Source organism: Azospirillum sp. FG154, assembly GCF_057809575.1.
On the sequence record NZ_JBMDKF010000018.1, the window covers coordinates 1 to 115,343 of the forward strand.

At 66.8% G+C, this 115,343-nt stretch carries 95 protein-coding genes (1 of these 95 running past the window's edge); 43 read left to right on the forward strand and 52 right to left on the reverse strand.

Annotated elements, in window-relative coordinates:
• Positions 1 to 176: 176 nt before the first annotated feature.
• Together ACODS4_RS19260 and ACODS4_RS19265 are read right to left on the reverse strand one after the other, a co-directional pair.
• A complete protein-coding gene (locus ACODS4_RS19260; RefSeq protein ID WP_488866486.1) occupies positions 177 to 1,553 on the reverse strand; it encodes an aspartate aminotransferase family protein in 1,377 nt (458 codons plus the stop codon).
• 13 nt (positions 1,554 to 1,566) lie between these two features.
• Positions 1,567 to 2,463 carry a GNAT family N-acetyltransferase gene (locus tag ACODS4_RS19265; RefSeq protein ID WP_488866487.1) on the reverse strand — a complete coding sequence of 299 codons (897 nt, stop codon included), beginning with the start codon at positions 2,461 to 2,463 and terminating at the stop codon, positions 1,567 to 1,569.
• A 368-nt stretch (positions 2,464 to 2,831) separates the two neighbouring features.
• On the opposite strand from ACODS4_RS19265, the gene ACODS4_RS19270 reads away from it, so the two are divergent.
• On the forward strand, positions 2,832 to 3,500 hold the full coding sequence (locus tag ACODS4_RS19270) for a haloacid dehalogenase type II (protein ID WP_488866489.1): 669 nt from the start codon (positions 2,832 to 2,834) through the stop codon (positions 3,498 to 3,500).
• 45 nt (positions 3,501 to 3,545) lie between these two features.
• Positions 3,546 to 4,820 carry an NAD(P)/FAD-dependent oxidoreductase gene (locus tag ACODS4_RS19275; protein ID WP_488866491.1) on the forward strand — a complete coding sequence of 425 codons (1,275 nt, stop codon included), beginning with the start codon at positions 3,546 to 3,548 and terminating at the stop codon, positions 4,818 to 4,820.
• Positions 4,821 to 4,921: 101 nt separating this feature from the next.
• Here ACODS4_RS19275 and ACODS4_RS19280 read toward each other — a convergent pair whose 3' ends face one another.
• The 6 genes from ACODS4_RS19280 to argE are packed head-to-tail and all read right to left on the reverse strand — an operon-like array spanning position 4,922 to position 11,455.
• Positions 4,922 to 6,385: an NAD-dependent succinate-semialdehyde dehydrogenase gene (locus ACODS4_RS19280; protein ID WP_488866493.1), complete on the reverse strand. Its 1,464-nt coding sequence runs from the start codon at positions 6,383 to 6,385 to the stop codon at positions 4,922 to 4,924.
• A gap of 35 nt (positions 6,386 to 6,420) precedes the next feature.
• Positions 6,421 to 7,464, reverse strand: coding sequence for a tartrate dehydrogenase (locus tag ACODS4_RS19285; RefSeq protein ID WP_488866495.1), 1,044 nt, complete (start codon positions 7,462 to 7,464; stop codon positions 6,421 to 6,423).
• A gap of 10 nt (positions 7,465 to 7,474) precedes the next feature.
• Positions 7,475 to 8,941 (reverse strand): aldehyde dehydrogenase family protein, encoded by a 1,467-nt coding sequence (locus tag ACODS4_RS19290; protein WP_488866497.1) that lies wholly within the window; start codon positions 8,939 to 8,941, stop codon positions 7,475 to 7,477.
• Between the two features lie 9 nt (positions 8,942 to 8,950).
• On the reverse strand, positions 8,951 to 9,304 hold the full coding sequence (locus ACODS4_RS19295) for a cupin domain-containing protein (RefSeq protein WP_488866499.1): 354 nt from the start codon (positions 9,302 to 9,304) through the stop codon (positions 8,951 to 8,953).
• Positions 9,305 to 9,360: 56 nt separating this feature from the next.
• The gene (locus tag ACODS4_RS19300; protein ID WP_488866501.1) at positions 9,361 to 10,284 is read right to left on the reverse strand and encodes a 2-hydroxyacid dehydrogenase; all 924 of its coding nucleotides are present in this window, start codon (positions 10,282 to 10,284) and stop codon (positions 9,361 to 9,363) included.
• A 46-nt stretch (positions 10,285 to 10,330) separates the two neighbouring features.
• On the reverse strand, positions 10,331 to 11,455 hold the full coding sequence (argE, locus tag ACODS4_RS19305) for an acetylornithine deacetylase (RefSeq protein WP_488866503.1): 1,125 nt from the start codon (positions 11,453 to 11,455) through the stop codon (positions 10,331 to 10,333).
• Between the two features lie 310 nt (positions 11,456 to 11,765).
• Between argE and ACODS4_RS19310 the strand changes: the two genes are divergently transcribed.
• Positions 11,766 to 12,689, forward strand: a complete 924-nt coding sequence (locus tag ACODS4_RS19310) for a GNAT family N-acetyltransferase (RefSeq protein ID WP_488866505.1) — start codon at positions 11,766 to 11,768, stop codon at positions 12,687 to 12,689.
• A 66-nt stretch (positions 12,690 to 12,755) separates the two neighbouring features.
• Positions 12,756 to 13,679 carry a DMT family transporter gene (locus ACODS4_RS19315; RefSeq protein WP_488866507.1) on the forward strand — a complete coding sequence of 308 codons (924 nt, stop codon included), beginning with the start codon at positions 12,756 to 12,758 and terminating at the stop codon, positions 13,677 to 13,679.
• A gap of 124 nt (positions 13,680 to 13,803) precedes the next feature.
• On the opposite strand, the gene ACODS4_RS19320 is transcribed toward ACODS4_RS19315, so the two are convergent.
• From ACODS4_RS19320 to ACODS4_RS19345, 6 genes are all read right to left on the reverse strand, one after another.
• Positions 13,804 to 15,126, reverse strand: coding sequence for an NAD(P)/FAD-dependent oxidoreductase (locus tag ACODS4_RS19320; RefSeq protein ID WP_488866509.1), 1,323 nt, complete (start codon positions 15,124 to 15,126; stop codon positions 13,804 to 13,806).
• Between the two features lie 125 nt (positions 15,127 to 15,251).
• Positions 15,252 to 16,688 carry an aldehyde dehydrogenase family protein gene (locus tag ACODS4_RS19325; protein ID WP_488866511.1) on the reverse strand — a complete coding sequence of 479 codons (1,437 nt, stop codon included), beginning with the start codon at positions 16,686 to 16,688 and terminating at the stop codon, positions 15,252 to 15,254.
• Positions 16,689 to 16,734: 46 nt separating this feature from the next.
• Positions 16,735 to 18,012: an NAD(P)/FAD-dependent oxidoreductase gene (locus tag ACODS4_RS19330; protein ID WP_488866513.1), complete on the reverse strand. Its 1,278-nt coding sequence runs from the start codon at positions 18,010 to 18,012 to the stop codon at positions 16,735 to 16,737.
• 10 nt (positions 18,013 to 18,022) lie between these two features.
• On the reverse strand, positions 18,023 to 18,904 hold the full coding sequence (locus ACODS4_RS19335) for a GNAT family N-acetyltransferase (RefSeq protein ID WP_488866515.1): 882 nt from the start codon (positions 18,902 to 18,904) through the stop codon (positions 18,023 to 18,025).
• 24 nt (positions 18,905 to 18,928) lie between these two features.
• On the reverse strand, positions 18,929 to 19,366 hold the full coding sequence (locus ACODS4_RS19340) for a RidA family protein (RefSeq protein WP_488866517.1): 438 nt from the start codon (positions 19,364 to 19,366) through the stop codon (positions 18,929 to 18,931).
• Between the two features lie 2 nt (positions 19,367 to 19,368).
• Entirely contained in the window at positions 19,369 to 20,532 is a 1,164-nt protein-coding gene (locus ACODS4_RS19345; RefSeq protein WP_488866519.1) for a DSD1 family PLP-dependent enzyme, read from the reverse strand.
• A gap of 118 nt (positions 20,533 to 20,650) precedes the next feature.
• On the opposite strand from ACODS4_RS19345, the gene ACODS4_RS19350 reads away from it, so the two are divergent.
• The 6 genes from ACODS4_RS19350 to ACODS4_RS19375 all read left to right on the forward strand — a co-directional run bounded on the left by ACODS4_RS19350 (position 20,651) and on the right by ACODS4_RS19375 (position 30,059).
• Positions 20,651 to 21,589, forward strand: coding sequence for a LysR family transcriptional regulator (locus tag ACODS4_RS19350; RefSeq protein ID WP_488866521.1), 939 nt, complete (start codon positions 20,651 to 20,653; stop codon positions 21,587 to 21,589).
• A 722-nt stretch (positions 21,590 to 22,311) separates the two neighbouring features.
• Positions 22,312 to 23,940: an ABC transporter substrate-binding protein gene (locus ACODS4_RS19355; protein WP_488866523.1), complete on the forward strand. Its 1,629-nt coding sequence runs from the start codon at positions 22,312 to 22,314 to the stop codon at positions 23,938 to 23,940.
• A 93-nt stretch (positions 23,941 to 24,033) separates the two neighbouring features.
• Positions 24,034 to 24,978 carry an ABC transporter permease gene (locus tag ACODS4_RS19360; protein WP_488866525.1) on the forward strand — a complete coding sequence of 315 codons (945 nt, stop codon included), beginning with the start codon at positions 24,034 to 24,036 and terminating at the stop codon, positions 24,976 to 24,978.
• Entirely contained in the window at positions 24,975 to 25,940 is a 966-nt protein-coding gene (locus ACODS4_RS19365) for an ABC transporter permease (protein ID WP_488866527.1), read from the forward strand. The genes ACODS4_RS19360 and ACODS4_RS19365 overlap by 4 nt, the downstream gene beginning before the upstream one ends.
• Positions 25,941 to 27,806 carry an ABC transporter ATP-binding protein gene (locus ACODS4_RS19370; protein WP_488866529.1) on the forward strand — a complete coding sequence of 622 codons (1,866 nt, stop codon included), beginning with the start codon at positions 25,941 to 25,943 and terminating at the stop codon, positions 27,804 to 27,806.
• A gap of 39 nt (positions 27,807 to 27,845) precedes the next feature.
• A complete protein-coding gene (locus tag ACODS4_RS19375; RefSeq protein ID WP_488866531.1) occupies positions 27,846 to 30,059 on the forward strand; it encodes a methyl-accepting chemotaxis protein in 2,214 nt (737 codons plus the stop codon).
• A 59-nt stretch (positions 30,060 to 30,118) separates the two neighbouring features.
• Here the strand turns inward: ACODS4_RS19375 and ACODS4_RS19380 are convergent, their stop codons facing one another.
• Positions 30,119 to 31,063: a LysR family transcriptional regulator gene (locus tag ACODS4_RS19380; RefSeq protein ID WP_488866533.1), complete on the reverse strand. Its 945-nt coding sequence runs from the start codon at positions 31,061 to 31,063 to the stop codon at positions 30,119 to 30,121.
• 130 nt (positions 31,064 to 31,193) lie between these two features.
• Here ACODS4_RS19380 and ACODS4_RS19385 point away from each other — a divergent pair, with 130 nt between their 5' ends.
• Entirely contained in the window at positions 31,194 to 31,898 is a 705-nt protein-coding gene (locus ACODS4_RS19385; RefSeq protein WP_488866535.1) for a pirin family protein, read from the forward strand.
• A 56-nt stretch (positions 31,899 to 31,954) separates the two neighbouring features.
• Here ACODS4_RS19385 and ACODS4_RS19390 read toward each other — a convergent pair whose 3' ends face one another.
• From ACODS4_RS19390 to aspA, 4 genes are all read right to left on the reverse strand, one after another.
• Complete coding sequence (locus ACODS4_RS19390; RefSeq protein ID WP_488866537.1) at positions 31,955 to 33,298, reverse strand: sigma-54-dependent transcriptional regulator; 1,344 nt, start codon at positions 33,296 to 33,298, stop codon at positions 31,955 to 31,957.
• Positions 33,299 to 33,306: 8 nt separating this feature from the next.
• Positions 33,307 to 35,121 (reverse strand): sensor histidine kinase, encoded by a 1,815-nt coding sequence (locus ACODS4_RS19395; protein ID WP_488866539.1) that lies wholly within the window; start codon positions 35,119 to 35,121, stop codon positions 33,307 to 33,309.
• Between the two features lie 78 nt (positions 35,122 to 35,199).
• Positions 35,200 to 36,477: a dicarboxylate/amino acid:cation symporter gene (locus ACODS4_RS19400; protein ID WP_488866541.1), complete on the reverse strand. Its 1,278-nt coding sequence runs from the start codon at positions 36,475 to 36,477 to the stop codon at positions 35,200 to 35,202.
• A 76-nt stretch (positions 36,478 to 36,553) separates the two neighbouring features.
• Positions 36,554 to 37,972 (reverse strand): aspartate ammonia-lyase, encoded by a 1,419-nt coding sequence (gene aspA, locus ACODS4_RS19405; protein ID WP_488866543.1) that lies wholly within the window; start codon positions 37,970 to 37,972, stop codon positions 36,554 to 36,556.
• A gap of 477 nt (positions 37,973 to 38,449) precedes the next feature.
• Here aspA and ACODS4_RS19410 point away from each other — a divergent pair, with 477 nt between their 5' ends.
• The 6 genes from ACODS4_RS19410 to ACODS4_RS19435 all read left to right on the forward strand — a co-directional run bounded on the left by ACODS4_RS19410 (position 38,450) and on the right by ACODS4_RS19435 (position 47,810).
• Positions 38,450 to 39,928, forward strand: coding sequence for a benzaldehyde dehydrogenase (locus ACODS4_RS19410; RefSeq protein ID WP_488866545.1), 1,479 nt, complete (start codon positions 38,450 to 38,452; stop codon positions 39,926 to 39,928).
• Between the two features lie 11 nt (positions 39,929 to 39,939).
• Positions 39,940 to 41,037, forward strand: coding sequence for an NAD(P)-dependent alcohol dehydrogenase (locus ACODS4_RS19415; protein ID WP_488866547.1), 1,098 nt, complete (start codon positions 39,940 to 39,942; stop codon positions 41,035 to 41,037).
• Between the two features lie 110 nt (positions 41,038 to 41,147).
• The gene (locus ACODS4_RS19420) at positions 41,148 to 42,821 is read left to right on the forward strand and encodes a DUF1302 domain-containing protein (RefSeq protein ID WP_488866549.1); all 1,674 of its coding nucleotides are present in this window, start codon (positions 41,148 to 41,150) and stop codon (positions 42,819 to 42,821) included.
• A 24-nt stretch (positions 42,822 to 42,845) separates the two neighbouring features.
• A complete protein-coding gene (locus tag ACODS4_RS19425) occupies positions 42,846 to 44,204 on the forward strand; it encodes a DUF1329 domain-containing protein (protein WP_488866551.1) in 1,359 nt (452 codons plus the stop codon).
• A gap of 37 nt (positions 44,205 to 44,241) precedes the next feature.
• Positions 44,242 to 45,384 carry a WD40/YVTN/BNR-like repeat-containing protein gene (locus ACODS4_RS19430; protein ID WP_488866553.1) on the forward strand — a complete coding sequence of 381 codons (1,143 nt, stop codon included), beginning with the start codon at positions 44,242 to 44,244 and terminating at the stop codon, positions 45,382 to 45,384.
• Positions 45,381 to 47,810: an efflux RND transporter permease subunit gene (locus ACODS4_RS19435; RefSeq protein WP_488866555.1), complete on the forward strand. Its 2,430-nt coding sequence runs from the start codon at positions 45,381 to 45,383 to the stop codon at positions 47,808 to 47,810. The genes ACODS4_RS19430 and ACODS4_RS19435 overlap by 4 nt, the downstream gene beginning before the upstream one ends.
• A gap of 29 nt (positions 47,811 to 47,839) precedes the next feature.
• Here the strand turns inward: ACODS4_RS19435 and ACODS4_RS19440 are convergent, their stop codons facing one another.
• Positions 47,840 to 49,654, reverse strand: coding sequence for a sigma 54-interacting transcriptional regulator (locus tag ACODS4_RS19440; RefSeq protein ID WP_488866557.1), 1,815 nt, complete (start codon positions 49,652 to 49,654; stop codon positions 47,840 to 47,842).
• A gap of 209 nt (positions 49,655 to 49,863) precedes the next feature.
• On the opposite strand from ACODS4_RS19440, the gene ACODS4_RS19445 reads away from it, so the two are divergent.
• The 5 genes from ACODS4_RS19445 to ACODS4_RS19465 all read left to right on the forward strand — a co-directional run bounded on the left by ACODS4_RS19445 (position 49,864) and on the right by ACODS4_RS19465 (position 55,591).
• The gene (locus ACODS4_RS19445) at positions 49,864 to 51,018 is read left to right on the forward strand and encodes a serine hydrolase domain-containing protein (RefSeq protein WP_488866559.1); all 1,155 of its coding nucleotides are present in this window, start codon (positions 49,864 to 49,866) and stop codon (positions 51,016 to 51,018) included.
• A gap of 59 nt (positions 51,019 to 51,077) precedes the next feature.
• A complete protein-coding gene (locus tag ACODS4_RS19450; protein ID WP_488866561.1) occupies positions 51,078 to 52,490 on the forward strand; it encodes a methyl-accepting chemotaxis protein in 1,413 nt (470 codons plus the stop codon).
• Between the two features lie 250 nt (positions 52,491 to 52,740).
• Complete coding sequence (locus ACODS4_RS19455; protein ID WP_488866563.1) at positions 52,741 to 53,820, forward strand: aromatic ring-hydroxylating dioxygenase subunit alpha; 1,080 nt, start codon at positions 52,741 to 52,743, stop codon at positions 53,818 to 53,820.
• 29 nt (positions 53,821 to 53,849) lie between these two features.
• A complete protein-coding gene (locus tag ACODS4_RS19460; RefSeq protein WP_488866565.1) occupies positions 53,850 to 54,593 on the forward strand; it encodes a GntR family transcriptional regulator in 744 nt (247 codons plus the stop codon).
• Positions 54,594 to 54,619: 26 nt separating this feature from the next.
• Positions 54,620 to 55,591, forward strand: a complete 972-nt coding sequence (locus ACODS4_RS19465) for a PDR/VanB family oxidoreductase (protein WP_488866567.1) — start codon at positions 54,620 to 54,622, stop codon at positions 55,589 to 55,591.
• Positions 55,592 to 55,605: 14 nt separating this feature from the next.
• Here ACODS4_RS19465 and ACODS4_RS19470 read toward each other — a convergent pair whose 3' ends face one another.
• Positions 55,606 to 56,940, reverse strand: a complete 1,335-nt coding sequence (locus ACODS4_RS19470; protein ID WP_488866569.1) for a spinster family MFS transporter — start codon at positions 56,938 to 56,940, stop codon at positions 55,606 to 55,608.
• A gap of 261 nt (positions 56,941 to 57,201) precedes the next feature.
• On the opposite strand from ACODS4_RS19470, the gene ACODS4_RS19475 reads away from it, so the two are divergent.
• The 4 genes from ACODS4_RS19475 to ACODS4_RS19490 all read left to right on the forward strand — a co-directional run bounded on the left by ACODS4_RS19475 (position 57,202) and on the right by ACODS4_RS19490 (position 61,030).
• Positions 57,202 to 58,014 (forward strand): cyclase family protein, encoded by an 813-nt coding sequence (locus ACODS4_RS19475; RefSeq protein WP_488866571.1) that lies wholly within the window; start codon positions 57,202 to 57,204, stop codon positions 58,012 to 58,014.
• The gene (locus tag ACODS4_RS19480) at positions 58,011 to 59,009 is read left to right on the forward strand and encodes a fumarylacetoacetate hydrolase family protein (RefSeq protein WP_488866573.1); all 999 of its coding nucleotides are present in this window, start codon (positions 58,011 to 58,013) and stop codon (positions 59,007 to 59,009) included. The genes ACODS4_RS19475 and ACODS4_RS19480 overlap by 4 nt, the downstream gene beginning before the upstream one ends.
• 182 nt (positions 59,010 to 59,191) lie before the next feature.
• The gene (locus ACODS4_RS19485) at positions 59,192 to 60,115 is read left to right on the forward strand and encodes a SphA family protein (RefSeq protein ID WP_488866575.1); all 924 of its coding nucleotides are present in this window, start codon (positions 59,192 to 59,194) and stop codon (positions 60,113 to 60,115) included.
• A gap of 153 nt (positions 60,116 to 60,268) precedes the next feature.
• Entirely contained in the window at positions 60,269 to 61,030 is a 762-nt protein-coding gene (locus tag ACODS4_RS19490; RefSeq protein ID WP_488866577.1) for a substrate-binding periplasmic protein, read from the forward strand.
• Here ACODS4_RS19490 and ACODS4_RS19495 read toward each other — a convergent pair.
• Positions 61,018 to 61,710 carry a GntR family transcriptional regulator gene (locus ACODS4_RS19495; protein ID WP_488866579.1) on the reverse strand — a complete coding sequence of 231 codons (693 nt, stop codon included), beginning with the start codon at positions 61,708 to 61,710 and terminating at the stop codon, positions 61,018 to 61,020. The genes ACODS4_RS19490 and ACODS4_RS19495 overlap by 13 nt on opposite strands.
• A gap of 217 nt (positions 61,711 to 61,927) precedes the next feature.
• Here ACODS4_RS19495 and ACODS4_RS19500 point away from each other — a divergent pair, with 217 nt between their 5' ends.
• A complete protein-coding gene (locus ACODS4_RS19500) occupies positions 61,928 to 63,781 on the forward strand; it encodes a feruloyl-CoA synthase (RefSeq protein WP_488866581.1) in 1,854 nt (617 codons plus the stop codon).
• 113 nt (positions 63,782 to 63,894) lie between these two features.
• On the opposite strand, the gene ACODS4_RS19505 is transcribed toward ACODS4_RS19500, so the two are convergent.
• A complete protein-coding gene (locus ACODS4_RS19505; RefSeq protein WP_488866583.1) occupies positions 63,895 to 64,770 on the reverse strand; it encodes an amidohydrolase family protein in 876 nt (291 codons plus the stop codon).
• Between the two features lie 188 nt (positions 64,771 to 64,958).
• Between ACODS4_RS19505 and ACODS4_RS19510 the strand changes: the two genes are divergently transcribed.
• A complete protein-coding gene (locus tag ACODS4_RS19510; protein WP_488866585.1) occupies positions 64,959 to 65,570 on the forward strand; it encodes a MarR family winged helix-turn-helix transcriptional regulator in 612 nt (203 codons plus the stop codon).
• A gap of 7 nt (positions 65,571 to 65,577) precedes the next feature.
• Here ACODS4_RS19510 and ACODS4_RS19515 read toward each other — a convergent pair whose 3' ends face one another.
• Entirely contained in the window at positions 65,578 to 66,354 is a 777-nt protein-coding gene (locus ACODS4_RS19515) for an SDR family NAD(P)-dependent oxidoreductase (protein WP_488866587.1), read from the reverse strand.
• 31 nt (positions 66,355 to 66,385) lie between these two features.
• Positions 66,386 to 67,189, reverse strand: a complete 804-nt coding sequence (locus ACODS4_RS19520; RefSeq protein ID WP_488866589.1) for a crotonase/enoyl-CoA hydratase family protein — start codon at positions 67,187 to 67,189, stop codon at positions 66,386 to 66,388.
• A 460-nt stretch (positions 67,190 to 67,649) separates the two neighbouring features.
• Between ACODS4_RS19520 and ACODS4_RS19525 the strand changes: the two genes are divergently transcribed.
• Both ACODS4_RS19525 and ACODS4_RS19530 read left to right on the forward strand, forming a co-directional pair.
• Positions 67,650 to 68,174 (forward strand): hypothetical protein, encoded by a 525-nt coding sequence (locus tag ACODS4_RS19525; RefSeq protein WP_488866591.1) that lies wholly within the window; start codon positions 67,650 to 67,652, stop codon positions 68,172 to 68,174.
• Positions 68,175 to 68,244: 70 nt separating this feature from the next.
• Positions 68,245 to 70,683, forward strand: a complete 2,439-nt coding sequence (locus ACODS4_RS19530) for a methyl-accepting chemotaxis protein (RefSeq protein ID WP_488866593.1) — start codon at positions 68,245 to 68,247, stop codon at positions 70,681 to 70,683.
• Positions 70,684 to 70,740: 57 nt separating this feature from the next.
• Here ACODS4_RS19530 and ACODS4_RS19535 read toward each other — a convergent pair whose 3' ends face one another.
• The 9 genes from ACODS4_RS19535 to ACODS4_RS19575 all read right to left on the reverse strand — a co-directional run bounded on the left by ACODS4_RS19535 (position 70,741) and on the right by ACODS4_RS19575 (position 80,017).
• Positions 70,741 to 71,979: an MFS transporter gene (locus tag ACODS4_RS19535; protein WP_488866595.1), complete on the reverse strand. Its 1,239-nt coding sequence runs from the start codon at positions 71,977 to 71,979 to the stop codon at positions 70,741 to 70,743.
• Complete coding sequence (locus ACODS4_RS19540; RefSeq protein ID WP_488866597.1) at positions 71,976 to 73,148, reverse strand: thiolase family protein; 1,173 nt, start codon at positions 73,146 to 73,148, stop codon at positions 71,976 to 71,978. The genes ACODS4_RS19535 and ACODS4_RS19540 overlap by 4 nt, the downstream gene beginning before the upstream one ends.
• Positions 73,145 to 74,626 (reverse strand): class I adenylate-forming enzyme family protein, encoded by a 1,482-nt coding sequence (locus ACODS4_RS19545; RefSeq protein ID WP_488866599.1) that lies wholly within the window; start codon positions 74,624 to 74,626, stop codon positions 73,145 to 73,147. The genes ACODS4_RS19540 and ACODS4_RS19545 overlap by 4 nt, the downstream gene beginning before the upstream one ends.
• 4 nt (positions 74,627 to 74,630) lie before the next feature.
• Positions 74,631 to 75,182, reverse strand: coding sequence for a biotin transporter BioY (locus ACODS4_RS19550; protein ID WP_488866601.1), 552 nt, complete (start codon positions 75,180 to 75,182; stop codon positions 74,631 to 74,633).
• A gap of 15 nt (positions 75,183 to 75,197) precedes the next feature.
• Positions 75,198 to 75,821, reverse strand: a complete 624-nt coding sequence (locus ACODS4_RS19555) for an energy-coupling factor transporter transmembrane component T family protein (RefSeq protein ID WP_488866603.1) — start codon at positions 75,819 to 75,821, stop codon at positions 75,198 to 75,200.
• Entirely contained in the window at positions 75,821 to 76,495 is a 675-nt protein-coding gene (locus ACODS4_RS19560; protein ID WP_488866605.1) for an energy-coupling factor ABC transporter ATP-binding protein, read from the reverse strand. The genes ACODS4_RS19555 and ACODS4_RS19560 overlap by 1 nt, the downstream gene beginning before the upstream one ends.
• Before the next feature lie 64 nt (positions 76,496 to 76,559).
• Positions 76,560 to 77,540 carry a zinc-dependent alcohol dehydrogenase family protein gene (locus tag ACODS4_RS19565; protein ID WP_488866607.1) on the reverse strand — a complete coding sequence of 327 codons (981 nt, stop codon included), beginning with the start codon at positions 77,538 to 77,540 and terminating at the stop codon, positions 76,560 to 76,562.
• A gap of 102 nt (positions 77,541 to 77,642) precedes the next feature.
• On the reverse strand, positions 77,643 to 78,746 hold the full coding sequence (locus ACODS4_RS19570) for an FAD-binding oxidoreductase (RefSeq protein WP_488866609.1): 1,104 nt from the start codon (positions 78,744 to 78,746) through the stop codon (positions 77,643 to 77,645).
• Positions 78,743 to 80,017, reverse strand: a complete 1,275-nt coding sequence (locus ACODS4_RS19575) for an aromatic ring-hydroxylating oxygenase subunit alpha (RefSeq protein WP_488866611.1) — start codon at positions 80,015 to 80,017, stop codon at positions 78,743 to 78,745. Before ACODS4_RS19575 ends, ACODS4_RS19570 begins: the two co-directional genes overlap by 4 nt.
• Before the next feature lie 251 nt (positions 80,018 to 80,268).
• Here ACODS4_RS19575 and ACODS4_RS19580 point away from each other — a divergent pair, with 251 nt between their 5' ends.
• The 7 genes from ACODS4_RS19580 (at position 80,269) to ACODS4_RS19610 (ending at position 85,045) form a co-directional block, all read left to right on the forward strand.
• Positions 80,269 to 80,673: a DUF2946 family protein gene (locus ACODS4_RS19580; RefSeq protein WP_488866613.1), complete on the forward strand. Its 405-nt coding sequence runs from the start codon at positions 80,269 to 80,271 to the stop codon at positions 80,671 to 80,673.
• Between the two features lie 355 nt (positions 80,674 to 81,028).
• Entirely contained in the window at positions 81,029 to 81,322 is a 294-nt protein-coding gene (locus ACODS4_RS19585; protein ID WP_488866615.1) for a hypothetical protein, read from the forward strand.
• Positions 81,319 to 81,483, forward strand: coding sequence for a hypothetical protein (locus ACODS4_RS19590; RefSeq protein WP_488866617.1), 165 nt, complete (start codon positions 81,319 to 81,321; stop codon positions 81,481 to 81,483). Before ACODS4_RS19585 ends, ACODS4_RS19590 begins: the two co-directional genes overlap by 4 nt.
• Before the next feature lie 15 nt (positions 81,484 to 81,498).
• On the forward strand, positions 81,499 to 83,061 hold the full coding sequence (locus ACODS4_RS19595; RefSeq protein ID WP_488866619.1) for a cytochrome ubiquinol oxidase subunit I: 1,563 nt from the start codon (positions 81,499 to 81,501) through the stop codon (positions 83,059 to 83,061).
• Between the two features lie 10 nt (positions 83,062 to 83,071).
• Positions 83,072 to 84,223, forward strand: a complete 1,152-nt coding sequence (gene cydB / locus ACODS4_RS19600) for a cytochrome d ubiquinol oxidase subunit II (protein ID WP_488866621.1) — start codon at positions 83,072 to 83,074, stop codon at positions 84,221 to 84,223.
• Positions 84,224 to 84,236: 13 nt separating this feature from the next.
• Positions 84,237 to 84,344 (forward strand): cytochrome bd-I oxidase subunit CydX, encoded by a 108-nt coding sequence (cydX, locus tag ACODS4_RS19605; RefSeq protein WP_488866623.1) that lies wholly within the window; start codon positions 84,237 to 84,239, stop codon positions 84,342 to 84,344.
• Positions 84,345 to 84,418: 74 nt separating this feature from the next.
• A complete protein-coding gene (locus ACODS4_RS19610; protein WP_488866625.1) occupies positions 84,419 to 85,045 on the forward strand; it encodes an SCO family protein in 627 nt (208 codons plus the stop codon).
• Between the two features lie 4 nt (positions 85,046 to 85,049).
• Here ACODS4_RS19610 and ACODS4_RS19615 read toward each other — a convergent pair whose 3' ends face one another.
• From ACODS4_RS19615 to iolB, 3 genes are all read right to left on the reverse strand, one after another.
• On the reverse strand, positions 85,050 to 86,204 hold the full coding sequence (locus tag ACODS4_RS19615; protein ID WP_488866627.1) for an MFS transporter: 1,155 nt from the start codon (positions 86,202 to 86,204) through the stop codon (positions 85,050 to 85,052).
• Positions 86,201 to 87,532, reverse strand: a complete 1,332-nt coding sequence (locus tag ACODS4_RS19620; protein WP_488866629.1) for an HdeD family acid-resistance protein — start codon at positions 87,530 to 87,532, stop codon at positions 86,201 to 86,203. The genes ACODS4_RS19615 and ACODS4_RS19620 overlap by 4 nt, the downstream gene beginning before the upstream one ends.
• Positions 87,533 to 87,607: 75 nt before the next feature.
• Positions 87,608 to 88,417: a 5-deoxy-glucuronate isomerase gene (gene iolB, locus ACODS4_RS19625; protein ID WP_488866631.1), complete on the reverse strand. Its 810-nt coding sequence runs from the start codon at positions 88,415 to 88,417 to the stop codon at positions 87,608 to 87,610.
• A gap of 388 nt (positions 88,418 to 88,805) precedes the next feature.
• Between iolB and ACODS4_RS19630 the strand changes: the two genes are divergently transcribed.
• Positions 88,806 to 89,942, forward strand: coding sequence for a porin (locus ACODS4_RS19630; protein ID WP_488866633.1), 1,137 nt, complete (start codon positions 88,806 to 88,808; stop codon positions 89,940 to 89,942).
• A gap of 181 nt (positions 89,943 to 90,123) precedes the next feature.
• On the opposite strand, the gene ACODS4_RS19635 is transcribed toward ACODS4_RS19630, so the two are convergent.
• The 12 genes from ACODS4_RS19635 to ACODS4_RS19690 form a co-directional block, all read right to left on the reverse strand.
• On the reverse strand, positions 90,124 to 90,969 hold the full coding sequence (locus ACODS4_RS19635) for a MurR/RpiR family transcriptional regulator (RefSeq protein ID WP_488866635.1): 846 nt from the start codon (positions 90,967 to 90,969) through the stop codon (positions 90,124 to 90,126).
• Between the two features lie 146 nt (positions 90,970 to 91,115).
• Positions 91,116 to 93,152 (reverse strand): methyl-accepting chemotaxis protein, encoded by a 2,037-nt coding sequence (locus ACODS4_RS19640; RefSeq protein WP_488866637.1) that lies wholly within the window; start codon positions 93,150 to 93,152, stop codon positions 91,116 to 91,118.
• Between the two features lie 338 nt (positions 93,153 to 93,490).
• Complete coding sequence (iolG, locus tag ACODS4_RS19645; protein WP_488866639.1) at positions 93,491 to 94,498, reverse strand: inositol 2-dehydrogenase; 1,008 nt, start codon at positions 94,496 to 94,498, stop codon at positions 93,491 to 93,493.
• Between the two features lie 57 nt (positions 94,499 to 94,555).
• The gene (locus tag ACODS4_RS19650; RefSeq protein WP_488866641.1) at positions 94,556 to 95,698 is read right to left on the reverse strand and encodes a Gfo/Idh/MocA family protein; all 1,143 of its coding nucleotides are present in this window, start codon (positions 95,696 to 95,698) and stop codon (positions 94,556 to 94,558) included.
• 25 nt (positions 95,699 to 95,723) lie between these two features.
• On the reverse strand, positions 95,724 to 96,746 hold the full coding sequence (locus ACODS4_RS19655) for an ABC transporter permease (protein WP_488866643.1): 1,023 nt from the start codon (positions 96,744 to 96,746) through the stop codon (positions 95,724 to 95,726).
• A gap of 16 nt (positions 96,747 to 96,762) precedes the next feature.
• Positions 96,763 to 98,337 (reverse strand): sugar ABC transporter ATP-binding protein, encoded by a 1,575-nt coding sequence (locus tag ACODS4_RS19660; RefSeq protein WP_488866645.1) that lies wholly within the window; start codon positions 98,335 to 98,337, stop codon positions 96,763 to 96,765.
• 108 nt (positions 98,338 to 98,445) lie between these two features.
• The gene (locus tag ACODS4_RS19665) at positions 98,446 to 99,402 is read right to left on the reverse strand and encodes a substrate-binding domain-containing protein (RefSeq protein WP_488866647.1); all 957 of its coding nucleotides are present in this window, start codon (positions 99,400 to 99,402) and stop codon (positions 98,446 to 98,448) included.
• A 128-nt stretch (positions 99,403 to 99,530) separates the two neighbouring features.
• Entirely contained in the window at positions 99,531 to 101,036 is a 1,506-nt protein-coding gene (locus ACODS4_RS19670) for a CoA-acylating methylmalonate-semialdehyde dehydrogenase (protein ID WP_488866649.1), read from the reverse strand.
• Positions 101,037 to 101,070: 34 nt separating this feature from the next.
• On the reverse strand, positions 101,071 to 101,961 hold the full coding sequence (iolE, locus tag ACODS4_RS19675; RefSeq protein ID WP_488866651.1) for a myo-inosose-2 dehydratase: 891 nt from the start codon (positions 101,959 to 101,961) through the stop codon (positions 101,071 to 101,073).
• A gap of 62 nt (positions 101,962 to 102,023) precedes the next feature.
• Complete coding sequence (iolD, locus tag ACODS4_RS19680) at positions 102,024 to 103,871, reverse strand: 3D-(3,5/4)-trihydroxycyclohexane-1,2-dione acylhydrolase (decyclizing) (RefSeq protein WP_488866653.1); 1,848 nt, start codon at positions 103,869 to 103,871, stop codon at positions 102,024 to 102,026.
• A 264-nt stretch (positions 103,872 to 104,135) separates the two neighbouring features.
• Positions 104,136 to 106,061, reverse strand: a complete 1,926-nt coding sequence (locus ACODS4_RS19685) for a bifunctional 5-dehydro-2-deoxygluconokinase/5-dehydro-2-deoxyphosphogluconate aldolase (RefSeq protein WP_488866655.1) — start codon at positions 106,059 to 106,061, stop codon at positions 104,136 to 104,138.
• A gap of 316 nt (positions 106,062 to 106,377) precedes the next feature.
• Positions 106,378 to 106,791 (reverse strand): VOC family protein, encoded by a 414-nt coding sequence (locus tag ACODS4_RS19690; protein ID WP_488866657.1) that lies wholly within the window; start codon positions 106,789 to 106,791, stop codon positions 106,378 to 106,380.
• A 99-nt stretch (positions 106,792 to 106,890) separates the two neighbouring features.
• Here ACODS4_RS19690 and ACODS4_RS19695 point away from each other — a divergent pair, with 99 nt between their 5' ends.
• Entirely contained in the window at positions 106,891 to 107,298 is a 408-nt protein-coding gene (locus tag ACODS4_RS19695; RefSeq protein ID WP_488866659.1) for a MarR family winged helix-turn-helix transcriptional regulator, read from the forward strand.
• On the opposite strand, the gene ACODS4_RS19700 is transcribed toward ACODS4_RS19695, so the two are convergent.
• The 3 genes from ACODS4_RS19700 to betB all read right to left on the reverse strand — a co-directional run bounded on the left by ACODS4_RS19700 (position 107,290) and on the right by betB (position 110,688).
• Positions 107,290 to 107,415 carry a hypothetical protein gene (locus ACODS4_RS19700; RefSeq protein ID WP_488866661.1) on the reverse strand — a complete coding sequence of 42 codons (126 nt, stop codon included), beginning with the start codon at positions 107,413 to 107,415 and terminating at the stop codon, positions 107,290 to 107,292. The genes ACODS4_RS19695 and ACODS4_RS19700 overlap by 9 nt on opposite strands.
• 6 nt (positions 107,416 to 107,421) lie before the next feature.
• Entirely contained in the window at positions 107,422 to 109,119 is a 1,698-nt protein-coding gene (gene betA, locus ACODS4_RS19705; protein ID WP_488866663.1) for a choline dehydrogenase, read from the reverse strand.
• Positions 109,120 to 109,206: 87 nt separating this feature from the next.
• Positions 109,207 to 110,688 carry a betaine-aldehyde dehydrogenase gene (betB, locus tag ACODS4_RS19710; RefSeq protein ID WP_488866665.1) on the reverse strand — a complete coding sequence of 494 codons (1,482 nt, stop codon included), beginning with the start codon at positions 110,686 to 110,688 and terminating at the stop codon, positions 109,207 to 109,209.
• Between the two features lie 229 nt (positions 110,689 to 110,917).
• Here betB and ACODS4_RS19715 point away from each other — a divergent pair, with 229 nt between their 5' ends.
• From ACODS4_RS19715 to ACODS4_RS19730, 4 genes are all read left to right on the forward strand, one after another.
• Positions 110,918 to 111,889 (forward strand): GlxA family transcriptional regulator, encoded by a 972-nt coding sequence (locus ACODS4_RS19715; RefSeq protein ID WP_488866667.1) that lies wholly within the window; start codon positions 110,918 to 110,920, stop codon positions 111,887 to 111,889.
• Positions 111,890 to 112,000: 111 nt separating this feature from the next.
• Positions 112,001 to 113,725 carry a methyl-accepting chemotaxis protein gene (locus tag ACODS4_RS19720; protein ID WP_488866669.1) on the forward strand — a complete coding sequence of 575 codons (1,725 nt, stop codon included), beginning with the start codon at positions 112,001 to 112,003 and terminating at the stop codon, positions 113,723 to 113,725.
• Between the two features lie 147 nt (positions 113,726 to 113,872).
• Complete coding sequence (locus ACODS4_RS19725; RefSeq protein ID WP_488866671.1) at positions 113,873 to 114,991, forward strand: GlxA family transcriptional regulator; 1,119 nt, start codon at positions 113,873 to 113,875, stop codon at positions 114,989 to 114,991.
• 123 nt (positions 114,992 to 115,114) lie between these two features.
• A protein-coding gene (locus ACODS4_RS19730) for a sarcosine oxidase subunit beta family protein (RefSeq protein WP_488866673.1) crosses the window boundary here: on the forward strand, positions 115,115 to 115,343 show its beginning. The gene runs 1,022 nt beyond the window's last position; 229 of the gene's 1,251 nt are visible here — the first part of the coding sequence; it begins with the start codon at positions 115,115 to 115,117; its stop codon lies beyond the right edge, outside the window.

A 115,343-nucleotide genomic window follows, 5' to 3' on the forward strand; every position in this document is an offset into this window, starting at 1 on the left:
TGGGGGCCCCCCCACCCCAAGCGGCCCATTCTTGCAGAATGAGCCGAGCGTTCTATAAGACAAGCGCCGCGCGCTAAATCTGAAACAGCGCGGCGCTCTAAGCTTTGATTTATCGAGCGGATTCACGCGTTAAATCGATCCCGATTTAACGCGATCCGCTCTAGTGGAGTCCGTTCTCACCGCATGGCGCGGCGCACGTCCGGATCCTCCAGCGTTTGGTCCAGCGTGCGGACCGTCCGCTCCAGGATCGCGTCGATGTCGTCGTCCGTGCAGCAGAGCGGCGGGGCGTAGCCCAAAACGCCGGTCGGGAAGGCGCGGATGACCAGACCGTTGCTCCAGGCCCGGTCAAAGACGCGGCGGGCCGGTTCGGCGGCGGTGGGCAGGGGCGTTTTGCGCTCCTTGTCCACCACCAGTTCAATGGCGGCCAACATGCCGCGCCCGCGCACGTCGCCGACCAGCGGATGGTCGCGCAGGGCCTGAAGCCCGGCCATCAGCCGGGCGCCGGCCTTCACGCCGTTGGCCATCAGGCCATCCTCGTACAGCCGCAACGCCTCCAAACCGACCGCCGCGCTGACCGGATGAGCGGAGTAGGTGTAGCCATGCCCGACGGCGGCGGTCCCGGCGGCGTCGGCGATGGTGTCATAGACCGCGTCGGAGAGGAAGACCGCGCCCATCGGCACGTAACCGGAGGTCAAGCCCTTGGCCGTGGTCATCAAATCGGGAACCACACCGTCGTCGGAACAGGCGAACAGCGGGCCGGTGCGGCCAAAGCCGGTGATGACCTCGTCGGCGACGAACAGGATTCCCAGGCTGCGGCAGCGGTCGGCCATCGCCTTCATCCAGCCGTCGGGCGGCACCAGGACCCCGCCCGATCCCTGGATCGGCTCGGCGTAGAGGGCGGCGACCCGCTCCGGCCCGCCGATCTCGGCGATCTTGGCGTCAAGCGCTTTGATCGAGGCGGCGATGATCGCCGCGCCGTCGTCGCCCGCCGGGTTGCGGTAGGCGTAGTGCGACGGAATCTTGTGCTGCCAGTCGAACGGGACGCCGAATCCCGCGTGGAAGGCGGGCAGGGCGGTCAAACCGGCCCCGGTGGTGGAGGAGCCGTGATAGCCCTGCTCCACCGAAATGAACTGGTCGCGCTGCGGCTGGCCCTTGGCCTGCCAGTAATAGCGGATGAAGCGGATGGTGCTGTCCACCGCGTCCGACCCGCCCAGGGTGAAATAGACGTGGTTCAGGTCGCCGGGCGCGCGGTCGGCCAGGGCCGCCGCCAGCCGGATCGCCGGTTCGGAGCCAAGCCCGAAATAGGCGGTGGCGTAGGGCAACTCCTGCATCTGGCGGGTGGCGGCGTCGATCAGGCTCTGTTGCCCGTAACCGGCGTTGACGCACCACAGACCAGCGAAGCCGTCCACCAACCGATGGCCGGAGGCGTCGGTGATCGTCGCCCCGTTGGCGGAGGCGATCACCCGGACGCCCGCCTTTTCATGGCCGCGATACGACGCGACGGGATGCACCAGATGGGCGCGGTCGAGTTCGATGAGGGAATTGCTGAGCAAGGTCTTCTCCAGATCAGCCGAACGCCTGGCTGGCGAGCGCGTAGGTGACGGCGGGGGTGACGGCGGGGGCCGCCGCCGAGGGGGGAGGGGCGGCGGGCGATGGGGCGGGGCGGCGCATGGCGACGCCGCCGCCGACGTGGCGCAGGCCGCAATCGGCCAGCCACGGGCCAAGGCCGGTGTCGGTGGTGGTGTCCACCCGCAGAAAATCGCCCGGATGGGCGGCGATGATGGGGCCGATCAGGGCCTTGGCGCCGTCCAGGTCCGGGGCCGCCACCGGGCCAATGACCTTGCCCCGGCCAAAGTCGCGCAGCGCGGCGAAACCGACGATCCTGCCGTTCCGCCGCAGCAACGTGATGGCGGCCAACGTGGCGAAGCGGGCGAGCAGGCCGCTGCGGTCGGCCCCAAAGGCCTGGCGATCCAGGGCGGCGATGCTGGGCAGATCGGCGGGGTTGGCCGGGGCGACGTCTTCCGTCACCGGCTGCGGCACGGGTCCAGCGTTTCCTTGGTGTTGAAGGACCACGCCGGTTTCGCGGAAGCCCAGCTTCTCATAAAGCGGCAACCCCTCGCGGGTGGCGACGAGGCGCAGGGGGCGGGATCCCGCCAACGCCATCGCTTCATCCATCAGGCGGCGGCCAAGGCCCTGGCCGCGCATCGACTTGGCGACGATGACCATGTTGATGGTGGCCGCGTCGTCCCCGTAGGGCGTCATCAGCACGGTGCCGACCACGCGCGCGCGCGCCTGTCCGTCGGCGTCCGGCTCGCTGGTCACGGCGACCAGCCCTTGGCTTAGGGAAAGGGCCACGCCCCAATCCTCCAGCCGGTGCGGCCACTGCTCCTGTTGGGACAGGGCGAGCGCGTCTTTGAGATGCGTCGCCTCGAAGGCCAGACAGTCAAACGATTGCTTGCTCATAGGTCGTCCTTTCACCCTCTGCTCCAAGAGTGGCAGCGAGCGGTCCCGGACAGGTGTTGAAGGTGGTCGCCGTCGCGACATCTTCCACCTTTGCTTCGGCGGCCCGCCGCATCTTATGCCGTGGACCAAGCGGACGATCCGGTCGATGGGGGCGTCGAGAGGGCGTTGGCCCCGAGTTCGGCGGAGCTTTGCCAACGCCCTCTCCCAAACAAATGCTGAGGGCTGAAGCGGAAACGGAAGATTGTGCTTTCGCGCCGGGCAATTCGGTCAGGCTCGTTGGCGCGGCGTGGCTAGGATCATGGGGCAGGGTTGATCGCCCGCTGTCCTCATCGCCGCCCCTGTCCGGGCCCCATCTCAAGGAATCCGCCATGACCCAGTTTCGGCCGAAATACGTCACCTTCGATTGCCACGGCACGCTCATCAACTATCAGATGGCGGAAGCCGCGCGCGATCTGTACGGGTCGGTCCTTGATGAGGCGCGGATGACGGAGTTCATCAAGAATTTCTCAGGCTACCGTCTCGACGAGGTTTTGGGCGACTGGAAGCCCTACGCGGAAGTGGTTCACAACGCCCTGGAGCGCACATGCAAGCGCAACAACGTCGCTTTCCGCGAGGAGGACGCGCGCATGGTCTATGAGCGGGTTCCCACCTGGGGGCCGCACGCCGACGTGCCGGCCGGGTTGGCCAAGGTCGCCAAGGAAATTCCGCTGGTCATCCTGTCCAACGCGATGAACGCGCAGATCCCGTCGAATGTGGAAAAGCTGGGCGCGCCCTTCCACGCCGTCTACACCGCCGAGCAGGCGCAAGCCTACAAGCCGCGCTTCAAGGCGTTTGAATACATGTTCGACATGCTGGGCTGCGGGCCGGACGACATTCTGCATTGCTCCTCCTCCTTCCGCTACGACCTGATGTCGGCCCATGATCTGGGGATCCGCAACAAGGTGTGGGTCAATCGCGGCCATGAACCGGCCAATCCCTTCTACGGCTATGTCGAGATTTCCGACATTTCCGGCCTGCCCGGCGTGGTCGGGCTGTAAGGAGCGGTTGTTCGGTTCGGGCGGCGAGGATAAGGACGCAGCGCTATGAAATTCGTCTCCTACTGGCACGACACCGGTCCAGCCTTCGCGGGCGGGGTCGAAGGCCCCTTGTCGGGTCACTACGACGTCGCCATCGTCGGCGGGGGGTTCACCGGCCTGGGAGCCGCCCGGCAGTTGGCCAAGGGCGGAGCGCGGGTGATCGTGCTGGAGGCGGGGCGGGTTGGGTCCGGCGCCTCCGGGCGCAACGGCGGGCACCTCAACAACGGTCTTGCCCACAGTTTCCTCGCCGCCAAAACCGCGTTGGGGGCGGAGCGCGCCATCGCGCTCTACCGCGCCTTCGACGCTTCCATCGACACGTTGGAGGCGCTGATCGCCGAAGAGGGGATCGACTGCGATTTCCGCCGGGCGGGAAAGCTGAAGCTGGCCTCCAAGCCCGGCCATTTCGACGCCATCGCCCGGAATTTTGAGGCGGTGAACCGCGAGGTTGACCCCGACACCGCGCTGTTGAGCGCTGAGGGGCTGAGGGGGGAGGTCGGCGCGCCTTTCTTCGGCGCGATGCTGTCGCGCAAGAGCGCCATGATGCACATGGGCCGCTTCATCGTCGGGTTGGCCGACGCGGCCAAGCGGCACGGCGCGGTTCTGGCGGAAGACGCGGCGGTCAGCGCCATCACCCGTTCGGGCGACCGCCACACGCTGGCCACCGGGCGCGGCGCGATCACCGCCAATCAGGTGTTGGTCGCCACCGGCGGCTACACCACGCCCAATTTCAGTTATTTCCGCCGCAGGATCATCTCCGTCGGCAGCTTCATCATCGCCACCCGTCCGCTGACCGATGACGAGATCGCTTCGGTGGCGCCGGGGAACCGCACCTACGTCACCTCGATGAACATCGGCAACTACTTCCGCCTGTCCCCCGACCGCCGCTTGATCTTCGGCGGGCGGGCGCGCTTCTCAGCCACCTCCGACCAGCGGTCCGACGCCAAAAGCGGGGCGGTCCTGCGGGCCAACATGGCGCGGATCTTTCCGCAAATCGCCAGCGTCGACATTGATTATTGTTGGGGCGGTCTGGTGGACATGACCAGCGACCGCTACCCGCGCGCGGGTTATCAGGACGGCTTGTGGTACGCGATGGGCTATTCCGGGCACGGCGCGCAGCTCTCCACCCATTTGGGCATGGCCATGGCCGACGCCATTCTGGGACGGGAAGACCGCAACCCGTTGAAAGGGCTGCCCTGGCCCGCCGTGCCGGGGCATTTCGGCAAGCCCTGGTTCCTGCCGCTGGTCGGGCTGTATTACAAGATGCTCGACCGCGTTCAGTGACGCCAACGGACGCTCGAAAGCGGGTTTCGAGCGTCCGTTCTTGGGTTCGTCGGTGCGGAGCCTCCGGCGGGAACGATGATCGTTCCCGCCGTTTTTTTGCGTCAGCCCAACCCGCCGATGTGGAAGGTTTTCAGCTCCAGATACTCCTCGATGCCCACCTGCGCGCCTTCACGGCCCAAGCCCGATTGTTTGACGCCGCCGAAGGGGGCGACCTCGGTGGAGATCAAGCCGGTGTTCAGCCCGACCATGCCCGCTTCCAACGCTTCGCCCACCCGCCAGGAGCGCGCGAGATTCTGCGTGTAGAAATAAGCGGCCAAGCCGAAGGGCGTGGCGTTGGCGAGCGCGATGGCCTCCGCCTCCGTCTCGAAACGGAACAGCGGGGCGACCGGGCCGAAGGTTTCCTCGTTGGCCAGCAGCATGTCGGTGGTGGCGTTGGTCAGCACCACCGGGGCGACGAACTGCGGCCCATCCGGGGCGACCGCCGACGACACGATGGTCGCGCCCTTGGCCACCGCGTTGGTGATGTGGCGGTTGATCTTCTCGACGGCGGCGGCGTTTATCATCGGGCCGATGGCCACCCCCGGCTCCAGCCCGGATCCCACGCGCATGGCGTTGACCCGTGCGACCAACCGGTCGCGGAAGGCGTCGTACACCCCCGCCTGCACCAGGATGCGGTTGGCGCAGACGCAGGTTTGCCCGCCATTGCGGAATTTGGAGATCAGCACCCCCTCCACCGCCTGATCCAGGTCGGCGTCGTCAAAGACGATGAAGGGCGCGTTGCCGCCCAGCTCCAGGCTCAACCGCTTGATGCTGGCGGCGGCCCCGCGCATCAGCAGCGAGCCGACGCGGGTCGATCCGGTGAAGGAGATCTTGCGCACCGTGTCGTTGGCGAGGATTTCCTCGCCGATGGCTTCGGGGCGACCGGTCAGGATGTTGATGACGCCCGCCGGGATCCCGGCCCGCTCGGCCAGCACCCCCAGCGCCAGCGCCGAGTAGGGGGTGAAGTCGGACGGCTTGATGACCACGGCGCAGCCAGCCGCCAGCGCCGGGGCCACCTTGCGGGTAATCATCGCGTTGGGGAAGTTCCACGGCGTGATGACGCCGCAGACGCCGACCGGCTCCTTCAGCACCACGATCCGGCGGTCGGGCGTGGGGGAGGGGATGGTCCCGCCGCCGATGCGCCGGGCCTCCTCCGCGAACCATTTGACGAAGGACGCGCCATAGCGGATTTCGCCGCGCGCCTCGTCCAGCGGCTTGCCCTGCTCCAGCGTCAGGATGCGGGCCAGATCCTCCAGGTTTTCGATCATCAGGGCGTGCCAGCGCTCCAGCAGCGCGGCGCGCTCGGCGTGGGTGCGCTTCCGCCAGGCCGGGAAGGCGGCGGCCGCCGCCGTGATGGCGTCGCGGGCGTCGTTCCCGTCCATGTCGGGGACCGCGCCGATCACGCTCTGGGTCGCCGGATTCTGGACCGTCATCGTGTGACCGGCGGCCCCGTCGCGCCAACGCCCGCCGATCAGCCCCTGTTCGCGGAACAGGGTGGGATCGGTCAGAAGGGAAAGGATGGTCATGGTCGTGTCTGTTCCTGTTGCGGGGTGGGGTGCGGTCAGGACAGGGCCGACAGCACGGCGGCGGTGATGGCGTCGGTGCGGTCCTTGCCGGGAATGGTCCCGACGCCGCGCCCGGTGGTCGCGCCCAGCGCGGCCATCACGCGGTCGGCGGCGGCCTGTTCCCCCAGATGCTCCAGCATCATCGCGCCGGACCAGATGGCGGCGATGGGGTTGGCTATGCCGAGATGGGCGATGTCGGGGGCGGAACCGTGCACCGGCTCGAACATCGACGGGGCGTTGCGGCTGGGGTTGAGGTTGGCCGACGCGGCGAAGCCCAAGCCGCCCTGGATCGCCGCCCCCAGATCGGTGAGGATGTCGCCGAACAGGTTGGAGGCCACCACCACGTCCAGGCTGTCCGGGTTCGTCACCATGCGCGCGGCCATCGCGTCAACGTGATAGCTCGTCACCTCGACGTCGGGGTGTTCAGCGGCCAGTTGGCGGGTGATCTCGTCCCAGAAGACCATCGAATGCTTCTGCGCGTTCGATTTGGTGACGGAGGCGAGCTTGCCGCGCCGGGCGCGGGCCTGGGCGAAGGCGAAGCGCAGGATGCGCTCCACCCCCATGCGGGTGAAGATCCCGGTTTCCACCGCCACCTCATGCGCCGTGCCCTGGTGGACGCGGCCACCGGCCCCGGAATATTCGCCTTCGGTGTTTTCGCGCACGCACAGGATGTCGAAGCCGCCGCGCCGCAACGGCCCCTCCACCCCCGGCAGCAGCCGGTGCGGGCGGACGTTGGCGTATTGCTCGAACGCCTTGCGGATGGGCAGCAGCAGCCCATGCAGGGACACCGAATCCGGCACCTCCGCCGGCCAGCCGACGGCCCCCAGCAGGATGGCGTCGAAGCGGCGCAGCGTCTCGATTCCATCGGCGGGCATCATCGCGCCGGTGTCTTTGTAATACGCGCAGGACCAGGGCAGGGCGGTTCCCTCCAGCGCGAAGCCGGATCCCTTGGCCACGGCTTGCAGCACCTCCCACGCGGAATCGATCACCGCGTGTCCGATGCCGTCGCCCTTGATGATCGCAATGGAATGGGTTTTCATCAGACGTCCCTTACAAGCCGATCAGCACGCTTTTGCTGCGGCGGTTGGCGAGATAGGCGTCGCGCCCGAGATCCTTGCCGATGCCGGAGCGTTTGTAGCCGCCGGTCGGCAGGATGTGGTCGCGGGAGCGGCCATAGCGGTTGACCCAGACCGTCCCAGCCTGAAGCCGCCGGGTCAGGCGCAGCGCGCGCGACAGGTCGCGGGTGTAAAGACCGGCGGCCAGCCCGTAGGTGGGATGGTCGGCCATCGCCATCGCCTCCTCCTCCGCATCGAAGCGCTGCACGGTCAGGACCGGGCCGAAAATTTCCTCAACCACGGCGGGGGAGGTTTGATCGACCCCGGTGAGCAGCGTCGGCGCGTAGAAATAGCCATCGCCTTCCATCGGGCCGCCGCCGGTCAGGCATTCCACCGATCCGGTGAGCGAGGCCGACACGATGGCGTGGATGCGGTCGCGCTGCCGTTCGGAGATGATCGGGGAATAGCGCGTCTCCGCGTTCCAGGTCGGGCCGGGGCGGACGGCGCGCATGTGGCCCACAATCCGGTCCAGCAGCGCGTCGGCCACCGACCGTTCCACCAGCAGGCGCGACCCGGCGACGCAGGCTTGCCCGGCGTTGGACAGAACGCTGGTGGCGATGGCGGCGGCGGCCTTGTCCAGATCGGCGTCGGCGAAGACGATTTGCGGGCTTTTGCCGCCCAGCTCCAGCGTCATCGGCTTGACGCCGCTGCGGGCGACGTCGGTCATGATCGCCGATCCCGCCGCCGTCGATCCGGTGAAGCTGACCTTGGCGATGCCGGGATGGCGGGTGATGGCCGCCCCGGTGGTCGGGCCGTCGCCCAGAACGATGTTGATGAGACCGGCGGGCAAACCGGCCTTCACCGCCAGTTGCGCCAGCAGCACGGTGGAGAAGGGCGTCATTTCCGACGGCTTCAGCACCACGGCGTTGCCCGCCGCCAGCGCCGGGCCAAGCTTCCAGCCCGCCATCGACAGTGGGAAATTCCACGGCGTGATGGCGCCGACGACGCCATACGGCTCCGTCATCACCAAGCCGAGGGCGCCGTCGTCGGTGGGGGCGAGGTCGCCGCCCTCCTTGTCGGCGAATTCGGCGAAGAAGCGGATCTGTTCCGCCGTCACCGCGATGTCCCCGGCGACGAGCTGGCCGACCGGGCGGGTGGAGGACAGCGCCTCCACCTTCGCCAGGGTTTCGGCCTCCGCCTCGATCAGGCCGGCCCAGCGGTGCAGGACGTTGGTGCGCTCGCGCGGGCGCACATTGCCCCAGTTGCTGGTTTTCAGGGCGGCTTGCGCGGCAGCGACCGCCTCGTCCACCCGATCGGATGAGGCCATCGGGCAGTCGGCGTAAGCCCGACCATCGGACGGGCGGCGCATCGGCAGCCCATCGCCCCCCGCCGGAATCAGGCGGTCGCCGATCCAATGGCCGATGGGCACCGGCAGGCGATCCGGGTCAAAGGTCAGGCTCATGACGCGTCCTCAGGTGATGGTGACGTAGATTTTGCGGACCGTCTCGATGGTCTTCCACACGCCGACGAAGCCCGGCTTCATGACGAAGCTGTCGCCCGCGCGGTAGACCACCGGCTCCCCGCCGTCCGGGGTGATTTCGACGACGCCCGCCAGGATGTGGCAGAACTCGAAGGTCGTTCCCTTGATGGAGCGGGTTTCGCCCGGGGTGGCTTCCCACACGCCGGTCAGGATGGTGTCGTTCTTGTCGGCGTCCTGCGCCCAGGTCTTGAAGGCGGGCGACCCGGCGATCAGCCGTTCCGGCAGCGGGCCGGATTCGCGCGGGGCGAAGGTCGGGTTCGGATCGATGGTCTTGAGCAGCGACATGGAAAAGCCTTTGGTCAGAAGCGGCGGGGCCGCGAGGGAAGGGAATGAGTGGGGCGTCAATAGCCGCGCCGCCGGTCCACCAGCCCGACCGGATCCAACCCGGCCCAGTGACGGCGCAGGTTGGCGATGACCGCCTGGGCGGCGCTGTCGGGTTGGGTGACGCTGGCGATGTGCGGAGTCAGCAGGATGTTCGGGTGCGACCAGAAGGGATGATCGGGCGGCAGTGGTTCCGGGTCGGTCACATCGATCACCGCGCCGGAGAGATGGCCGGAATCGAGCGCGTCCAAAAGCGCCGCGTGGTCCAACTGCGGCCCGCGCCCGGTGTGGACCAGCGCCGCCCCCTTGGGCAGCTTGGCCAGCAGCGACGCGTCGAGGAATCCGCGCGTGTCGGGGGTCAGCGGCAGCAGCACGATCAGGATGTCGGTCTCGGCCAGCATCGCGTCCAGCCCGTCCGCGCCATGGCGGCAGGTCACGCCGTCCAGGTGACGCGACGAACGGCTCCAGCCCGCCAGTGGGAAGCCGAAGGGCTTCAGCCGTTCCAGCACCGCTTGCCCCAGCACGCCCAGCCCCAGCACGCCGACCCGGCGCCGCGCCGCCTGCGGCTGCGGCAGGGCGCGCCAGACGCCGTGCGCCTGCTGGGCGCGGTAGGCCGGAAGCTGGCGGTGCAGCGACAGCACGGCCATGGTCGCGTATTCCTGCATCATGCGGACGATGCCGTCCTCCACCATGCGGACGACCTTCACATGGTCGGGCAGAGTGGACATGGTGAATTGGTCCACCCCCGCCCCGATGGAAAAGACCATCTCCAGATTGCGGTAACGGGCAAGGTTGTCGGGGATGGTCCAGGTGATGAGGTGACGCACCGCGTCGGGATCGACGGTGGCCGGATCCATGGAGAAGGGAATCTCGGGCAGTTCGCGGGCGAAGGCTTCGGCGAAGATCGCGCCGCGCGCGGCGTCGGAATGGAACAGAAAGGTCATAAGCGTTCCTTGGGCTTTCCTGGAGCGTGGCGCGGTTGGCGGGCGGTCAAAGGCGGCAACGGGCGCCCAACGCTTCGATCATCGATTGGCAGGCCTGCAACTCGTCGAGGCGGATGTGCTCGTTGGGGCGGTGCGCGCGGGAAATGTCGCCGGGGCCGCAGATGATCGCGTCCATCCCGGCGGTCTGGTACAGACCGGCTTCGGTGCCATAGCTGACGGCGGCCAGCGGCTCCTGCCCGGTCAACTCCTCCAGCAAACGCGCCAACGGCGAGCGGGCGGCGAGCGACAAAGCGGGATAAGCGCCAATTTCCGTCCAATCCACGGCGAATCCCTGCTCCTCCAACCGCTCCGCCGCGCGGCGCACCGGCTCCAGCAGGGTGGAGGGATTGACCCCGGCGATGGCGCGGGCCTCGAATTCGGCGGCGCAGACGTCGGGGATGATGTTCACGGCCCGCCCGCCCTGGATCGTGCCGACCTGCAAGGAGGAGTAGGGCGGCTCGAACACGGAATCCATCGGGCCATGGGTCAAACGTTCAGCCTGGACGACGGCGGCGGTCAGCGCGTCGGTCATGGCGTGGATGGCGTTCAAGCCCTGGTCGGGGCGGGACGAATGGCCTGACCGCCCCCGAATGGTCAGCCGGGCCGCCGCCTTGCCCTTGTGGGCGCGGACGGCGCGCAGGCCGCTCGGCTCCCCCACGATGACGCCGATGGGGGGGGCGCAGAAGCTGGGCAGATGCGGCAGCAAATGCGGCGCGCCCTGGCAACCGGCCTCCTCGTCATAAGTGAAGGCCAGATGGATGGGGCGGGCGAGCGGGGCGGCGGTCAAGGCGGGCAGCGCCGCCAACGCCGCCGCGATGAACCCCTTCATGTCCGAGGTCCCGCGCCCGTAAAAGCAATCGCCGTCGGCGCGCAGTTGGAACGGGTCGCTGGTCCATTCGGGTTCGGTCGCGGGAACCACGTCCATGTGGCCGGACAGAACATAGCCCGGCACCATCGCCGGGCCGATGGTGGCGAACAGGTTGAAGCGGTCGCCCTCCGGCCCCGGCAGCACCCGCACGCGGACCCCCGCCCCCTCCAGCACGCGGCGAATCGCGTCCACGATGGCGCCGTTGGGGGTTCCGACGACGGAGGGAACGGCGATCAGATCCTTCAGGATGTCGATCACGGTCATGACGGCTTCCCCTTGCTCCGCGACGCAACGCGGGCGTCGGGAGTCTGTTCGGTCTGGCGGTTGGGAGGTTTTGCGGGTGTGCGGAAAGGGCCAGGGCCACGTCGGTTCCGACCTCTCGATCTTAGCGGCTGGGCGCTCAATTCCATGCTGAATGCGTCGGCGATTTGGAGGATTGTTGTGCGAGGTCGGTTCTTTGCGGTGATTTGTGCGGTTGGGTCGCCGGTAGTCTCAAGAGACGGTTGGCGGCCCAGGCGCGTTGGCCCACGGATGCGCCGACCCAAGCGGCAGACACGCGCAGCAGGAGGAAGCAGTGAGCGAACGCGGGCTAGCGGAGGGGTCGGGGAACAGCGCGTCGTCCGCCGTGCTGACGGTCGACGCCTTCGACGTGCGGATGGCCGACGTCGCCGACATTGCGCTGGAGCGCTTGCAAGCGCTGTCGATTTCGGTTGGCTGGCCGCATCGGGCGGAAGATTGGCAGTTCGCGCGCGGGGTCGGTCACGGCTTCGTCGCGTTGGACGAGATCGACCGGGTTCTGGGGTCGGCGATGTGGTTTCCCCATGGCGACGATTTCGCGACCATCGGCATGGTCATCACCTCGCCCCGCTTGCAGTTCTTGGGGGTCGGGGATTGGCTGATGAAACGGGTGATGTCCGCGTCGGCGGGGCGGAGCTACCGGCTCAACGCCACCCGCGCCGCGCACGCGCTCTACCGCTCCCTCGGCTTTGTGGCGAATCGAACCGTGTTCCAGTGTCAGGGCGAGGCGCGCCGGTCGGAGGAAACGGTCGGCGGCAGCGCGGCGCGCCGTCTGGACGCCACGGACCTTCCGGCGGTGACGGCGCTCGACGCGCGCGCCTTCGGAACCCCGCGCGCCGACTTGATCGCGCGTTTGTTCGCCCAATCGGTCGGTTATGGGATCGAGCGGGATGGCGAACTGGTCGCCTTTTCCCTGTGCCGCCCCTTCGGACGCGGGCATGTCGTCGGCCCGGTGGTCGCCGGGCTGGACGACGACGCGGTCGCCGTGGTCCGCCCCCATGTGGACGCGCATGACGGCCGCTTCCTGCGTCTGGACACCCACCTGGAGGACGGGGTTTTTCCGCTGTTCCTCGCCCGGTCGGGTCTGCGGATTTTCGACACGGTGCTGACAATGTCGCTGGGCGCGCCCTTGACCGATCCGGCGACGCGCGGACCCGACCGGCCCGTCACCTTCGCCCTCGCCGCCCACGCTTTGGGATGACGCGACGCTTGAAACGTCCTTTCAAGCGTTCGCTGGCGTCAGACTTGATGAAAGGATGCGCCGATCATGTCGGCACGCGCACCGGAACCGCCGCTCGTCACCAGCGGGGCCGCTTTGCGGCTTGCGTCGGCAGGCCTGTTCGTCGTGATGTCGCTGTTCATTCGGATGGCCACCGTCGAGATTCCGATCGGGCAGATCATCTTTTACCGCAGCGCCCTCGCCCTGCCGCCGATCCTCCTGTATCTCATGTGGCGTCGGCAATTTCCGCAGGCGCTGAAAACCCGGCAACCGGTTGGGCACATCAAGCGCAATCTGTTTGGCGGCGTGGCGATGGTGCTGTCCTTCGTCTCGCTGGCCTATTTGCCGCTGGCGCTGGCGACGGCGCTGGGCTTCCTGGCCCCGCTGCTCGTCGTGCCGGCGGCGATGATCGCGTTGCGGGAACGACCGGGGGCGCTGGCGGTCGGGGCGGCGTTGAGCGGCTTCGCCGGGGTCGCCCTGATGCTCGCCCCCGCCTTTCAGGGGCCGACGCTGGACCACAACACCGTGATCGGGGTGGCCGCCGGTCTGGCCATGTCGGTCGCCACCGCCGCCGGTCGGATCCAGATCAAGGCGTTGACCGCGACGGACGCGCCGGGAACCATCGCCTTCTATTTCGCGGCGATCTGCGCGTTGGGCGGCCTGATGAGCTGGCCGTTCGGCTGGGTCGAGACCAGTTGGCCCATGTTGGCCAATCTGGTGGCCGCTGGCTTCATCGGGGGGTTGGCGCACATCACCATGATCGAAGGAATGGCCCGTGCGTCGGTGTCCACACAGGCCCCGTTTGATTACACCGCGATGGTGTGGGCGTTGGCGTTTGACGTGTTGATCTTCGGTCTGTCGCCAAATCCAGTCAGTCTGGCCGGAGCCGTGGTGATCGCCGCGTCGGCGATGGCGGTTCCGTTGGCGGATTGGCGCGCGGCCCGATCCGCCGCGCGTCAGGGTGAGGCTTAGCCCATCGGGCCGCGTGTCGGGGGGCGTCAGCGGAGAGATGTGGAAGGACGTTGACCGTTTGCCCAGCCAGATGGGCGGTTTCCAGCCTGGCCTGCGCGCGGCTTGATGTTTGGAGCGGAGAGGGTCAGAGGGCGCCGACCTTGATTTTTGAGCCGTCCGACAGGCGCGACAGGCGGTAGGGGTGAGGGTCGACGCTGGGTTTTTCATTGGCGATCATCTCAGCCGCCAGAAAGCCGACGCCCGGCCCAAGACCAAACCCGTGGCCTGAGCAACCGGCGGCAAGATAGAAGCCGTCGACCTGATCGACGGGAGAGATGACGGGCACCGCGTCCGGCGTGGAATCCACATAGGCGCCCCAGCTCTCGTCGATTTCGATGTTGGCCAACGCCGGGAAGCTTGATCGCACGTTGGACAGGATCGCGGACACGAATTTTGGGCTGGGCGCGGGATCGAGAACGCGGAGGTCGGAAAATTTGCGGTCCTTGCCAAGGAACCAGTTGGACAGCGATTCCGGCCCCACGAAAAAGGATTTTCCCACGCCAACCTGCACCGCGCGCAGACGTTTCAGGAACATCGGGATGAAAGGTTTGGCGTATCGAAGGCTTTGCGGGGTGATTTCAAGAGTCGCCTTGCCGCTGATCGTCATCGTGTAACTGCCGTCAAGACGGCGGGTCAGGGCGCAATCGGGCGTGTACAGCACCTCGCCGACGTTCGGAGCCGGTCGGGAGCGCAGGGCGGTCTGGCGGACGCTTGCCTGGGGAAAGCGGATCCCGAACAGGTGACAAAAAGCGGACGCCCACGCGCCAGCGGCGCAAAGGACGGCGTCAGTCTTGATTAGTCCCTTTTCCGTGTGGACGCCCGTCACCGCTCCATTGGTTATGTCGAGGCCATAGGCCGCGCATTGTTGATGGATCGTCGCGCCAAGCGCCCGCGCGCCTTCCGCCAGGACGGGCGCGGCGAGCGCAGGCTCGGCCTTTCCGTCACGGGCGGCGTGGACGCCCCCGCGCCATGTGCGCTTTGCTTCAGGAAACTTCTCCGCCGTTTCGCGCGCCGTCAACATGCGGGTTTCGACATCATAGAGCTTGGCGACCTCCTGCCATTTTGCCCATTCCGCCAACTGCTTGTCGTCGTCGCTGGCGTAAAGCAGGCCGCAGCGTCGGAACCCCAGATCCTGCCCAATCTCACTGGCCAGATCGTCCCAAAGCCGCATCGCCAGCACGGACAGCGGCATTTCTCGTGGGTCGCGATTTTGCTGCCGACACCATCCCCAATTTCGGCTCGACTGTTCGCAGCCGATGTAGCCTTTCTCAAGCAGCGCGACGGACAGACCCCGCTTCGCCAGATAATAGGCGGTCGCCGAACCGACGATGCCGCCGCCTATGACGACGACGTCGGCGTGACCCGGAAGGGTTTCGTCGTTTGGAATTTTCTTGGCTCTTGGCGACATCGTCCTGTTCCAGCGTTTTTAAAGGATCAACGACAGTTCTGACCAGTTCGGGGCGACGCCCGGCGCCGCTTCTGGCGCGGAGCGGTCCGCCGTAAAAACACAGCCCGCCTTGCCGTCACACTCGGTCAATGCGGGGCGTAACCGAGGATGGCCTTGGTTTCGAGGCATTCCTCCAGCCCGTAGACGCCGTATTCGCGTCCATTGCCGGATTGTTTGTAGCCACCGAAGGGGGCATGGGCGTCCCAGGCGGGATGATTGATGTGGACCTGCCCGGAGCGGATGCGCCGTGCGATTCGCCGCGCGCGGTCCAAATCCGACGACTGGACATGACCGCCCAGCCCGAACACCGTGTCGTTGGCGATGGCCACGGCCTCCTCTTCGCTCTCATAGGGCATGATGCAGAGCACCGGGCCGAAAATCTCCTCCTGGGCGACGCGCATGCCGGTGGCGACGCCCGAAAAAATGGTGGGCCGCGCAAAATACCCGTGAGTGATCCCTGCGGGTTTGCCGAGGCCGCCACAGAGCAGCGTCGCGCCCTCTGCGACGCCAACCGCGATCATCCGCTGCACCCGGTCAAACTGCGCCTTGTTCGCGATTGGCCCCAGAGTGGTTTTGGGATCCTGTGGGTCGCCAACGACGAGCGTCTCAACATGGCGTCGGGCCAAGGCCTCGACCTCGCCCAGCCGGTCGGCGGGCACGATCATCCGGGTCGGCGCGCTGCACGACTGTCCGACGTTGCGAAAGGCCGAGGTGACGCCAAGCGGCACCGCCCGTGCAAAATCGGCGTCGGGCAACAGGATGTTGGGTGATTTGCCGCCCAGTTCCTGGACCACGCGCTTGACCGTCGTGGCGGCGGTCTGCGCCACCAGAACTCCGGCGCGCACCGATCCGGTGATCGACACCATATCGACATCGGGATGTGCGGCGATGGCCGCGCCAACCTCCTCGCCGGCGCCGTTGACCATGTTGAAAACGCCCGGCGGCGTTCCCGCGTCATGCATGATTTGGGCGAACAAAAGCGCGCTGAAGGGCGACAGCTCGCTGGGTTTCAGCACGACGGCGCAGCCTGCGGCGATGGCGGGCGCCAGCTTGGCGGTGATCTGGTAGAGCGGCCAGTTCCAGGGCGTGATGAGGCCGCACACGCCGATTGGCTCGCGGACAATCGCCGTCGGTCCCTTCTGGACGATGAAGTCATAGGTGGCCAGCGTCTCGACCGCCGCCCGCACATGCGCGATGGCCAACGGCGCCTGCGAGGCGCGGGCAAAGCTGATGGCGGTTCCCATTTCCGCCGTCATGGCTTGCGCCAGCTCCTCCGCCCGGGACTCCATCAAATCTGCGATCCGTCGCAGCAAGGATCGCCGCTCCTCCACCGAGGTCATGGCGAAGGCCGGGAACGCGGCGCGGGCGGCGGCGACCGCTTGATCGACGTCGCGGGCCGTTCCGGCGGCGATGGAGCCGATGACGGCTTCGGTGGCTGGGTTGACCACCTCTATGGTCGCGTCCGAGGAGGGGGCGACCCATTGGCCATCAATGTAGAACTGTCGGGCGTTTGCTGTGTCCATGTTCGCTCTCCTCCTGACGCGGACGCTTAGCCGTCCAGGCTGGGCTTCAGCGCAGAAAATCCTGCAATTTGTAATAGGCGCCAACGAATGGCAGAAACCATGTCGGGCCGAAATGGCCGGGAATGGCCGGCCAGTTGAAATCACGCCAGGGATTGGCGGCGGCGTCGCCGTCCATGATTTTCGCCATGATCTGGCCCATATAGGTTGACATCTGCGTGCCGTGCCCGCTGTAGCCCATGGAATAGAACAGGCCGTCCTGTTCGCCCGCGCGGGGCAGGCGGTCCGCCGTCATGTCCACCATGCCGCCCCAGCAATAATCGATCCTTACGTCGGACAGGTCGGGAAAGATCTCGATCATCGACTGTCGGAGGATCGCGCCGCTCTTGACGTCGGAACGGGCGTTGGACGCGGCGAAGCGCGCCCGCCCGCCGAACAGCAGCCGGTTGTCGGGCGTGACGCGGAAATAGGTGACGAAATTCTTGGTGTTCGTCGCGTTGCGGCGGTGGGGCAGCAGGCTGTCCAGGCGGGCGACCGACAAAGGCTCCGTCGCGATCAGGAACGCGCCGACCGGCACGATGCGGCGGCGGAAGTAGGACAGCGGGCCGACGGCGGAGGTTCCCGTCGCCAGCAAGACCTGTTTGGCCGTGATGGAGCCGGACGGCGTGGTCAGGCGATGCGCGTGACCGTTCAGCCGTTTCATGCCGATGACCGGCGCGTTCTCATACAGCCGGGCGCCGTGCCGCGTGGCCGCCGTCGCCAGACCATGGACAAACTTGCCCATGTGCATGGCCGCGCTGTTGGGAAAGAGCAAGCCGCCGAAATAACGGTCGCTTCCCACCTCCGTTCCCAAATCCTTGCGCGGAATCAGGCGGCAGTCGGGATCCGCGCCCTGCGCCATCAACGCCTGGGAGCGCGCGAGCTTGTCGTAATGCGCGGGCTTCGCCGCCAGCTTCAACTTGCCGACCCGCTTGAAATCGCAGTCGATGCCCTCGTCCTGGATGATGCGCTCGACCGTGTCCACCGCCGTGTTGAAGCTCAGATAGAGCCGTTTGGCGAGGTCCGGCCCCAACCGGCCAACCATTCCGGCATAGTCCTGCGCGAAGCCGTTGTTGCACATCCCGCCATTGCGGCCCGACGCGCAGCCGCCCAGGGATCCGGCTTCGAGCAGGACCACCCGCGCGCCTTTCTTCGCCAGGGCCAGCGACGCGGAAAGCCCGGTGAAGCCGCCGCCCACGACCGCCACGTCACAATCCCCCTCGACAGGACCTTGGTCGAGGGCGAGGAATTTGGGGGCGGTGTCGAGCCAGTAAGGTGTCAGTTTCATCGCGTTCGCCTCAACCAAAGGATTGGCTGGCAAGGCCAAAGATGCGTTCCGGCCCGACCGCCGGAGGACGGATCCCCCGGACCATCGTCGTGACCGCGCCGACGTTCGCCAAGCCTTGCGCGGTCAGCCAATCGCCAAGGTCGCTGTCGTTGGGGCCGCCGTCGTTGGGAATGTCCACGCGCAGGAAGGCGCCCGCCTTCGCGCGGAGAAAACGCCGGATGAGCGATTGGGCGTCGCCCGCAGATCGGGCGATGATCGGGCCGATGGCGTGACCCAGACCAAACGGGCGGCACATGGCGAAACCCTGGACCTCCCCATCGCGCTCGATCACGGCGGCGGCGCCGATCCGATCAAACGCCGCGATCAGCCTTGCCCGTTCCGCGCCGAACGCGCTCTCGTCGATGCGCAGGATCGCGGGAAAATCGTCCGGTCGCGCCGGGCGCACGAGATGGTCATGGCCGGACAGCGGCGTCCGGGCCGCGTCCATCGGCGTTGGCCCCTGGTGCTGGTGAACGGCGCCGACGCTGCGGAAGCCGAACGCCTCATAAAGGCGAAGACCTTCCAGGGTCGCGTTGAGCAACACGCAGCGGTCTTTGTTGGCCGCGAGCAGAGCGTCCATCAGGAGGCGCCCAACGCCTCGGCCCTGCATGTCGGGGGACACGATGATCGTTCCACAGGTCGCGAAAGCGTCGCCATAGGACCACCACAGGGCCGAGGCCAGGATCCGATCCTCGGACTCCACCAGCACGCCCTGTCCCAACGCCAGGGCGACGCGCCAGTCCTCTCGACGATAGGGCCAACGGACCGCCTGCGACAACCGCAGGGCGCCGTCAAGATCGCGGTCTGCGGGGGTCATCGGTCGCAACGTGGCGGCGGCAACGGTGGTGGTCACGCGTCCAATTCCCTAGCAACAGTGTCAATCAGCGGGCGTCGCGATGGCCGCGCTTTTCAGACAGGCCGCGATGGCGTCGATTTCGACCAGACAGCCATAATGAAGTTCGGGCGCCGGCACGATGGATCGCGCGGGGCGGACGTTCCCCATCATTTCGGCGTAGATGGCGTTGAAGCGCGGCCAGTTTTCGATGCCGACGAGGTAAACCGTCACCTTCAGCACGGTTTCGGGCGATCCGCCCGCCGCCTCCACCACCGCCAGCATGTTTTGGATCGCCAACCGCGCCTGCTGCTCAAACGGCGCCGCGCAATGGCGCGCGCCGTCGGGCGCGATGGGCAATTGGCCCGACACATAGATCAGGCCGCCGTGCCGAACGCCTTGGGCGTAATGCCCGCCGGCCGGCGCGGCTTTGTCGGTGGACACCGCCGCGACAAGCGGCGTGTCCGTGTTGCGATCGCCCATCGTCACCATCCTCCAAAGCGCGGCCAGACCGCTTCGATTGTGTCGCCGCCGCTTCGCACGACGTGATATGCCCCATGCTGCGCGCCCGTCGCGCAAGCGTGGTTGGGCAGGATGCGCACGCGCGCGCCGATGGGCAGATCGGGCAGCCGGGCGTCCGATCCCGGGCGCACGCTGATGATGCCGTGCTCCTGGTTGGCGTCGGACAGGATCAGGTCGCCAAACGGTCGCCCGTCGATGTCGCAAACCAAGCCGTATCCTTGGTCAATTTTTTGTTTGGCCGTTCCGCGATCACGGGACATCGCCATCCAGCCCGCGTCCACCAGGATCCAGCCCTTTTCAGGCTGATGGCCAATGACGGTTCCCAGCACGGACAGCGCGATGTCGTCAATCCGGCAGACGCCGATCCCCGCCATCACCAGGTCGAAGAAGACGAAGACGCCCGCGCGCACTTCAGTCACGCCGTCCAGCGATTGCGCGACATGCGCGGTGGGCGTCGATCCCACGCTGACCACGGGGCAGGCGAAACCGGCGTCGCGCAGCAGGGCGGCGGCCTGCGCCGCGCTGGCGCGCTCGACCTCGGCGCAGGCGCGCAGCGCGTCATCGCCAATCGCGCCATAGCTGGCCCCCGCGTGGGTGAGGACGCCGCGAAGGCGACCGCCCTCCTCCAACGCCCGGGCGATGGCGACCAGCTTGGCCCGATCGTCGGGCCGCACGCCGGAGCGATGACCGTCGCAATCGAGTTCGATGAGCGCGGGAATGGCGTCACCGGCGCGCCGGGACGCGCTGGCGATGGCCTGAGCCTGTTCCACGGTGTCGAGCGTGACCGCCAGATCGACGCCCTCCGCCCGAAGCGCCAGGATCCGGTCGATCTTGTCGGGAGACACGCCCACCGCGTAGATCATGTCCTTGACCCCGGCGTGGCCGAACTGTTCGGCTTCCTTCAAAGTCGAGACGGTCGCAGGCCCCGATGGATCGGTCATCACCAGGCGGGCGGCGTCGACCGACTTGGCCGTTTTCAGATGGGGGCGGAGCGTGACGCCCAGCCGGTCCAGCCGTTCGCGAAGCCGCCCGACGTTGCGCTCCATGCGGTCCCGATCAAGAAGGAGACAGGGCGTGCTGACATCCTTCAGGCTATGGCTGCGGTTTTCGGGGAGGTTCTGGGTCATTTCATCCAGCCAAGCTCATTTTGTTTCATGATGGACGGCGCGACAGCCCTTGCATTTTAAGATGCGCTCGATAGCATGCAATTAATGACTCCTGCATATTGCATTAAGATAAGACTTAATGATCTCAAGCGACGAACTTGTCTTTTTCCGCGTCGTTTCCGGCTCCACGTCGCTGGCGGACGCGGCGCGCACGCTCAACGTCACGCCACCCGCCGTCACCCAGCGGTTGAAAACGCTCGAACAGCGCATTGGCGTGCGGTTGATGGACCGCACATCCCGTGGCCTTTCCCTGACCGACGAGGGCGAATTGCTGGCGGCGGAGGGGGAGGCTATCCTCAAAGCGCTGGATGGACTCGCCGAATCGCTAGGTCAACGGACCACGCGCGTCAGGGGCAAGCTGAGGATCGCGGCGCCCTATGGCTTCGGGCGGGAATATGTCGCGCCGGTTGTGGCGAACTTCGCGCGCCTGCATCCCGAAGCCACGGTCGTCTTGGAGTTGTCGGATCATCCCAATGTGCTGTCGTCCGACAGTTGGGACGTCGTGATTCACATCGGGGCGCTCAATTCAGCGGGGCGTCTCGTCACGACGCTCGCGCCCAACAGACGGATCCTGTGCGCCGCGCCAGCCTATCTCGCCGACTGTCCGGAGATCGAAACGCCCGAGGATCTCCAGCGTCACCGCTGCCTCGCCCTCAGGGAGAACAACGAGGACGTGACGTTGTGGCGCTTTTCCCATCCCGAACAGGGCGTGACGACGGTTCGCGTCAAGCCGGTCATGTCGAGCAATGACGGCACAATCATGCGCGCCTGGGCGGCCTCTGGCCTTGGCGTCATCGTTCGGTCCGAGTGGGATGTGGCCGGTGATCTTGCCGCAGGGCGGTTGGTTCACATTCTGCCGCGCTGGACCTGCCCGGCTGCGGATGTGGTCGCGTTGCTCAACGCGCGGCATGGCCGCAGCCGAAGAGCCACGGTGTTTCTGGAGATGATGCGCGCGGCCCTGCATCCGTTGCCTTGGCACGCGCCCGATCAGCGGGCCGATCAGGCGCATGGCGAATGAGCAGGGCGACATCTGGCGATTTTCCATCAGGGCATGCCCGGTGATCGCCAGCGCCAAGGCCGCCTTCTGGTCCTGACGGCTTCCGTCGGCGCGTGGGGGGAAGCTTGGACCTATGACGCCGACCGCATTCCTGCATCACGTCGCCGCACGCCGAAATTCCCCATGGTTGTGGACGGTTATGCGGCGGGTTTCGATCCCGGCCATCGTCACCGCGCGCCCCCTGTTCGCGCGGGCAATCTCCTCCCCGGCGTGTCAGGTTGCGGCCTTAGAAGGATGTGCCGTCGGCCATCGCAAATCGGCAGCTTCAGCGAGTCCGTCGGGCGACAGCAGCGAAAAATGCCGCCGCTCACTCCGTAGAATTTTTCAATGGATCGCGCTGCGGCCAACACCTTGTGGAGATGTCAAGCATGGGCGCGTTCGATCCACAATGGATTCCAACCTCAAACGGTTTTGGCGTCGTCAGCGTCCACGGCGCCGACCAGCCGACTGGCGGCGTGTTTCATCGCCTGATGAATGCGCGGCGTTGACCAACCGCGCGGAGCGCCCGCTCCAGCGACCAAACGCGTCAAGACGACCGGCAAACGGTCGCATGTGCGAAACGGCGGCTGCAAAGCCGCTCGGGAGGCGGCAGAGCCGATGAACAGCGGTTCTGTTTCCGACAACTGGACGATGATGGGCGCAGCGGCGCTGCGCCTTGTCAACCAACGCCAAGGAGACTTCACGTGAGCGAGACCCTCAACGCTTCCGCTTTCGAGCGCCTTCCCGCCGATGATCGCCAACGCGTGATGAACGCGTTGTCCCAGGGCGCCAGCCGCCGCGACGTTCTGGCCCTGCTTGGGTTTGGCGGCGCCGCCGCCATGTTCGGCGGCGGCCTGATCGGCATGCCTGGCGCCGCTTTCGCCGCCGAGACGCCGAAGAAGGGCGGGCGCATCCGGGTCGCCGGATTCTCCAGCTCCACCGCCGACACGCTCGATCCGGCCAAGCAGGCGCTGTCGACCGACTATGTCCGTGGCTCCATGTTCTACAACGGGCTGACCACGCTGGACGAGCATATGGCTCCGCAACTGGAGCTGGCCGAATCGATTGAGCATGACAAGGCCACGGTTTGGACGATCAAGCTGCGCAAGGGCGTGCAGTTTCATGACGGCAAGAGCCTGACCGCCGACGACGTCGTCTATTCCCTGAACCGCCACAAGGATGCGGCCGTCGGCTCCAAGGCCAAGGCGCTGGCCAGCCAGATGGAGGAGATCAAGGCCACTGGCCCGCTGGAGGTGACGATCCGCCTGAGCGGACCCAACGCCGACCTGCCGGTGATTTTGGGCACCTTCCACTTCAAGATCGTCAAGGACGGCGTCACCGACTTCTCGACCGCCGTCGGCACCGGCCCGTTCAAGTGCAAGGAGTTCCAACCGGGCGTGCGGTCCGTCGCCGTGCGTAACGAGGCTTATTGGAAGGGCGTCGGCCCCTACCTGGACGAGGTCGAGTATTTCGCCATCTCCGACAACGGCGCGCGGGTCAACGCCCTGCTGTCGGGCGACATCGACATCGCCGCCGCCATCGATTCCCGCTCCAACCGCCAGATCCTGGGCGCCAGCGGCTACGATGTTCTGGAGACGAAGTCCGGCAACTACACCAACCTTATCATGCGGTTGGACGGCGCCCCCGGCAACAACCCGGACTTTGTGTTGGGGATGAAGCATCTGTTCGACCGCGAGCAGATCAAGAAATCGGTCTTCCGTGGTTTCGCCGCAGTGGCCAACGACAACCCGTTGTCGCCCGCCGACCGCTATTACGCCGCCGACCTGCCGCAGCGCCCCTATGACCTGGAAAAGGCGAAGTTCCTGCTGAAAAAGGCGGGCGCGCTGGACAACGCCTTGCAAATCGTCGCCTCTCCGGCGGCGACCGCCTCCGTGGAAATGGCGGTGGTGCTGCAACAGGCGGCGCAGAAGATCGGCATGAAGATCGACATCAAGCAGGTCCCAAGCGACGGTTATTGGTCAAATTATTGGCTGAAGTCGCCGGTTGGCTTCGGCAACATCAACATGCGTCCGACCGCCGACATCCTGTTCAGCCAATTCTTCAAATCCGACGCGCCCTGGAACGAATCGGCGTGGAAGAACGAGAAGTTCGACCAGCTCCTGGGCGCCGCCCGCGCCGAAGCCGACGAGGCCAAGCGCAAGGCGATGTACCACGACATGCAGGTGATGATCCACGAGACCTCCGGCATCGCCATTCCGGCTTTCATCAGCAACCTGGACGCCTTCAAATCCAAGGTCAAAGGCATGCGGCCAATGCCGACCGGCGGCCTGATGGGGTATAATTTCGCCGAGCATGTCTGGCTTGACGCCTGACCATCCGCCGCTGGCGTCCGGCGGGCATGCCCCGCCGGTTGTCGGCACTGGCTTCTCTTCCAAGCAATGGAGGATGCCGAGATGAATGGCGAGATGTCGAAACTCGTCCTCACGCGGCTCGCGACCAGCGCCGCTACGCTGCTGTTCATCGCCGCCGCCGTGTTCGTCATCACGACGATGCTGCCGGGCGATGTGGCGCAGCAGATCCTGGGTCAGAGCGCGACGCCGGAAACCGTGGCCGCCCTGCGCCAGTCCCTGGGGCTGGACCAGTCGGCCTTGGTCCGCTTCTTCACCTGGCTCAGCGGCCTGTTGACCGGCAATCCGGGGCATTCGCTGGTGAACGGCCTGCCGGTGGCGACGCTGATCGGCGGGCGGCTCGGCAACTCGCTTCTGCTGGCCGCCGTCGCCGCCGCCGTGTCGGTTCCGCTGGCGCTGCTGATCGGCGTCACGTCGGCCATGTCGCGCGGCAGCCTGTATGACCAACTGGTGGGGGCCATCACCATCTTCGTGGTGTCGGTGCCCGAATTCCTGGTGGCGTCCCTGGCGGTCCTCGTCTTCGCGGTGAAGCTGCGCTGGTTGCCGGCCCTGGCCCAAGCGCCGGGCGGGCATGACCTGCTCGGCATGCTGCGCGGTTTCGCCATGCCCATCGTGACGCTGAGCTTCGTGATCGTGGCGCAGATGGCGCGCATGACGCGGGCGGCGGTGATCGACACGCTGTCGGCGCCCTATGTCGAGATGGCGCGGTTGAAGGGCGCCGGTCCGATCCGCGTGGTGCTGGCCCATGCGCTGCCGAACGCGGTGGGACCGATCGCCAACGCGGTCGCCCTCAGCCTGTCCTTCCTGTTGGGCGGGGTCATCATCGTCGAGACGATCTTCAATTATCCGGGCATCGCGAAGCTGATGGTCGACAGCGTCGCCACGCGCGACCTTCCGGTTGTGCAGGCCTGCGCGCTGATCTTCTGCGCCGGTTATCTGCTGCTGGTCATGCTGGCGGACCTCGCCGCGATCCTGTCCAACCCTCGGCTGCGCCATCGATGAGCAACTCCCCTCTTTCCCCTCCGGTCGCCGAAATCGCCGCCGCCGAAATCGCCGCCGTTGAAACCACCCCGGTCAAAGTCGCCCCTGCGGAGATCCCCGCTGCGGGATCGGCGCCAGAACGGACCCGAAGCCGTGGATGGCGCGTCAGCCCTGGGGGCATGATCGGCGGCGCCATTGTGATCTTTTGGTTGGCGATGGCGCTGTTCGGCTCCAGCATCGCCCCACACGATGTTGGCGAGATGCTGGACGCCGACATCTTCGAGCCGATGAGCCGCCTTTATCCGTTCGGCACGGACTATCTCGGGCGCGACATTCTAAGCCGGGTGCTGTTCGGCGCCCGCCAGACGGTGGGCACGGCCCTGGCGGCGACGCTGTTGGCGGTGTTCGCCGGTTCTTTCGCCGGGCTGGCGGCGGCGGTGCGCGGCGGCTGGTTCGACGCCGTTCTCAGCCGCATCCTGGACGCGCAGATTTCAATTCCCAGCAAAATGTTCGGCTTGCTGTTGGTGACGGCCTTCGGCTCTTCGGCGCCGGTGTTGATCGGCACGCTGGCCGTCATCTACATGCCCGGCAGCTATCGCCTCATCCGGTCGGCGGCGGTCAATGTGGTGGCGCTGGATTTCGTGTTGGTCGCCCGCGCCCGTGGCGAGAGCCGCTTGCACATCATGGCGCGCGAGGTGCTGCCCAACATCGTCGGGCCAGTGCTGACGGACTTCGGTTTGCGCTTCGTCTATGTCGTGCTGCTGCTGAGCAGCCTCAGCTTTCTTGGGCTTGGCGTGCAACCGCCCGATGCGGATTGGGGATCGCTGGTGCGCGAGAACATCGGTGGGCTTCCCTACGGCGCTCCGGCGGTCATCATGCCCGCCGTCGCCATCGCCAGCCTGACCATCGGGGTCAACATGCTGATCGACAGCCTGTTCGGTCGCAAAAAGCGCTTCGGCGCGCGCCGCAAGGGGAATCGCTGAATGACGGCAACCACGCTCATCCCGAACGACGTCGGCGCCCGCAGCGGCGCAAACGCGGCGGAACCCCTGCTGCGGGTCGAGAATTTGCAGGTGGTGGCCGAGGGCGAGGAGGGCGAGACGCCCATCGTCAAGTCGGTCAGCTTCAGCGTCGCCTGCGGCGAAATGGTCGCGCTGATCGGCGAGTCCGGTTCCGGCAAGACCACCATCGCCCTGTCGGCGATGGGCTACGCCCGCCCGGGCTGCCGAATCGCCGGTGGCCGCGTGCATCTGGGCGGCACGGAGGTGACGGCGCTGGAGGGCGGCGATCTGGCCGATCTGCGGGGCCGCCGCGTCGCCTACATCGCGCAGTCGGCCGCCGCGTCCTTCAATCCGTCGCGCACCATCATGACTCAGGTGGTGGAAAGCGCCCTGATTCACCGCACCGCAACCCGCGCCCAGGCGGAGGACAAGGCCCGCGCCCTCTTCCGCGCGCTGGCTCTGCCCGATCCCGACCATGTCGGCGACCGCTACCCGCACCAGGTGTCCGGTGGTCAGCTTCAGCGGTTGCTGGCGGCGATGGCGCTCATCACCGACCCCGAACTGGTGATCTTTGACGAACCGACCACCGCGCTGGACGTCACCACCCAGATCGAGGTGCTGAAGGCCTTCAAGGCGGTGGTGCGTGAACGCGGAACCACCGGCCTTTACGTGTCGCACGATCTGGCGGTGGTGGCCCAGGTCGCCGACCGCATCATCGTGTTGCGCGACGGGACCGTTCGCGAGGTCGGCGAGACCGCCGCGCTGATCGCGGCCCCGCGCGACGGCTACACCCGCAGTCTTCTGGCGGCGGCGGAACCTGCGCCGCGCGCCATGACGCCTCCGCATGAGACGGCGACTCCGTTGCTGGAGGTGTCGGGGCTGAGCGCGGGTTACGGCGGTTTGCGCTCGGACGGCGCTCCGCACATTCCAATCCTCACCGACATCGGGTTTCGCATCAAGCGTGGCTCGACGCTGGGCGTGATCGGCGAATCCGGCTGCGGCAAGAGCACGCTGGCGCGCGTCATCGCCGGGCTGATGCCGGCGGCGCGCGGCGGCGTCAAGCTTGACGGCCAGCCGCTGGCTCCGTCGCTCGATCGCCGCAGCCGTGAAGAGTTGCGCCGCATCCAGATTGTCTTCCAGATGGCCGACACCGCGCTGAACCCGGCGTTGACCATCGCCGCCAGCCTCGGTCGACCGCTGACCTTTTATCATGGGTTGAAAGGCGACGCGCTGAATCGGCGCGTGGCGCGCCTGCTCGACCTTGTGCACCTGCCAGCCTCGCTTGCCGACCGCAAACCCGCCGAACTTTCGGGCGGACAAAAGCAACGGGTGAACTTGGCCCGCGCGTTGGCCGCCGAACCGGACCTGATCCTGTGCGACGAGGTGACGTCGGCGCTGGACACCGTGGTGGCGGCGGCGGTGTTGGACCTGTTGGTGGAGCTGCGGCGCGAGCTTGGCGTCTCCTACATGTTCATCAGCCATGACTTGAAGACGGTTCGCGCCATTTGCGACGACATCATGGTGCTTTACGCGGGCAGCAAGGTGGAGGCTGGCAGCCGCGAGGCGTTGGCGGCTGGGCCGCATCATCCCTACGCCGACTTGTTGACCGCCTCCGTTCCCGACATGCGGATCGGCTGGCTTGAGGGGGCCGGCGCCCACACCGGGGCCTTTTCCAACGGTTCGGCCAGCAAGGCGCCACGGTCCGGCTGCGCCTTCCAGCCCCGATGCCCGCTGTCGATTCCTGGTCGTTGCGACAGCGTCAAACCGGCCTTGCGGACGACGATCGGCGGAACGCAGATCGCCTGCCATCGTGACGACGCCGACCTGATGGCGCTCGCCCGGCGCTGACCGACCGGGCGGCCCCTTCAACCAGACAGGAGGTTCCAGATGCCGTCCACTCTGTCGAGCGGCGGAGCCGCCGCCTTGCGCTTCGGATCCGCCGCGTCTTTGGCTGTCCCTGCGCCGCCGCGCGCGCGGCTGCCGTCCGTTGGCGTGCGCGGTCGCCTGATGATCGCCATCGGCGTCATCCTGTCGGGCACCCTGACCGTGGCGGCGGTGGCGCTGGTGGGCAACGGGAATGTGCGCGCCAACAACCGTCTCATCCTCGACCAAGCCTTGCCCGCGATGGTGGAGAGCATGGCCGTCGCCCAGGCGGCGGATCGGTTGGTGGCGCTTGCCCCGGCTTTGGCTGCGGCGGGCGACCGCGAGGCTTTGGCGGACGTCGTCCGCCAACTGGCGGGTGGACGGGAAACGCTGGTCAACCGGCTTGATCGGTTGAGGGCGTCCGGCGTCGACGCCGACCGGCTGTCCCCCATTGTCGAGGCGGCGGGCAAATTGTCCGAGAATCTCGCGGCGCTGGACGCCGCCGCCGCCGACCGAATCGCCGAAGCGGAAAAGCGGGCGACGCTGCTGCCCCGCATCGCCGGGACCGGGAGCGATCTGCAACGGGTGACGAGTTTCTGGAAGACCGGGTTTGCCAGCGACGAGGAGGATGCGGAGGCCCGCCTGGCCGATGCGACCGCCGATGCCGAAACCTTGCGGTCGGCGGCGGGTCAGCTCCTTGAGATCCGGCAGACCGCCGCCGCTCTGCGCGAGGTGATGGACCAGACGGCCTTGGCCAGCGCGCGCCTGCTCGAAGCCGCGTCGGCGGGTGACGACGCCGCGCTGATTCGTCTGCGCACCGAGGCGTCGGCGGCGCTGATCGCCGCCAGCGGCAATCTGAAACGTTTGCCGGAAAAGCTGGCCGCCGCCATGGCCAATGGGCTGAAGGCCTTGGAGGTCGTGGGGGTCGGGGAGGATGGGCTGGTGGCCGTTCGCCGCCGGGAAGTGGCGGTGACGGCCAAGGCGGGCGAACTGACCGGAGGCAACCGCAGACTGGCCGATGGGCTGGCGGCGGGGGTGGCGGACTTGGTGGCGGAGCAACGCGCCGGGATCGACCACGCCAAACGAAAGACCGAGATTCTGCTCGATCACGGCGACCAGACCCAGATTCTGGTCGCCGTCGTCAGCCTGTTGGTGTCGGTGCTGGTGATTTGGCTCTATGTCGGGCGGGTGCTGGTCCGGCGCCTGCTGGCGTTGAAGGTGGCGATGCAACGGATTGCCGACGGCGATCTGTCTCATGACATCCGCCTCAGCGGCAGCGACGAAATTACGCAAATGGGGGCGGTGCTGCGCGTCTTCCGCGACACCGCAAGGCAGGTCGAGACGGCGCGCGCCGAAGCCGACCGCGAGCGGGCGGCGGCGGCCCAGTCCCGCCGTGCGGCCATGCTGGCGCTGGCCGCCGATTTCGAGGAGGGGGTGAAGACGGTGGTGGACCGGGTGTCGGGGGCCTCCTCTGGCCTGCATGGCACCGCCGACCAGATGGTCGCCATGGCCAGCGGCACGGCCCAACAGGCCGACCGGGCCGCCGCCGCCGCCGAGCGCGCGGCGATGAACGTCGATGGCGCCGCCGCCGCCGCGCAGGAATTGGCGCGCTCAATCGACGACATCGCCCGGCAGGTGGCGCAATCAGCGGCGGTGGCCGACGCCGCCGCCCGACGGGCGGACACCACGGACACCACCATGTGCGCGCTGGACGAGGCGGTTGGTCGGATCGGCGCGGTGTTGGATCTCATCAACGGCATCGCCAGTCGAATCAGACTGTTGGCGCTGAACGCGACCATCGAGGCGGCGCGGGCGGGAGACGCCGGGCGCGGATTCGCCGTCGTCGCCAACGAGGTGAAGCTGCTGGCCGACCAAACCGGGCAGGCCATCGACCAGATCAGCGCTTTGATCGGTTCGGTGCAGGGGGCGACCGGCGAGGCGGTTGAGGCGATCAGCGCCATTGGCGCGACCATCGGCCAGCTTGACGGCATCGCCACCGCCATCGCCGCGTCGGTGGAGCAGCAACGCGCCGCCACCGCCGAGATCGCGCGCGGCGTGCAGGAGGCGGCGGATCGCACCGCCGACGCCTCGGGAAGCATCGGCGAGGTCCGCGCCATCGCTGGCGAGGCGGGGACCGCCGCCCAATCCGTGCTGGCCGCTTCCGGGGAAATGGCGGGCGAAGTTGATCGTTTGTCGGCTCAAGTCGGCGGTTTCCTGGCTGGCCTGCGGGTGGCCTGACGCGCGGCCTCTGGTTCGCGCATGGTCGGAGGCGGCAGCGTCCAGAGGCGTGGTGGAAATCACCGGCGTTTGGAAATTGATGGGTGAGAGTTCTTGGTTTCCGACGACCAGGACATGGCGCGGCAGGATCGTTCCAGCCAGTCGATGAACAGGCGGACCTTGGCGGAGCGGTGGCGCGAGGGCGCCGTCAGGGCGAAAATCCCCGGCGTCGGATGGGCGTGATACTCCGGCAAAACATTCACGAGTTGACCGGCCTTGATGAGGGTGTCCACGGAAAAGATCGGCAACAAGGCGATGCCCAAGCCATCCAGAGTCGCCTGCAACATCAATTCGGCGGTGTTGGCGTGGAAATGTCCGTTGACGCGGAACACCCCGACGCGGCCATCCGGCCCCTTGTGCCGCCACTGGGCGGCCCCGCCATTGACGACGTAAGAGATCAACGCATGGGTCTTCATGCCGTCCGGCGTGGTCGGGCGGCCATGGCGGGCGATGTAGGCGGGCGACGCCACCGGCAGAATTGGACAATCCCCCAAGGATCGCGCCACCAGGGTTGAATCGTCGAGCGTGCCGATGCGGATCACCACATCATAGCCGTCGGCCTGAACATCGACGCGCCGGTCTTCAAACACCGTGTGAAGCTGGATTTCCGGATAGCGCTGGGCGAATCCGGTAATCACCGGCATCAGATGCATGTGCCCGAACGACATCGGCGCGTTGACCCGCAATTCACCCTTGGGGGTTTCCCGCCGTTCCCGGATTTCGGCGGCGGCGGCGGTCAATTCGTCAAGCGCCAGCCGCGTCCGTTCGTAATAGATCGCCCCCTCTTCGGTCAGAGACACATGGCGGGTGGTGCGGTGGAGCAGCTTGACGCCCAACTCCTCCTCCAACGCTTGAATCTGCTTGCTGACCGCCGCGCCCGACAGACCCAGTTTGCGGGCCGCCTTGGTGAAGCTGCTGTGTTGAGCGACTTCGACGAAGAGAGACACGCGGTCCAGGGTTGTCATATTGATAACCTGTAGGAAACAATGTTCTTAAAGAATGGCGTATTATCGCCGAATGGCAATCGAATTATGGTCTGTCTCAACGGAACACGGCCCCGACCGCCGGGGCGGCACGCCAACAGGAGACAGCGCCATGATCGCCCTTTATCCCTTCGACACGCTTGGTCACGCCAACCATGGCTGGTTGGACGCACGCCATCATTTCAGCTTCGCGCGTTACTGGAATCCGGCGCGGACCGGCTTTGGCAATCTGCTGGTGGTGAACGACGACACGGTGGCGTCGGGCAAGGGTTTCGGAACCCATCCGCACCGCGACATGGAAATCATCACCTATGTCCGCCAGGGGGCGATCACCCACAAGGACAGCATGGGGAACGTCGGTCGGACCTCGGCGGGCAATGTCCAGGTGATGAGCGCCGGAACCGGCGTCATGCATTCGGAATACAATCTGGAACAGGAGGACACCCGCCTTTACCAGATTTGGATCCAGCCGAATCAACAGAATGTTCAGCCGCGCTGGGAGGCCCGGCAGTTCCCCGAAACCCCGATCACCGCAGGCGCGTTGCCGTTGCTGGTGTCCGGGCGGGCGGAAGACGCCGACAGCGGGGCGTTGTTCATCCATCAAGACGCCGCGATTTACGGCGGCAAAATCGCGGCGGGGACGGTCGTCGAGCATCCGATCCGCGCCGGGGTCTATGTGTTGGCGTCGTCCGGTTCCTTCACCGTCAACGGCGCGCGGCTCAATCCGGGCGACGGCGCGGAAGTCACCGACGAAGCGGCGCTGCGCGTCGTCGCTGAGAGCGACGCCGAAATCCTTGTCATCGACGTCGGCGCTTAAGCCCGATCGCGCGATCACCGCAGACCTGTGGCGGCCCCTTTGATCGGGTTGGGTGGTCAGAGGTCGTGTTTGCGGATCTTGTCGTGCAGGGTGGTTTTGGCGATTTGCAACTCCTCGGCGGCGCGGGCGAGGCTGTCGCCGTTGCGGCGCAGGGAATCGGCGATCAACGAACGCTCGAAGGCCGCGACCGCGTCGGCCAAGGGACGAGGGCCGATGGTCGCGCCGTCGCCGAAGGGGGGAAAGCCCTGCTCGATGCCCAAGGCGCAGCGGTCGGCGACGTTGCGCAATTCGCGGACGTTGCCCGGCCAGTCATAGGCCATCAAGCGCGCCATCCGTTCGGCGTCGGGTTGGGGAACCGGGCGTCCGTGGCGCAGGGCGGCCTGCAAGGCGAATTGCTCGAACAACAGCGGAATGTCCTCCCGCCGGTCGCGCAGGGAGGGCAGGGGCAGGGTCGCCACATTCAGCCGGTAATAGAGATCGGCGCGGAACTGCCCGCGATCGGCCAAGGCCCGCAGATCGACCTTGGTCGCCGCCACCACCCGGCAATCGACCGGAATCATGGTGTTGGATCCCAGACGCTCCAACGCGCGCTCCTGCAACACGCGCAGAAACTTGATCTGGACGGGCATCGGCATGCTTTCGATTTCGTCCAGGAACAGGGTGCCGCCGTTCGCGTGCTCCACCTTGCCGATCCGGCGCTTGCCCGCGCCGGTGAAGCTTCCGGCCTCATGCCCGAAAATCTCGCTGTCGAACAGGCTTTCCGGCAGGCCGCCGCAATTGATGGCGACGAAGTTTCCGGCGCGGCGCGGGCTGGCCTCGTGCAGGCAACGCGCCGTCAATTCCTTGCCGGTGCCGGTTTCGCCGTGGATCAGCACGTCGGCGGCGGAATTGCCCAGATCCAGGATCAGCCGCCGCACCCGCTCCATCTGCGGGGAGCCGCCGACCAGCCGCGCCTCGATGCTCTGGCGGTTTTGCAAACGGTCGCGCAGCTCGCGCACCTCCAGCGTCAGCCGCCGCTTGTCGAGCGCCCGGCGCACCACCTCGACCAGATAATCGGGGGAAAAGGGTTTTTCGATGAAGTCATGGGCGCCCATCTTCATCGCCTGCACCGCCATCGCCACGTCGCCATGGCCGGTCATCAGCAAAACGGGCAATTCCGGGTCGGCGGCGTGCAGCGCGCGCAACAGCTCCATCCCGTCCATGCCGGGCAGGCGGATGTCGGTGACGACGACGGCGGGTCCGCCGCCCGACGTTGCGGCGTTGACCAGGCGGCGGGCCTGTTCGGCGCTGCTCGCCACCTCGACCGCGATGTCCTCCAACTCCAACGCCTGTTGGCAGCCCAAGCGGACGTTGGCGTCATCCTCGACGATCAGAACCTTCAGGGCGGCGGGCGCGGTCATGTTGCGTCTCAAATCTTGGCGGCGGGCAGGTCGATGACGAACAGCGCGCCGCCATCCGGCCCGTTGGCCCCGCTCAGCGCGCCGCCGAAGTCACGCACGATCCCCGCCGAGATGGCAAGCCCCAAGCCAAGCCCGCCACCCGTCTCGCGGTCGCCCGTCTCCCGGTCGCCGGCGTCCTTTGTGGTGAAAAACGGCTCGAACAGGCGGGCGCGCACCGCGTCGGGCAATCCGGGGCCGTTGTCGGCGACCGTGATCCGCACCCGGTCGCCCACGCGCGCGGCGGACAGGGTGAGCCGCCCGTCCGGCTGGCCGTGCAGGGCGTCGAGCGCGTTGGCGATCACATTCACCAAAACCTGCTCCAGCCGGTTGGCGTCGCACAGCGCTGTCGCGTCGTCCGCCGCCGCTGCCGACACGGCGACGCCGCCCCGGCTCAACCGTTGGTCCAGCAGAAACAGCGCGTTGCCGATGGCGCGCGCCGCCGCCACCGGCTGGGGGGCGCCAGTCGATTTGCGGGCGAAGGATTTCAGCTCTCCCGTCAAGGCGCCCATGCGGTCCACCAACTGGCCGATGCGGTCGAGGTTGCCTTGCGCCGCCTCCAGATTGCCGCGTTGGAGAAACTTCACCGTGTTGCCCGACAGGGTGCGTAGGGCGGCCAGCGGCTGGTTCAGTTCATGCACCAACCCGGCGGACAATTGGCCGATCACCGCCAGCTTGCCCGCGTGGATCAACTCGCCCTGCGCGGCGCGCAGGGTGTGGGTGCGCTCCTCCACCTTGCGTTCCAGGGCGTCATTGGCGCGGCGCAGGGCGCGCAGATGCCGCCGGTGCTGGCGCCACAGAATCATGAGGATGCCGACAAGCGCGCTGCCGACGGCGCTCAACGCCGCGCGGGTCCAGGCCATCGCCGTCACCGGGGCGACCGGCGACAGCACGGTCAACGTCCAGGGCGTGCCGTGCAGCGGCGCGGTCTGCGCCAGCACAAGGCCCGACGCGAAAAAGGGAGAGGCGCTCTCCGCCGCCGCCCCGCCAAGCGACGGCAGGCGCGCCAGTTCGGCGTCCTCGGACAGCCGCCGCAGCGGGGCGAGGCCCAGCGGCGGCAGCGGGCGCGCGTTGTATTGCAGGGTTTGTTCAAAGCGCTGGCGCAGCGCGTCGTCCAGCGGTCGCAAGGTGGCGTAGCGCCAGGACGGGACCGACGCCAGAATGGTCACGCCGTTGTCGTCGGCGACCAGGACCGGGGCCTCGACCGTCGCCCAGGATTGTTCAAGCTGCTCCAGACTGATCTTGACCACGGCGACGCCGATCACCTCGCCATCCTCGGTCAAGGGGGAGGACAGGAAATAGCCCGGCTCGTTGCGCGTGGTGCCGACGCCGTAGAAACGCCCCGGACGCCCCGCCGCCGCCGCCACGAAATAGGGGCGGTAGAACAGATCCTCGCCGATGAAGCTGTCGGGCCGGTTCCAATTGCTGGCGGCGACGACCCGGCCTTGCAAATTCATCGCGTAGATGGCCAGCGTCCCCGTCCGCTGGTTCAACCGTTCCAGATAGCGGTTGACCGCGTGGGGCGACGACGACCGACCGGCCACCAGATCCAGAACGTCGCGTTCCAACTCCAACGTCGCCGGGAAGAAGGCGTATTTGTCGATTTCCCGTTCCAGACTGGCGGCGTAAAGCTCCAGCCGGTGACGTCCGGTGTCGCGCAGCGCGTCCAGCCCCGCCGTCTCGCTGACGTGAAAACCGACGACGCCCGCCAGCAGGGCCAGCGCCAGCAGAAGGGGCGGAACCGGACCGACGCGGCGCAGGCGGCGGATGGCGGACGAAAGGAGCATCGACGGATCCGCGCTGTTGCACCGGCGGGTTATACCCCCGCCGCGCCGGGCGTGAAAGCGCCCGGCGCGGGAAGGCGGTTACTTGGCGACCGCCGCCGCCAGGACGGGATCGGAGGCGTCCTCGTCCTCGTCCTCCGCGCCCAGGGCGTTTTCCCATTTGGCGACGACGGTGGTGGCGATGGCGTTGCCCAGCACGTTGGTGACGGTGCGCCCCATGTCGAGGAAATGGTCGATGCCCAAAATCAGCAGGATGCCCGCCTCCGGCAAATTGAACATCGGCAGCACGGCGGCCACCACCACCAGGGAGGAGCGGGGAACCCCGGCGATGCCCTTGCTCGACACCATCAGCACCAGCAGCATCAGGATCTGTTGGTCGAGGCTGAGCGGAATGTTGAACGCCTGGGCGATGAACAGCGACGCGAAGGTCGTGTAGATCATCGAGCCGTCCAGGTTGAAGGAATAGCCCAGCGGCAGGATGAAGCCGATCACCCGTTCGTTCACGCCGAATTTCTTCAGCGTCTCCATCAGGCGCGGATAGGCGGACTCGCTCGACGCGGTGGAGAAGCCCAGCAGCATCGGCTGACGCACCGCCATGAACAGGCGGAAGACCTCGCCCTTCAGCACGACGAACCCGGCCCCGATCAACGCCAGCCACAGCACCGCGAGCGTCACATAGAAACCGCCCATGAACTTGCCATAGACCAGCAGCACGCCCAAACCCTGGGTGGCGACGACGTTGGCGACGGCGGCGAAGACGCCGATGGGGGCGAAGCGCATCACGTAATCGGTGACGCGCAGCATCACCGGCACCACCTCCTCAATCGCCTGGGCGAGCAGCCCGGCCTTGGTGTCGCGCAGTTGGCCCAGCGCCAGACCGAAGAACAGGGAGAAGACCAGAATTTGCAGAATCTCGTTGTTCGCCATCGCTTCAAAAATGTTGCGCGGGAAGACGTGGATCAGGAATTCCTTGAGGTTCAGCGACGCGGTTTTCAACCCGGCGCTGGCCGTCGCCTCGGGCAGCGGCACGCCGACGTTGGCGCCGGGTTGCAGCAGGTTGGCGAAGATCAGTCCGATGAACAGCGACGCGAAGGACGCCATCAGGAACCAGCCCACCGCCTTGCCGCCGATGCGGCCCACCGCCTTGGCGTCGCCCATGCCCGCCATTCCCGCCACCAGGGTGGAGAAGATCAGCGGGGCGAGGATCATCTTGATGAGGCGCAGGAAAATGTCGGTGACGATCACGAAGTAACCGGCGACGGTCTTCGCGTCCGCCGGAGACAGATAGGCGTTGCAGAGATAGCCGGTGAGGATGCCCAGCAGCATCGCCACAATGATTTGCGTGGTTTGTTTGTTCATAAGGCGTTTCCTTCCCTGCCCGGCGGCGTCGAGGCCGCCGGGGCGCGCGTGAACGGGGTGTCGTGGGCCGGGCGGGTCAGCCTGCGGCGGGGATGTGTTGAGGCCGGGTCAACACCTCGGGCCGCAGCACCTCGGCCAACGCCTGGGCGGTCATCAGGCCGCGCGCCTCGACCAGTTCGGCGACGCCCTTGCCGGTGCGGTGCGCCTCGGCGGCGATCTCCGTCGCGTTGGCGTAACCGATGTAGGGGTTGAGCGCGGTGACGATGCCGATGGAGTTGCGCACCCCGGCGGCCAGATGGTCGCGGTTGGCGGTGATGCCGTCCACGCACAGATCGGCCAGCGTCAGACAGCCCTGGCGCAGATGGGTGATGCTCTTGAACAGGCTGTGCGCGATGATCGGTTCAAAGGCGTTGAGCTGCAACTGCCCCGCCTCGGCGGCGAAGGTCACGGTCATGTCGTTGCCGATCACCTCGAAGGCGATCTGGTTCATCACTTCGGGGATCACCGGGTTGACCTTGCCCGGCATGATCGACGATCCGGCCTGACGGGCGGGCAGGTTGATTTCGCCGAACCCGGCGCGCGGGCCGCTCGACAGCAGGCGCAGATCGTTGCAAGTCTTGGACAGCTTGACCGCGACCCGCTTCAGCACGCCCGACAGTTGGACGAAGCTGCCGCAATCCTGCGTGGCTTCCACCAGATTGGGGGCGGTGACGACCGGCACGCCGCTGATTTCGGCCAGCAGGCGGCAGACGCGCGGCGCGTAATCGGGGTGGGCGTTGATGCCGGTGCCGATGGCGGTGGCGCCCAGATTGATTTCGCGGATCAGCAGGGCGGCTTCCTTCAACCGCTCCTCATCCTCGGCCAGCATGACGGCGTAGGTGGAGAATTCCTGCCCCAGCGTCATCGGCACCGCGTCCTGCAACTGGGTCCGGCCCATTTTCAGAACGTCGCCGAACTCGTCGGCCTTGCGCTGGAAGGCGGCGCGCAGATGGCCCATCGCCTCGACCAGCCGGAAGATTCCGGTGTAGGTCGCCAGCTTCAACGCCGTCGGATAGACGTCGTTGGTGGATTGGCTCATGTTGACGTGTTCGTTGGGGTGCAGGTGGGCGTACGCCCCGCGCTCATGCCCCAGAATCTCCAAGGCGCGGTTGGCGATCACCTCGTTGGCGTTCATGTTGGTCGAGGTGCCCGCCCCGCCTTGGATGACGTCCACCACGAACTGGTCGATCAGCTTGCCCGCGCGGATCTCGCGGCAGGCGGCGACGATGGCGTCGGCCCTGTCGGCGCTCAACAGCCCCAGCTCTTGATTGACCCGCGCGGCGGCCGTCTTGATGTCGGCCAGCGCCTGGACCAGATCGGGATAGTGGGAGATCGGCGTGCCGGTGATCGGGAAATTTTCGACGGCGCGCAGGGTGTGAACGCCGTAATAGGCGTGCGCGGGAACCTCGCGGTCGCCCAGCAGATCATGTTCAAGGCGGGTGGCGGCGGCAGGCATGGGACGTTTCGCTCCGTGGATGGTCGCCCGTCTGTGCGGGTTGCGACAGAGAAAAGCAACGCGCGTGCCAGCGGCATCCAGCGGCGTCTGAGTTTTAAGCCATTGTATCTGATGAATATTCTGTCCGTTGACGGCGCCCGCGTTCGGATTTCCGAACCGGCGGGGCGCCAGCCGTTCGGAAATCCGAACGCCGACGCGACGCGCGGCGGATTCGTCAGAGTCATCAGATGATGACTTTGATGATGAAGGCCGGAGTGATTTTTCATCACAGGATGAAGACGTGGCGGCGGCCTGGGTTTTGCGTCGCGGCTCGAATTTTGTCAAAACCGTTGAATGTGCTGCTTAATAACAATCATGCGCCGCGACATTCGTTGAATGGCGAGGTTCGGCACGCCGCTTGCTCTTGCGGATGGGAGACGGGGAACGGGTTCAGCGGACCCCCACCCCGGCCTGCGACGCGAGAGGGAGGATGACATTGTGACGGGCGACGAGGAAAATTCCTGCTTTCTAAACGCGGCGGTTTGGACCGACCGTCTGTTTGACGGCGTTTGGATCCGGTCGGCGGGTGGAACGCGCGCCGTTCAGGAACCAGCGACCGGCGCGGTCTTGACCCGCGTCGGGTTGGCCAATCCGCAAGACGTCGCGGCGGCGGCGCAAGCGGCGGCGGCGGCGCAACCCGCCTGGGCGGCGCTGCCCGCCCGCGACCGCGCCGCCGTGTTCCGGCGCGCGGCGGACGCGCTGGAGCGGAACGCCGAGGAACTGGTCCGCTTCATCGTCCGGGAAACCGGCTCGATCCCCGGCAAGGGCCAGCATGAAGTGCGGGAGGCGATCACCATCCTGCACCGCGCGGCGGCGATGCCGCTGGAGGCGGTCGGCCAAATTCTGCCCGCCGCGCCCGGTCATTTGAGCCTGGCGCGGCGCGTCCCGCACGGCGTGGTGGGAGTCATCTCCCCCTTCAATTTTCCGCTGATTCTGTCGCTGCGCGCGGTCGCTCCGGCGCTGGCCGCTGGCAACGCGGTGGTGCTGAAGCCCGACCCGCGCACGCCGGTGACGGGCGGCTTCATCATCGCCCGCGCCTTTGAGGAGGCCGGGTTGCCCAAAGGGGTTTTGCATGTTCTGCCCGGCGGGGCCGACGCGGGCGAGGCGCTGGTGACGGATCCGCGCATCCGCATGATCGGCTTCACCGGATCGACCAACGTCGGGCGGCGCATCGGCGAGTTGGCCGGGCGTCATCTGAAGAAAACCGCCCTGGAGTTGGGCGGCAAAAGCGCGCTGATCGTTCTGGAGGACGCCGACCCGGATCGGGCGGCCAGCAACGTCGCCTGGGGCGCCTATCTGCATCAGGGGCAAATCTGCATGGCCTCGGGCCGCATCCTGGTCCAGGAGCGGATCGCGCCCGCGTTGATCGCGCGGCTGGTGGAAAAGGCCAGCCGCCTGCCGGTCGGCGATCCGGCGAGCGGGGCGGTGGCGCTTGGCCCGTTGATCGACGCGGGGCAGCGCGACCGCGTTCACGCCATCGTGCAGGACAGCGTCGCGGCGGGCGCCCGGCTGGAATCCGGCGGGACGTTCGAGGGGCAGTTCTACCGTCCGACCGTGCTGTCAGGCGTGCGCCCCGGCATGCGCGCCTTTGAGGAGGAGGTGTTCGGCCCGGTCGCCACCATCGCCACCTTCGGCAGCGACGACGAGGCGGTGGCCCTGGCCAACCGCACCGATTACGGACTGTCGGGCGCGGTGATCTCGCCCAACCTCGCCCGCGCCATGGCCATCGCCGAGCGGCTGAACACCGGCATGGTCCATGTCAACGACCAAACGGTGGCCGACGAGTGCGTCAATCCCTTCGCCGGGCGTGGGGCGTCGGGCAATGGCGGCGCGGTCGGCGGTCCCGCCGATTGGGAGCAATTCACCCAATGGCGCTGGACGACCGTCAAGCCCACGCCCCCCGCCTATCCGTTTTGAGGAGGACCGGCATGCGCATCCAAGCCGCCGTCGCCCGCATTCCCAAAGGGCCGTTGTCGATTGAAAGTCTGGAGTTGGAGGAGCCGCGCGACGACGAAATTCTGGTCCGCGTCGTGGCGACCGGCGTCTGCCACACCGATCTTGTGGTGCGCGACGGCGTGCTGCCGACCCCGCTGCCCGTCGTTCTGGGCCATGAGGGCGCCGGCGTGGTCGAGCGCGTCGGGCGGGCCGTGACCAAGGTCAAGCCGGGGGATCCGGTGGTGATGACCTTCAACTCTTGCGGAAGCTGCCCAAGCTGCGCCGACCACGCGCACAGCTATTGCCACGAGTTCTTTCCCCGCAACTTCTTCGCCGCCCGCCCCGACGGAAGCACGGCGCTGTCGCGCGATGGGGAGCGCGTCCACAGCCATTTCTTCGGCCAATCTTCCTTCGCCAGCCATGCGATTTGCCGGGAGCGCAACGTCGTCAAGGTTCCCGCCGACGCGCCGTTGGAGCTTCTGGGGCCGCTGGCCTGCGGGGTGCAGACGGGGGCCGGGGCGGTGATGAACGCGCTGGCGGTGTCGGCGGGCCAATCCATCGCCGTGTTCGGCACGGGATCGGTCGGGCTGTCGGCGGTGATGGCGGCCCGCGTGGTCGGCGCGACCACCATCGTCGCGGTGGACACCAACGACGCCCGCCTCGCCTTCGCGCGGGAGGTTGGGGCGACCCACGCCTTCAACCCGAAGGATGGCGGCGTCATCGAACGCGTTCTGGCGCTGGGCGGCGCCGGGCTGAACCACGCGCTGGACACCACCGGACAGGCGGCGGTGATCCGCGACGCCATGGCCTGTCTGGCCCCGCGCGGGTGTTGCGGCGTGTTGGGCGCGTCGCCGATGGGCAGCGAGATCACGCTGGATCAGGTTCATTTCATGAGCGGCGGGCGGCGGTTGATCGGCATCGTCGAGGGGGACGCCAATTCCGACATCTTCATTCCGACCTTGATCGAACTGCGACGGCAGGGCCGCTTTCCGTTCGACCGCATGATCCGCGCCTATCCTTTCGCCGCCATCGAGGAGGCGATTCACGACATGGAGGCGGGCCGGACGATCAAGCCGGTTTTGATGATGTGACCCAACAGCCTTTCCACCGAATCGTTGCCGCTTGAGACCAAAGAAAAAGGGCCGCCACCCCACCAAGGCGGACCCAGCAACGCAACCATCAAGACAGGGAAACGCACTGCATGAAACGGCTTTTTCTTGCCGGGACGGCGCTGGTCGCCGTCGCCGTCGGCCCCGCGCTGTCCGCGCGGGCTGAAAATTTCACCTTCGACGGATCCGATTTCAAGATCAGTTGGGACAACACGGTCAAATACAGCACGGCCTATCGCCTGAGCGATCCCAAGGCGTCGATGCTGACCGACACCAACCTTGACGACGGAAACCGCAACTTCAAGGCCGGTTTCACCTCCAACCGCGCCGACATCCTGTCGGAACTGACGGCGGGAACGCGCGATTATGGGTTTCGCGTCAGCGGCGCGGCGTGGTTCGACACGCTCTATCTGCGCGGCAATGACAATGACTCGCCCGCCACGGCCAACCCGACCAGCGTCGCCAACGACCGTTTCACCGGGGCGACGCGCACCGTCCATGGCCGCAACGTCGAGTTGATGGACGCCTTCGCCTATGGCAACGCCTCGCTGGACGACACCCGGCTGACGGGTCGGCTGGGGCGGCACTCGTTGATTTACGGCGAAAGCCTGTTCTTCGGCGCCAACGGCGTCGCCGCCGCCCAGCAGCCCATCGACCTCATCAAGCTGTTGAGCGTGCCGAGCACCCAGTTCAAGGAAGTGCTGTTGCCGGTCTGGCAGGCGTCGGGCACCGTGCAACTGCGCGAGAATCTCTCCGTCGGCGGCTATTACCAACTGCAATGGCGCAACACGCGCCTGCCCGCGTCGGGCAGCGCCTTCAGCACGGCGGACTTCGTCGGCGCGGGCGCGGAGCGGATCGTCGTCGGCGGTCCGGTTCTGCCCGGCGGCGGTCCGGCGGCCTTCTGGCGCGGCAAGGACATCAAGGCGCGCGACAGCGGCCAGTTCGGCGCGCAAGTGCGCTACACCCCCGAAGACACCGATTACGAATTCGGTCTCTATTTCGCCCAGTATCACGACAAGACGCCGCAGCTCTATTTCGTTCCCAGCGCCAACCCGACCGTCGGGCAATTGCGTTCCGGCAACATCGGCGAGTTGCGCCATGTTTATCCGGAGGACGTCCGCACCGTCGGCGCCAGCGTCAGCACGGTGGTTGGCCGCGCCAACGTGGCGGGCGAAGTGTCCTACCGTTGGAACGCGCCGCTGGTCAGCGACCCGCAAACCGCGCTGCCGGGCGTGCTGGCCGACAACAAGGATCACCCGCTTTACGCCGTTGGCCGGACGCTGCACGCGCAAGCCTCGGCGATTTACGCCTTCACGCCGAACGGCCTTTGGGACGGCGCGTCGATCGCCGCTGAAATCGCCTGGAACACGCGGGTCGGCATCGACAAGAACCCGGCGGCGCTGGATCCCAACAGCACCCGTTCGGCGCTGGGCATCCGTGGCGTCTTCACGCCGACCTATTTCCAAATCGCCAACGGCCTGGACGTCAACGTTCCCATCGGTTTGGGCTACACGCCCTATGGCCGGTCCTCCGCCGTGGGCAACTTCAACGGCGGCGCGTCGCGCGGCGGCGACATCAGCGTTGGCGCCGACTTCACCTATCAATCGACGTGGAACTTCGGCGTCAACGCCACCCATTATTTCGGCCCGGCGGGCGTCCTGCTGACCGCCGCCGATCCGACGGCGACGCCGGTGCAGAAGTTGACCTTCAAGCAGACGATGAAGGGGCGCGATTTCATCGGCGCCTACCTGAAACGCTCGTTCTAAGACCGAATTCCAGGAGCATTTCCAATGAAATTGACCACGGTTCTGGCTGCCGCTGGCGCGCTTCTCTGCGTCCAGACCGGCGCCGCGCTGGCCTTTGTCACCGCCGAGGAAGCGGCGAAGCTTGGCTCTTCCCTCACCCCGATGGGCGCGGAGCGGGCGGGCAACAAGGAGGGGACGATTCCCCGCTGGGAGGGCGGCTACACCAAGCCGTTGCCCGGCTACACGCCGGGCGCGCCGCGTCCCGATCCGTTCGCCGACGACAAACCGACCCTGTCGATCAGCGGCAAGAACGCCGCCCAATACGCGGAAAAGCTGAGCGACGGCACCCGCGCCCTGCTGGCGAAATACCCCGCCCTGCGGCTGGACATCTACCCGACCCGACGCAGCGCCGCCGCGCCGCAATGGGTCTATGACAACACCGCCAAAAACGCCACCCGCGCCAAATTGAGCGGCGACGGCTTTGGCGTCGAGGGCGCTTATGGCGGGATTCCCTTCCCCATCCCGGCCAACGGCTATGAGGCGATCTGGAATCACCGACTGGGCTGGCTGGGCGAGAGCGCGGAATATTCGCTCGGCACCTGGGTGGTGACGCCGGACGGCGCCAAGGTTCAACCCTCGGCGGGCGACGAGTATCTGCAATACCCCTACAATTACAAAGACGGCGATCTCGGCTCCTACAAGGGCATTTATCAATACGGCAAATTCATCCAGAGCCGCCCGGCCTCGCGTGCGGGCGAAGCGATTTTGGTGCATGAACCGTCCAGCGCTGGGAAGGCCCGCGCCATCTGGCAATATCTGGTCGGTCAGCGCCGGGTGCGCCGCGCCCCGTCGGTCGCCTACGACACGCCCGATTTCGTGACCTCCGGTGTCGGTTTCTTCGACGAAGCCTTCATGATGTTCGGCCCGGTCGATCACCATGAGTTCAAGCTGGTCGGCAAGAAGGAACTCTATGTTCCCTACAACAACAACCGCGCGGCGGCGGCGGATCCCGACAAACTGCTGGGCGGCCAATTCCTCAACCCCGATCTGGTGCGCTGGGAGTTGCACCGGGTTTGGGTGGTTGACGCGACCTTGGCCGAGGGCAAGCGCCACGTCGTGCAGAAGCGCCGCTATTACCTGGACGAGGACAGTTGGCAGATCCTGATGTTCGACGGCTGGGACGCGCAAGGCCAGTTGTGGCGGCACAATTACACGCTGACCCTGCTGGCCCCGGATCTTCCGGCCCTGATCGGCACGGTGATGTGGGGCGGCTATGACCTGCGCACCGGCTCCTACTATCTGAACGCGGCGTCGAACGGTCTGCCGACCCAGTACAAGGCGGTCGCCCGGCGCCCCAACGAAGCGTTCAGCCCCGACGATCTCGCCGGACGCAGCGTCCAGTGACCCTGTCGGCCCCCGCATCTGTTCAGGATGAGCGCGCATGAAGATCCGCTTTCCCCTTGGGCGTTTTCTGGCGGCGGCGGTCGCCTCCATCGCCAGCGCGGCCTTGCCCGGCGGCGTCCGGGCGGACGCCGCCGATTACCCGGTGCTGTCGCAACCCGCGCTCATCACGCCGAAGGCGGCGGGGGCGGCCATGCTGGGGCTGGCGCGCGCCGGTCAACGGCTGGTCGCCGTTGGCGAGCGCGGCATCGTCCTGCTGTCCGACGACCAGGGCGGGCGCTGGCGGCAGGCCCGCGTTCCGGTCAGCGTCAGCCTGACCGCCGTCCGTTTCGTGAATGAACGCACGGGCTGGGCGACCGGGCATTTTGGCACGGTTTTGCGCAGCGACGATGGCGGCGAAAGTTGGGTCAAACAACTGGATGGCGTCGCGGCGGCGCGGTTGGCCGAACAGGCCGCCTCGCGGATGGCGCAACAAGGGCTGCCCGAGGCGGAGCGGTTGCGGGAGTCCTCCCTGCGCCTGGTCGAGGAGGGGCCGGACAAGCCCTTCCTCGACCTCTTTTTCGCCAACGAGCGCGACGGCTTCGTCATCGGCGCCTACAACCTGATGTTCCGCACCCGCGACGGCGGCCAGAGCTGGACGCCCTGGATGAGCCGTTTGGAGAACCCGAAAGGGCTGCATCTCTACGGCGTCGCCCAGGGAACCGGCGCTGGTTCGGGCGACCTGTACATCGTTGGGGAGCAGGGGTTGTTGCTGCGCTCCACCGATGGGGGGGAACGGTTCGCCGCGCTTCCCTCCCCCTACAAGGGAAGCTGGTTCGGCGTGCTGGCGGCGGGCGACGGCGGCCTGTTGGCCTATGGTTTGCGCGGCAGCCTCTACCGCTCGACTGACCGGGGGGAAAGCTGGGAGACCCTTGACACCGGCGTCGCCAGCGGCATTGGCGCGGGGTTGGCGCTGGGCGGCGGAACGGTGGTTCTGGCCAGCCAGACCGGCGATTTCTTGGCCAGCCGCGACGGTGGCGCCAGCTTCCAGCCCATGATTGGACGGAAAATGCCGTTGACCGCGTTGGCCGACGCGGGCGGCGGCCGTCTCGTCATCGCCAGTTTGCGTGGCGTGGCGTCGGTCGACGCGCCCTCAAACCCGGAGCCATCCCCCACGCCTCAGGTGAAAGGAGCCGTCCGATGAAAGCGGATGACGTGATGGACCACCAGCCGGTGGTCGCCCGCCTGGAGGATTTTGATCGGGCGTCGGGCGACCGGCTGGAACGGGCGCTGTTCAACCATCGCCCCTTGGTCGTTCTGCTGTGTCTGGTCGCCACGCTGCTGCTGTCGGTGGCGGGGCTGCGCCTTGGCCTGAACGCCAGCTTTGAGAAAACCATTCCCGCCCGCCATCCCTTCATCGTCGAGTATCTCAAGCACCGTTCGGATCTGGGCGGCTTGGGCAACGCCGTGCGCATCGCGGTGGAAACGACGGGCGAGAGCATTTTTGACGCGGGCTATCAGGACACGCTGCGGCGGATCAACGACGAGGTGTATCTGCTGCCCGGCGTCGATCGCCCCTTCATGAAGTCGCTGTGGACCCCGACCACCCGCTGGACCGCCGTGACGGAGGATGGCGTCGATGGCGGAACCGTGGTGCCGGAGGGGTATGACGGCTCGCCGCAAAGTCTGGACGCCCTGCGCGCCAACGTCGAGCGGTCGGGCGAGGTCGGTCAACTGGTCGCCGTCAACTTCCGCTCCAGCGTGCTGTTCGTGCCGCTGCTCGACGCCGACCCGCAGACCGGCAAGCCGCTGGATTATCGGCAACTTTCCGACAGCCTGGAAGACATCCGCCAGCGCTATCAAAGCGACGGCATCCGCATCCACGTCACCGGCTTCGCCAAGGTGATCGGCGATCTGATCGAAGGGTTGGAGCAGGTGATGCTGTTTTTCCTGCTGGCGGTGGTCATCGCCGGTGGGGTGGTGTTCGGCTACACCCGGTGCGTCCGCAGCACTTTGTTGGTGGTCGCCTGTTCGTTGGTGGCGGTGCTGTGGCAGTTCGGTTTGCTGGCGCTCACCGGCTATGAGCTGGACCCCTATTCGATCCTGGTGCCCTTCCTGGTCTTCGCCATCGGCATGAGCCACGGCGCGCAGAAGATGAACGGCATCATGCAGGACATCGGGCGCGGCACGCACAAGGTGGTGGCGGCGCGCTACACCTTCCGCCGCCTGTTCGTCGCCGGGTTGACGGCGCTGCTGTGCGACGCCGTCGGCTTCGCCGTGCTCATCATCATTCCCATTCAGGTGATCCAAGATTTGGCGGTGATCGCCAGCATTGGCGTCGCCGTGTTGATCTTCACCAACTTGATCCTGTTGCCGATCCTGCTGTCTTACATCGGCGTCAGCCCGCGCGCCGCCGCCCTCAGCCTGCGGGATGAGCAACAGGACGCCCGACAGGGCGGGGCGGAGCGCCATTGGCTGTGGCGGACGCTGGATCTCTTCACCCGGCGCGGTTGGGCGGCGGCGGCCATCGTTCTGTCGGCGGGGTTGGCGGTTGGCGGTTACGCGGTCAGCCTGGATTTGAAGGTCGGCGATCTCGATCCCGGCGCGCCGGAACTGCGCCCTGACTCGCGCTACAACCGTGACAGCGCGTTCATGGTGGCGAATTACGCGGCGAGTTCCGACATCCTCGTCGTCATGGTCGAAACGCCGAACGACCGTTGCACCGGCTACGCCACCCTGTCGGCGGTGGACCGGCTGGCCTGGACGCTGGAGCAATTGCCAGGGGTCGAGGCGACCCATTCGATGGCGGGTCTCAGCAAGCTGGCCGGGGTCGGTTACAACGAGGGGAATTTCAAATGGTACGAGCTGATCGCCAACGACAGCGCGCTTGGCTCCGTGCAAAACCACGCCCCGCGCGAGCTGTTCAACAAGAGCTGTTCGCTGTTGTCGCTCTACGTCTATCTTCACGATCATAAGGCCGACACGCTGGCCCGCGTCGTCACGGCGGTGGAGGATTTTTCCACCCACAACAACGGCCCGAACCTGCGGTTCGTGTTGGCTGCCGGAAACGCCGGGATCGAGGCCGCCACCAACATCGTCGTCCACAAGGCGATGCGCGAAATGCTGCTGTGGGTCTATGGCGCGGTGGTCATCCTGTGCTGGATCACCTTCCGGTCCTGGCGCGCGGTGGTGGTGGCGGTGTTGCCGCTGATGCTGACCTCGATCCTGTGCGAAGCCCTGATGGTCTGGCTGGGCATGGGGGTGAAGGTGGCGACGCTGCCGGTCATCGCGCTGGGCGTCGGCATCGGCGTGGATTACGCGCTGTATGTGTTGAGCGTCATGTTGGCCCATCTGCGCCAAGGGGCCAGCCTGTCGGAGGCCTATTACCGGGCGCTGCTGTTCACCGGGCGGGTGGTGATGCTGACCGGCGTCACGCTGGCGGTCGCGGTGGCGACCTGGGTGTGGTCGCCGATCAAGTTCCAGGCCGACATGGGCGTTCTGCTGGCCTTCATGTTCCTGTGGAACATGCTGGGCGCGCTGATTTTGCTGCCCGCGCTGGCTTGCTTCCTGTTGCCCAAGGCCCGGCCTGCGGACGCGGCGGGGCGGTCGCCGGCTTTGGCGGCGCTTTGATGACGAGCGGCGCGCCCACCGGGGCGCGCTCACTCTCTTTCGGCGCGCGTCCCGTACAGGCCGAGTTTGCGCAGGCGGTATTCCAGTGTCGGGCGGGTGAGGCCCAGCGCGCGGGCGGTCGCCGCGACGTTGCCCTTGTGGCGCTGGAGCGCGGCGGCGAACAGGCGATGCTCCAATTCGGGCAGGGACGATCCGCTGTCCACCAGCGCGTCCACCGGATCGGCGCGGCGCGCGCCCTCGGGCGGGCCGTCGTTGGCGGGCGACGGCGTGCTGGACAGGCGCCCGTCGGCCAGCAGGGTGAAGGCGGTTTGCGGCATCGTTTCGCCGTCGCGGAACATGTGGATGATGTCGATCAACCCATCGTCGGGCGCGTGGACGACGCCGCGTTCGATCAGGTTCTGCATCTCGCGGATGTTGCCGGGGTAGCGGTAATTCAACAGCGCCTCGGTCGCCCGCCGGGTGAAGCCGCGCGGCGAGCGGCCATGCTCTCGGCTGTAAAAGGCCAGAAAATGGTCCATCAGCAGCGGGATGTCGTCGCGCCGTTCGCGCAGGGGCGGCAACGTCACCGGAAAGACGTTGAGGCGGAAGAACAGATCCTCGCGGAAACGCCCGGCCCGCACCTCGTCGCGCAGATCGACGTTGGTGGCGGCGACGACGCGGACGTCCACCGGAATGTTGCGGGCGCCGCCCACCCGCTCCAACTCGCGCTGTTGCAGGACGCGCAGCAGCTTGCCCTGGGCGACCAGGGTCAGGGAGGCGATTTCGTCGAGAAACAGCGTGCCGCCGCTGGCCCGCTCGAACCGGCCGGGGCGGGAGGCGACGGCCCCGGTGAAGGCCCCCTTGTCCACGCCGAACAGTTCGGATTCCACCAGCGTGTCGGGGATCGCGGCGCAGTTGACGGCGATGAAGGGACCGTCGCGGCGTGGGCTGAGGTCGTGGAGCGAGCGGGCGAACAGCTCTTTGCCGACGCCGGATTCGCCGACGAACAGCACCGTCGCCCGCGTCGTCGCCACCCGTTCCAGAAGATGGCGGGCGGCGATGAAGCTGGACGACAGGCCGATCACCGGACCATGGCCCGGCGCGGCGGCGGTTGGTTGGGGGGGCGCGGGGCGGCTTTCGGCGTTTTCGGTGGCTGGGCGGGGTCGTGGCGCGGTCCATTCCACGCCCAAAGCGGCGAGGTCGGACGCCTCGTCGCCCCAGGCTTCGGCGGATTTCGCCACGCAGCGGCACTGCGCCGCCCCCATGCCCCGGCATTCGGTTTCCCGGAACAGCACGGTCTTGCCCAACAGACGGCTGGTGTAGCCGGTGGCGTAGCCCGTTTGCATCCAACAGACCGGATCGGACGCGACGCCATAGGCGGCCAGATGCTCGCTCGCTTCGGCGGAATCGTGCCACAGGAATTCGCCCAGATAATGGCCGCGCTCCTTGTCGAATTCAAAGCGGCGGGTCGTGACCTTCACGAAACCTTCCAGCATGTGCATACGCGGCCCGGTGGCGAAGGCGCTGGCCAGATCCTCGTTCGGCCAGCGTTGCCGCACCAGATCGGCGTCGCGCGCGCCTTGCGCGTAGCCAATGCGGGTGAACAGGGCGCGGGCGCGTTCGATCCCCAGCGCGTCGATCAACTCGCGCCGCAGGTGGCCCACGCTGGCCAGATCGATCAACAACATCCGGCGGTCGTTCAGCCAGATGCGCCCGTCGCCCAGGGTGAAGAACAGGCATTCCGCCAGATCCTGCAAGGTCGGGCTGGCGGTTTTCGGCAGATCGTCGCTGCTGCCCCGCTGCATCACCTTGCCGGATTGGCGGGACGCCTCCGCCAGCGAGATTCGGTTGCCTGTGTCGGTCATGCCTGCCGCCTCCCCCCAGAGATCGCACCCTTCGGCGTTGGCCTTCCCGGCGCGCTTTATAACGATGATAAAACTTAATTGATTAATAAACAAACTGTTATATAAAATACCAAAATCAGAGCGTTGCGGAGCCTGCCCATAACGGGCGAGCCTCATTGATTCGTTTGAGTTTTCTCCTTTCCCTTCCTCGTGACGATGAGATGACGATCATGACGAACCTCTCCGCGAACGCTTCAAATCTTTCTCTCGCGCTCGACCGAATCCTGGATGGCGTCGTCGCCGCCGGTCGGATCGCCGGTGGAACCATCCTGGTCGCCCAGGACGGCGAGACGCTCTACCGCCGCGCCTTTGGTCACGCCGACCGTGAAAGCGGCGTGGCTATGACCGACACCCTTCCGGTCCGCTTCGCCTCGCTCACCAAGCCGCTGGTCTCGGCGACCGCGCTGGCGCTGGTGGAGCGGGGCGTGTTGGCGCTTGACGGGCCGGTCGCCGATTGGTTGCCCGATTTCCAGCCCGCCCTTCCCGATGGCCGCCGCCCGGTCATCCGTCTGCGCCATCTGCTGAGCCACACCGCTGGGTTGGGCTATCGCTTCCTGCAACCGCCCGATGGGCCGTATCATCAGGCCGACGTGTCCGACGGGTTGGAAACGACGGGGCTGTCGCTGGACGACAATCTGGCGCGCGTCGCCGCCGCCCCGCTGCTGTTCGAGCCGGGGGCCGGTTGGTGCTATTCGGTGGCGACCGACGTGCTGGGGGCGGTGATCGCGCGCGCCGACGGCGGCGATCTGGCGGCGTCGGTGGCCCGATGGGTGACGAAGCCGCTGGGCATGACCAACACCCGGTTCGGGGCCGACGATCCAGCGCGGTTGGCCCCCGCCTACATCGACGGCGACGCGGGCGCGCGGCGGATGGAAGAGCCGGACAGCGTGATGTTCGGGCCGTCTCGCCTGATCTATCGCCCGTCGCGCGCCTTTTCGCAGACCTTGTTTCCGTCGGGCGGCAGCGGCATGACGGGAACCGCGCCGGACTATCTGACCTTTCTGGAAGCGATCCGCACCGGCGGCGGGGCCATCCTGACGCCGGAATCCTGCGCGCTGATGACCGGATCGGCGACCGGCGGTTTGCCGGTCTTCATCCCCGGACCCGGTTGGGGCTTTGGCCTTGGCTTTGGCGTGTTGACCGACCCGGCGGCGGCGGGCAGCCCCTGTTCGCCGGGAAGCTGGGGGTGGTTCGGCGTCTTCGGCTCGCATTTCTGGGTCGATCCCGTCCGCCGGACCAGCGTCGTCGTCGTCACCAACACGGCGGTGTCCGGCATGATCGGCCCCTTCGCCGACGCGGTGCGTGACGCGGTGGTCGGCGGCTGACCCTTGGCATGGGGGGCGGCCCCCATGCTGTCCCCTCAACGCTTTTGGATTGCGCCATCATGACATCCCCCTCCACCGCGTTGGCCGAGTCGGCCGTCGCCATCGTTCAGGAGATTGATCGCCGGATCGGCGGCGTTGGTCTTGAACTGGCGGAAATCACGGCCAACGTGCAGGACGTTTCCGCCGTCGTTCTGCGCCAGGGCGAGCAGTTCCGCACCCTGCGCGGCGCGGTGGACGCCATGGCCAGCGCCAACGCGGACATCGACGTCAACGCGGGTCGGGCCAGCGCGCTCGCCGCTTCCGCCGCCGCCGAGGCGGGGGACTCGCACGCGGCGGTCGCCAGCGCGGTGCGGGAAATCACCGCGCTGATCGACGACGTCGCCCGGATGGAGCGGCAATTGGCGCTGGTCAACAGTTCGTTGTCGCAGGTGGCGGCGGTGTCGCGGGCGATCCAGGCCATCGCCAAGCAAACCAACCTGTTGGCGCTGAACGCCACCATCGAGGCGGCGCGGGCGGGCGAAGCCGGGCGCGGCTTCGCCGTGGTGGCGACGGAGGTCAAGGAATTGGCCCGGCAAACCCAGACGGCGACCGTGCAAATCGGCGAAACGGTGCAGGTGCTGACCAGCCAAGTGATTGGGTTGATCCGCGACAGCGCCACGGCGACCGCCAGCGCCACCCAGGCCCGCGTCGGCACTGGTTTGATCGAGACGGTGGTTGGCCGCATGGAGGGTGTCTTCGCCCAACTGCACGCGGCCACCCGCGACATCGCTGACAGCGTGCAGGGAAATCTGGAGCGCTGCGGCGCGGTGGAGCGGGAACTGGATGATCTGGAACCGGCGGTGGCCGGGTCGGCGCGCCATTTGGCGATGGCCAATCAACGGCTGGGAGCGTTGCTTGAAACCAGCGAGGGCCTGATCGACTATGTCGGCGTCAGCCCGATTCCGACGGATGACACCCCGTTTCTGCGCGCCACCGCCGACGCGGCGGCCCAGGTGTCCGCTCTGTTCGAGGCGGCGGTCAGCCGTGGCGACATCAGCCAGGACGCCCTGTTCGACGAACATTATCACCCCGTCCCCGGCAGCAATCCGCCGCAATTCCTCACCCGATTCACCGACCTGACCGACCGGCTGTTGCCGTCGTTGCAAGAACCGCTGTTGGATCTCAGCCCGCGCGTCGCCTTCGCCACCCTCTGCGACCGCAACGGCTATCTGCCCACCCACAACCGGAAATACAATCAGCCGCAAGGCTCCGATCCGGTGTGGAACACCGCGCATTGCCGGGGGCGGCGTCTGTATCAGTTCCGCGCCGCCTTGAAGGCCGCCCGTTCGCCGCGCCTGTCGATCCACACCATGCCGCGCGACATGGGCGGCGGCCAGCGGGTGCTCATCAAGATCATGAACGCCCCGGTTTTCGTGCAGGGGCGCCAGTGGGGGGCCTTCAGCATGGCGGTTCTGCCCGACCAAGCGCGGTGACAGCGGGCGCGCTCTTCAAAATGTATACAGTCTTCGGCGTGGCGCTGTCGGAGATTTCTGGAATTGAGCGGAATTCCAGGAGGGCGGCGGGGTTTCTGGGGTGATTTTCACGGAAAATCACGGATTGTGATTTCTCATCACAATCCGCCTTGGAATCCGACATGGAAAAATGTATACATTATGCAACGGCGACGATCCGAGACGCGCCGAACCCCAAGCCCCATGAACGCCAGCCCCAAGGGAGGGAGCGTTGACCGACACCGCCAGGGACGCGACGCCGAATTTTCCGATGAACGCGTGGTACGCCGCCGCCTATGACATTGAATTGCGCCGCGAATTGCTGCCGCGCACCATCTGCGGCAAAAAGCTGGTGCTGTACCGCCGGGCCGACGACGCCATCGTCGCGCTGGAGGACGCCTGCTGGCATCGCCTGCTGCCGCTGTCCAAGGGGCGGTTGGAGGGCGACAACCTCGTTTGCGGCTATCACGGGTTGGTGTTCAACCCCGAAGGCCGCTGCGTCGGCATGCCGTCGCAAGAGACGATCAACCCGTCGGCCTGCGTCCGGCGCTATCCGGTGGTCGAACGCCACCGTTTCGCCTGGGTGTGGATGGGCGATCCGGCGCTGGCCGATCCGGCGACGATCCCGGACATGCATTGGAACCATGATCCGGAATGGGCGGGGGATGGTCGCCTCATCCAGGTGAAATGCGATTACCGGCTGGTGCTCGACAACTTGATGGATCTGACGCACGAAACCTTTGTGCATTCGTCGAGCATCGGCAACCGCGCGGTGGCCGAGGCCCCGTTCGAGACGACGCACAACGACCAGTTCGTCACGGTGACGCGTTGGATGCGCGACATCGAACCGCCGCCCTTCTGGGCCAAGCAGCTTGGCAAGCCCGGCAATGTGGACCGCTGGCAGATCATCCGCTTTGAGGCGCCCTGCACGATCACCATCGACGTCGGCGTCGCCCCCACCGGGACCGGCGCGCCGGAGGGCGACCGTTCGCAGGGGGTGAACGGCTTTGTCCTGAACACCATCACGCCGGAAACCGACAAGACCTGTCATTATTTCTGGGCCTTCTGCCGCAACTACAAGCTGGGCGAACAGAAGCTGACGGCGGAGCTGCGCGACGGCGTCACCCGCATCTTCGGCGAGGACGAGGTGATCCTGGAGGCCCAACAACAGGCCATCGACGACCACCCCGAGCGGGCCTTTTACAACCTGAACATCGACGCCGGGGCGATGTGGTCGCGCCGCCTGATCGACCGCCTGATCCGGGCGGAACAAGCGTCAGCCCCGTCGCCGATCCGACAGGCGGCGGAATGATCCGCCGGTGAAGGCCAGAGGAAAACGCCATGGATGAGCAACCCCGCGCGTCGCAGACCGTTCGCACGCTCCTGCAACTGCGGGAACTGATCCTGAACGGCGACCTCAGCCCCGGCGAACGGGTGTCGGAGTTGGGAATCGTCGAACGGCTGGGCGTGTCGCGCACGCCCGTCCGCGTCGCGCTGGTCCGGCTGGAGGAGGAGGGTCTGGTCGATTGCCTGCCCACCGGCGGCTTCGTCGTCCGCGCCTTCAGCGAGGCCGACATCGCCGACGCCATCCAACTGCGCGGCGTGCTGGAGGGCATGGCGGCGCAGCGGGCCGCCGAACGCCGCCTGAGCCGGGATGACCTGCGCGGCTTGCGCGACGTCGTCGGCAGTCTGGACGCGCTGGTCCGCCAACGCGACCTGACCATCGACGATTTTTCCGACTACATCCGCCTGAACGACCAGTTCCATGGCCTGCTGCTGCGTTTGGCCGACAGCCCGGTTCTGAAACGGTCGATGGAGCGGGTGTTGTCGCTGCCCTTCGCCTCCCCCGGCGCCTTTGTGCGGGTGCAGGCCGAATTGCCGGAATCCCGCGAGATTCTGGTGATCGCGCAGGAGCATCACCGCGCCATTCTCGACGCCATCGAGAATGGTGAAGGCAGCCGCGCCGACCATCTGGCGCGCGAGCATTCCCGGCTGGCCCGCCGCAATCTGGACATCTCCATCAAAAACCAGCGTCAGCTCGACCGGGTGCCGGGGGCCTCCCTGATCCGGTTGCGCAGCGCCTGACCAAACCCATTTCTGCGAGGAATCCCATGCGCTTCGCCATTGAATGGCAGGACGCCCGGCTGCGCGCGACGCGCGACCTGGCCGCCGACATCCGTCTGTTTGAAATCGAACCCGCCAACCCGGCCAAACCCCCGGCGCCCGGCAGCCACATCAGCGTGACCGTGACCATCGACGGGCAAACCGACGCCCGGTGCTATTCGCTGATCGGCGCCGCCGAGGATGGCGCGTACCGCATCGCGGTCAAACGGTTGAAGGAGAGCCGGGGCGGATCGGCCTACATGTGGAGTCTCGCCCCCGGCGCGCGGTTGCGGATCTCCGAACCGCAAAACCTGTTCGAGTTGACGTTGGGCCGTCCCGATTATCTGCTGATCGCCGGGGGCATCGGCGTCACGCCGATCCACGGCATGGCGATGACTCTGGCGGCGCGCGGCGCGAAACTGCGCATGCTCTACGCCTGCCGTCAGCGCGCGGAACTGGCCTTCGCCGACGAGTTGCGGGAACGGTTGGGCGACCGGCTGGAAACCTATGTCGATGAGGAGGGGCAGCGCATGGATCTCGCCGCCGCCATCGACGGGCTGGACCCCGACGGCGAGCTGTATCTCTGCGGCCCCATCGGCCTGATGGAGGCGGCGCGCCGCCAATGGCGGCAGAGCGGTCGCCCGATGGAGCGGTTGCGCTTTGAATCCTTCGGCAACAGCGGACGCTTCGCCCCGGAAGCCTTCACCGTCCGCATCCCCCGTTTGGGCAAAACCATCACCGTGCCGGAAAACCGTTCGATGCTCGACGCTTTGGAGGCGGCGGGGGTTGAGTTGCTGTCCGATTGCCGCCGGGGCGAATGCGGTCTGTGCGCGGTGGATGTTCTGGACGTCGAGGGCGAGGTCGATCATCGGGATGTCTTCTTCAGCGACCAGCAGAAGGCGGAGAATCACCGGCTGTGCGCCTGCGTGTCGCGTGTCGCCGGCGGCGGCGTCACCATCGACACCGCGCGCCGGGACTGAGCGGTTCCCCACGCTTACGCCGCAAGCTCCAGCGTTTGGCGGGTTTGCGTGAAGGGACGGCGGGCCAGCAGGGTGAACAGACCACCCAGCAGGATGGCGGGCAAGGCGACCACCAGGATCGACGCGGCGACCGCCGTGTCGTCGTGGAAAATCTTGTCGGTGACAAGCGCCACCGCCATCGGCCCGAGCGTCAGACTGAACAGGTTTTGCGTGAAGAAATAGAGCGCGGTGGCTTGGCCGCGCAACCGACCGGGGGTCATTTCCTGCACCACCGTCGGGCCGATGCAGTTGGACACGCTGCTGAAAAAGGCGGAAAAGCCGAAACCCGCCAGCGCGATCCACGGGTCGCCGCTCAACGTGCCGACGGCGATGGCGACAATCCACAGCGGAATGCTGTAGAGCGACAGGCGCAACCGACCATCCAGATTGGCGCCGATCATTCGGTCGCCGAAAATCCCGGCCAGCGCGCCGCCCGCGCAGCCCATCACCATGAGGGTGAGGCCGTAATAGAGGCCGGTTTGCGCCATCGGCCAGTGATGGACGCGAACGAACACGGTCGGCACCCAGGATCCGGCGGCGTAGGCCGCCATGGCGAAGCAATCATACGCCAGCAGGGTGAACAGGAAAGCCCGCCCGTTGCTCTTCAGATAGCGCAACGCGTCATCGGGCGTGACGTTTCCAGCGACAGAAACGGGGCGGCGGCGCGGCGGTTCGGTGATGGTCAGAATCAGCGGCGCCAGCAACAGGCCGGGAAGCCCGACGACGATGAAGGCCGCCTGCCAGGAACGCACGGTTCCGAACACGGGCAACGTCACTTCGGGCAGTTGGTTGGTCATGGCGATGACCAGACCGCCCAGCGTCAGCGCCGCGCCGATTCCCAGATAAATGCCGCTGGTGTAGACGCTGAGCGCGGTTCCCCGCCGATCCGGGCGGAAGGCGTCGGAAATCAACGAATAGGCGGCGGGGGCCAAGGTGGCCTCGCCGATGCCGACGCCGACGCGGGCGGCGAACAGCTCCCAAAAACTGTTGGCCAGACCGCAAGCGATGGTCATCACGCTCCAGATCGCGACCCCGGCGACGATCACCAGCCGCCGGTTGCGCCGGTCCACGAATCGCCCCAGCGGCAAGCCGAGAAACGAATAGAGGATGGTGAAGGCGAAGCCGTGCAGCACGCTGATGTCGGTGTCGGTGATGGCCAGATCGCGGCGGATCGGGCCGACCAGCAGGGCCAAAATCTGCCGATCCACGAAGGACAGGATGTTCGCGATGATGAGAACGCCGACGAGGTAGCAGGCGATCCGCATCGGCGGATACCCGTCTTGCGGACCGAGGGCGGCTGTGGTGGTCAAGGGACGCCTCCATGGCGATGCGGTGGATCGGGCGGGCGGGTCCATGGGAGCCATGAAGAGGGGCGGCGGAAAGCGCGCGCAACCCTATCCCTCTTCACAGCGCGCATCGGCGCGCCGCCCGGCGGTTTGTTCGATAGGCGGATAGTGCCATGGCATAATCGTGCGATCAATCGATTAAAAGGAATTTTGCCGATAAAATTGTTTTTGCCGTTTACAGCGTCGTCTGTTTGTGAGATCAACAATTCCAGCCAATAACCGTTCATGCGAGGCGCCGCCATGGTGATGGGCCGCTTTATCGACCTGTCGGTGGCTCTGGATCCGGCGACGCCGTCGGATCCGCCGCCGCTGCGCCCGAAGGTCAATTACATCGGTCATCAAGAAGGGGCGGGACATCTGACCGCCATCTTCCCCGGCCTGAAGGCCGAGGATCTGCCCGACGCGGAAGGCTGGGCGGTCGAGGATCTGACGATTACCAGCCACAGCGGCACCCACATGGACGCGCCGTGGCATTACGCCTCGACGATGGACGGCGGCAAACCGGCGATGACCATCGACGAGGTGCCGCTCGACTGGTGCTTTCGACCCGGCGTCCGCGTCGATTTCCGCGACCGTCCCGACGGCCATGTCGTCAGCGAAGCGGAGATGGCGGCGGCGTTCGAGCGGATGGGCTACACGCTCCAGCCCTTTGACATCGTGCTGGTGAACACGGCGGCGGGCGCGGCCTATGGCCAGCCTGATTATGTGGACCGGGGCTGCGGCGTTGGGCGGGACGCCACGCTGTGGCTGTTGCGCCAGGGCGTGCGCGTGGTCGGCACCGACGCCTGGAGCTGGGACGCGCCCTTCGTCCACACTCGGCGGCGGTTCCTGGAAACCGGCGATCCGACGATCATCTGGGAAGGCCACAAGGCCGGGCGGGACATCGGCTATTGCCAGATGGAAAAGCTCGCCAACCTCGACGCGCTGCCCGACAGCGGCTTTCTGGTCAGTTGCTTCCCCTACAAATTGAAGGGCGGATCCGCCGGTTTCACCCGCGCTGTGGCCATCCTTCCCAACGACGAGGCTCCAAATCCATGATTCTGGCCAGTTTTCAAGCGGCGGACGGGACGGCCCGCGTCGCGGCGGTGCGACGTGACCACGCCAGCCTGATCGACCTTCAAGCCGCTCACATCGCCCTGCGCGGGGCGCCCGACCCGGCTTTCGCCGACATGATCGCGCTGATGGAGGGGGGCGAGGCCGCGCTGGACCGCGCCCGCGCGCTGGAGGAGCGCTTTGCCGACACGTCGGTTGGCGCCGACCCGGTGGTGATCGGCTTGGCCGACGTCCGGCTTTTGGCCCCGGTGCCGCGCCCGACCCAGATGCGTGATTTCTCGGTGTTCGAGCAGCACATGAAGCAGGCGGGGGCCGCCATCGCCCGGCTGCGGGCCGAGCGCACGGGGGATACGGGACCGCTGCCGACCCCCGCCGACATTCGCCTGCCGCCGGTGTTCTACACCCAGCCGCTGTATTACAAGGCCAACCGGATGACCGTGGTTGGTCCCGACGCCGAGGTGCGTTGGCCCTCTTATTGCCGGAAGATGGATTTTGAGCTGGAGTTCGGCGTCTTCATCGGGCGCGCCGGTCGCAACATCAACGCGGGGAACGCCCAGGCGCACATCTTCGGCTACACGATCTTCAACGATTTTTCCGCCCGCGACGCGCAGGAATTGGAAATGTCCGGCCCCTTTGGTCCCTGCAAGGGCAAGGATTTCGACAGCGGCAACGCCATGGGGCCGTGGATCGTCACGCCCGACGAATTGCCCGATCCCTACGCCCTGACCATGATCGCGCGGGTGAATGGCGAGGAATGGTGCCGCAACACGTCGGCTGGGATGATCCACAGCTTTGAAACGATGATCGCCCACGCGTCGCGCGATGAAACCCTGCATCCCGGCGAATTTCTGGGATCGGGAACGGTCGGCGGCGGCAGCGGGCTGGAGATCGGGCGCTGGTTGAATCCCGGCGACGTGGTCGAGCTTGAGGTTCAGGGCATTGGCGTTTTGCGCAACCGGGTGATCGGTCCGGCGCGTTGACCAGCGGCGGCTGAAGGACGGCCCCGCCTTTTCAAACACTTCCGGTTTGAGTTTTTCAAATCCGCCCGGTTGGCGCGGCGTTGCGACGCCGCGTCGGCCCGGTCTGGTTCCTGTTCGGCGCGCGCCGAACCGGCGTGGTTCCGCGCGCTTAAAAAACAAACACGATCATCAGGAGGACGCAGATGACGATCAGAGGATTCCTCAAAAACCTGTGCCTGGCGGCCATCGGCTGCGGCGTCGCGGCGGGCGCGGCGCTGGCCCGTGAACCCGGCGTCGCGCCGATGATTCCGCCCGGTTTGACCATGGGTTTGCCCATCGCCGTCAACCCGCCGCCGGGCGTGTATCTGACCAACCGCACCGCTTATTACACGGCCAAACTGTACGACGACGACGGCCATTACAACGGCCAGAAGGCCAAGATTTTTTCCAATTCGGTTCAATTGACCTGGGTTCCCGGCGTCGAATTGTTGGGCGGAACCTACAAGGCTTTCATCACCGCGCCTTACCTTGACATCCAGCAGGATCGCACGACCACGGCGGTTGGGCGGCTGGGATCCTGGCATACGTCGGGCTTTGGCAACCCGAAGATCCAGCCGTTCGATCTCGCCTGGAATTTGGGAGATGGCTTCAACGTCACCGCCGGGGTCGGGGTGTATCTGCCGTTGGGCAACTGGTCGGCGGGATCGGCGATCAATCTGGGCGGCAATTTCTGGACGGTGGAGCCGAGCGTCGGATTCACCTATTTGAAGGACGGCTGGAACGCGTCCTTGCAGGTGCTTTATGACGTCAACACCCGCAACAACAAAAACAAATACCTCTCCGGCGATCAGGTGTTCGTCAACGCGACCGTGACGAAAACCATCGAAGACTGGACGGTCGGCCCGGTCGGTTATTATCAAAAACAGGTTACGGCGGACAGCAACAACGGCGGTCGCGCGACCTTCGGCGGCGCGGTGTTCAAGGAGCCGGAACAGTTGGCCCTTGGCCTGCTGGTCGGGCGCCAGATCGGCCCGATCCGCTTCACCGCCATGGCGACGAGCGAGGTTCTCACCCGCAACACCTATGGCGGGCAAAAATTCTGGCTGAACGCCGCCTACAAGTTTTGACCTGCGTTTGTCCGATGCCGGGCCGGGCTGCCGGCGTCGGATCGCACGGATCGGGAACGGCCCGTCTGCGTTCGCAGGCGGGCCATTTTCGTTCCTCCGGCAAAAAGCGCGGCCCCTTGCAAACCAACCCAAAAAAACATTGAGGGAACGTCCATGACCAATTTTTGCAGCGTCCACATCCCATGGCGGCTTTGCGCGGTCGCCGTCGCCGCCGCCTTTCTCATGCTTATCAATGTCGTCGGTTTGGCCGCCGCCGAACCGCTGAAAGTCGCGGTGATTGAAGCGCCGCCGTTTGGCATGAAAGGGCCGGACGGGTCGCCTGTCGGCGCGGCGGTCGACGTTGCGGTCGCGTTGGGCAAGCGCGCTGCGGTCGCCGTTGAACCGATCCTGCTGCCGCGCGTTCGCATTCCAGCGATGATGGCCGAAGGACAGGCCGATCTGGCGGGCATGGTCGCCTCTCCGGCGGCGGACGCCATCGGTCATCGGTTGGCCCCGATGCAACCGCTGTCCACCATCATCCTCAGCCGCCCCGGCGCGCCTATCGGCGCTGTCTCTGGGTTGGAGGGCAAGACAGTCGCTCTGCTGCGCGCCGCCAACTATGACCCCCGGATCACCGAAAACCCGGCAATCCGCAAACAGGAGGTGTCGAGCTACGCCAGCGGCCTGAGCCTGCTGATGGCGGAGCGGGTGGACGCGTTGATCGGCCCAGACATGGGGCTGTATTTCGAGGCGACTCAGATGGGGTTGACGCGGGCCAGATTCGCGCCGCCGCTAGTCGTCAACAAGCTGGACGTGTGGCTCTACTTGTCCAAGGCCTCGCCCCAGGTCGGTTTGCTTGAGCGGCTGAAAGGGGCTGCCCAAGCGCTGGTCGCCGAGGGGTTCGTCGAGTCCAGCATGAAGGCCTATGTGCGCTGAGCCCCGGTTCCGGTTTTGGAGTCCGGGTAGACGGATTTCAAAGTCAGGTTCAAGTGTTCGATCAGCGCGTTGGCCGCCGTGTCGGCGTCGCCGCCCAGCAGGGCCTTGAGCAGGATGGCGTGGTGATCCAGGAACTCGTCGAGATCCTGGATCCCGCGCATCATCAGCCGCCGGTAACGTTGCGCCTGATCGTAAAGCGTGTCGTGCAACCCCAGCAGGCGCGGGGAGTCGCAATGGGCGACCACGGCGGCGTGAAACTGCTTGTGCGCCCGCTCCAGATCGGCGGCCTCGGCCCCTTGGCCGCTGCGCAGCCGTTCCACCGTGCGCTCCAGCCGGGTGAAGGCGGCGACGACGCCAACCTCCCATTCATCGTCATCGCGGCGCATGGAGCGCAGCAGCGCCTCGCGCTCCACCATTCGGCGGTTCAGCGTGATGTCCTGAAGATCGGCTTCCGACATCGGGGCGACGCGAAAGCCCCGGTGGCTTTCGTTGGTGACGAATCCCAGCGTGGTCAGCCGCGACAGCGCCTCACGCAGGGGCGACGCGCCCATGCCATAGTGCTCTTTCAGCGATTCGATGCGCAACTTGGCGCAGGGTTCCAATGCGCCCGATACGATGTCGTCGATGATCCGCTGAACCGCGACGTTCGCCAGCGTGTCTTCGGTGGCTGTGTCGGCCATTGTTTTTGCTCCAGTCCCGTGCGCTGCCTCAGGAGAATCGAAAGCCTGTTCACCACCGTCAAGGCCATTTTATCGAGAAACTGGGTTTTGGCGATGCGCTGGACAAAATAGCGCATCATGACCATTGACTCCGCCAACCAAATTGGTATGTTTAATAACAGTTATTGAGAATTTCAAATAAGCGGCGACGCCGCCGCACGCCCGAAGGGAGGACGTGTTGCCAAAAACGATTCCGACACGCGCGGTTCACCTGGGCGCTCTCGACGTGTCGGTCGAGCGCCGCCCCGATGGCGTCGCGCTGGTGAGCGCCGCGCAACGGTTGCCGCCCTATCCCGACAAGCTGACTCTGCGGTTGGAGCATTGGGCGCGCGCGACGCCCGACCGGCTGTTCTTGGCCCAGCGCGGCGCAGATGGCGCATGGCGGGAGATCACCTACGCCCAAGCGCTGGCGAGCGTGCGCGCCCTGGGGCAAGCCTTTCTGGATCGTGGCCTGTCGGTCACGCGCGGCGTGGTGGTGCTGTCCAACAACAGCGTCGAACACGCGCTGATGATGTTGGCGGCGCAATATGTCGGCGTGCCGTACGCCCCGGTGTCGCCCGCCTATTCGCTCGTCAGCAGCGATTTCGGCAAGCTGCGCCATGTGCTGGGGCTGTTCCCGCCGGGGCTGGTCTACGCCGACGACGGCCATCGGTTCGAGCGGGCCTTCCGCGTCGCCGTGCCGCCGGACGCCGATTTGGTCATCGCCCGCAACCCGCCCGACGATTTGCGCGTGACCCTGTTTGACGATCTGCTCAAAACCCCGGTGACGGCGGCGGTGGACGCCGCCCATGACCGGGTTGGCCCGGACACCATCGCCAAGATCCTGTTCACCTCGGGATCCACCGGCATGCCCAAGGGGGTCATCAACACCCAGCGCATGCTGTGCAGCAACCAGGAGATTCTGGCCTATCTCTTCGCCTTTCTGCGTGACGAACCGCCGGTTTTGGTTGATTGGCTGCCGTGGAACCACACCTTCGGCGGCAACCACAATTTCGGCATCGCCCTGAACAACGGCGGGACGCTCTACATCGACGAGGGCAAGCCGATGGGCAGCGGCGTCGACGTCACCGTGCGGAACCTGCGCGACGTCTCGCCGACCATGTATTTCAACGTGCCCAAGGGCTATGAGGCTCTGTTGCCGCATCTGGAGGCCGATCCCGACCTGTGCGAGCGCTTTTTCCGCCGGGTCAAGGTTCTGTTCTACGCCGGCGCCGGTCTCGCCCCCCATGTCTGGCGCAAGCTGGACGAGTTGGCGATCCGCGCGGTGGGCGAGCGCATCGTCATGCTGACCGGGTTGGGCGCGACGGAAACCGGGCCGATGGCGCTGAACGCCAACCGCCAATACGACCAGCCGGGCCGCATCGGCCTGCCGATGCCCGACGTGGTGGTGAAGCTGGTGCCGTCGGGCGACAAGCTGGAGGCGCGGATCAAGGGGCCGAGCGTCACGCCGGGCTATTGGCGGCAAGAGGAGCTGAGCGGCAAGGCGTTTGACGAAGAAGGCTTCTACTGTCTGGGCGACGCCATCCGTTTCGCCGACCCGGACAACATCGACGAAGGCTTCGTCTTCGATGGCCGCATCGCCGAGGATTTCAAGCTGGCCACTGGAACCTGGGTCAGCGTCGGAACCTTGCGGGCGCAGGTGATCCAGCATTGCGCCCCGTTGGTCGAGGATGTGGTGGTCGCCGGGCATGACCGCGACGACATCGCCATCATGATCTTCCCGCACGCGGCGTCCTGTCGGGAGTTGTGCCCGCATTTGGAGCCGTCGGCGACGTTGGCCGAGGTTTTGAACGACCATGTGGTTCTGGTGCGCTTCCGCGCCTTGCTGTCCAGCTTGGCCGGGGGCAGCACCGGCAGTTCAACCCGCGTCGTCCGCGCCGTTCTGTTGAGCGAGCCGCCCTCGCTCGACGTCGGCGAGATCACCGACAAGGGGTCGATCAACCAGCGCGCGGTGTTGAAGAACCGCGCCGCCTTGGTCGAGTCCCTCTACGACCCAGCCCCCGGGCCGCAGGTCATTTCCATCGACGGGTGATGTTTCGCAGCTTCATCCTGCGCAGCCTCCCTTCCAAGCCGCGCAGACACTGAAAACCGGGCGCTTTGCGGCGCCCGGTTCTTTTTTTCGGCGGCTCGGCGTTCCGCGCCGGATCAGGCGGCGTTTTTCAGGCCAAGCAGTTTGACGGCGTTGTCCTTCAGGATCAGTTGGCGCACCTCGTCCTTGATCGGCAGCTTGTTGAAATCGGCGATCCAGCGATCCGGGGTGATGAGCGGGAAGTCGGACCCGAACAGAACCTTGTGCTTCAACAGGCTGTTGGCGTACTGGACCAGAATCGCCGGGAAATATTTGGGCGACCAACCGGACAGGTCGATGTAGACGTTCGGCTTGTGGGTCGCCACCGCCAGCGCCTCTTCCTGCCAGGGGAAGGAGGGGTGGGCGAGGATGATCGGCATGTCGGGGAAATCCGCCGCGACGTCGTCCATATGCATCGGGTTGGAGTATTTCAGGCGCAGACCGGCGCCGCCCGGCATGCCCGCCCCGATGCCGGTCTGGCCGGTGTGGAACAGGGCGGGCAGCTTGTGTTCGGCGATGACTTCATAGAGCGGGTAGGCCATGCGGTCGTTGGGATAAAAGCCCTGAACGGTCGGATGGAATTTGAATCCGCGCACGCCGTACTGTTCGATCAACTTGCGCGCTTCGCGGACTCCCATCTTGCCGCGCGCCGGGTCGATGCTGGCGAACGGAATCATCACGTCCTTGTTTTGGGCGACCAGTTCGGCCACCTCGTCGTTGGGGACGCGCGGCATGCCGGTGCAGCATTCGGCGTCCACGGGGAAGATGACGCAGGCCATCTTGCGCTGGCGGTAATACTCGGCGATTTCCGGGATGCCCGGCTGGCCCAAATCATTCTTGAAGTATTTCGCCTTCGCCTCCTCCATCGCCAAGGCTTCTTCCAGAAGCGGGGCGCGGCAGGATTTTTCGGCGTGGGTGTGGATGTCGATGGCGACAAGTTCGTCGACGTTCATGGTGGGGTCTCCGGCCTTCCGGCTCTGGGATGGTTCAGGATGATGGTGGGCGCTGCGATTGACACTGCGTCGGCAGACGGAAAATCATCTTCTAGTTACTATAATGGAAAATAACATTTATGGCGATACCATATCGCGGCGACCTCTGTTACGATCACCGCTCGTTTCCGCACCAGAGTCGCAAAGAAATGACCGGCAGTCGCCCAACCCGCTCCACCGCTCGCCGTGCTCCCGTTTCATCGACCACCAGCCCGGAGCCGGACGGCGATGCGGCGATTGATTACGGCGTGCTGGGCGAATCGGTGGGCTTTTTGCTGAAGCGGGCGCAGATGGCGGTTTTCGCCGACTTCATCGCGACCTTCGCCGCCGCCGACATCCGACCGGCGCAATTTTCGGTTCTGGTCATCGTCGGGCGGAACCCTGGCTTGAAGCAATCGCAGGTCAGCGCCGCGCTCAGCATCAAGCGGACCAACTTTGTGCCGCTGCTCGATTCCCTGGAGGATCGCGGGCTGGTCAAGCGCAAGATGGCGGCGATGGATCGCCGGTCCCACGCGCTGCATTTGACGCCGAAGGGCGTGGTCCTGCTGAAGGAGCTGAGCCTGTTGTGGGAGCAGCACGAACAGCGGATTCAGGACAAGCTGGGCGGCGATGGCCGGGCGCAGTTGTTGGCGTTGTTGACCGGCCTGGATGGATTCGGCGGCGCGTCTGGCCTGGACGAGGTTGATCTCGCCGAACTGCCGCCGCCCACGGCCAAGCCGCGTGGGCGACGGGCGGCCAAACCCGCCGCCGAACCGATCTGACCGAAGGTCAGCGCGGCGGCAACCGCAGCGCGCCGTCCAGCCGGATGACCTCGCCGTTCAACGCCGGGTTGGCGACGCAATGGGCCACCAGATCGGCGAACTCCTCCGGCTTGCCCAACCGCTTGGGGAAGGGGATCGAGGCGCCAAGGCTGGCCTGAACCTCGTCCGGCAAATTGCGCATCATCGGGGTGAGGAACAGGCCGGGGGCGATGGCCAGCACGCGGATGCCGAACTGCGCCAACTCGCGGGCAGCGGGCAGGGTCAGGGACGCGATGCCGCCCTTGGACGCGGCGTAGGCGGCTTGCCCGACCTGCCCCTCGAACGCGGCGACCGACGCGGTGGAGACGACGACTCCGCGTTCCCCGTCCGCCAGCGGGTCGAGCGTCGCCATGTCGGACGCCGCCAAGCGCAGCATGTTGAAGCTGCCGATCAGATTGACCTGAACGACGCGGGCGAAATCCTCCAGCGGCTGTGGCCCGTCGCGGCCCAAGATCCGCTTGGCGACGCCGATTCCCGCGCAATTGACCAGCACGCGGGCTGGTCCATGGGCTTCGCGCGCCGTCGCCAACGCCGCGATGGCGCTGTTCGGGTCGGTGACGTCGCAGGCGACGCCGACGCCGCCGCCAACGCCGCCGTTGAGTTCCGCCGCCACCGCGCGGGCGGCGTCGGCGTTGACGTCAAACACCGCGACCTTGGCCCCGGCGGCGGCCAGCGCGCGCGCCGTCGCCGCGCCCAAACCCGATCCGCCGCCGGTGACGATGGCGGCCTGTCCCTGGATGTTCATGGTGCGCGGTCCTTTTCGTTTTGCCGGATGGTCAGAATTCGGTGACTTTCTTGGCGCGCTTTTCCAGGAAGGCGCGCAGCCGGTCCTTGGCGTCGTCGCTGCCCTGGGCGACGGCGGCCATCAGCGCCTCCATCATGAAGCCCTGGCGGGGGTCGGCTTCGGCGATGCGGGGCAGGGCGTGGATGACGGCGAAGTTGGTGATCGGCGCGTTCGCGGCGATCTTTCCGGCCAACTCCAGCGCCTTGGCCAACCCGTCGCCCGGCTCCACCAGATATTGGGCGAGGCCCATGGCGTAAGCGGCCTCGGCGTCATGGACGCGCCCGGTCAGCATCATGTCGGCCATCCGCGACACGCCGATCAAGCGCGGCAACCGAATGGAGCCGCCGCCGCCGACGAAGATGCCGCGTTGGCCCTCGGGCAAGGCGAAGTAAGCCCCGCGCTCGGCGACGCGGACGTGGGTGGCGCAGGCCAGTTCCAGCCCGCCGCCGACGACGGCCCCCTTCAGGACCGAAACGACTGGCACGCGCCCGAACTCGATCCGCTCGAACACCCGGTGCCACATCATGGAATGGGTCACGCCCTCCACCGTGCTGCGCTCCGACAATTCCGACAGGTCCAGACCGGCGGAGAAATTGTCGCCGTCGGTGGCCAGCACCACCGCCTTCACGCTGTCCGGCAGGGCGGCGAAGAAAGCCTCCATGCCAAGAATGGTTTCGTCGTTCAGCGCGTTGCGCTTTTCCGGGCGGTCCAACCGCAAGATGGCGACCGCGCCGCTCTGTTCGGCGCGCAAGGAGGCGGGCAGGATGCCGGTCAGGATTGGCTCGGTCGGGGGCATGGCGTCACCATTTAATTCTTCTGAATGATGGTTATATTAAATAACAGTTTGAGCGGCGCCGGTCAACCGCTCTGAAGGCCGCGCTGGACGCGCATGGGCCATGCGGGCCTTCACGATGGTCGCGGGCGTGGCGTCGAACCGAACGCGCGGGCTTCGTTTGTTACGGTTCGCTCGATCAAACGGAAGGCTTGCAAATTTCCAAATCGAGACGTTGATCGCATTTTGCGAGCCAAGTTGCTTTGAAAACGCAAAAAGACGGGACATTTTTGGTCGGACAAACGGGAGAATAGACCGACAGAACCTTGAGGAATCTTAGGGGCCGTCAAAAAATCTGAAACGGTCATGAGTTGGCCCGCCAATTGCTGTGACAAGACGCCACAGGCCGCGCGACCGAATCATTCGAGAAGCGAGCCGCGTCACAAAAGAAAACGCCATCCGGGAATGGCGAGGAGACAATCGCATGAGCCGCAAGATCAAAAGCATCCTGGCCGCCGCCATCCTGTTCACCCCGCTGTCGGCGATGGCGTTTGACGTCGACGCCTACAAGGCGGCGGCGACGGAATCCATCCGTGAATTGCTGACCGGGACGATCACGGATCCGGCGGCGTCGTTGGCGCGCCAGGAAAAGTTGATGGCGATGGGGGTCGAAGCCGGCAAGGAATACGCCAAGGACAATCCCGCCGAGGCGAAGATCATGGATCTGCTGGCGGCCAGCGCCGAAGGCATGAAGGGGATGACCCCCGACCAGTTGGAAGCCAAATGGGGCGACGCCGGCGACGCGGGCGACGCGGTGGGCTTTCCGCTGAAGTCTTTGGACCAGTTCAGCAAGACCCGCAATCACATCGACGTCGTCGTGCATCCGGCCCGCGCCTACACCTTCATCAAGGCTTGGCAAACCAGCAAGAGCAAGCAGGATTTGGCCGAAGCCAAGGGCGAGTTGAACGAGGTGTTGGAGCATTCGGAAAAGCTGCGCAAGGCGAAGTGAGTGGGCTTCCGACCGATTGATTGAACTGAATCACGCCCCAACGCCCGTTTCCGCAAGTTTGAGGCCCACCATGTTGACATCGATCCGAAGCAAGTTGGTCGCCGGGTTCGCCACCGCCGTCCTGGTGTCGTCAATCCCCGGCGCGGTCGGTTATCTGTCAACCGGGCGGATGTCGGCGGAGGTTGAAGACACGTTGGGGGGCGATGTTCCCATTATGACCGCTGTGCAGGAAGGGCGGGTGCGGGCGTTGCGGGCGATCACCGACGTGCATCTGATCCTGCAATCCCCTCACTCCGATCCGGCGGCGTTGAAGGCTCTGGACGAGGAGTTGGCCCTTGCCGAAATGAATTTTCTGATGGTGCGGGACGGAACCGATTCCGACGGCTTCCGATCCTCCGCCGCCGGTCGTCTGTGGACGGAAAAGGGCGTCACCCTGCAAATTCCGCAACGCCTGACGCTTGACGCCCGGCCCCTGGCGGAAAAGGCGGTGGCGGCGATGCGGACCTTCGCCGCTCAGGCGCGCGAAACCGTGAAACTGCATGACGCCCGCATGGCCTACAGTTTCAAGCTGGATGACGTGCTGTGGGATGTCGGGCGATACGCTTATCTGTTGAAGGCCAAGCAGGCCAAATGGGCCGAAGCGCTGGGGGAAGCGGCGCGTTTCGACACGCCGTTCACAGGAAACATGGACCCGGACAAAAGCGATTTCGCCCGGATGCTGCAAGTCTACAAGCCGCAGGACCCGAAACTGGTCAAGCTCTTTGACCAATACGCCAAACTTGACGGAAAGATGCATGAGACCGCCCGCCAGATCAACGCGGCGTCGACGGACAACAAGCAGTCGATTTTCGACAAGCAGCGCGGGCGATCCTTGCAACAGGCCTCTCACGCTCTTGACGAGGTGATCGACTATGCCTCTCCCTTGATGGCGGACATTGATCGGAACGAGCACGCGGGCATTGAGGCGATGGACGGCAGCTATGGCCAATTGCGGGAGGCCATCGTTCTGTTGAACGACGAGGCGCGCCAGGGGCTGGATGAGGGCACGGCGAATGTTTTTGAGATTCGCGACAAGACCCGGCTCATCACCGTGGTGGTCAGCGTTCTGGGGCTGTTGGTGGCGGGGCTGGTCTCCTGGATTCTGACCCGCGCGTTGGCCGGGCCGCTTGGCCGAATCACCCAGGTGATGGACCGTCTGGCGGGCGGCGACACCAGCGTCACTGTGCCGGAGCTGAACCGGGGCGGCGAAATCGGCGCCATGGCGGCGAGCGTCGCGCAATTCCTGAAAAATGCGATCGACAACAACGCGTTGCGCGCCGAACAGGAGACATTGCGGGAACAGGCCGAACAGCAGCGTCTGGCCGCGCTGGAATCGATGGCCAGCACGGTCGAGCAGGAAAGCCAAATCGCGGTGAGCGCCATTTCCGACCGCACCCAGGAGATGACCGACAACGCCCGCCAGATGGCGGAGGCGGCGGGCCGCGTGGGCGAACATTCGCAAGAGGTGGCGTCCGCCGCCCGGCAGGCGTTGGCCAACGCCGAAACCGTGTCGGCGGCGGCGGAGGAATTGTCCGCTTCGATCCAGGAAATCAGCCGCCAGATCAGCGGCGCCAGCGCCGTCACCCGTGAAACGGTCAGTCTGAGCGCCGAGGCGCAGCGCGCCATTCTGTCGCTCAGCGATACGGTCAGCCGGATTGGCGACATGGCCACCTTGATCGCCAACATCGCCGGTCAAACCAACCTGCTGGCGCTGAACGCCACCATCGAGGCGGCGCGGGCGGGGGAGGCGGGCAAGGGTTTCGCCGTCGTCGCCAGCGAGGTCAAGGCGCTGGCCAACCAGACGGCGAAGGCCACCGACGACATCGCCCGGCAAATCGCCGAGGTGCGCAACGCCACCGGGGCCGCAGTGTCGATGGTGGACAAGATGACCGGGCGGATTGGCGAAATCGACGAAATCGCCGCGACCGTCGCCGGGGGCGTGACCCAGCAGGCCGCCGCCACCCGCGACATTTCACGCAACGTCACCGAAACCGCGACGGCCGCAAGGCTGGTCAGCTCCCGCATCGAAATTGTGTCGAACGACGCGCAATCCACCGGGGCCGCCGCCGCCGATGTGCGGGCCAAAGCCGATGAGGTGGCGGTCAGCATCGCCGCGCTGCGCACGGAAATCGTGCGCGTCATCCGCACATCCACCCGCGACGCCGACCGCCGCCGCGCCCAGCGTTTCGCCGTCAATCAGGTCGGCAGTCTGACCGTTGGCGGGCGGGCGCAGACGGTGATGGTTGAAAATCTGTCGGCGGGCGGGGCGCTGTTGACGACGACGACGGGGATTCCGGCGAATGCGCGGGTCAGCCTGCGTCTGTTGGGCTATGACCGCGAGATCCCGGCTCTGGTGATCGGGACTGAAGGGGGCGTTCGCCTGTCGTTTGACCTGAGCGGGGCGGACGACGAGCGTTTCCAGCGTTACTTTGAGGACACGACGCGAGGCCGCGCGCCGCTGGCCGCGTAACCGGACCCCACAGGTTGGCGCGCGTGGCGCGGAGGTTGATCCGCGCCACGCGTCGCGTCACTTGGTGTCTGACAAGCGGTCGATCCGGCGCAGGGCTGGGAAGCGCCACGCCCAGACGACGGCCAGACCGACCGCGCCGACGCCGCCCGCGACCACCGCCGTCACCGCGCCGAAGGCCGCAGCCGCCGCGCCGGATTCAAACTCGCCCAACTGGTTCGACGCGCCGATGAACAGCGACGCCACCGCGCCGACCCGCCCGCGCATGTCGTCGGGGGTGGACAGTTGGATCAGGGTTTGGCGCACGAACATGCTGACTTGATCGGTCGCCCCCACCGCCAGCAGGGCGATGAAGGACAGGACCGGGTCGGCGGACAGGCCGAACAGGATGGTCGCCACGCCGAACCCGGCCACCGCGATCAACATCCAACGCCCGGCGTGGCGCCGCACGCCCCAGCGGGTGATCGCCACCGCCATGACCAGCGCCCCCAGCGCGGGCGCGCTGCGCAGCAGCCCCAGCCCCCAGGGGCCGACATGCAGGATGTCGCGGGCGTAGATCGGCAACAGCGCCGTCGCCCCGCCCAGCAGCACCGCGAACAGGTCGAGCGAGATGGCGCCAAGGATTTCCGGGCGGCTGCGGATGAAGGCCGCCCCGGCCAGCAGCGTGGACCAGCTCATCGACCGGCGCACCATGGTGACGGGGCGCGGGCGGGTCGCCAGAATCAACAGAACCGCGACCAGCAGCATCGCCGCGCTGACGCCATAGACCACCGCTGGCCCCGCGATGTAGAGCAACCCGCCCAGCGCCGGGCCGGAGATTTGCGCGACCTGGACGCCCGACGATTGCCAGGCGACGGCGTTGGGCAGATCCTCCAACGGCACCATGGCTGAGAGCAGGGCTTGGTTGGCCGGTCCCTCGAACGCCTTGGCCACGCCGATCAAGGCCACGGTGGCGAAGATCGCCGTCGGCGACAGGGCGCCCGCCAGCGTCGCCGCGAACAGCCCGGCCACCGCCACGCATTCGGTGGTCAACGCGCCGAACAGGATGCGTTTGCGGTCATGGCTGTCCACCACATGCCCGGCGAACAGGGCCAAGGCCAGCGACGGCAGGAACTGGAACAGCCCGACCAGCCCCAGATCCAGCGGGTCGCTGGTCATGTCGTAGATTTGCCAGCCGACCGCGACCACCTGCATTTGGATCGCCAGCATCGAGCAGACGCGCGCGGTCCAGAACAGGGCGAAGGCCCGGTGACGGAAGGCCGAGCGAAAGGCGCTCCCGGACTGGGAAACAGCGGTCATGAAATCGGTTCCACCAAGGTTGCCAGCCCCAAGCCGCCGCCAATGCCCAGCGTGGCCAAGCCGCGCCGGGGCCGCGTCGGGCCGGTTGGGGTGAGGATTTCGGAAAACAGCCGGGTCATCAAAATGGCCCCCGACGCGCCATAGGGGTGGCCGAGCGCCAGCGCGCCGCCGCCGACGCACACGCGCGCCTCGTCCACGCCCAGCGCGTCGAGGCTGGCGAGAACCTGCGCGGCGAAGGCCTCGTTGAACTCGACCAAATCAATGTCGGCGACGCTCAGGCCCGGATGGCGGGCCAACAGCTTTTTCACCGCCGGGATCGGCCCGGTTCCCAGCAGCTTGGGATCGACGCCCGCCGCCTGGGAATCGACGACCCACAGGCCGCGCGTCAGGTTCAGCGCGCGGAATTTTCGTTCCGAAACGACAACGACCACCGCCGCGCCGTCGTTTACCGGGCAGGCGTTGCCCGCCGTGACGCTGCCGCCCTCGCGGAAGACCGGGGGCAGGCTGGCCAGCTTGGCGAGGCTGCTGTCGGCGCGCGGGCAGTCGTCGCGGTCGATGATCCGCCCGTCGGGCAGGATCATCGGGACGATTTCGCGGGCGAAACGACCGGACTCCTGCGCGACGACCGCCTTGCGGTGGCTGTTCAGGGCGTAGAAATCCTGGCGCTCCCGGCTGATTCCATAGGCGGCGGCGACGTTTTCGGCGGCTTCGCCCATCGACGGATCGCCAATGCAATCGGGTGCGAAACGAGCGCGGTCATAAAAGACCGGGCTGCGGTAGAGGCTGGTCGGTTTGGCGACGCGCCAGGGTGCGGTGCTGACGCTCTCCACCCCGCCCGCCAGAAAGACGTCCCCGGCCCCCGCCTGGATCAGCCGGGCGGCGAGGTTGATCGCCTCCAACCCTGACCCGCATTGGCGGTCCACCGTCACCCCCGGCACGGAGACCGGCAGCCCGGCGGCCAGCGCCGACAGCCGGGCGACGTTGCCGCCGGGACCGACGGCGTTGCCCAACAGCACGTCGTCAACCTCCGCCCCATCCAGCCCGGCGTCCGCCAGGACGGCGCGGATCACCGGGGCGGCCAACGCCTCGACCGGCAACTCCCGCAGGCTGCCGCCGACGCGCCCGACCGGGCTGCGCCGCGCGGCGACGATGATGGCGCGGTCGCTCATGCGATCTCCTCCAAGCCGCCCGCGCGGGCGCGGTCGCGCACGTCGGCGCGGGCGATCTTGCCGCTGCCGGTCAGCGGCGTGTCGGTCGCCGCGAAGACGCGCCGGGGGGCCTTGTAGCCTTCCAGCCGTTCGTGACACCAGGCGCGCAGATCGGCGGACGACGCGCGGTCGGTTCCGCGCCACCACAGCACGGCGGACACCGCGTCGCCCCAATAGGGATCGGGCAGGCCGAAGACCACGGCCTCGGCCACCGCCGGATGGGCGCGAAGGGCGGCTTCGACCTCCGCCGGGTAGACGTTCAGGCCGCCGGAAATCAGCATGTCGCCCGCCCGCCCGATCAGCCGCAGCCAACCCTGCCCGTCGAGCCAACCATAATCGCCGACCGTTCCCCAACCGTTTTGCGCGCGAAAGCCCGATCCGTCCGATCCGCCGATGTAGCCGTCGCTGAGCATGGCGCTCCGCACCCACACCGTGCCGGGCTGGCCCGTGGGAACCGGCTGGCCGTCGTCGTCGCGCAAGGACAGCTCCACCCCGTGGAAGGGGCGGCCGACGCTGTCGGGTGGCGCGCCTTCACGGGAATCGCGCAGGCTGACGAAGCTCAGCTCCGACGCGCCGTAATATTCCAGAACCACCACGCCGGGGCAGCGGGCGAGCAGCCGTTCATGCGCGGCGGGGGCGAGCTTGGCCCCGGAGCAGACGACGCGGCGCAGGGCCGGAAAGCGCAGGCTCTGCCGCTCCGCCGCGTCGAGGATGCCGACCAGCATGGTGGGAACGACGACCAACGTCGTGATCGCCGCGCCCGGATCGGCCAGCCGCCGCGCGGCGTCGGCGGCGTCGAATTTCGGTTGGACATGGACGGCGGCCCCCACCGACAGCCCTTCGACCGCGCCATACAGGCCAAGCCCATGGACCAGCGGCCCCGGCACCAGAACGGCGTCGTCGGCGCCGATGCCGAACTCCGCCCGGCTGGCGTCGAGCGTCGCCAGCCAAGAGCCTTGGTTGCGGATGAAGGCCTTGGGCCGCCCGGTGGTGCCGGAGGTGAAACCAATGAGAAAGGGCGTGGCCGGATCGACCGACGGCAAGCTCCAACCGCCGGGCTGCGCGTCCAACCACGCGGCGACGCTGGCGTCGTCCAGCAGCAGATCCGGTTGCAGGGTGGCGAGCGCGCTGGCGCTTTGCTCGGCGCTCCATTTCGGATCGAGCAGGGCGACGACGCCCCCCGCCGCGACGATTCCGAAAAACAGCGCCAGCAGTTCCGCCCGGTTGCCCAGCCGCAGGGCGACGCGCGGCGGCGCGCCCTTGGCGTGTTTGCCCTTGGCGTGTTTGAGGGCGGTGTGTTTGAGGGCGGCGACGCCCGCCCCCGCCCGCGCCACGGCGTCGAACAGCGCGCCATAGCTCAGCGGCGCGCCGTCAAAGGTCAAGGCGGGGCGATCCGGGGCGCGCGTGGCCGCCTCGGCGAAGGGGTGGGCGAGGCTCATCGGCTCAGGCGTGGGCGGTCGGCAGCACGCCCGCGCGGCGCACGGCGGCGGCGGCGAAGGCGGCGACGCCCGCCTTGATGAGATCGCCCGGAATGAAGGCCATGACGGCCAGCGCCGCCTTTTCCAACGGCATGCCCGCGACCACGGACAGCCAGGGAATCCCACCGGCGTAGACGGCCAGGATGCCGCCGACGGCGCAGACGGCGAACAGCCGGATCGGGTTGGCCCCGGTGGCGAAGCGTTCGGCCAGCAGGCCGGTGACGAAGGCCCCGACCGGGAAGGCCAGGACGAAGCCGCCCGACGGTCCCAGCAGAGCGCCGACTCCGCCGCGTCCACCGGCCAACAGCGGCAGCCCGGCGGCGACCAGCAGCACGAACAGCAGCAGCGCCAGGCCGCCGCGCTTGGCCCCCAGCAGCGCGCCCGCCAGCATCACGCCCAGCGACTGCGCGGTGATCGGCACGGGCAGAAAGCCCAGCGGAATGGGGGGAGCCATGCCAAGACCGGCCACCAGGGCGGCGAACAGGGCGCTGAGGACAAGATCGCGGGTGCTCAACATGGGTCGGGCGAGTCCTTATGTGTGGCGACCGTCGTCGGTCGGGTCATACCCCCGCGCGTCCAACGCGGCGGTGAGATCATCGGCCAAGCGGAGAATCTTGACCAGCAGCGGAACGAACAGGGCGGCTATGTTCCGTTCGACGCCCCGCGCCTGTTGCGCCATCCGCACCTCGCGCACCTGTTCGGCCAAAAGCGGGATGAAACGGATGGTCAGGGCCAGCATCAGGGCCATTTTCGCCGGGTTGACGCCCAGCGGGCGCAGGGCCGAAAACAACCGCTCGAACAGATCGACCATGTCGGCGACCTTGGTGGTCAGCGTCATCAGCGTCGCCAGCAGGATCAGCGCGGCGAAGCGGGCGACGGCGGCCAGCGTCTCCGCCCAGCCGGTTCCGGCCAACAGCGCTTGGCAGCCGAACAGCAGCGTCAGCATGACCACCGGCGCGCGCAGCTCGCGCAGCGCCCGACCAACCGGCAGCTTCGCGGCGACCAGCAGCCCCAGACCCAGCAGCCCGGCGGCCAGCGCGCCCAGCGCGCCGGGCAGGGCCAGCACGGCCAGCGTCGCCGCCAGCAGCCCGCCCATCTTCACCCCGGCCCCCAACCGGTGAATGACGGAATCCCGGTGCAGATACAGGCCCAGCATCAGCCCAGCCGCGCGACATAGGCGGGAACGGCGACCGCCGGAACGTCGTCGATCACGATTCGCCCCTCCTCCAGCACCAGCGCCCGGTCGAAATCCATCACCATGTCCAGATCATGGGTGACGACGACGGCCTTTTGCGGCAATTCGCGGATCACCTGGATCACCGTGCGGCGGTTGCGCAGATCCAGCAGGGTGGTCGGTTCGTCAAACACGACGTGGGCCGGTTCCAGCACCAGAACCCCGGCGATGGCCAGCAACTGCTTTTCCCCGCCGCTCATCTGGTGGGCGGGCTGGTGGCGGTAACGGGTCAGATTGTAACGGTCGAGCACCGCCGTCACCCGCCGGGCGATCTCGTCCTTCGGAACCTTGCGGGCCTTCAGGCCGAAACCGACATCCTCCTCGACGGTCGGGTAGACGATCTGGACGTCGGGGTTTTGAAAGACGAAGCCGACGCGCTGGCGCACCGCCCGCCCGTCGGTTCGCGTGTCCAACCCATCGACCGTCACCACGCCGGAGGAGGGCAGGATCAACCCGTTCAGCATTCGGGCCAGCGTGCTTTTGCCCGACCCGTTGCCGCCGAGAATGGCGACGCGCCGCTCGCGGATCGACACGGACAGATCGCGCAAAACGGCGCGGTCGTCGTAGGCGTGGGTGACGGCGCGAAGCTCGATCATGGGGCCAGGTCGGTTTGGTTGCGATTTGGTTGCAGCGGCGAGCACCCTCTTAACCGCTTTGCCCTCACCCCGCCAGCACGACCTTGCCCCGACGTCCGGGCTGTTCGGCGAGTCGCATGGCGTCGGCGACGTCGGCGAACGGGACGGGCGGGGCGGCGGTCAGGGTCAACGCGCCGCCGCCCACCCGCGCCATCAGGGCGGCGAAGGCGGCTCGCCACTCTTCCGGCGAGCAGCGGTCCACCCAGCGCTTCAGCCAGAAACTCAAAACACGGACGCCGCGTTCGGCGGCGGCGGGCAGGTCTGGCGACAGCAGGGAACCCGACAGCAGGCCGTACGACGCCAGCGTGCCGCCCGGCGCGATCAGCCCGGCCAACGCCGCCCCCTCCGACCCGCCGATGGCGTCGAGCGCGGCGGCGGCCCCGCGCCCATCGGTCAAGGCGGCGACGGTCGCGGCCAGATCGTCGCGCCCGCTGTTCACCACGGCGGCGGCTCCCAAGCTCAACAACTCGTCCCGGTGATCCTCGCGGCGGACCACGGCGACCATGCGCAGCCCCAGCGCGCGGGCGGTTTGCGCGGCGATGCGCCCGCAGGCCGATCCGGCGGCGTTGACGATCACCACGTTCCCCGCCCGCAATGGAATGTCGAGAGTCAGCAGCCGGTCGATGGTCAGCGGGTTGATGTAGCATTGCGTCGCCACCGCGTCGGGGATGGCGTCCGGCACGGGAACCGCCCATTGGGCGGGGCTGACCACCAGTTCGGCCCAGGTTCCTGACCCGCGCAGGGGCAGCACGCGCCGCCCGATCCAGTCGGCGGACAGGCCCGCGCCCACGGCGACCACCCGCCCGACCGCCTCGAACCCCGGAATGAAGGGCAGGGCGGTCGCCCGCGCGTAGGCGCCGCGCACGGTCAGCAGATCCGACGGGTTGACGCTGGCCGCCGCCGTGCGGACCAGCAACTCGCCGGGGGCCGGAACCGGGTCCGGTTGGTGGCGGCAGCGCAGAACCGTCGCCGGGTCGCCGAATTGGTCGCAGAAAATCGCCCGCAAGACGCCGTTCCCCACCGATGAGGCCCCGATTGCCGGAGGCCCTAGGAAGGGGTCTTCATGCCGACATCAGGCGCGGCTGTCGAGCGCCGTCTTACCGTTTCCTCAGCGTTCGATGACCAGATCGCTGACCGGGCGACTGCAACAGAGCAGGATGAGCCCCTGGTCGATCTCCCGCTGGCGGATGCCGCCGCCATGACTCATCGCCACTTGACCGGACAGCAAACGGCTTTTGCAGGTGCCGCACAGCCCGCGCGAGCAGGAAGACGGCAGGCGCAGCCCAGCGGCGGCGGCGGCGGTCAGGATGGGGGTGTCGGGGCCGCAGGTGATCGTTCGCCCGCTTTTGGTGAATTCGACCGTGAAGCCGCTGGCCGTCGCCGGTTCCGCCTCGGCTGGGGCTGGGGGCGCGTTGCCGGGCAGATCCTCGAAGCTGAAGCTTTCCTCGTGATAGCGGGACGGATCGACCCCGGCCTCCAACGCCATGGCGCGCGCAGCGGCCATGAAGGGGGCCGGACCGCAGACATAGAGGTCGCGTTCCAGCAAATCGGGAGCGATCAGCCGCAGCATCGGCAGGGACAGCCGCCCGGTGTAGCCCGGCCATGGACCGTCCGTCCCGGTCGCCTCGCACAGATGGGCCAGCCGGACGCCGGTTCCGCCGCGCGCCAGCACGTCCAACTCGGCGCGAAAGATGATGTCGGCGGGGGTGCGGGCGGCGTGGACGAACAGAACGTCGCGCTCCAGCGCCAGATCGTCGAGCGTGCGGGCCATCGACATCAAGGGCGTGATCCCGCTGCCCGCCGACAGGAACAGCAGCTTGGTCAACGGACGCCCCGCCGGGGTGAAATCGCCCATTGGGCCGGTCGCCCGCAACTCCCGCCCTGGAACCATGTGGTCGTGCAGCCAGTTCGACGCCGGGCCGCCCGGCACCCGCTTCACCGTGATGGCGATGCGGTGCGGGCGCGCCGCCGAGGAGGCGATCGTGTAGCAACGGTTGACCGTCGCGCCGTCGATGGGCAAGTCCAGCGTGATGAACTGCCCCGGCGTGAAGCGGAAGCGGCAGGGGCTGCGTCCGGAAAAGACGAAGGTTTTGACGTCGTGGGTTTCCTGCCGCACCGCCCGGCACACCAGCCGGTCGTCGCGGTCGGGATCCCACAGCGGCGGCTCAGCCGCCGCCGACAGTTCGGCGTCCCAATCGGACGGCCCGCTCATGCCGCGACCTCAACCGCCGCCGCGCCGCCTTCATGGGCCGACAGGCGGTCGATGTACCATGCGCAGAATTTCTCCACCAACCCCTCGGTGTGGGGGGAATAGGGGCCGGGTTCATAGGCTGGGCTGGCGGCGCCAGCCTGGGCGATGGCGACCAGATCGCCGTCCTGCCGGTTGGTGGCGTTCCACACCTCCGTCAGGGTTTTCAGGTCGTAATCCACGCCCTCCACCGCGTCCTTGTGGACCAGCCAGCGCGTGCGCAGCAACGTGCGGTCGGGCGACAGCGGCAGGACCGAGAAGGTGACGATGTGGTCGCTCATGAAATGGTGCCAGGAGTTCGGTTGCGTCCAGAAGGACAGGCCGCCGAGGCTGCGTTCGCTCAAATTCCCCAAAATCTTGCGGCTGGCGACGCGGGTGTCTTTCGTTTGGGATTCGCCGCTGCCGTCAATTGGCAGCCGCTGGGTGCGGAAGCCGGTGACGTCGGTCAGCCGGTCGATCTCGCGGGATGGCAGGCCCATGCCTTCCCAGCGCTGGCAGGATTCGGCCAGCAGCGCGTCGTACCGTTCCGCATGGACGCGCCGGTTGTCGTCCAGACTGTCGGGGGAGAACCCGAAACCATACTCAAACAGCGGCACCGTCAGTTCCGGGTGATTGCCGACGCAATGGTAACATTCGCGGTTGTTCTCCATCGTCAGCTTCCAGTTGCCCAGCTCGATCAGGTCTTCGGAATAAGCGACCTTGCAGTTGCGCAGATCATGCGGGGCGACGTACGGCTCGATGGCGGCGGCCAGCGCGTCGATGTCGGTCGGCGCGTCCTTGGCCAGACAGACGAACAGCAGCCCGCCGACGCTGCGGACATGGACCGGCTTCAGCCCGTGACAGGAGGTGTCGAACTCCCGCCCCATATGCTCGGCGAACAGCAGGCGACCGTCCAGGCCGTAGGTCCATTGGTGGTAGGGGCAGACCAGATTGCCGACGGTGGACGCGCCTTCCGGCGTCAGCCGGGCGCCGCGATGGCGGCAGACGTTGTGAAAGGCCCGCACCTGCATGTCGTCATCGCGCAGGATGATGACCGACGCCCGCCCGATGTCCACCGTCACGCAATCGCCCGGCTCCGGGATTTCCGGTTCGATGGCCACATAGATCCAATGGCGACCGAAGATCGCCGTCATGTCCAGATCGAAGATGGCCTGGCTGGTGTAGAACGGCGCTTCCAGCGAACAGCCCGGCTTGCGGCGCGCAATCAGAGCATCGACGGAGACGGATTCGGGCATGGACGGCTCCCCTGGTTCAAGGCATCGGCGCGTTCAGTCTTCCATCGGCGGCGGTGGTCGGGATGCTCAAATGCGACAGCTTCTTCGTCAGGACCGACAGCGAGAGGCGTCTCCGCTCCCGGTCTGGGGTGCGACACAGTGTCATCACGCGACAAGGTTACGCGGGTATCCCGCAGCGTCGCAATCGCCTATAGTGGCCGCCTCCACAATGGACGGCCCTGTCGTCGTCCGTTCATCGACCGAAAGCGTTCGTGCTGGTGTCTCCGTTCCGCCGCCTTGCCCTGGGATGTCGCCGCGTCGGCCTGATGGCTGGCGTGCTGGCGTTCCTGTGCCAAGTGTTGGCGTGGAGCGTGGCGATGCCCGCCGTCTCGTTGGCGGCGGACAGCATCACCATCTGTTCGGTCGATGGGGTCAAAACGATCAAGATCGGCCCCGACGGGCAGGCGACGCCCGACGATGAGGAAAAGGTCGGCGCGTCCGGCCATTGCCCGCTGTGTCCGCTGGTCGGCGGGGCGGGCTTGCCGCCGCTTCCGCCCTTGGTCGTGCCGAACGAGCGCGTCGCCGCCCATGACGCGCGCGCCCTGCCCGGCGACGTGATCGCGGCGGGGTGGTTCCTCTCCAGTCTCCAAGCGCGCGGCCCGCCGCCGATCGGCTGACCGAGTTCGGCTGACCGGAGCGCTTTTTCGCGCGCGGCCCCATTGCGCCCATCCATTCCGCTCAACAGTGTCGTTGCGCGGTTGGCGTTGATTGGGCAACCCCCGCGTCGCGTTTTGAAAGCCCCGGCATCTCCAGCGGTCGCTGCGGCCCGTCCGAGCACACCAAGCCTCCTCCGTGCCGGGGATCCGTTTCGCTGCGGATTCAATACAAACGGAAAGGATGCGTGGCCGTTTTCCGCCCGCCGGTTTCTCTCCTGATGATTCCTATGATCCGTCATGCCCGGAGTTCGTCATGAGCGCGCGCCGTCATCGCACCATCGCCCGACCGCTTTCGGGCGCAGGGACGTGTTTCATCATGCCAAATCCTGATCGCAACGACGATCCGGGCGCCGCCTTGCGGCCGCCGCCCGGATGGGCGCCGCTGTGCCGTCTTCTGCCCGGCTTCGCCGCCGGGGCCTTTGGCGGCGGGCTGTTCGTGGCGCTGCTGCTGACCCTTGACGTCGGGGGTTTGCGCACGCTGCTGCACAGCGCCGACCGCCCGCCGCATTGGAGCCTGTTCCTGTCCATTCCGTTGCTGTTCGGCCTGCTGGGCATGGTGATCGCGCCATCCCTGTCGCCGCCCGCGAAGCCAACGGAGATGGACCGATGACGGACCACCCGCTTGCCCGCGCCATCACCCTCACCCTGGCTGTCAAGCTGTGCGTGGTGGTGGCGATGCGGCTTTTCCTGTTCGACGGCGCGCACCGCCCGGTCATCGACGAGTCCGCGATGGACGCCCGCTTGATCGCCCCGGAGCCGCGCCGTTTTTGAGGATTCCCATTCGCCATGTTCGATTTTGACCCTGCGAGCCTGTCGCGCCTGCAATTCGGCATGACCGCGCTCTATCACTTTCTGTTCGTGCCCCTGACGCTGGGGCTGTCCTTCCTGCTGGCCATCATGGAAAGCGTTTACGTGATGACCGGGCGCGCCATCTGGCGCGACATGACCAAATTCTGGGGCAAGCTGTTCGGCATCAACTTCGCCATGGGGGTGGCCACCGGCATCACCATGGAGTTCCAGTTCGGCACGAACTGGGCCTATTACAGCCATTATGTCGGCGACATCTTCGGCGCGCCGCTGGCCATCGAAGGGTTGATGGCCTTCTTTCTGGAATCGAGCTTCGTCGGTCTGTTCTTCTTCGGCTGGAACCGGCTGTCGAAGACCGGCCATCTGGCGGTGACGTGGCTGGTCGCCATCGGGTCCAACCTGTCGGCCCTGTGGATTTTGATCGCCAACGGCTGGATGCAGAATCCGGTCGGCGCGGTCTTCAACCCCGACACCATGCGGATGGAGCTGACCTCTTTCTGGGAGCTGATGTTCAACCCGGTGGCGCAGTCGAAATTCGTCCACACGGTCAGCGCCGGTTACGTCACCGGATCGGTCTTTGTGCTGTCGGTCAGCGCCTATTATCTGCTGAAGGGGCGGCACCTCGCCTTCGCCAAGCGCTCGATGATCGTCGCTTCGGCCTTCGGGTTGGCGTCGGCCCTGTCGGTGGTGGTGTTGGGCGATGAGAGCGGCTATTCGGTGTCCGAACACCAGAAAATGAAGCTCGCCGCCATCGAAGCGATGTGGGAGACGGAGGCCGCCCCCGCCGGTTTCACCCTGTTCGCCATCCCCGACGTCCAAAACCGAACCAACCACGCCGAGGTGAAAGTGCCCTGGGCGCTGGGCTTGATCGCCACCCGTTCCACCGACACGGTCCTTCCCGGCATCGACGATCTGGTGGTGAAGGCGCAAGCGCGCATCCGCAATGGGTTGATCGCTTATGACGCGCTGGAGCGGCTGCGCGCCAACCGCGCCGATCCGCAGGCTCGCGCCATCCTGGCGGCGCACGCCGACGATCTGGGCCACGCCCTGCTGTTGAAACGCTACGTCGCCGATCCGCGCAAGGCCGACGACGCGACCATCGCCAAGGCGGCGCGCGACACCGTGCCGGGGGTGGGGCCGCTGTTCTGGGGCTTCCGCGTCATGGTGGCGCTGGGCTTTTTCTTCATTGGCTTGTTCGTCTGGGCCTTCGCCCTGTCCTGTCGCCGGGATTTCAACCACCCGCTGTTCCTGAAAATCTGCTTGTGGTCCATGCCGCTGCCCTGGCTCGCCGCCGAACTGGGTTGGTTCGTCGCCGAATATGGTCGGCAACCCTGGTCCATCGACGGGGTGTTGCCGACCTTCCTCGCGGCCTCCTCGGTGTCGGTCGGGCAGGTGCTGTTCACCTTGACCGGCTTCGTCCTGTTCTATTCGTCGCTGGCCGTCGTCGATGTCGTGCTGATGCGCAAATACGTCCGCATGGGTCCGGCGGAGGCGTTGCGCCCCAGCCACGGCGCCGTCGCCGCCGCCATGCCTGCCGAGTGAGGAAACCACCATGCACACGCTGATCGATTACGAGATCCTCCGCCTGATCTGGTGGTTGTTTCTGGGCGTCCTGCTGATTGGCTTCGCCATCATGGACGGCTTTGATTTGGGGGTGGCGGCGTTGCTGCCCTTTGTGGCGCGCACCGATGTGGAGCGGCGCGTCGCCATCAACAGCATCGGCCCGGTGTGGGAGGGCAACCAGGTTTGGTTGATCCTGGGCGCGGGCGCGATCTTCGCCGCCTGGCCCGCCATCTACGCGGCGGCCTTTTCCGGCTTCTACATCGCGCTGTTCCTGGTGCTGGCGACGCTGATCCTGCGCCCGGTGGGGTTCGAGTTCCGCAACAAGCTCGCCGATCCGCGTTGGCGGGCCTTTTGGGATTGGGCGCTGTTTGCGGGCGGATTGGTTCCATCGCTGGTGTTCGGCGTCGCCTTCGGCAATCTGTTGCAGGGCGTTCCCTTCCGCATCGACGGCGATTTGCGGGTCGTCTATGAGGGCGGCGGCCTGTTCGAGCTGTTGAACCCGTTTGGTCTGCTGGCCGGGTTGCTGTCGTTGGCGATGCTGACCACCCATGGCGCGGTGTATTTGGCGTTGAAGACGGAAGGGCGGGTGCGCGACCGTGCCCGGGGCTTCATCCGCCTCGGCGCGCCAGCGACGGTGGCGCTGTTCGCGCTGGCCGGTGTGTGGGTCGCCTATGGTGTGCAGGGCTACGCCTTGACCACGGCGGCGGTGATGGACGGCCCGTCCAACCCGCTGTTCAAGGAGGCGGCGCGCCAGCCCGGCGCGTGGCTGGCCAATTACGCGGCTTATCCCTGGATGGTCGCGGCCCCGGCGTTGGGTCTGCTCGCGCCGTTGGCGGCGTGGCGGCTGTCGGCGCGCGAACGTCCGGGAATCGCCTTCATCGCCAGCGGCCTGGGGATCGCCGGGGTGATCGGCACGGCGGGGGTCAGCATGTTCCCCTTCCTGATGCCGTCCAACATCGCGCCATCGGCCAGCCTGACGGTGTGGGACGCCTCGTCCAGCCAGAACACGCTGTTCGTGATGCTGGCGGCGACCTTGATCTTCCTGCCCATCGTGCTGGCCTACACCGGCTTCGTCTTCCGCACCCTGCGCGGAACGATCAGCCCGGCGGACGTCGAGCGCCAGACCAACAGCCTGTACTGAGGAGGCTTTCCCCATGTGGTATTTCGCCTGGATTCTCGGCGTCGGCTTCGCCTGCGCCTGCGGCGTTTTGAACGCCGTCTGGCATGAGCATCATTTGCCCGCCAGCGACACGGTGGATTGATCCTTTGCTTGGCGCGTGGCGGGGCGACGTGTCCCGCCGCGCGTCTGTTTTGAACACAAGACGGAGACGGCGCGATGCGCGCGAAGACATGGATGTGGGGCGTTGGCGCGGCCTTGGCGCTGGCTCTGACGGCGGGCGCGGTGTGGTCGCAGATCGGCGCCGCCAAACACACGGCGGACAATGGCAAGGCGCTGCTGGCGACGCTGGGCGGCCCCTTTGCGCTGACCGACCAGCGCGGGCGCGCCGTGACCGACCGCGATTTCCACGGGCGGGTGGTGGTTCTGTTCTTCGGCTACACCTTCTGCCCGGACATCTGCCCGACCGATTTGCAGATTGTGGCGGAGGCGCTGGACAGACTCGGCCCGCGCGCCGACGGGGTGCAACCGCTGTTCGTCACCATCGACCCGCAGCGCGACAGCCCGGCGCAACTGGCGGAGTTCACCGCGCTGTTCAGCCCGCGCATTCTGGGCCTGACCGGAACCCCCGAGCAAATCGCCGACGCCGCCAAGCGCTACCGCGTCTATTACGCAAAAGCCAAGGGCGGCGACGGCGACGCCTACACCATGGATCATTCCGCCTTCTTCTACCTGCTCGACCGTCAAGGCAAACTGGCGGAGGTGCTGCCCCACGCCGCCCCGGCGGATCGGTTGGCGGCGGCGCTCACCAATCTGCTCGACCAGAAACCCGGCCCGCAATCCTGACGCCTCAGGCGGTCTTGCGGCTGGTCACGCTGGACGCGGCGAAGGCGAAACAGGCGGCGGCGGCGAAAAAGGCCAGCCCGTGCGGAACGAGGTCCATCGCCAGTCCGGCCAAAACGGGGCCGACCAGCGCGCCGACTCCCCACATCAGGCCCATGGCGGCGTAGATGCCGATCAGGTCGGATCCTTGGAACCGGCTGCCGACCACCGCCAGCATGATGGTGTAAACGCCGACGAAGGCCCCGCCCCAGACGAACAGCAGGGCGTAGGTGGCGATTTCGCTGGTCAACGCCAGCGGCCAGACCAACGCGCCGACGCCCGCCGCCAGCGCCAGCCCGCTGACCAGCCGCATCCGGTCCATCCGGTCGCCCAGCCAGCCGATGGGCAGTTGCAGCAGAATGGCGCCGACCATCATGCAGGACATCAGCCGCGTCGCCCCGACTTCGTTCCAACCCAGGCTGACCGCGTAGAGCGCCAGAAAGGACAGGCCAGCGGTTTCGATGGCCGCGTTCAAGGTGATGGCGCCGATGGCCACCGGGGCCAAGCGCATGAAATACAGCGGGGTTTCCTTGGCCGGATGGTCGAAGGCGGGGGCCGTGACCCGTGGCGAGGCGACGAACAACGCAGCCGTCAAGGCGACCGCCGACCCGATCAGGAACGGCGTCGCCCCTGTCGAGCCGACGCCCGACAGGATCAACGGCCCGGCGGCGAAGCCCACCGACAGCGCCGCCGTGTAGGCCGCCATGGCGCGGGCGCGCGTCGCCTCCGTGCTCAGGCTGTTGGTCCAGGTTTCCGACAGGACGAACATCACCTCCGACGTCGCGCCCAGCAGGATCCGCAGGGGAAACCAGATCCACACCGGGGTGACGGGAAACAGCGCCAGAGTCGCGGCGGACAGAATCAGCGCCAGAATGACCAAACGGCGGATGCCGACCCGCGCGACGATGCGCGGCAGCAGAAAGGCCATGACCAGCACGCCCAGCGCGTGCATGGCGGCGTTCACGCCAATCAGCGCCTCGCTCATGTTGAGCTTCGCCAGATCCAGCGCGATCAACGCGGCGCTGAGGCTGTAGGTCAGGCCGAACATCATCGCCGTGGCGATGACGGCGCCGCGCGACAGCAGGTTTCCCGGCGTCACGTCGGCAGGGTTGCTTCCGGTCATGAGGCGACAATGTCCATGTTGGGGTTTGCACGCCGCCGCCGGGTCAGCGCCGCGCTCAGTCGGCTGGTCCAGGATTGCTCCGGTCGCTCCACAATGTTGGCCAGCGCGCGGGCGTAGTCCAGCAGCAGACCCGGCGTCCAGGTCATTGACGAGGCTCGGCTGCGGATCATCGACGCCACCCACAGATCGGGATTCAGCAACAGCCGGACCAGCCGCGACCAGGGCGCATCGCTGACCAGCACCCCTTCCAACGCGGCGTCGAGCGCGGCGGCGACGAGCACCGAACAGTTGCGGTTGGTCAGGTTGTAACGGTTGTCTTGCCGGTATCCGGCCCAATAGACGCGCAAGCGCCGTTGGCTGTAGGTGCGGAACGTCACGCAGGCGTCGGCCTCACACCAGGACGCGACCTCTTCCGCGTAAGAGCCGATGAAGCGCCCCGCCACGTCGTACTCGGGTTTGGAACTGACCGTCGTCAAAAAACTCTGTTCCGTATGCTCGATCTCAACCGCCGGATAATGGCTGATGTAGAGGTCCGGCGACAATTCCAGCGCGCTGTGTCCGGTGGAAATCACGCCGTTTTGATCGACGGCGGCCAGATAGCGGTCGATCAGCGGGCGGCGCTCCGGCGCGCCAATCGACCCGGCGGGGGTCCAGACGCGGACGATGATCGGGTGTTCATGCTCTTGCGGCGGATCCTCGCCAATCAGCACCGGCGCGTTGTCGTACCAGCCCCGATTCGAGAAAACCGGCAGCAGCAGGATCGCCGCCTCATCCTCCAGCGTGCGCAGAAGGAATCCCAGCCGCGCCAGCAACCAACCGGACAGGCCAAGGAACAGCCCGACGCACAGCGCCGTGTTCCGTCCGGCGGGCAGCGGCCATTCCACCAGGATCATCAGCGCCATCGCCACTTCGCCAAGACCGCACAGGGTGATGATCCACCAACCGGAATAGCGGTAGAGCAGCGCCGAGGTCATGCGCGCCGCGCCGTCCAAAATCAGGGCGATGGCGAAGAGGATGGCCAGCGCCCAATCGCTTTGAAAGGGCGCGGCCAGGATGAGGCCGCCGACCATCGCCGAGACGACGGCCTTCGCCAGTCCAAAGCGGCGATCAACGTCGATGGGCGCGCACAGCGCCATCAGCCCGCCGATCAGCCCGTTGCCGACGAACACCAGCCCCAACGCCGCGTAGGTCAAATCCGTGACCAGCGCCGACACGTCCAAGGCGAGAAGAAGCGCCAACGCGACGAAGAGGGCGCCGATCACGGCCAGAACCTTCCATTGGCGGCGGAACGCGCCTGGACCAATCAGCAGCAACGCCAACTTCACCATGCCATCACCCGAAACCGATAAACCCCATCATCATAAGGGGTGAGGTCGCGGGCGGGAAGGGCGATTGCCTGTTGTTTAGGCAGGCTTCAGCAACCAACGGTGTTCCGGCGCGGTGTTGAAATGCCAGGCCCGGCGCGGTCCGGCCATCACGTTCAGGTAATAGCCGGTGTAGCCGTGCGCCGCCCCGACCGGGTGATAGCCGCGCGGCACCAGCACCAGATCGCCGTTTTCCACCGCCATCGCCTCGTCCAGCGAACGGTCGTCGGTGTAGACGCGTTGAAAGGCGAAGCCCTGCGGCGGGTCGATTCGGTGGTAATAGGTTTCCTCAAGCTGGGTTTCCGCCCCGCCGTCATCCTGGTCGTGCTTGTGCGGCGGGTAGCTCGACCAGTTGCCGGGCGGGGTGATGACCTCGACCACCAGCAGGCTGTCGGCGGGCTTCGAGTCTGGCAGGATGTCGAAGACATGGCGGGTGTTGCCGCCCTGGCCGCGCACCGAGGCCGCGACGTCCTCGGGCCGGATCAAGCGGACCGGCAGGCCGCCACCCAGACCGGGGGCGCTGCACACCGCCAATTCCAGCGCGCTGGTCGCCCGCACCCGCCACGTCGCGCCTTGTGGGACATAAACGGCGTAGGGGCGTTTGTCTTCAAAGGGACTCATGCGGTCGCCAATCTCCGCCCAGTCTTGATCGCCCGCCGCCACCGACGCCCGCCCGGCGACCAGAACCAAGCAGGTTTCGCGGTCGGCGCTGTGGCCGCTCACGCTTTGTCCGGTTTCCAACTGGTAGAGGTCAAAACCGACGCACGCCCAACCCGCCGAGTCCGGGGTCACATGATGGACGCGCCCGGCCTCGTCCGGGGTGTGGTTGCGCAGCAGCAATCTGCTCATGGTCTGGTCGTCCCTGTTCGCGCGCTTGAAATGGCGGCGCCCCACCGCAGGGCGGCGCGATCGTATTTTACATTCCATCCATTCCCAGTAATAGAATTTTTTTTCTGAATTGTTTTCCGCATTGCGACTTCGCATGTGCAGCATGGACTGTGTGCGGCGTTTTTGACACAGTTTTGCATGAAAACATTTGAATATTCGATTCTGGATTGCCCCCATTTCGGAATTATCGTTCTGTTCGTTGGGCGATCTGCCGGGCAAATTCCGATTTCGGAACGACGGTGGAACGTTTGGTTCATCACTGTTTTTCCATCGCGTTCAAGAACGGTCGCAAAGACCAGCGGTTCGGTCAACCGGGCCAGCAAACCATCAGCTTGGAGGATAAATCCGCATGTCACGTTTTGCACTTCTTCTCGGCGCGGCGACGGTCGCGCTTGCGTCCGGTTCGGCTTTTGCGCAATCGAAATCGAAGTTTGACATCGTGGTCGGCGGCGACGCCTATTTTGAGGCTGGCGTCGTCGGCCAAGACCGCGACAGCAACCTGCGCTCGACCGATTTCCGCAACCGTCTGCGCCTGACCGTGTCGCCGACCGCCAAGGCCGACAACGGCCTGGAATACGGCGCGCGCCTGCGTCTGGTGCAGGAAGCCAACAACCGGACCACGCAGGCCGACCGCGCCTACATGTACGTCAACGGCGGGTTCGGCACGATCAGCCTGGGTTCGCAGAACGGCCTGTCGGACGAATACGCCATCATCGCCCCGTCCGATTGGGGAACCGGCGGCGTGGACGGCTCCTTCCCGGCTTATCTCGGCAACAGCTCGGCGCCCGGCACCACCGGCAACCTGCGCACGCTGATTTCCGGCAACAATTCGACCCGCGCCACCTATCTGACGCCGAAATTCTCCGGCTTCCAGTTCGGCGTGACCTATCAGCCGAACTCCGACAGCGTGAACACCGACATCAACCGGCTGAAGACCGCCGCCCCGAACGGCAACCTGACCGGCGCCTACCGCGACGTGTATGAAGTTGGCGGCAAGTATGAAGGGGTCGTCGGCGACGTGACGCTGGGGGCCAGCCTGTATTATTCGGGCGGCAAGGCCAAGGGGGCCTCGACCTCGACGGCGGAGTATGAGGATCTGTCCTCGACCATGGCCGGTCTGTCGGTCGGCTATGGCGGGTTGAAGGTGGCGGGCAGCTACGCCTGGTCGGGCAAGAGCGGTTACGTCAAGCGCTCCAGCCTCGCCACGGCGACCAGCCGCGAAACCCAGCATGTCTGGACGGTCGGCGCGCAATACACCTTTGGCGCGACCACGCTGGGCGTCGGCTATCTGAACTCTCAGGACGCGGGCAGCCTGACCACCGCCGGCAAGAGCAAGTTCGATCTGATTACGCTTGGCGCCCGTTACGTCGTCGCCCCCGGCCTGTCGGTCGGGCCGGAGTTCAACCACTTCAAGCTCAGCTCCGACGTCGCGGGCAGCAGCGACAAGGGCAACATCTTCATCGCCCGCACCGATCTCGCTTTCTAAGCGGCGGTTTCTGGTTGTTTTGGAGCTTCGTTCCAACGCGGTGTTCATCCATCCCGTCGCGTTGGAACGTTCGCTTGCGCTCGTCCCTCGGGTGCGTCCCCTCTCGCGCTCTCCTGGCGAAAGAGGTCTCCTTCACACCGGGCGGTGCGTCACCGCCCGGTGTTTTTTATCGTGCAGGGTTTCAACGCGCCGCCTTGTCCTTGTCCAACCGTTGGCCCAACGCCACGATCAGGCTGACCGCCATGCACATGGTCGCGGTCAAAGAGCGGAACCCCTTCACCTGCGCGTCTTCCACCGCCAGCGTCACCCCGGCCAACGGCATGATCGGGCTGAGCGTTCCATCGGTGATTCCCAAAACGGGCACGCCGTTGTCCGCCGCCAACCGGCAGATGTCCACCGTGTCTTCCGAATAAGGTTTGAAGCTGATGGCCACCAGCAAATCACGGTCGCCAATCGCCTGCACCTGCTGGCGCAGCATGCCGCCCAGACCGTCGAGCAGCACCGTGCGCCGCCCCAGCCGTCCCAGCGCGTAGCCCAGATAGGCCGCCACCGGAAAAGACCGGCGCTGACCCATCACATAAATGTGGTCGGCCCGCTCCAGCAGATCGAGGGCGCGGTCCAGATCGGTCGCCGTCAGTTCCTGCCGCAAATGCTCCAGCGCGTTGATGCCCGCGTCGATGAAATGCTCCAGCACGCGCGAGGCGTCGGACAGGCCGGGGCCGCCGTCGGTCAGCGCCCGGATGCGCTCCTTGTAATTGGGCATGTTGTCGGTCAGACGGGTGCGGAAGACGCGCTGCATCTCCGTGAAGCCGTCAAACCCCAACGTCTTGGAAAAGCGAATCAGGGCCGAGGGCTGCACCCCGGCCCGTTCGGCGATTTGCGCCACGGTTTCCAGCGCCATGTCGTTGGGGTTCGACAGCGCGTATTCGGCGATCTGCCGCAAACGCGGGCTGAGGCTGTTCTGACGCTGGGCGATGGCGGCTTGGAGAGCGGTGAAGCTCGTCGGCGCGTCGGTGTCTGGCTCCATGGATCGGGATCGGCCTGTTGGTGGGGCGCGGAACCGCGCGGGTTCTGATAGAATAAATGTTCCCGCCGCCCGAACCAAGCTCCGCGTTGCCGTCGCCCCACCGGGCGCAACGACGCAGGCCCACCGCCCCCATCACCCGCGCCCGTTCACGCCGCTTTCACCCCCGACAGAAAACCTTCGACCTCATGGCGCAGGCGGCGGCTTTCGCGGGTCAGCCCGTCGGCTTCGTCGCGGACCAGACCGGCGGCGGCGCCGGTTTCCGCCGCCGCGTCGGTGACGCTGGCGATGCGGCGGGTGACGGGGGCGGCGCCGTCCGACACCTCGGCGGCGTTGCGCGAGATGGTGCGGGTGGCGGCGCCCTGTTGATCGACGGCGGCGGCGATGGCGGCGGAAATGCGCGACACGTCGCGGATGACCGCGCCGATGCCTTCGATGGCGGCGACCGCCGCGCGGCTGGCGGTTTGCAGGCTGCCGACTTGCCGCACGATGTCCTCGGTCGCCCGCCCGGTCTGCTCGGCCAGCGATTTGACCTCCCCCGCCACCACGGCGAAGCCCTTGCCCGCCTCCCCGGCGCGCGCCGCCTCGATGGTGGCGTTCAGCGCCAAAAGATTGGTTTGCTTGGTGATCGCGGTGATGAGCGCCGTCACCTCGTCGATCCGTCCGATGGATTGCGCCAGATCGGCGATCAAGGCGATGGAATGGTCGGTTTCCGCCACCGCGCGGTCGGCCACCGCCGTCGCCTGCTCGACCTGCCGGGCGATTTCGCCGATGGAGACGGTCAACTCCCCCGCCGCCGCCGCCACCGCGCCGACATTGCCGGACGCCAGGGCGAAGGCGTCGGCCACCGCCACGCTTTCCCGGCTGGTGGTGTCCGCCGAGGCTGACAGGCTGTCGGACGCGGTTTGCATCCGGGCGGCGGAGCCGTCGAGCGCCGTCACCACGTCGGTGATCCGCTCCTCGAACCCGCGCATCAGGCTTTCCAGGCGCGACACGCGCTCGGCCCGCGCCGCCTCGTCGGCCTGGGCCTGTTCGGCGCGGCGGGCGTTGTCGAGCGCGGCGCGCTTGAACACGTCCACCGCGTCGGCCATCGCCCCGACCTCGTCCCGACGGCCAACGCCGGGTATGGCGATTCCGGTGTCGCCAGCCGCCAACCGCCGCATCGCGTCGGTCATTCGCATGACCGGGCGGGCGACGGCGCGGGCGATGACCACGGTCAACAGCGCGCCCAACGCGAACCCGGCCAGCGACACCAGCAGGATGACCGTTTGCGTGGCGGCGATCAGCCCCTGGGTGTCGGCGGCGACCGCGCGTTCCTCGCGCAGGCCGCTGTCGCGCAGAGCGATGGCGTCGGCCACCATGGCTTCGCCCGCCGTGGCTTCCGCCGCGACCATCGCGCCCAGTTCGCCGTCGATCTCCACCGCGCGTTTGAAGGCGTTGTGATAGCCGCGCGCCAGAGTGCGGATTTGCCGGGCCAGCCCGTAATACTCCCGCCCCTTGGCCTTTTCGACCAGCGCGTCGAGCGCGCCGATCAACTCGCCAAAGCGCCGTTCCGCCGCGACCGCCGCCTCCGCCTTGCCCAAATCGACCCAGCTCAAGGTGCGGGTGGTGTTCAGCCAAGCCAGCAACAGCCGTTCGGTTCCTTCACCGGCCAACCGCATTCCCTCGGCGTCGCCGTCGCGGGCGGCGGCGGCGCGGATGTCCTGGAACCGTTCCAGCATCATCGCGCCGGAGGGGTCGAGCACCTCGCGGATCATCCGCACCTGTTCGCGCTTGCCCTCCGTCAGGTTGGCGACGGCCTTGCCATAGGCGGCGAGGTGTCCTTGAACGCCGTCGGCCTCCGCAGCCGTCAATCCGGCGTCGCTCAGCCTTTGGCGCAGCGCCACGGCGGCGGCCTGGGCGGCGTTGGCGATGGGTTCCGCCCCGGTCAACACGAACTCCCGCACCAACCGCCGCAGATCCAGCACGCCCCGGTCGATGTCCTGCGCCAGCATCACCCCGTCCACCCGTTCGGCGAAGGCCGACACCTGCCCGTCGATGCGCGCCAGAACAGCGACGCTGCCGCCCGACAGCCCGGCGAGAATGGTCAGCAGGCACACGGCGCTGACCGTCATCTTGGCGCGGATCGTCAGATGCGCGAACGCGCTGACCGCTCCGCGCGGTTCCGCAGACGCTGGGCTGAGCATGGGGAGACACTCCCGGCGAATTGTGAGGGGATGGGGGCGACAGGCAGGAAAAAATCCCCTCCCACAAGGGGCTACTGGATGCACACATCTTCGGTTTAGGCAACTCATTGGAAGAAAAAGAACTTTTCTCCGTCATTCCCGCGAAGGCGGGAATCCAGACTTACCCATAGGGTTCGTCTGGCAAACTCTGGATCCCCGCCTGCGCGGGGATGACGGAAAATCTTTTTCATTTCAATTGGTTGCAGCAAGAAAAAGATGTGTGAATGCCGTAGCCCACAAGGGGAGGGGACGTGACCGTCTCGGCTCAACCGCGCAAAGGACGCAACGAACGCATAAGCTTACGCGGCGCCAACATCGGCGACGCGGACGACGGCGCCGGTGCGCAGGGACAGGATCGCCGCCTCGGCCAAGCGTTGGGCCTCGCGGCCTTCCTGGAAGCTCGACAGCGGGGTCGCGCCGGTTTCGACGCAATCGACGAAATGATCGATCTCGGCCAGATAGGCGTCCTGGTAACGCTCGATGAAGAAGTCCAGCACGGGATCCATCGCCCCGGTGCGCGCCGCGCCCCAGGCTTCCACCGTGGTGGCGCGGCGGTTCTGCGCCTGCAACATGCCGGTCGCGCCGAAGGCCTCGATCCGCTGGTCATAGCCGTAGGCGCTGCGGCGGCTGTTGTTGATGTGGACCAGCGCGCCGGACGCCGCGCGCAGCACCAGCATGGCGGCGTCGATGTCGCCCTCCGCGCCGATGGCGGGGTCGATCAGGTTGGCGCCCATGGCCTGCACCTCGACGATGTCGCCCGCCAGATAACGCGCCATGTCGAAATCATGGATGGTCATGTCGCGGAACAGCCCGCCCGATTTCTTGACGTAGCTGGCGGGGGGCGGGGAGGGGTCGCGGCTGGTGATGACGACCTGCTCCAAACGGCCAATCTCGCCCGCCTGGATGCGGTCGCGCACCGCCTTGAAAGACGGGTCGAAACGGCGGTTGAAGCCGATCATCACCAGCGGGTTGAGGGGAGCGATCTCCGCCCAGCAGGCTTCCACCCGGCCCATGTCCAGGTCGATGGGCTTTTCGCACAGCACCGGCTTGCCCGCCTTGGCGGCCAGCGCGATCAGATCGACGTGGGTGTCGGTGGACGAGGCGACGAACACGGCGTCCACCGTCGCATCGGCCAACGCCTCCTCCACCGACAAGGCGACCTTGGCGCCCACGGCGGCGGCGGTCTCCTGCGCGGCGGCGGTGGCGACGTCATAGACGACCGTCACGTCGGCGCGCGCGTGCGCCTTGATGTTGCGGGCGTGCATGCGGCCGATGCGGCCACAGCCGAGAACGGCGAAACGAACCATGGAAAACACTCCTGAGGGGAAACGCGACGATAAAGCAGACGGTTGACGGAGATGAGATCACACGCTGTCCACCGCGACCCAGCGCCGTTCGCGGGCCGAGACATGGATGGCCTCCGCCACCTGTTCGATGGCGCAGGCGTCACGGAAATCGGGGTAGGCCGCCGCCTTCCCCCCGGCCCGATGGGCGCCGATGGCCTCGACCAGGGCCTTGACCTCGATGGTTTTCAAATCGCCGAAGCCGATCTGATGGCCAGGGGCCGGGCAGAAGGCGCCGTAATCGCCATGCTCCGGCCCGGCGGTGATGGTGCGGAAGCCTTCGCGCCCGCGCGGCCCGCCGCTGGTGTAGAGCTTCAACTCGTTGAAGCGCTCTTGGGTGAAGGCGAGGGAGCCGGTGGTCCCGATCACCTCGAAGGCCAGTTGCATCTTGCGCCCCTGGGCGATCCAACTGGCCGTGACCGTGCCGGTGGCCCCGTTGGCGAACTCCAGCAGCGCGTGCGCCTGATCGTCCACCGTCACCGCGCGGGTTTCGGCGGAGCCGGGCGCGACCGGACGGCGGTCGTGGACCGTGTGCAAACGCCCCGACACCGCCGCGACGTCGCCGACCAGATGGCGGGCCAGCGACAGGATGTGGCTGCCAATGTCGGCCAGCGCGCCGCCCGCGTTGTCCGCCTCGCACCGCCAGGTGAAGGGGTGGGCGGGGTCGGCCATGAAATCTTCGGCGTGGACGCCGCGAAAGCCGGTGATCGCGCCGATCTCCCCGCTGTCCACAATCTCGCGGGCCAGCGCGATCATCGGGTTTTTCAGATAGTTGAAGCCGACCAGCGTCACCACGCCGCGCGATTCGGCCGCCGCCGCCATGGCGCGGGCGTCGGTCAGCGTGGTCGCCAGCGGTTTTTCGCAATAGACATGCTTGCCCGCCGCGATGGCCGCCAGGGCGATGGGCGCGTGCAGCCGGTTCGGCGTGGTGATCGCCACCACGTCGATGGCCGGATCGGCGACCAGTTCCCGCCAATCGCCGGTGTGGCGGCGGAAACCCAGCGCGCGGGCCGCCTGCGCCGCCGTCGCCTCGTCCCGTTCGGACAGCAGGTCCAACACAGGGGTCAGCGGCAGGTCGAACAGGCCGCCGACGGCGCGGAAGGCTTGGGCGTGGGCGCGGCCCATGAAACCGCTGCCGATCAACCCAACATTCAAGGCGTTCATGAAGCTTCCCTTTGGGTCAGAAGGATCAACGCTTGCCGCGCCGCATCTTGGCGTAGGTGTCGAAGGCGACGGCCAGGACGATGATGACGCCCATGACGACCTGCTGGAAATAGGGCGAGACGTTCATCATCACCAAACCGTTGAGCAGGACGCCGATCAACAAGGCTCCGATCATCGTTCCGCCGATGCCGCCCATGCCGCCGAACAGGCTGGTGCCGCCGATGACCACCGACGCGATGATGCGCAGCTCATAGGAGGATCCGGCGATGGCCTCCGCCGATCCCAGACGGGCCGACAGCAGGAACCCGGCCAGCCCGGCGAGGAAGCCGACGATGACATAGACCGAGACCAGAACGCGCGGCACGTTGATGCCGGTCAGACGGGCGGCTTCCGGGTTGCCGCCGACGGCGTAGATCTGGCGGCCATAGCGGGTGTAGCGCAGCACGACATAGCCCGCCGCCGCGATGACGAACAGCACCAGCACCGGCACCGGAACGCCCAGCACGTCGCCCCGGCCCCACCAGCGATAGCCCGCGTCGAAGCCAGCGATGGGCGCGCCGTCGTTCATCATCAGCGTGGCGCCGCGCCAGATGGTCATGCCGCCCAACGTGACGATGAAGGGCGGGACGTTGAACAGGGTGATGGTCTTGCCGTGGATGTAGCCGGTCAGCGTGCCGATGGCGCAGGAAATCAGCAGAGCGACCAGAAAGCCCATGCCGAGAAAGGCGCCCGGCTCAACGTTGGTGACGACCCAGGCCCCGGCCAACGCGCCGAGGGCCAGCACCGAACCAACCGCCAGATCGACGCCGCCGGTCAGGATGACGCAGGTCATGCCGACGGCGACGATGCCGTAAATCGACACCTCGGTCAGAATGTTGGTGAGGTTGCGCACCGACAGGAAATTCGGGCTGCTCATGCCGAAGGCGACGCACAGCACGATCAGGAACATCAGGACGCCGTATTTCTCCAGAAACTGGACGACGTCGACGTTGCGCGGCTTTTTCGGTGGTTCGGTCGCCCCGGTGGAGACGGTTGCGGCGGTGGTCATGGTCTTGTCCTTCATCTCAGTGCGCCGCGTGAACGTGAGCGATCGCGGCGGACCCTGCCGGGCCGCCAACCGGGCCGCCCAGAGCCATCAGGTTCATCAGTCCTTCCTCGGTCGCGTCCTCGGCGGGCAGGCTGCCGGTGATGCGGCCTTCACGGAAGGTGACGATGCGGTCGCTGACCGCCATCACCTCCGGCAATTCGGACGAAATGACGATCACCGCCACCCCGGCCTTGGCCATCTCGAACAGCACCTGATGCACCTCGGCCTTGGCGCCGACGTCGATGCCGCGCGTCGGCTCGTCCACGATCAGCACCTTGGGGTGCAGGGCCATGCAGCGGGCCAGCAGCACTTTTTGCTGGTTGCCGCCCGACAGGGTGCCGATGGCGACCTCGTCGTTCGCCATGCGGATGCCCAGCTTGCGGGTGTAATCGGCGATCAGCGCCCGCTCGCCGGTCTCATCGACGAAGAACCGCCATTTCGACAGCCGTTTCAGGCTGGGAAGCGACATGTTGTGACGGATCGAATGGGGCAGGAAACAGCCCTGCTGCTTGCGGTCTTCCGGCACCAGCGCGATGCCCGCCGCGATGGCGTCGCCCGGGTTGCGGATCGGCGTGACCTGGCCGTCCACGACGATGACGCCGCTGTCGCAGCCGTCGGCGCCGAAGATGACGCGCGCCAATTCCGTCCGTCCGGCCCCGACCAGACCGGCGAAGCCGACGATCTCGCCCGCCCGCACCTGCACCGACAGGTCGGTCAGCACGCAGGCGTGCGGATCGGCCAGATTGCCCGCGCGCGACACGCCGCGCACCTCCAGCATCACGCGTTCCCCGGCGAAGCGGTCGCGGCGGCGCTGGAACTCGACGTCGCGGCCCACCATCAGGCGGACCATGTCCTGCACGGTCGATCCCTGGACGGCGCGGGTGTCGACGTAACGCCCGTCGCGGAACACGGTGAAGCGGTCGCAGACCGCCGCCACCTCGACCAGACGGTGGGTGACGTAAATGATGCTGATGCCCTTGGCGCGCAGGCCGTGGATGATCGCGTGCAGCTTGTCCACCTCCTTGCCGCTGAGCGCCGCCGTCGGTTCATCCATGATGATGAGCCGGGCGTTCATCGTCAGCGCCTTGGAGATTTCGACCATCTGCTGTTCGGCCACGCTCAGCACGCGCACGGGCATGCGGGGGTCAAGATCCAACCCCAGCTCGTCAATGACCTTCTGCGCGTCGCGGTACATCCGCCGCCAGTCGATCAGGCCGTTGCGGCGCAGCGGCTCGCGGCCCAGATACATGTTTTCGGCGATGGTCATCGCCGGAAGCAGATTGAATTCCTGGTAGATCGTGACGATGCCCAACCGCTGGCGCGCCATCGGCGTGTCGGCGGGATCCAGCGTCTGGCCGTCGAAGACCATGACGCCGCCGTCGCTGGGCTGCGCCCCGGCCAGGATTTTCAGAAAGGTGGATTTGCCGGCGCCGTTCTCGCCAAGCAGGGCGTGAACCTCGCCCCGCTCGATCTCGATCCGCACGCCGTCAAGGGCGACGACGCCAGGAAAGACCTTCTTGATGTCCGCCGCTTTAAGGATCGTTTGACCCATCACCGGCCTCCCAAAATGGAGTGTGTGGAACGATCCGGGGAACCGGACGGACGGGATGGCGTCCGCCCGGCTCCTCCGCTCGTTCAGGCTTGCTTCAAACGAGGAGGCTTACTTGACCTCGCTGATGCGGTCGGCCTTGTCGAGATTGTCCTTGGTGATGAGCGTCGGCTCCAGCGCCATGCTCTTCAGCTCGGTTCCCTTGCGGATGTGGCTGACCAGGGTGTTCAGCGCCGTGCGGATCTGGGTGCTCGGGCTTTGCTCCACCGTGCCGGACATTTCGCCCGCGCGGATCTTGCCCAGCGTTTCCGGCAGGGCGTCAAAGCCGATGACCAGCGTCTTCGACTTGCCGCCGCTGGTGGAGCGCACCGCCTCCAGCGCGCCCAGCGCCATGTCGTCGTTCGACGCGACGACGACGTCGGGCGGGTTGCTGGCGTTGGCGGTCAGGATGCCTTCGGTGACGGTCAGACCCTCGGCCCGCTTCCAGTTGGCGGTCTGGTCGGCGATCAACTGATACTTGGACCCAGCCGCCGCGATGCCGTCGCGGAAGCCCTTGGCCCGGTCGATGGCGGAGCTGCTGCCCGGCTGGCCGCTGAGATGGACGATGCGCGCGCCGTTGGGGAAGGTCTTGACCACCCAGTTGGCCAGCGTGTGGCCACCGGCGACGTTGTCGGCGCCGACATGGGCGACCGGCTTGGTCGTGCCTTCGACGCGGCGATCCACGGTGACGACCGGGATCTTCTCGGCCAGCAGATCGTCGATGGCCGGGGCCAGCGCCTTGGCGTCGTTCGGGGCGACGATGACGCCCTTGGCGCCCTGAACCACCGCGTTGGCCAGATCGGCGGACTGCTTGGGCGAATTGCTCTGCGCGTCCACGACCGTCAGGCTGACGTCCAGAACCTTGGCTTCGGCCTGAAGGGCGCGGTTCATGGCGATGACGAAAGGTTCCGACAGATTTTGAAAGCTGACGAAGATCTTCTCGCCCGCCGCCAGCGCCGAGAAGGAGGTCAGCGCCGTGGTGGCGGCCAGAGCCGCGCCGAAAGCGAGAGCAAGCGTGTTCTTGGACATAATTTCCTCCGGTTTGGGTTTTTTAACGCGATGGGCTTGGAACTGTGCGAGGGGAACTGCGCGAGGCTTTGTCCGCCCGGACGTTGGTCGTCCGTGGCGGCCTCCGTGGCGAAACTCAGGGGCGAAACTCAGGACATCGTCGGCATGACGAAGTCGGCCCCGGCGCGGATGCCGGTCGGCCAGCGGGTGGTGATGGTCTTCAGACGGGTGTAGAAGCGCACCCCTTCCGGCCCGTGCATGTGGTGGTCGCCGAACAGCGAGCGTTTCCAACCGCCGAAGCTGTGGAAGGCCATCGGCACCGGGATCGGCACGTTGACGCCGACCATGCCGACCTCGATTTCGGCGCCGAAGGCGCGCGCGGTGTCGCCGTCGCGGGTGAAGATCGCCGTGCCGTTGCCGAACTCATGCGCGTTGATGAGATCGACCGCCGTGCGGTAATCGGGAACGCGGACCACCGCCAGCACCGGGCCGAAAATCTCTTCCTTGTAGATCCGCATCTCCGGCGTCACCCGGTCGAACAGCGTGCCGCCCAGGAAATAGCCGTCGGCGCAATCGGGATCGTCGATGGCGATTTCACGGCCATCGACGATCAGTTCCGCCCCTTCGGCGACGCCAAGGTCGATGTAGCCGCGCACCTTGTCGCGATGGACGCGGGTGACGAGCGGCCCCATGTCGGCGGTCGGATCCGTACCGGGGCCGATCTTCAGGGCGCGCACCCGCTCGGTCAGCTTGGCGACCAGCGCGTCGGCCACCGCGTCCGTCACCGGCACCGCCACCGAAATCGCCATGCAGCGCTCGCCCGCCGACCCATAGGCCGCGCCCATCAGCGCGTCCACCGCCTGGTCAAGGTCGGCGTCGGGCATGATAATCATGTGATTCTTGGCGCCGCCCAGCGCCTGCACCCGTTTCCCGTGGGCCGCGCCCGTGGCGTAGATGTATTGGGCGATGGGGGTGGAGCCGACGAAGCTCACCGCCTTCACGTCGGGGTGGGTCAGCAGGGCGTCCACCGCGATCTTGTCGCCATGGACGACGTTGAACACGCCGTCGGGCAGCCCGGCTTGCTTCAGCAGATCGGCCAGGAACAGCGCCGCGCTCGGCACCCGTTCGGACGGCTTCAGGATGAAGCAGTTGCCGCAGGCGATGGCGACCGGGAACATCCACATCGGCACCATGGCCGGGAAGTTGAACGGCGTGATTCCGGCGACGACGCCCAGCGGCTGGCGCAGCGAGTGGCTGTCCACGCGGGTGCCGACATTTTCCGCCACCTCGCCCTTCAGCAGATGCGGGCCGCCGCAGGCGAACTCCACCACCTCCAGCCCGCGCGTCACCTCGCCCAGCGCGTCGGAATGGACCTTGCCATGTTCGGCGGTGATGAGGCTGGCGAGCGTGGCGGCGTTGGCCTCCAGCAATTGCTTGAAGGTGAACATCACCCGCGCCCGGCGCAGCGGCGTGGCGTTCGACCAGGCGGGGAAGGCGGCGCGGGCGACGGCCACCGCGCGGTCCACCTCCGCCGCCGTCGCCAGCGGAACCTTGGCGCTGACGTGGCCCGTCGCCGGGTTGAACACGTCGCCGCTGCGTCCGCTGGTTCCGTCAACCAGCGCGCCGCCGATGAAATGCGGAAGGATCTTGGTCATGATGAAGGCGATCTTTCGGAAGAGAGCGGCGCGGTCACAGGCCGAGTTCGGCGACCAGCGCGCTGAGATGCTGACGGCCCTTGGTGACGTAGGTCAGCGGGTGGGCCTTGGCGGGATCCTGTTCGGCTTCGATGACCAACCATTCGCCGCGATAATTCTTGGCCTTCAGCGCCGCCAGAACCGCCGGGAAATCGACGCAGCCGTCGCCCGGCACGGTGAACACGCCGTTCACCACGGCGTCGAGGAAGCTGCTGTCGTCCGCCTTGGCCGCCGCCAGGACGTCGGCGCGCACGTCCTTGCAATGGACATGGTTGACGCGGTGGCCCCAGGCGGCGATCACGTCCAGCGGGTTGCCCCCGGCGAAGGTCAGATGCCCGGTGTCGAGCAGAACGCCGACGCTGTCGCCGGTGGCCTCGGCGAAGCGGTTGATCTCGTCCGGCGTCTCAACCACCGTGCCCATGTGGTAATGGTAGGCCAGCGGGGTTCCCTGGTCGCGCAGGTAATCGCCAAATTCGGTCATCTTGCGCCCGAACTCCGCCCATTGCCCGGCGTCGAGTTTCGGGCGTTTGGACAGCGGCGTGCCGCGTTCGCCATGGACGCAGCCGGTGGTTTCCGCCACCACCATGACCGAACAGTTGAACGCCTTCAGCAGACGCAGGTGTGGTTGCACCGCCTCGATCTCCTCGGCGACGCTGCGCTCCAGCAGACCGGCGCTGTACCAGCCCGACACCAGCGACAGGCCGTGACGCTCCAGGATCGGGCGCAGGGCGTCGGGATCGCGGGGGAATTTGTGGCCCAGCTCGAACCCGGCGAATCCGGCCTGACGGCCTTCGGCCAAGCAGACCTCCAGCGGGGTGTCGCCACCCAGCTCCTGCATGTCGTCGTTGCTCCAGGCGATCGGGTTGACGCCAAGACGAACGGTCATAATCGGGTGCTCCCACACAACAGCGAGACGGATTGGAAGGGGATGAAAAGGGAACGTGCGTTTCAGCGGCGCTGCCGGGCCTTGGCGGCGACGTAGCGGGCGCGCGCCGCCGTCACTTCGGGGCGGCTGGACACTTCGGGCACCGGCACGTCCCACCACGCCCCGCCTTCTTTGGTCGAGGGCAGCGGGTCGGTGGTGATGACGATGGCGTAGGTGACGGGGGAGGCCTTGGCGCGCTCCAGCGCGTCGGACAGGGCGGCCACGCCCGTCACCTGCTCCGTCACCGCGCCCAGCGCCCGCAGATGGGCGGCGAAATCGACGGCAGGCAGAACGTCCGTTTCAAAATGGGCGTCGCGCAGCAGATTGTTGAAGGGCGCGCCGCCGCAGGCGTTCTGCAAGCGGTTGATGCAGCCATAACCCCGGTTGTCGAGCAGGACGACGACCAGCTTGCGCTTCATCATCACCGACACGGCGAGTTCGGAGTTCATCATCATGTAGCTGCCGTCGCCGACCATGACGAAGATCTCGCGATCCGGGCAGGCCATCTTGACGCCCAAACCCCCGGCGATCTCGTAGCCCATGCAGGAAAAGCCGTATTCCAGGTGATAGCCGCCGGGTCGCGCCGTGCGCCACAGCTTGTGCAGTTCGCCCGGCAAACCGCCCGCCGCGCAGACGACGACGCCATCCTCGCCCGCCGCCCGGTTGACGGCGCCCAACACCTGCGCGTCGGTCGGCAAATCCAACCCGGCGTCGGCGGTCGCCGCGTCAACCACGCGGTTCCACACAGTCATGCGCTCTTGCGCCAGCGCCCGCCACGCGGTCGGCGCGGTCCAATCGTTGAGACCAGCGTCCAGCGCCGCCAACCCGCGCGCCGCGTCGGCGACCAGCGGCAGGGCGTCGCCCTTCACCGCGTCAAAGGCGGCGACGTTCAGCCCGACCAGCCGCCCGGCGGGGTTGCCGAACACCGACCAAGAGGCCGTGGTGAAATCGGCCAGTCGTGTGCCGACGGCCAGCACCAGATCGGCCTCGTCCGCCAGGGCGTTGGCGGCGCTCGATCCGGTCACGCCGATGGAGCCGACGTTGCACGGGTGGTTCCAGGCCAGCGCGCCCTTGCCCGCCTGGGTTTCCGCCACCGGAATTCCGTGGCGCGCGGCGAAATCGGCCAAGGCCGCGCAGGCGCCGCTGTAATGCACGCCGCCACCAGCGACGATCAGCGGCTTGGACGCGCCGCGCAGGGCGGTCAGCGCCGCCGCCAGCTCGTCGCGGTCGGGTTCCGGGCGGCGGGCGCGGCGCACGGTCTTGGCGAAGAAGGACAGCGGGAAATCATAGGCTTCGGCCTGAACGTCCTGCGGCAGGCACAGCGTCACCGGGCCGCAATCGACCGGATCGGTCAGCACCTGGATGGCGCGGCGCAGGCTGGGCATGAGTTGTTCAGGCCGGGTGACGCGGTCCCAAAAACGCGACACCGGGCGGAAGCAATCATTGGCCGACACGGTGAAATCGCCGGGCTGCTCCACCTGTTGCAGCACCGGATCGGGCGCGCGGGTGGCGAAGGTGTCGCCGGGCAGCAGCAGCACCGGCAGGCGGTTGACGTGGGCCAGCGCCGCCGCCGTCACCATGTTGACCGCGCCCGGCCCGACCGAACTGGTGCAGGCCATCATCCGGCGGCGGCCTTGCGCCTTGGCGTAGGCGATGGCGGCGTGCGCCATGCCCTGTTCGTTGTGGGCGCGGTAGGTCGGCAGCGTGTCGCGGGCGGCGTGCAACGCCTCGCCCAGACCGGCGACGTTGCCATGCCCGAAGATCGCCCACACCCCGGCGAACAGCGGCAACTCCTGCCCGTCCATCTCGATGAATTGGGCGCTCAGATGCTTGACCAGAGCCTGGGCCACGGTAAGGCGCACGGTCGCCATTCTCGCTACTCCTCAAGGGGCCGGTTGCGGCCCATGTTCCTCCAGGATCGCCGCCCATCGGCGGGCGGGATCCGTCTTGCTGAACCGGCGCGTTTGGCGGCGTCCGGGCGGCGGCATTTTTTTTCCGTTTTACATCTCCATTTAGAATATACATTCTAAATGGAGATGTAAAGGGCTTGTTGCTGGCTTTGCGGATATTTCGCTGTACGGCGCATCTTTAAAAAGACGGCGCTCCTTCCGCCGTTCAGGAGGGAGCGCCCGCAATCACGCCGCCGCGCGCTTGGCCTCGGCCCGTTGACCGTCCCAGAAAGCGATCAAGCGGCGGTAGGCGGTCGCCATGATCTCCACCGCCTGGGCGTCGGTCAAGGCGCCGGACAGCCAGCCTTCGGCGGCGGCCCCGAACAGGGTGCGGCCAACGGCGAAACCCTTGCAGATCGGCTGCCGGGCGGCCAGCGCCAACCCGGCTTGCAACTGCTCCTCCGGGGCGTCAAGGCCAAGGATCAGCACGCCCCGACACAGCGGATCCCGCGTGGCGATGACCTCGGAAATCCGATCCCACGCGGCTTGGCTGGTCGGGGAGGGCAATTTCCACCAATCCGGCAACACGCCCAGCTCATAAAAACGACCGAGCGCGCGGGCGATGGTGTCGTCGTCCACCGGCGATCCCTTGGGTGGGATGATTTCCAACAGCAGTTCGTGTCCGGTGCCGCGACAGGCGGCGAACAGCGCCTCGATCTGCCGTTCCTGCTCGCCGCGCAACACGGGTTCGTCGTCGGGATGCAGGAAAACCAGACATTTGACGACATGCTCGGCGGGCCATTCGCGGATCAACACGGCGGCGTCGGGGCCGCCCTCGAACCGCAGGGGGCGCGATTCGGGAAGTTCGATCGGGCGACCGATCCAGGCGTTGCTTCCGGTCAATTCCTCCAACGCGTCCTGGCCATGGATGCCGTCCAACAGCATGCCGAAGCCGTCGCGTCCGCCCGCGCCCTGTCGGGCGGCGTCCAGCGCCAAGCGCTTGAAGGTGGCGATGCGGGCGGGATCGGCGCCGTGCCGCTCGGCCATCGCTTCGAGCTGGGCGCGGTGGTCGATGGCGAAGGCCAGCACCTCCGGCCAAGCGCGGCGGCGGGTGGTCGCCCAATGGATGTGGGAGAGCCGCGCGTCTTCGCGCAGGCGGGGGGTCGGGCTGCCATGAGTCAGGAAATGGGTCAGTTCGGTCCAAGTCGGAATCGCCGGGGCGCAGCCGTGGCGCGACACCGCGAAAGCGCCGCAGGCGTTGGCGTATTTGCAGCAATCCTCCAGCGGCGCGTCGCGCAACCAGCCGCGCAGAAAGCCCGACATGAAGGCGTCGCCCGCGCCCAACACGTTGTAAACCTCCACCGGAAAGCCGGGGCCGCGCACGCCCAACTCCAAGCTGTCCGGCACGTCGCCGGGGAACACCACGCAGCCCATCGGCCCGCGTTTGCACACCAGCGTCGCCCGGCTCAGCCGCCGCACGGCGCGCAGGGCGGCCACGGTGTCGGTGCTGCCGCCCGCGATGTGGAACTCCTCCTCCGTGCCGACGATCAGGTCGCAGCCGGGCAGGATGGTTTGGATCAGCGCCGTCACCCCGCCGTCGGCGACGAAACGCTCCTCGCCCAGGCCATGGCCGGTCAGCTTCCACAGAACGGGGCGGTAATCGATGTCCAGCACCACCTTCACGCCGTTGGCGCGGGCCAGCCGCATCGCCTTGCGCATGGCGGCGTCGGTGCCGGGGGTGGAGAAATGGGTGCCGCTGACCACGACGGCGTGGGCCGACGCGATGAAGGATTCATCGACGTCATCCTCGCAAATCGCCATGTCGGCGCAGTTTTCCCGATAGAAGATCAGCGGGAAGGTTTTGCGGTCGCGGATCCCCAGAATGACCAGCGCGGTCAGGCGTTCGGGGTCGGTGACGACATGGCTGGTCTCCACCCCCTCGCGGATCAGTTGTTCGCGGATGAAGCGGCCCATATGCTCGTCGCCGACCCGCGTCAGCAGGGCCGACCGCAGCCCCAGACGCGCCGTGCCGACCGCGATGTTGGTTGGACAGCCGCCGACATATTTGGCGAAGCTTTGGACGTCCTCCAACCGACCGCCACTTTGCTCGCCGTAAATGTCGACGGAGGAGCGGCCAATGGAAATAACGTCGAGTGAGCGTTTGTGAGGCATGAATCAGCTCCGCTGAAATCCGAAGCCGACGAACGCTGGACGAACGGAACCGCAGCGACGCCGCGCGCGTGGCGGCCCCATCGGTTGTGTCTCCCCCAGTCGTTCCGGCTTTTTTGGGTCGGGGCCTTGCGTGGGCAGGCGGTGGAACGTTGGTTGGATTATAGAACAAAAATTCCTCATTTCGTCAATAAAGAATTTTTGTTCTATCCGGCGAAGCGTCAGCCGGACATGAAAACGCCCCCGCCGCCGGGCCAAACAGCGACGACGACGGGGGCGGCAAGGGGGAAGCGGCATTTCGTTGGAACGGATGAACCGCCTATTCCTGAACGATCACCATCCACGACACGCCGAACTGGTCCTGAACCATGCCGAAGCAGGGGGAAAAGAAGGTCTTGCCCAGCGGCATCAGCACCGCGCCGCCATCGCCCAGCGCGGCGAACACGCGGTTGGCTTCGTCCGCGTCGGCCACCGTCGCCGACAGGGAAAAGCCCTTGAAGGCGGAACCGCCCGCGCAACCGCCATCCGACGCCATGACCATGGAATCGCCGACGCGCAGGCTGGCGTGCATGATTTTGTTTTCGCTGCCCGGTGGAATCATCCCTTCCGGGCAGGGATCGGGCGAATCCTGGAACCGCAGCAGCATCTCGACTTTGGCGCCCAGCACACGCTGGTAGAACGTGAGCGCCTCTTCGCAACGGCCTTCAAAAAACAGATAGGGCTGAACGATCATGGGACGACTCCGGGGATGAGGTCTTGACAAATACGTTGATATCAACATATTTAATCCATGTCAAACGACGCGAAAATCCCTTACGGAACAACGCTTCTGGTGCGCGACCGCTGCCTGTGCCTGCATGTTCAGCGGGCGGCGCGCGCCCTGGCCAAGCGTTTTGACGATCTGTTCCGTCCGCTCGATCTGACCAACGGTCAGTTTTCGCTGATGATGGCGCTGAACAGGCCGGAGCCGCCGGGCATGGCCCCGGTGGCCGCCCTGCTGGCGATGGACCGCACGACTCTGACCGCCGCCTTGAAGCCGCTGGAACGCCGGGGGTTGGTCGCCATCCTCAGCAACCCCACGGACAAGCGGGGCCGTTTGCTGAGCCTGACGGCGGAGGGGCGGGCGTTGCTGGCCCAGGCGGTTCCGTTGTGGACCGCCGAACACGCGGCGCTGGACGCGGAATTGGCCGACGCCGACGGCCTGCGCGCCGATCTCCTCCGGCTGTCCCGATCACGCTGACCGGCGCGACGCGCGCCACCAGCCAACCACCGCCTGTTTGATCCGGGACCACAGGCCGGACGGGGCGTCGTCGCGCTCCGGCGGCGGCGCCCAAGGGGGCATGGACGGCATCGGCATGGATGACTACGCCACGGCCATGCGGCGCGTTCCGACGACGGCGAGCGCGGTGGGGGCGACGTAATAGGGGACGTCGGCGCGCGGTTCCGGCGGTCGCTTGCGGATCACGTCGGCCAGCTTTTCCGCCATCATGATGGTCGGCGCGTTGAGGTTGCCGGTGATGATGCGCGGCATGATTGAGGCGTCGATGACGCGCAACCCCTCCATCCCATGCACCCGTCCCTGTTCGTCCACCACGGCCCTGTCGTCGGTTCCCATCCGGCAGGAGCAGGACGGGTGATAGGCCGTTTCGGCGTGATGGCGGACGAAGGCGTCGATCTCGGCGTCGGTCTGGCAATCCGCGCCGGGGCTGATTTCCCGCCCGCGATAAGGGGCGAGCGCCTGTTGCCGCATGATCGTCCGGGTGATGCTGAGTCCGGCGCGGAACTCCCGCCAATCCTGCTCCTCGGCCATGTAGTTGAACAGGATGCTGGGCGGCGCGTTCGGATCGCGCGACGCCGCCCGCACCCGCCCCTTGCTGGGGGAACGCATGGAGCCGACATGCGCCTGAAAGCCATGGGCCTTCACCGCGTTGGTCCCGTTGTAGCTGATCGCCGCCGGCAGAAAATGATACTGGAGATTGGGCCAAGCGACCTCGTCGTCGGTGCGGATGAAGCCGCCCGCCTCAAACTGGTTGCTGGCCCCGATCCCCGTGCCGCGAAACAGCCATTCCGCGCCGATGGCGGGCTGGTTCCACCATTGCAAAGCGGGGTAGAGCGACACCGGCTGTTTGCATTCATACTGGACGTACATTTCCAGATGATCTTGCAGATCGGCCCCGACCCCCGGCAGATCAAGCACCGTCGCCACGCCAAGATCGCGCAAAACCGCCGCTGGCCCCACGCCAGACCGTTGCAGGATGGCGGGGGAGGCGATGGCCCCGGCGCACAGCAGAACCTCGCGCCGGGCGTGGGCCGTCACCGGGGCGCCGGATTCCAGATAAGCGACCCCAATGGCGCGGCGACCGTCGAACAGGATGCGGTCGGTCAGCGCATGAGTGACGATGGTCAATCCGGGCCGCCCGCGCGCGCGGTCGAGATAGCCGCGCGCCGTGCTCGACCGCCGCCCTTGCGGGGTGACGGTGCGGTCCATCGGGCCGAAACCTTCCTGGCGATAGCCGTTCAGATCGTCGGTGCGCGCGTAACCCGCCTCGACCCCGGCCTCGATCATCGCCTCATAGAGCGGGTTGACGCCGGGTTTGGCGGTCGTCACCTGCACCGGGCCGTCGCCGCCGTGATAGGCGTTCGGCCCGGCGTCGCGGGTTTCCGCCTTTTTGAAATAGGGCAGGCAATCCAGATAGCTCCAGCCCTCCAACCCCGGCTGTTCGGCCCAGCCGTCGTAATCCAGCGCGTTGCCCCGGATGTAGCACATGCCGTTGATGAGCGAGGAGCCGCCCAGCCCCTTGCCGCGCCCGCATTCCATGCGGCGGTTGTTCATGTGGGGTTCGGGTTCGGTGACGTAGGCCCAATTGTAACGCCGCCCCTGCAAGGGAAAGGCGAGCGCCGCCGGCATCTGGGTGCGGAAGTCCATCCGATGGTCGCGCCCGCCCGCCTCCAGCAACAGGACGCTGACTCCGGGATCCTCGGTCAACCGGCAGGCCAGGACGTTGCCCGCCGATCCGGCGCCGATGATGATGTAATCATACTCGTGACGCGCGTTGGACATGACTCAAACCCTCTGTGAACCAGAGATTTCCAGGCGAGACGCGACGGGGCGAGACGCGACGGGGCGAGACGGAACGGACGGCGCCGGTCAGAACACGGACGCGTATGGCCCCAACTCGACCTGCACCGATTTGACGCGGGTGTAATGGTCGAGCGCTTCGACGCCGTTTTCCCGACCGACGCCGGATTCCTTGAAGCCGCCAACCGGCATTTCCGGCGGCGATTCCCCCCAGGCGTTGATCCAGCAGATCCCAGCCTCCAGCCGGTGGATGACGCGGTGGGCGCGGGCGAGGTCTTGCGTCACCAACCCGGCGGCCAAGCCGTAACGGGTGGCGTTGGCCCGCGCGATGACCTCCTCCTCCTCGTCGAAGACCAGAATCGACAGGACGGGGCCGAAGATCTCCTCCTGCACGACGCGCATGCGGTCGTGGCAATCGGTGAAAACGGTGGGGGCGACGTAAGCGCCGCGCGCGAAGGCCTCGCCATAGGGCGGACCGCCGCCCGCCAGCAGGCGCGCGCCTTCCTCCTTGCCGGTGGTGATGAAGCCCAGCACCTTGTCGCGGTGGGGGAAGCTGGCGAGCGGGCCGAAGTTGGTGTTTGGGTCCAGCGGATCGCCGATGCGGACGCGGGCGACGCGGGTCAACAGCCGCTCCTCGAAATCCTCTTTGACGCTGCGGTGGACGAACACCCGCGTGCCGTTGGTGCACACCTGACCGGAGCTGTAGAAATTCGCCATGATGGCGATGTCGGCGGCGCGGTCGAGGTCGGCGTCGGCGAAGACGATCAACGGCGACTTGCCGCCCAACTCCATCGTCACGTCCTTCAGCGAGGAACCGCCCGCCGCCGCCATCACCCGCTTGCCGGTCTCCACCCCGCCGGTGAAGGAGATTTTCTCGATGCCCGGATGGGCGCTGAGCAGCGCGCCGACCCGGCCATCGCCCTGGACGACGTTGAACACGCCGTCGGGCAGACCCGCTTCGCTGTACAGCGCGGCCAGCCGCAGGGCGGTCAGCGGCGTGATTTCGCTGGGTTTGAAGATCATGGCGTTGCCAGCGGCCAGCGCCGGGGCGGATTTCCACAAGGCGATCTGAATCGGGTAATTCCACGCCCCGATTCCGGCGACCACCCCCAGCGGCTCCCGTCGCGTGTACACGAAGGAGGAGGGGCGCAGCGGAATCTGTCGGCCTTCCAGCGCCGGGGCGAGGCCCGCGTAATATTCCAGCACGTCGGCCCCGGTGGCGACGTCCACCGCGCGCGTCTCGCTGAGCGGCTTTCCGGTGTCGAGCGTTTCCAGTTCAGCCAGTTCGTCGTTGCGCTCGCGCAGCAGGGCGACGGCCCGGCGCAGCACGCGGGCGCGCTCCATGGCGGGCAGGGCGGCCCATTGGGCTTGTCCGGCGCGCGCGCTGTTGACGGCGCGGTCCACGTCCGCGCTGGTCGCTTGCGCGACCTCGGCCAGCACCTCCCCCGTCGCCGGGTTGATGGTGGTGAAAGCGTCGCCGCCGCCCGCTTGCGTCGGTTGGCCATGGATGTAATGAGCTTGCCGCCCGAACCGCGCCCCGAACTGCGCCATGATTCCGCCTCCGCCGTTCGCTTGAGACACAGCTTAGCCGTTTTTTTTAATTGGTCGTCCAATAAAAAATAAACGCCGTCGTCCCCATTCTCCGCACTTGTCGCTTCGGGACAAGGACAAGGGCGTTCATGTTCAATCCGGGGGCGGCCTGGACGATGTTACTGTCGTGACATGCCACCCTCGGACTTCCGCTTTTGGGCTGTCCGCTGTTGGGATGAGGAGTGACGGAATGGAAACAATCGGCTTCCTGCTGGTCCCCGATTTTTCGATGATCGCCTTCACCGCGTCGGTGGAGCCGTTGCGCCTCGCCAACCACATCAGCGGGCGGACGCTGTACCGTTGGGCGTTGATTTCAAAGGACGGCGGCGGCGAGCGGGCCAGCAACGGCGTCGGCGTGCTGTGCGACCATGGGCTTGATGACGCCCCGCCGCTGCCGACGGTGGTTCTGTGCAGCGGCGTCGGCGGCCATCGGTACAATGACAAGGCGGTGTTGTCCTGGCTGCGGCGGGCGGCGGCGCGGGGAACCAATCTGGGCGCGGTGTGCACCGGCAGCCACATATTGGCGCGGGCGGGGCTGCTCGACGGCTACCGCTGCACCATCCATTGGGAAAATCTGGCGGGCATCGCCGAAACCTTCCCGGAGATCGAGGCGACGGGCGAGCTGTTCACCATCGACCGCAACCGCTTCACCTGCGCGGGCGGCACGTCGGCCACCGACATGATGCTGCACCGGATCGCCGCGACCCATGGCGAGCCGCTGGCCATCGACATCGCCGAACAGATGCTGCACGACCGCATCCGCCCCGGCAACGCCCAGCAGCATGAGGCGATCCAGCCCAATCCAGGCATGGAGTGCAAGGAGTTGCACGCCATCATCCGGTTGATGCAGGACAACATCGAAGACCCGCTGGATCTGGCGACCTTGTCGGCGATGCTGGGCCAGTCGCGGCGCAACGTGGAACGGCTGTTCCGCAAATACCTCGATTGCTCGCCCGCCCGCCATTATCTGGGGCTACGGTTGAAGCGGGCGCGTCAATTGCTGTCGCAAACCACGCTGTCGGTGATCGAGGTGGCGGTCTGCTGCGGCTTTGTCTCCGCCACCCATTTCAGCAAATGCTACCGCGATCATTTCGGCGTGCCGCCGCGCACCGATCGGCAGGGGCAGCGGGTCCGCGCGCCTGTGGGGGCGCTGCCGTTGTAGACGCTCATGCCGCACGCAAGAACGCGAGGCGGCGCCCCGCCGCGCCCACTGGGGAGGGCTTGACAGGTCAGTTCAAGCCCTTCCTGCGATAAGACGACAGAAGGATCGGCCATGGCGCAGGGAAACGGGGACGCGGTTTCAATCCAAAATGTGTGGAAACTCTATGGTGAGCCGACGGCGGAGGCCCGGCGTCTGATCGCCGCAGGGAGCGCGCGCGCGGCGGTGGCCGCGACCGGCGCGGAGATCGCCGTCGCCGATCTGTCGCTTGAGATCGCGCCGGGCGAAATCCTGGCTGTGCTGGGGCGGTTGGGGTCCGGGAAATCAACGCTGCTGCGTCTGCTGAACCGTTTGCTCGACCCCACCGCCGGATCGGTGTCGGTGGGCGGCGTGCTGTTGGGTGGGTTGACGCCGCGCGCGTTGACGGCGTTGCGCCGGGAACGGTTGGGCATGGTCTTTCCATCCGCCGCCGCCCTGCTTGCCAATCGCACGGCTTGCGGCAACGTCGAATTCGCCCTTGAGGTGATTGGCGAAGGACGGGAGCGGCGACGAGAGCGCGCGCTGGCCGCGCTGGCCCAGTTTGGCGTCGCCGATCAAGCCGCGCGCCGCTTGGGCGATCTGACCGCCGCCGACCGTTTGCGCGTGGGCTTCGCCCGCGCCTTTGTGACCACGCCCCGGTTGATTCTGATCGACGATCCGTTCGTCGCTTTGCCCGCGTTGGAGCGGTCGGAACTGGTTGACGATCTGGCGCGGGCGGCGCGCGCCCAAGGTTGCACGATGGTGCTGGCGATGCGCGACGCTGAAGACGCGATGCGCGTCGCCGACCGTATCGCGGTGCTGAAAGGTGGGACGCTGGCGGCGATTGGCGCGCCCGATGACCTGCTGGAGCGGCAGGATGAGGACGAAGTGCGCTTTTTCCTGCGTCGGATCGCCGAACAACGCGCGGTGCGGCGGCGGGCCGAACGCCTTGACGGGGTGATCCGCAGCTTTGAAGACGCGGTGACGGAGGCGTTGGGATCGGTCGGCCGGTCGGCGGGAACCCTGGACGCCACCGCCCGCACCCTGATGGGGATTTCCCGCGAAACCGGCGGACGGGTGACGGAGACCGCCGCGTCGGTCGGCCAAACCTCCGCCAGCGTCGGCGCGATGGGCGAGGCTGCTCAGCAAATGTCCAGTTCGATGGACGAAATCGGGCAGCATGTGGGCAAATCGGTGGCCATCGCCACCACCGCCGTCGCGCAGGCGCAGGAAACCGACGACACCGTGCGTGGTCTGATCGGTTCGGCGCGCAGCATCGTCGGGGTGGTCGGGATGATTAGCGCCATCGCCGCGCGCACCCGCCTTCTGGCGTTGAACGCCACCATCGAGTCGGCGCGGGCGGGCGACGCGGGCAAGGGCTTCGCCGTCGTCGCCTCGGAGGTCAAACAACTGGCGGAGCAGACCGCGCGAGCGACCGAGGAAATCGCCGTTCAGGCGGCGGACATTCAGTCCACGACCGACAACGCGATCCTGGCGATCCGCCGCATCAAGGACACCATCGCCGACATGAACGCCCTGTCCAGCGCGGTGTCCGCCGCCGTTGATCGGCAACGCGTCTCGGCTGACGACATCGGTTTGCGCATCGCCGAAGTGTCGGCGACCGCCGACGCGTTGCGCGGCGCCATCGCGCGGTTTGGCAACGGGGCGGAACGAACGGACGCCGCGACGGGGCATGTGTTGGACGCCGCCGAGGGGTTGACCGCGCTGACCGAACGGTTGCGCGACGGGGTGGCCCATTTCCTGGCGGAGATTCGCGACGGAACCGAGGAGGGCGCGCCGCCCGCCCGGTTGGTTCGTTAGATCAATCATTCGGACACTTGGTTCAGTTCTTGCGTACAATCTCCCGACGACCGGGAGGTTGGCGTCGGCTTGCGGGGCAAGCGGCCCTCTTGTTCCTGGTTGGGAAAAAGGCGACAGTTTGTCGCGGGGAACAAGGGAGAGCATGGCATGCCCGATGGCGCCTGGAACGGCTGGCAACCCAGTGACGCGCCAAAACGGCCCAAAGAGGCCGCGCTGTCCGTTGGCTTCATCCTGGCCAACCGCTTCACCCTGACCGCGCTGGCGACCTTTCTCGACGCGCTGCGGTTGGCGGCGGACGACGGCGACGGATCGCGGCAGATCCGCTGCCGCTGGACGATCATGGGATCCGGGTCGGGGACCGAGCCGGTGCGGTCAAGCTGCGGCGTGTCCATCGCCCCATGGGAATCGTTCCAGGATCCGCGCGGCTTCGATTACATCGTCGTCGTCGGCGGCTTGCTGAATCCCGGCCCGCAATTGGACGCCGAAACCATCGCCTATCTGAAGGCCACCGCCGCCGCCGGGGTGACTCTGGTTGGCGTCTGCACCGGCGGTTTCGCCCTGAGTCGGATCGGTCTGATGGCGCGGCGGCGCTGTTGCGTCAGTTGGTATCACTACAGCGATTACGTCGAAGAGTTCCCGGACGTCGAGCCGGTGGCCGACCAGCTTTACGTGGTGGACCGCGACCGCATCACCTGTTCGGGCGGCGCCGGGGTCGCCGATCTGGCGGCCTATTTGATCGAACGGCATTTGGGCCGGGCCTGCGCCCAGAAAACCATGCACATCATGCTGATCGACAAGGCCCGCCCGGCGAACCAGCCGCAGCCGCAGCCGCCCACCCACAACGAGGTGGTCAACGACCGGGTGCGCCGCGCCCTGCTGCTGATGGAGCAGCATCTCGCCGACCCGTTGACGGTCGAGGACATCGCCCGCAAGGTCAACATCAGCACCCGCCAGTTTGAACGGCTGTTCCGCTTTTCCACCGGCATGAGTCCGACCGCCTTTTACCGTGTGCTGCGCCTGCGCTACGGCCTCTGGCTGCTGCGCAACAGCGCGCGTTCCATCACCGACATCGCGGTGGAGTGCGGATTCGCCGACTGCGCCCATTTCTCCCGCCAATTCCGCGAAGGGTTCGGGGTATCCCCGTCGGCCCTGCGGCGCGGCGGCGGCGAACCGGACGGTTTGACCCTGCCCAGCGACAGCCCGGCGGCGCTGCTGCGCGCCTTCGACCTGCGCGGCGCGCCGCCGGATCGGCGGCTGTACGAGTGAGGCCAAGCGCTTGAACGTTCACGACGGCGATGTCGCGTTTGTTCAAACAGGTTGGCAGCCGCATTCTAGCGTTTCTATCCCGTTCCGCCGTCTACTGACCCTCGTGAAAAGCGCGAGGCAGGCATGTCGAATTACTCGATCGTCTCACTGATCCGAAACGCGTTCTCGCACCACGAGCATTGGGACCGCGCTTGGCGCGATCCGGCGCCGAAACCGGCCTATGACGTCGTCATCATCGGCGGCGGCGGGCATGGGCTGGCGACCGCCTATTATCTGGCCAAGGAACACGGGATCACCAACGTCGCCGTGTTGGAAAAGGGCTGGCTGGGCGGCGGCAACACGGGCCGCAACA

Bases quoted from the DNA above. Each gene is read 5' to 3' on its own strand.
- ACODS4_RS19590 (WP_488866617.1), top strand. From the start codon at position 81,319: ATGACGGACCACCCGCTTGCCCGCGCCATCACCCTCACCCTGGCTGTC.
- ACODS4_RS19445 (WP_488866559.1), top strand. From the start codon at position 49,864: ATGACGAACCTCTCCGCGAACGCTTCAAATCTTTCTCTCGCGCTCGAC.
- ACODS4_RS19555 (WP_488866603.1), bottom strand. From the start codon at position 75,821: ATGCTGGGCCTGTATCTGCACCGGGATTCCGTCATTCACCGGTTGGGG.
- ACODS4_RS19480 (WP_488866573.1), top strand. From the start codon at position 58,011: ATGATTCTGGCCAGTTTTCAAGCGGCGGACGGGACGGCCCGCGTCGCG.
- ACODS4_RS19360 (WP_488866525.1), top strand. From the start codon at position 24,034: ATGTCGAAACTCGTCCTCACGCGGCTCGCGACCAGCGCCGCTACGCTG.
- ACODS4_RS19350 (WP_488866521.1), top strand. From the start codon at position 20,651: ATGATCTCAAGCGACGAACTTGTCTTTTTCCGCGTCGTTTCCGGCTCC.
- ACODS4_RS19545 (WP_488866599.1), bottom strand. From the start codon at position 74,626: ATGAGCCTCGCCCACCCCTTCGCCGAGGCGGCCACGCGCGCCCCGGAT.
- ACODS4_RS19325 (WP_488866511.1), bottom strand. From the start codon at position 16,688: ATGGACACAGCAAACGCCCGACAGTTCTACATTGATGGCCAATGGGTC.
- ACODS4_RS19475 (WP_488866571.1), top strand. From the start codon at position 57,202: ATGCGAGGCGCCGCCATGGTGATGGGCCGCTTTATCGACCTGTCGGTG.
- ACODS4_RS19435 (WP_488866555.1), top strand. From the start codon at position 45,381: ATGAAAGCGGATGACGTGATGGACCACCAGCCGGTGGTCGCCCGCCTG.
- ACODS4_RS19575 (WP_488866611.1), bottom strand. From the start codon at position 80,017: ATGCCCGAATCCGTCTCCGTCGATGCTCTGATTGCGCGCCGCAAGCCG.
- ACODS4_RS19535 (WP_488866595.1), bottom strand. From the start codon at position 71,979: ATGACCGCTGTTTCCCAGTCCGGGAGCGCCTTTCGCTCGGCCTTCCGT.
- ACODS4_RS19550 (WP_488866601.1), bottom strand. From the start codon at position 75,182: ATGTTGAGCACCCGCGATCTTGTCCTCAGCGCCCTGTTCGCCGCCCTG.
- ACODS4_RS19525 (WP_488866591.1), top strand. From the start codon at position 67,650: ATGAGCCGCAAGATCAAAAGCATCCTGGCCGCCGCCATCCTGTTCACC.
- ACODS4_RS19685 (WP_488866655.1), bottom strand. From the start codon at position 106,061: ATGCCTCACAAACGCTCACTCGACGTTATTTCCATTGGCCGCTCCTCC.
- ACODS4_RS19440 (WP_488866557.1), bottom strand. From the start codon at position 49,654: ATGACCGACACAGGCAACCGAATCTCGCTGGCGGAGGCGTCCCGCCAA.
- ACODS4_RS19425 (WP_488866551.1), top strand. From the start codon at position 42,846: ATGAAATTGACCACGGTTCTGGCTGCCGCTGGCGCGCTTCTCTGCGTC.
- ACODS4_RS19330 (WP_488866513.1), bottom strand. From the start codon at position 18,012: ATGAAACTGACACCTTACTGGCTCGACACCGCCCCCAAATTCCTCGCC.
- ACODS4_RS19635 (WP_488866635.1), bottom strand. From the start codon at position 90,969: ATGGAGCCAGACACCGACGCGCCGACGAGCTTCACCGCTCTCCAAGCC.
- ACODS4_RS19720 (WP_488866669.1), top strand. From the start codon at position 112,001: ATGGCGCAGGGAAACGGGGACGCGGTTTCAATCCAAAATGTGTGGAAA.
- ACODS4_RS19285 (WP_488866495.1), bottom strand. From the start codon at position 7,464: ATGAAAACCCATTCCATTGCGATCATCAAGGGCGACGGCATCGGACAC.
- aspA (WP_488866543.1), bottom strand. From the start codon at position 37,972: ATGCCTGCCGCCGCCACCCGCCTTGAACATGATCTGCTGGGCGACCGC.
- ACODS4_RS19725 (WP_488866671.1), top strand. From the start codon at position 113,873: ATGCCCGATGGCGCCTGGAACGGCTGGCAACCCAGTGACGCGCCAAAA.
- ACODS4_RS19280 (WP_488866493.1), bottom strand. From the start codon at position 6,385: ATGACCATCCTTTCCCTTCTGACCGATCCCACCCTGTTCCGCGAACAG.
- ACODS4_RS19415 (WP_488866547.1), top strand. From the start codon at position 39,940: ATGCGCATCCAAGCCGCCGTCGCCCGCATTCCCAAAGGGCCGTTGTCG.
- betB (WP_488866665.1), bottom strand. From the start codon at position 110,688: ATGGCGCAGTTCGGGGCGCGGTTCGGGCGGCAAGCTCATTACATCCAT.
- ACODS4_RS19485 (WP_488866575.1), top strand. From the start codon at position 59,192: ATGACGATCAGAGGATTCCTCAAAAACCTGTGCCTGGCGGCCATCGGC.
- ACODS4_RS19370 (WP_488866529.1), top strand. From the start codon at position 25,941: ATGACGGCAACCACGCTCATCCCGAACGACGTCGGCGCCCGCAGCGGC.
- ACODS4_RS19490 (WP_488866577.1), top strand. From the start codon at position 60,269: ATGACCAATTTTTGCAGCGTCCACATCCCATGGCGGCTTTGCGCGGTC.
- ACODS4_RS19540 (WP_488866597.1), bottom strand. From the start codon at position 73,148: ATGAGCGACCGCGCCATCATCGTCGCCGCGCGGCGCAGCCCGGTCGGG.
- ACODS4_RS19585 (WP_488866615.1), top strand. From the start codon at position 81,029: ATGCCAAATCCTGATCGCAACGACGATCCGGGCGCCGCCTTGCGGCCG.
- iolD (WP_488866653.1), bottom strand. From the start codon at position 103,871: ATGGCGACCGTGCGCCTTACCGTGGCCCAGGCTCTGGTCAAGCATCTG.
- ACODS4_RS19375 (WP_488866531.1), top strand. From the start codon at position 27,846: ATGCCGTCCACTCTGTCGAGCGGCGGAGCCGCCGCCTTGCGCTTCGGA.
- ACODS4_RS19510 (WP_488866585.1), top strand. From the start codon at position 64,959: ATGACCGGCAGTCGCCCAACCCGCTCCACCGCTCGCCGTGCTCCCGTT.
- ACODS4_RS19610 (WP_488866625.1), top strand. From the start codon at position 84,419: ATGCGCGCGAAGACATGGATGTGGGGCGTTGGCGCGGCCTTGGCGCTG.
- cydX (WP_488866623.1), top strand. From the start codon at position 84,237: ATGTGGTATTTCGCCTGGATTCTCGGCGTCGGCTTCGCCTGCGCCTGC.
- ACODS4_RS19275 (WP_488866491.1), top strand. From the start codon at position 3,546: ATGAAATTCGTCTCCTACTGGCACGACACCGGTCCAGCCTTCGCGGGC.
- ACODS4_RS19700 (WP_488866661.1), bottom strand. From the start codon at position 107,415: ATGCCGATGCCGTCCATGCCCCCTTGGGCGCCGCCGCCGGAGCGCGAC.
- ACODS4_RS19270 (WP_488866489.1), top strand. From the start codon at position 2,832: ATGACCCAGTTTCGGCCGAAATACGTCACCTTCGATTGCCACGGCACG.
- ACODS4_RS19515 (WP_488866587.1), bottom strand. From the start codon at position 66,354: ATGAACATCCAGGGACAGGCCGCCATCGTCACCGGCGGCGGATCGGGT.
- ACODS4_RS19290 (WP_488866497.1), bottom strand. From the start codon at position 8,941: ATGAGCCTGACCTTTGACCCGGATCGCCTGCCGGTGCCCATCGGCCAT.
- ACODS4_RS19295 (WP_488866499.1), bottom strand. From the start codon at position 9,304: ATGTCGCTGCTCAAGACCATCGATCCGAACCCGACCTTCGCCCCGCGC.
- argE (WP_488866503.1), bottom strand. From the start codon at position 11,455: ATGACCGTGATCGACATCCTGAAGGATCTGATCGCCGTTCCCTCCGTC.
- ACODS4_RS19315 (WP_488866507.1), top strand. From the start codon at position 12,756: ATGTCGGCACGCGCACCGGAACCGCCGCTCGTCACCAGCGGGGCCGCT.
- ACODS4_RS19390 (WP_488866537.1), bottom strand. From the start codon at position 33,298: ATGACCGCGCCCGCCGCCCTGAAGGTTCTGATCGTCGAGGATGACGCC.
- ACODS4_RS19620 (WP_488866629.1), bottom strand. From the start codon at position 87,532: ATGGTGAAGTTGGCGTTGCTGCTGATTGGTCCAGGCGCGTTCCGCCGC.
- ACODS4_RS19300 (WP_488866501.1), bottom strand. From the start codon at position 10,284: ATGACCTTTCTGTTCCATTCCGACGCCGCGCGCGGCGCGATCTTCGCC.
- ACODS4_RS19320 (WP_488866509.1), bottom strand. From the start codon at position 15,126: ATGTCGCCAAGAGCCAAGAAAATTCCAAACGACGAAACCCTTCCGGGT.
- ACODS4_RS19465 (WP_488866567.1), top strand. From the start codon at position 54,620: ATGCGCTTCGCCATTGAATGGCAGGACGCCCGGCTGCGCGCGACGCGC.
- iolB (WP_488866631.1), bottom strand. From the start codon at position 88,417: ATGAGCAGATTGCTGCTGCGCAACCACACCCCGGACGAGGCCGGGCGC.
- ACODS4_RS19450 (WP_488866561.1), top strand. From the start codon at position 51,078: ATGACATCCCCCTCCACCGCGTTGGCCGAGTCGGCCGTCGCCATCGTT.
- iolE (WP_488866651.1), bottom strand. From the start codon at position 101,961: ATGACCGTTCGTCTTGGCGTCAACCCGATCGCCTGGAGCAACGACGAC.
- ACODS4_RS19530 (WP_488866593.1), top strand. From the start codon at position 68,245: ATGTTGACATCGATCCGAAGCAAGTTGGTCGCCGGGTTCGCCACCGCC.
- ACODS4_RS19380 (WP_488866533.1), bottom strand. From the start codon at position 31,063: ATGACAACCCTGGACCGCGTGTCTCTCTTCGTCGAAGTCGCTCAACAC.
- ACODS4_RS19560 (WP_488866605.1), bottom strand. From the start codon at position 76,495: ATGATCGAGCTTCGCGCCGTCACCCACGCCTACGACGACCGCGCCGTT.
- ACODS4_RS19430 (WP_488866553.1), top strand. From the start codon at position 44,242: ATGAAGATCCGCTTTCCCCTTGGGCGTTTTCTGGCGGCGGCGGTCGCC.
- ACODS4_RS19505 (WP_488866583.1), bottom strand. From the start codon at position 64,770: ATGAACGTCGACGAACTTGTCGCCATCGACATCCACACCCACGCCGAA.
- ACODS4_RS19660 (WP_488866645.1), bottom strand. From the start codon at position 98,337: ATGGGTCAAACGATCCTTAAAGCGGCGGACATCAAGAAGGTCTTTCCT.
- ACODS4_RS19670 (WP_488866649.1), bottom strand. From the start codon at position 101,036: ATGACCAAGATCCTTCCGCATTTCATCGGCGGCGCGCTGGTTGACGGA.
- ACODS4_RS19650 (WP_488866641.1), bottom strand. From the start codon at position 95,698: ATGAACGCCTTGAATGTTGGGTTGATCGGCAGCGGTTTCATGGGCCGC.
- ACODS4_RS19595 (WP_488866619.1), top strand. From the start codon at position 81,499: ATGTTCGATTTTGACCCTGCGAGCCTGTCGCGCCTGCAATTCGGCATG.
- ACODS4_RS19640 (WP_488866637.1), bottom strand. From the start codon at position 93,152: ATGCTCAGCCCAGCGTCTGCGGAACCGCGCGGAGCGGTCAGCGCGTTC.
- ACODS4_RS19615 (WP_488866627.1), bottom strand. From the start codon at position 86,204: ATGACCGGAAGCAACCCTGCCGACGTGACGCCGGGAAACCTGCTGTCG.
- ACODS4_RS19345 (WP_488866519.1), bottom strand. From the start codon at position 20,532: ATGACCCAGAACCTCCCCGAAAACCGCAGCCATAGCCTGAAGGATGTC.
- ACODS4_RS19365 (WP_488866527.1), top strand. From the start codon at position 24,975: ATGAGCAACTCCCCTCTTTCCCCTCCGGTCGCCGAAATCGCCGCCGCC.
- ACODS4_RS19400 (WP_488866541.1), bottom strand. From the start codon at position 36,477: ATGAACAAACAAACCACGCAAATCATTGTGGCGATGCTGCTGGGCATC.
- ACODS4_RS19655 (WP_488866643.1), bottom strand. From the start codon at position 96,746: ATGACCACCGCCGCAACCGTCTCCACCGGGGCGACCGAACCACCGAAA.
- ACODS4_RS19570 (WP_488866609.1), bottom strand. From the start codon at position 78,746: ATGAGCGGGCCGTCCGATTGGGACGCCGAACTGTCGGCGGCGGCTGAG.
- ACODS4_RS19520 (WP_488866589.1), bottom strand. From the start codon at position 67,189: ATGCCCCCGACCGAGCCAATCCTGACCGGCATCCTGCCCGCCTCCTTG.
- ACODS4_RS19630 (WP_488866633.1), top strand. From the start codon at position 88,806: ATGTCACGTTTTGCACTTCTTCTCGGCGCGGCGACGGTCGCGCTTGCG.
- ACODS4_RS19385 (WP_488866535.1), top strand. From the start codon at position 31,194: ATGATCGCCCTTTATCCCTTCGACACGCTTGGTCACGCCAACCATGGC.
- betA (WP_488866663.1), bottom strand. From the start codon at position 109,119: ATGTCCAACGCGCGTCACGAGTATGATTACATCATCATCGGCGCCGGA.
- ACODS4_RS19690 (WP_488866657.1), bottom strand. From the start codon at position 106,791: ATGATCGTTCAGCCCTATCTGTTTTTTGAAGGCCGTTGCGAAGAGGCG.
- ACODS4_RS19665 (WP_488866647.1), bottom strand. From the start codon at position 99,402: ATGTCCAAGAACACGCTTGCTCTCGCTTTCGGCGCGGCTCTGGCCGCC.
- ACODS4_RS19715 (WP_488866667.1), top strand. From the start codon at position 110,918: ATGGAAACAATCGGCTTCCTGCTGGTCCCCGATTTTTCGATGATCGCC.
- ACODS4_RS19340 (WP_488866517.1), bottom strand. From the start codon at position 19,366: ATGGGCGATCGCAACACGGACACGCCGCTTGTCGCGGCGGTGTCCACC.
- ACODS4_RS19420 (WP_488866549.1), top strand. From the start codon at position 41,148: ATGAAACGGCTTTTTCTTGCCGGGACGGCGCTGGTCGCCGTCGCCGTC.
- ACODS4_RS19395 (WP_488866539.1), bottom strand. From the start codon at position 35,121: ATGCTCCTTTCGTCCGCCATCCGCCGCCTGCGCCGCGTCGGTCCGGTT.
- ACODS4_RS19460 (WP_488866565.1), top strand. From the start codon at position 53,850: ATGGATGAGCAACCCCGCGCGTCGCAGACCGTTCGCACGCTCCTGCAA.
- ACODS4_RS19265 (WP_488866487.1), bottom strand. From the start codon at position 2,463: ATGAGCAAGCAATCGTTTGACTGTCTGGCCTTCGAGGCGACGCATCTC.
- cydB (WP_488866621.1), top strand. From the start codon at position 83,072: ATGCACACGCTGATCGATTACGAGATCCTCCGCCTGATCTGGTGGTTG.
- ACODS4_RS19495 (WP_488866579.1), bottom strand. From the start codon at position 61,710: ATGGCCGACACAGCCACCGAAGACACGCTGGCGAACGTCGCGGTTCAG.
- iolG (WP_488866639.1), bottom strand. From the start codon at position 94,498: ATGGTTCGTTTCGCCGTTCTCGGCTGTGGCCGCATCGGCCGCATGCAC.